This window comes from uncultured Mesonia sp. (assembly GCA_947499595.1).
In the GTDB taxonomy this organism is placed as follows: domain Bacteria; phylum Bacteroidota; class Bacteroidia; order Flavobacteriales; family Flavobacteriaceae; genus Mesonia; species Mesonia sediminis.
Map to the genome: position 1 here is coordinate 1 of CANMOY010000002.1, position 115,343 is coordinate 115,343.

Below are 115,343 nucleotides of genomic sequence, written 5' to 3' on the forward strand. Positions count from 1 at the left end.
ATATCAGCAATAATGTCTTGCTGAAAGTCTTTCTGAAACTCCAGTTCCTCAATCTTTTCCTTTAACTTTTTAATTTCATCGTTTTTACTCATACCATTACTTTGTTGTACTAAGGTACTGTATTTTCTTAACCAATAGGTAATAGTTGTTCTAGGAACATCATATTTTTTGGAAGCTTGCGTGCTAGAGATGTGTCCGGTTAGAATTTGGTCAACGACTAAAAGTTTGGTTTCTAGATTGACTTTTTGATAGCTTTTTTTTCGCCAGTGGTCTTTTTTTATTTTCATAAGTGACTATAATTAAGGGTTTAATTTTTAGTCAACCTATTTCAGGAAAGTTCAAAATGGAAAAGTGATACAACGAAGCCAGTTCACGCAGAATATTCAAAACAATGCGCAACGCGTTTATAAAAACGAGCGCCTTTATAAAAAACGACAGGCCTTGGTAGAACATCCTTATGGCACATTAAAAAGGCAATGGGGATTTGACCATATTATGACCAAAAAAGGAATAAAGGCAGCCAGTGCAGATTTAGGGCTAATGATGTTAGCTTATAACTTGAAAAGGATCTTGAAGTTAATTAAGCAGAAGAAATTGTGCTTCACCAATGTCAAAACCACTATTTATCACCTAGAAATGCAACTAGCACTCATTTTAAACTGTTTTTACGCCCCTAAAAATCATTTTCAAAAAATATTGACTCCTCGATAAATTTCATAAAAATCAGAAAAATAGTATTTTTAAGAGCATTAATTGGTAGTTTTGAGACTGACTGCCGTTATGATATATAAAAAAGCATTTTTTCTACTAGCCGCAATTATTATCATTACAAGTTGCGGAACCTCTAAGCCAAAATCCTATCCTGACTATGTTTTAGGAGTTGAAGAAAATACCAAGACAAAAAAATTTTATAGAGATAGTTTAAATGTAGTTACTCCTTCTATTGAAATATACATAAGAGTAAATAAAACAAGTCACCCAAAATATGATGATCGGGAATTGGTGAAAAATTTTGTAATTGAAACACTAAAATTAGAATTACCTAAAAGCGAATATTATGAGTTGAATTTGATGTCAAAAGATTATTCAACCGTAAATAAAGCATTAGAAATTATCCTATCTAAGAAACACAAAAACCCAGAATGGATTGTTGCAGCACCCAATGAAATTTTAATTTCTGAAAGTAAATACACCCTACTAATATCCATTACCGGTAGTTATGGTGATTCATATCGTGGCGTATTATTTTGCTCTGTAATTAATAATAAGGATAAAATTATTGAGTATGTAGAAAGATATACTCTTAATGGAAGTCCGTTAAATAAAAACAAAATTCAGAAAAGAATTAAAAAAGCAATAGCAGAAATAGTATATAAGCAACAGTATAAATTACGGCTTAAACTTCAACTCAAAACTTAAAGTTTCACTCGTTTTTTTAGAGCTGATCTTTTTTCCTTTGGATATAGAAGAATAGTCAAAAAGAGGCACTTCTAAAGATCTTTTTTTCGCTGCTGCGGAATAATATTTATCTCTAGAAGGATGAATTGGATAAACACCATGAAAAATTCCAGAAGTTGACTTTTCAACCAATCGAATTAACAATCTTATTGCATCATTTTGCTCTATAAGATTTACCGGAGCATCAGGATTCTTCATATTTTCTCTTCCTGCCAAATATTTTACAGGGTGCCTATCTTCTCCTACCAAACCTCCAAAACGAACAACTGCCGTTATAAAATTCTCGCTGCTTTGCCAAAGATTTTCCACTTCTATCAACTGTTGAGCGGTAGAAGAGGTTGCGTTAGGAATATCATTTTCTTTGTAAGTTGGAAAATTTTCTTCCTCTTCAAAAATCGAAGTCGAACTTACATAAATTACGTGCTTTACCTCACTCTTTTCTACTTCCGTAAAAAGGTGATTCATTTTTTTTACAAAATTTTCTTTTGGGTTTTTTCGCAAGCCTGGAGGCACATCTATAATTAGACAATTAATGTCCTGTAAAAACTCATCTACCTCGCCTATAATTGAATCTTCAGTAAGTTTCACAACGTGAGCTGAAATACCAATATCTCGCAGCTTATTTATTTTACTTTTTCGAGTAGTTGTACCTTTTACTCGATAACCCAATCGCAAAAGTTCTTTAGCCAAGGGAAGGCCTAACCAGCCACAACCTAATATTCCTATTACCGGTTTTTCTTTCATTTTTGTTTATTTTTAAACTCTAAATACTCTTTGTCTTTGCGTTTAAAATCAAAAAAAGCTACCAAACAACCAAAAAGGCTATGCGTTAGCAAAAAAAAGAACCAACGCAATGCATTGAGTTCACTCATTTGAAAATTGGCATTTACCAATTCAATAAAAGTGGATACTGGAAGGGCAAAGATCAAAAATCCGTAAAGAAAAACATAGTATCTGGGCGACTGTCGCTTTTTCTCCCATTGCGCTATTCGTTTCTTAAAATCCTTTGACATAAGTTTATTTTAATTCTATAATTTGTTGGGTTATGATGGCATCATTTAAAATAAAAGGCTTTGGCATTTGGTCTGTGCTTCGTGGTTTAATCGTAAATTTTTGCTGACTTAATAGGTTGTTACTTGCTTCAAACAGCGTTAATTGAGCCGGCTTGTCTTTGGGTAATTCAATTTCTATTCTCAACGTATCATTATCCACCACATAGTAGGTTAATAAAGACTCTCGTTTATTTTTATAGTACGCTAAAGCGGAATTTTTAATCGTTTTTTCATTTATCTTAAGACTTAAAACCTCAAGATCTTTAGGCTTAGTAATCTCAATTCGATTAAGGTCACGCTGAGGTGTAATAGTTAGTTTATATCTTGTACTGATTGAATTTGAATCTTTACTTTTTATGCTTACTTGGGCGGGTTTAAATGGGAGAATGGGCGCTTGTTTTTCAAAAGTAAAAGGCATTTGGTATTTACTATCAAACAAACTGGCTTTTTGTATGCGATCTTGAGCATCAAAAATTTGCTGAGTAAAACTATCAAGATGCTCGTCATAACTGTACCAGTTAGCCTGATTTTCATTTACATCAAAAACATAAAGCAAACTATTGGGTTTAGGTCGTAGTTCATTAAAGTCACTTTTTAAATGAATAACAATTAAAGCCAACAATCCGATAAAAATAAAAGCAAAACCTACCGGTTTTTTATACTCTAATTCTAACCACGAAGCTTGCCACCCGACAAAGATAAAATATATAAGTAAGGCACTTACAGGCAGCACATTTAACCCTAATCCGACTGGAAAAAATTGAACTAAAGGCGCAAAAATTAAAAGTGAAGGAAGGCCAAAAAGAGCTAAGAGAAATAGGTTTTTAATTTGAAAAAGACGCAAACCGAAGGCTGCCAAAGCAAAGTAAAATGCAAAAATAAAATAAAACGCTCCGGGTAATATAAAAGCTATTAAAGTACAAATCAATAAAATCAACACAATTCCTGGTAAAAGTGTGCTGGTGCGCTGATTAAAATTTGAGCTTTTTTTAGGATAAGATAAAAAATGAGCTAAAGCCAAACTCAGGGCACTAATAGCCAAAATATACCAATGTCCATTATAAGTAAAACCGTTTAAATTTTCTTGAACACTGGGGTAAATTAGTTTAGAAACAAACCATATGAGCCAAGAAAAACCTAGACCTAATATCAAGAAAAGTAGTAAGCTCTTGAATGATTTTGCTACCTCTGCAAAAGAAATTAATTTTTGCCTAAATCCGTAAAGGCATAAGGCGATTAATACTATCCAACCCAAAATTAATAAGGGTAAAATATAAGCAAATGGAAAGTAAACCATATCAACAACAGGAAGATCAAAGTAAACCATATCTTCCTCACTTGGTAATGTCGCCAAGTCAATCTCTGCAAAGTGCGGTAAAAGTTGTTCCAAATAACTAGCTTGATGCAACAAAGAAGTATCATCTAAATTCTTTGCCGTGTCATTTGCCGTGTGATAATCAAAATGATCATCAATAAAAGCAAAGAAAAAACTAGGTATATCTTTTTGTTCTCTAAAAACAGTTGCATCAGTATCGTTGGGTAGTTTTTTATAAACACTATACATTAGTGAGTTGGCTAATGGGTATTTTGTTTTAGCCTTTGAGAACTCACTTATTAAAGTTTTGTTACCACTATTACTTTCTATTATAGTATTTGAGGGACCCCCGCTTCCTCTAGCTTCAAAATTGAGCACTAGCCCAATCTCATCTGCCCAAGGATGATCATCAACAAATAGGGCAGCTCCGTTTAAGCCTACCTCTTCTGCATCGGTAAATAAAATAATGATATCATTTTTAGGCTTATTTTCTTGAGCCAAAAAATTCCTCAAAACCTCTAAAATTGTTGCTACTCCAGATGCGGCATCACTAGCGCCAAATGAAGAGTGCACGGCACTATCATAGTGCGTCATAACTAGAAGAGCCTTTCTATCTGGTTCACTACCCTCTATTCGAGTAATTATATTTTCTGGAGCAGTAAATTGACCCACTTCATTTAAGACATAATCTTTTTGTGTATGAACACTTAGACCTAAAGATTGTAATTGCTCTACTATATATTTTTTTACTTGACCGTGGTAAGAAGTTCCGATACTATGCGGCTCTTTAGCAATTATCTTTATATGTTGTTTAGCCTTCTCTAAATCGAAATGCTCTAGCTGACTATCATTTTTTGGAGTAAGGCTATAAAAACTATAAAAACAAACTCCAACAAAGAGTAAGTATACCAACAGGCTGCTGATTTTTTTTTTCATATCAAGAGTTGTTTTTTACCAAAGCAAAATAATCGTTTTCAAGAGGCAAATAACCTTGATCATAGACAAAATAATAAACCGTTCCTTTCTTTGTGGTGTAAATACTGGTAAAATAAGTAAAATCAAAACCTAAGTTTTCTAGTTTGTGCTTAGTAGTTTTAGATTTCTTTTCGGGATTTAAGCGCTGCAGTATACGGTAGTTCTTGCGCAATCTATTGTTCACATTACGCATAAGGTTATTAGCGTCTTTATTAAGTCGGTTATTATAGGCGTTTCTGCAGTAATCACCACAAAATTTTTTATCTGCGCGGCCGCGCATGGCCTCACCACACTCTACACATTGTTTTTGCATAGTTTAAATATACTAATTTTTAAAGCAAAAACAACGCATAAAAAAAGCACCATAAAAATGGTGCTTTAAGAAAACTTAAAATAATAAATATTATTCAATCACGCGAACTTCTGTCGCAGTCATTCCTTTTCTTCCTTCACTTTCAACGTACTCTACACGGTCCCCTTCGTTCAAAGAGTCACCTTCTAAACCAGTTACGTGCACAAAGATATCTCTACCTGTATCTTCGTTTGTAATAAAACCATAACCTTTTGATTCGTTGAAAAATTTAACTGTACCTTCCATTGTAAAAATAAAATAATTAATAATGCACAAAAGTACAATATAAATTGACAAACCAATTTTTTTAATCCAAATTATTTTCTTTTTTTTTATAGAATTTTAAATCATCAACCCTTTTTTCTTTCATTTTTTTAATATTTTCAGGGGTTAGCATATAATCTTTTAGACTCCTACTTTTTGATCTTTGGTACAAAAAAAGTGGCATTACAATAAATATTCCTAAAACTAGCGAAGAACCTATTAGAACATTTGCCAATTTTTCATTTATTTCATTTTGCTGCATAATTAAGCCTGCTGCTAAGCCCGAAACCATTAAAATAAATAAGAGTTTAATTGCTGTTTTCATTGGATTATTAATAAGTGATTAATTTTCGGCGGTAAGCCGTTAAAAGTTTAGATTTAGAAACAAAACCTACATATTTTCCCTGTTTAAGAACAGGGAGATTCCACGCAGCACTGTTTTGAAATTTCAACATAATTTGTTGCATATGATCTTGCTCATAGTCTATAAAATCTGGCGGGTCGTGCATCAAAAACTCAACTAAAACAGATTCATATTTGTCTTGGTCAAACATAATATCTCTAATATCATCTAATGTAATTACACCTATCAATTTCTCATCCTCATCGACCACTGGATACAAGTTTCTTTTTGACTTTACCACGGCCTTAAATAGCATATCTTTTAAAGTCATCCCAGGTTTTAAGATAATGAAATTAGTTTCTATAATCGAATCCAAATTCAATAAAGTTAAAACCGATTGATCTTTATCTAAAGTTAGCAGTGCGTTCTTTTCTTTTAGTTCTTTAGTGTAAATATTACTTTCTTGATAAGATTTTGAAATCATAAAGGCGGTACCCACAACAAGCATCAAGGGTATAAATAATTGATAACCGCCAGTGACTTCGGCTATTAAAAACATTGCTGTTAAGGGTGCTTGCAAGACCCCTGCCATAAGTCCGGCCATACCCAACATAGCAAAATTATTGCTAGGTAAGATAAAACCTAATTGTTTGCAGAAATTAACGTAAAAACTACCCAAAACCGTTCCTAAAAACAATACGGGAGCAAAGACTCCTCCTACCCCTCCACCACTTAAGGTTACGGCGGTTGCTAATGGTTTTAAGAATATCAAACCTGCCATTAAACTTAATACCACCCAAGTAGACTGTTGGTCTGGAAAAAGAAAGCTGTCTAAAGCCGTTTCATAATCCTGACTAATGATATTATTCATAAACTCAAAACCTTCACCATATAAAGGTGGAACCAAATAGGTTAAAACGCCCAAAATTATACCGGCTAGGATAACGCGAAATATTGGTTTTTGTACTTTACGGAATTGATTCTCGGTTTTAAAATAAACCATTGTAAAATAGATGGAAACCATTCCGGCAAAAAGGCCTAAAAAAATATAAAAAAGTAAGTTACTTATTTCAAAATTTTGAATCTCATTGAGGTTTACGATATACTGCTCTCCTATGAGTAACAATCTTGTAAGAACCGCCGAAACCGATGCAATGAGTAAGGGTAACATAGAAGTAAAGGTCAATTCTAGACTAAAAACTTCTAAAGCAAATAGAATAGCCGCAATAGGCGCCTTAAAAATAGCTGAAAGCGATCCAGCTGCGGCACACACCAACAAAAGTTTTCTGGTTTGAGCTTTCATATGAAAAAGGTCACTTATGCCAGAACCAAAAGCAGCTCCCGTTGCAACAGATGGACCTTCTAACCCAACAGAACCACCAAAACCTACTGTTAACGGTGCGGTAATTAAAGAAGTAAATAAATTAGATCGATTTACTTTACCCTCCTTTTTGCTCATAGCAAACAAAGCCATGGGTATTCCGTGCGCTACTTTGGTCTTGATTACTATTTTTTTTACTAAAAAGGTAAGTAAAAGACCTATCAAAGGAAAAATAAAATACCAATAACGATGGTAACTAGCCACTACTCCATCTTCAAAGATTGCAGATATAAAATGCGTTAAATTCTTAAGTATTACAGCAGAAAACCCTGCCGCCAAACCAATCAGTATAGCCAAGAAGTTGATAAAATTCTTATCTGAAATATTTTTATATCGCCATTTTAAAAAGCGCTTAAAGAATTTCTTATTACTTGGCATGGTTTAAACAATTTAACGGCCTTACCTAAAATAGCAAAAAAAACCTGCTTTCGCAGGATTTTTTTTATAGGGTTACTTTTAGGTTTAACTCTTTTAGTTGTTCTTCATCTAAGGGCGCCGGGGCATCTATCATTACATCTCGACCGGCATTGTTTTTAGGAAAAGCAATAAAGTCTCTTATACTTTCTTGCCCACCTAGAATTGCCACCAATCTATCTAAGCCAAAAGCTAAACCACCGTGCGGTGGGGCTCCATATTGAAAAGCCTCCATTAAGAATCCAAATTGTGCCTGAGCTTCTTCAGGGGTAAAGCCTAAATAGTCAAACATTTTAGATTGTGTTTCTTTATCGAAAATTCGTATTGAACCTCCTCCTATTTCATTCCCGTTGAGCACCAGATCATAGGCATTGGCTTTTACGGCTCCTGGGTCTGTTGCTAATAAAGCTAATTGGCCCGGTTTTGGGGCTGTGAAAGGATGGTGCATGGCGTGGTAACGTTTGGTTTCTTCATCCCATTCAAGCAAAGGAAAATCGATTACCCATAGCGGTGCAAATTCATCGGGTTTTCTAAGACCTAAGCGTTCGGCCATTTCCATACGTAAGGCACTGAGTTGCGCACGTACTTTTGCTGTTTCTCCAGACAATATACATATTAGATCGCCTGGTTTAGCCTGCGTTTTCTTGGCCCAAGCTTCTAAATCCGATGCATCGTAAAACTTATCTACAGAAGACTTAAAACTACCATCTTTATTATATTTTACGTAAACCATTCCTTGTGCTCCTAATTGTGGCCTTTGCACCCATTTAATCAATTTGTCAATTTCTTTGCGACTATAATCGGCGGCACCTGGTACAGCAATACCCACTACTAATTCGGCATCATTAAATACTTTAAACGCTTTATGTTTAGCTACGTCATTCAATTCGCCAAACTGCATTCCAAACCGAATATCTGGCTTATCATTACCATATAAGCGCATGGCTTCATCATAGGTGATTCTAGGAAATTTCTCAACGTCTACCCCGTTGATTTCTTTTAACAGGTGCTTAGTAAGCGATTCGAATATATTAAGAACATCCTCCTGCTCTACAAAAGCCATTTCACAATCAATTTGTGTAAATTCTGGCTGCCGATCTGCGCGCAAGTCTTCGTCCCTAAAACATTTTACGATTTGAAAATATTTGTCTAAGCCACCCACCATTAGCAGTTGCTTAAAAGTTTGCGGACTTTGTGGTAGTGCGTAAAATTCACCTTCATTCATACGACTGGGCACTACAAAATCTCTGGCGCCTTCTGGTGTTGACTTAATTAAATAAGGTGTTTCTACCTCGATAAAACCTTGGTTTGCCAGAAAGTTTCTAACTGCCATACTTACTTGGTGACGAAAAACTAGCTTATTTTTAACAGGATTTCGTCTAATATCAAGGTATCGAAATTTCATGCGTAAGTCTTCCCCGCCATCGGTTTCATCTTCAATGGTAAAAGGTGGTGTTTTTGCGGCATTTAACACCTCTAACTCCTGCACGAGAATCTCTATTTCTCCGGTTGGCAGGTTTGGGTTTTTAGATTCTCGCTCAATTACTTGACCTTTAATTTGAACTACAAATTCACGCCCTAAGGTTTTAGCCAAATCCATTACAGATTCTGGAGTGCGTTCTTCGTCAAAGATTAGCTGGGTAATTCCGTAGCGATCTCGCAAATCAACCCATATCATAAATCCTTTATCTCTTACTTTTTGCACCCAACCAGATAGTGTAACCTGTTGACCTTTATCTTGAATCCGTAAAGACTCGTTTGTATGTGTTCTGTACATTTTTTGCCGAAATTTTTGACAAAAATAAGAAGTAACTTAATCTCATGCTACCAATTTAGAAAATAAAAATGTATGTAGATTAAAATAACATAAAAGTTCAACCTTATGAATTACAGCATTTTAAACACCCAATGTTAAGTTTATGTTACCAAATGGTTTATTTATTGTAAATTATGATTATCTTAGATAATAAGTTATAAAAGAAATACAGATGAAAAATTTAATTTTAGGTACGTTTCTCTTGGCAGGAACAACACTTTTTGCGCAAAAAATATCTCCAGATTTCGAACAAGAGGATACCGTGATAAAAGGTACATTTTATTATGAAGATGGAGCAGTAAAACAAGAAGGGACTTATAAAAATGGAAAACTACATGGGCAATGGGTTATGTATGCGCCAGATGGATCTAAAATGGCGATCGCCCATTATGAAAAAGGCAAGAAAGTTGGGCAATGGTTTTACTATCAAGACCAGAGTTTAACACAAATAAATTATACCGACAATAGGATTGCAGAAGTGAGCCAGTGGAAAGATAGAAAAATCGTCTACATTCCATCTAAAGAATAAATAATTTAAGGCTGCCAATATTGGTAGCTTTTTTTTAGGCACGGTCTTTTCTAATTTAAAACAAAAGGTATAGGCCAATGCATCCTTACGCACTATGAAAACGGTATAGACGTGTATTGTGAAGAAAATTAATGATTGGAAGCTGGCTTTTTGTATTTTTGAATTAAGAAAATAGATTTATGTTAGAAAAAGAAAATATTGAATATGAAAAATCTGTGCTTATTGGGATTATTACGCAGCATCAAGACGAAGAAAAATCCCGAGAGTATCTTGATGAATTAGAGTTTTTGACTTACACGGCTGGCGGAGAAGTATTAAAACGCTTTACCCAAAAATTAGATGTTCCTAATCCAAAAACGTTTATTGGGACCGGCAAGATGGAAGAAGTAAAACAATTTGTAGATGCCAATGATATAGGAACAGCTATTTTTGATGATGAATTGAGCCCAGCTCAACAGAAAAACATTGAGAAAATTTTAAAATGTAAGGTGGTCGATCGTACTTATCTTATTCTTGATATTTTTGCCCAACGTGCGAAAACCAGTTATGCCCGTACGCAGGTAGAATTGGCACAATATGAATATTTGTTGCCTCGACTAGCGGGATTGTGGACACACTTAGAAAGACAGCGAGGAGGTATTGGAATGCGCGGACCCGGTGAAACCGAAATAGAGACCGATAGACGTATAGTGCGCGATAAAATATCGCAATTAAAAGACAAGCTTAAGACCATAGACAAACAGATGTCTGTGCAACGTGGCAATCGTGGACAGCTGGTTCGTGCTGCTTTAGTTGGGTATACCAATGTAGGCAAATCAACATTAATGAATGTAATTAGCAAAAGTGATGTTTTCGCAGAGAACAAATTGTTTGCAACTTTAGATACTACGGTACGTAAAGTAGTAATACGCAATCTTCCTTTCTTATTAACCGATACTGTTGGATTTATAAGAAAACTACCCACCCAATTGGTTGAATCTTTTAAGTCTACTCTAGACGAAGTGCGTGAGGCAGATTTGTTATTGCATGTTGTCGATATATCGCATCCTAACTTTGAGGATCATATTGAATCGGTAAATCAAATTTTAAGTGAGATTGAAGGCAAAGACAAACCTACTATTATGGTCTTTAATAAGATTGATGCCTATGAACCAGAAACCATTGATGAAGATGATTTAATAACCGAAAAAACTAAGGCTCATTATTCTCTTGCAGAATGGAAACGAACATGGATGAATAAAGTGGGTGATGATGTACTCTTTATTTCAGCTATAAATAAAGAAAATATAGAGGAGTTTAGAAAAAAGGTCTACGAGGCTGTTCGTGAAATTCATATCACTCGATTCCCATATAACAATTTCTTGTATCCTGAATATGATGCGTATACCGGAGAAGAGCAATAAAAAAAGCGGCCAAATGGCCGCTTTTTTTTACCTACTTGTAGCAATTTTAATTATTCAAAATCTACCGTAATGTTGTTTAGCTCGTATGTCCCATCTTGAGCTTGTTGAGTGCTTCCAATATATTTGAAGGCAATATAGGCTTTCCCTTCTATACAAGAAAGATCAACAACTCCAGAACTCACTACATTTTTGTAAAATTCACCATCATCAACAACTGTGGCCGCAGACAATTCGCCCCAATCGGCGTCATTAATAGTATTTACGTCGCCATCCCAGTTAGTAGACAACACCACTCTTAGGTTACTATCGTCTGAAAAACTATTTGAAGTATCAAACATAAGCGTTTCGTTGTCTTGTGTATCGAAGTCTATTTGTGGTGTAATTAACCATGCAATATTGCTTTGGTCACCTGAGTTAAATGCTTGCATTCTAACAGCTTTACCCATTGAAGGTACATTTTCGCTATCGGTAAAAACCTCCCAAGAACGCGAACCTGCTTCTGCATAGTTTACCCATCCACTTATATTTGCAGGACCGTTTGCCTGAGCTTCAAAATCTTCATTTAAAATATTTTGACTTCCTTGAGTAGCTGCGATACCACAATCATAAGTAAGCGGATCGCAACGTTCTGCATTCATATTATAATCGGCCGGTGAATTTATAGCGATAATATATTTTTCATCGCGATAATCCCTAGATAACACTCCGTTTAAGGTACCACTGCCCTTAGGTAATTTTAAGCCTTTAAAATCGGCAAAAGTACTTGTACTTAAAGTGGTTGTAGCATCAGCTGTACAACTCTCTAGAATACGCTCGCCATCAAAACTATCTTCAGATTCAGAAGCAAAACTTAAATTTGCATCTATTTGTGCTTTGGTAAACTGCACATTATCCAATTGGATGAATAAGTTCTCATAAGCATCAGAAAACTGATTTATACTGATAGGTAACGGAACTATTTCGGCTATTTCTGTACTTCTTATGATTTGCTTTTCAAACTGAGCAGGTGCTTCATCAATAAAATTACCATCGGGCACTCCTAAGGTTACCACACCGTTAGAAACCCCTATAGTAAATCCGTCAAGGCCAACATAAATCTTTTGTCCTACTTGATAACGGGTAAATAAAGAGTTTACAAATAAAGCAACTTTAATACCCGCTGTTGGGTTTTCTGGTTTGTTCTGTAAAATAATCTCTCTAAAAAAGTTACCTGCTTCGTCTGAAGAAATCACGTAACCTTCTAAATATTGGTTGGTTTCTGAAAAAGTAAATTGCTCGCTATCGTTTTGAGCAAACTCACCTAGAACAGACTCAATAGAAACGATTGTACCAGGAATCTCAATATCTTTAACATCTGTATTAGGCACATCGTAATCATCATCTTGCACACAAGAAGTGGCAAATCCTGCTAAAATTAGCGAAAGGAATAAGAATTTTGTGAATGGTATGGTTTTCATAATCGTGTTGTATTTTCTAATTAAAATCTTAAGTATAAATTTAAATAATAGGTTGTTCCGTAACCAAAGAAGTAGCGGTTACCAAAAATTGGTCCGTTTTCACGGCCTTTATCTTCGGCTAAATTGGTAAAGTTAGAATTTCTAGATTGCTCAAAACCACCCGTTTTATATTCTGTATCAAAAACGTTATTTATGGTCGCAAAGAAACCAACAAAATATTGATTTATTTTCCAAGATTTACCACCAACGATGTTTACTAAAGTGTAATCGCCAAAGTTTTCTTGGGCTAGCAATTGTTTTGCTTTGGCAGGATCATAGTCATTTCTAGGTAAGCCGTCATAATCTAAATCGAAGTTAGCCGATCTGTTCAATGAAGAGATGTCAATGTAAGCATCGTCAAAGTAATTTGCCGTTACACCAATCCACCAGTAGTCTGGATCTCTATATTCAAAACCTACTTGAAAAGCTTTTTCTGGTCCTCCAGCAACGTGATAGTCTTTTAAATTTGTCTTGCCATCACCAAAGCGAACTTCACCTTTTTCGTTTACATTTGGCATAGCAGGATTAAAGTCATCACTGGTTAAATATAGATCTGGATTATTAGTATAGACATATTGACCGTATGATCCCGCAGCCTTAAGCTTAATGGTAGGGGTAACTTGGGCTTCTATACCAAACTCTGCTCCCATATTTCTTCTATCAATACCGGTAACCACTTCTTGCACAAAAGCGTCTCCTTCATCTATACCAAAACCAGAAAGATCTTGCGTAAAGTAGAAACCAATATCTGTACCGTCTTGAAAACCAGTATAAAAACCAGTTAATCTTGCTTTCACTTTTGGAGTTCTATAAATATAACTCAAGTCTGCTGAAGTAATTTTCTCTGATTCTAGCCCGGTTACAACATTATTATTTTGTCTAGCATTACTAAAAGAGTTTCTTATACTAGGAGCTGTGGTGTAATATCCTGTATTAGCGCTAACTAAATGACGACCTGAAACTTTATAAGTAGCTCCGGCTTTTGCGCCAAAATTAGTGAAATCTAATTTCTCACTTTTACCAAAACTATTATCTAAAAAGTAACCGTTTTTATACTTACCATCCCGTTGGTAAGTTGTATTTGAAACGTTTCCGGCGATATAGCCATCTACCCTTTTGTACTTGAACTGGGCTTGTGCAAATGCAGTAGCAACATTAGCTCTAATATCATAATTGTATTTATAGCGGTCTCCTTCTCTAGCAATTCTATTAGGATTGTTGACATCACTTTGCGCCAAATCATTGATTCCTGAAGTTTCGATATTTTGAGGCTCTTCGGCAAAGAAGTCAACATCTAAATAGCCAGTACCTCCCAATAAATCTTTAACTTCGGCATAGTTCTCACTGAGTAAACCTCTGTAATTTAAAGAGGCGTTTAAAGTAATATTCTGGTTCACGTCTGAGGTAAAAATGGTATTTGCCGTAAACTGGGTATCATCTTGTCTGTCGTTTTGGATAATATAAATAGAATTTCCACCCTTTGCCCTAGCTATAGCATTGGCCTCATATAAGCGGTTCCAATTAAGCTGTCCGTCATTTACAAAGGCCTCTCTAGCTAAGTATGCAGCTTGATAATCTTTTGCTTCTGGGTTAGGAAAACGCAAATGATAACTGGGTAGATTTTGGTAATATTCTGGTGTAGGGTTATTGCTTCCGCCAACATAGCTTATTTGCCCATCGCTACTTTCGACGATACGCGTACCTCCGTTATCAATTCTCGAGTTGGCAATTTTACCGGTTTGAAAAGCCACGTTGGTATTTAATCTAGATTTATCTGAAATGTCCCAAAAGTGATTTAACATAACAACGGGCTCTTCTATTTCTTTAACTCTAGAATTTCTAATTTCTCCATCTTGATTTCCCCATAAAGGATTGTATTCAATACCTTTTAGGTCTTTAACCTCTTGCGTAATAGCCGTTGCTTTTCCTCGTCTATTAGGCGTAAAAAAAGCAGTTAAATTTAGGCTATGATTGGGATTAATTTGTTTTTCAACTGCAGCAAAAAATGAATTAGCGTCATAAAGTGTACCGTCTTTAAAGCCTTCCTCACCAAATCGGCGTGAAGCTAAAAAAGTATAAGACCAACCATTATTTAAAAGACCAGAGCTGTAGCTTGCCATCACTCTGCCTTGGTAGGAACGGTTTGAAGCAGCATAAGAAACACGTCCTCCTTTTCTGTATTGTGAAGCGCGCATAATCATATTGGTTGTACCAGCAACACCACCAAAAGTATATTCATTAGCCTCTAGGCCCATGGTGAAAATTTGGTTTCGCTGTACATCATTCAATCCGCCCCAGCTAGACCATTGCGGTCTACCGTCAAATTGCTTGTTCATTTCGATACCATTTATTAGTACTTTACCATTTTCATTATCAAAACCTCTAGGTCTAAAAAAGGTTGCACTAAAATCAAAAGCAGCAGCATTAAGATAAGTATCTCGAGAAGCTTGTAAAAGTCCCGATAAGTTTGAAGCTGAACTTTCGTCTTCATCTAACTCACTTGCGCTAAGTGAAATTACACCTATTTGCAAATTTTCCTCATTTACATCTACCTTTAAACTTATGGTTTCAAGATCTAAGGTAGCGTTTTCATTAATGATTACGGGAAAACGTTTACTGATGTAGCCCTCTTTTACAAAAGAGATAACCTGCTCGCCCAAGGGCAAATCAAAACGGTCAAAAATAAATTCTCCCTTTGCATTGGTTTTTAAACTAAGTGTGGTTTCTTCAACACTTACTTCTACATCGGGTAATTCTTCATTGGTAATTGCGTCAACAACTTTCCCCTTAACTATGGTTTGCGCCCATAGACTAGAAGAAATAATCATTAAAGCAAAAAGAAATAATCCTTTTTTCATTTTCTTAATGTAGTTTTCTTAATTATTAAACTATTTGTGCCTAATTTAGCAAATGCAAATTTACATTAAATACTTGCATAACCTACGTAACACGTAAAATTTAAATATTTGTTAAAATACGAAAAATTATGAAAAAGCAGTTTCTTTTATTGGTTTTAGGTCTCTTTCTTATCAGTTGCGGGCCCACTGCAACCACCACAAACACTAGCAATACCAAGAAAAGCTATCAAGTAAATACCATTGCATTTTATAATCTAGAAAACCTTTTTGATGCAGAAGACGACCCTAGTAAAAATGATGAATACTCTCCTATTATGGAGATGGATGAAGGGCTTCGCCAATCTGTTTATGAAAAAAAATTAAAAAATATGGCTTCTGTTATCAAGCAAATTGGTAGCGATGTAGCTCAGAACGCACCAGCCGTAGTTGGAGTTTGTGAGATCGAAAACAAAAAGGTGCTAATAGACTTACTTAATGAGCCCGATTTATTACCTTACAATTACCAAATTGTACATTATGAGTCGCCAGATCGTCGTGGGATTGACGTGGGATTGATTTATCAGAAAGACCTTTTTCAAGTTTCTAATAGCGTTTCACACGAACTAAAAGTTTTTAGAAGTGACAACCCCGATAAAAAAGTGTATACCAGAGACCAGCTTGTAGTGAGTGGTTTTTTGAATGGAGACAAAATGCATTTTATTGTAAATCATTGGCCATCACGAAGCGGTGGCGAAGCACGAAGCAGTTATTTAAGAGAGGCTGCAGCCGATTTAAACAGAAAAATAGCCGATTCTTTACTAGCCATAGACCCATATGCAAAAATTATTACTATGGGTGATTTTAACGACGGGCCTTACAATAAAAGTATAAAAGAGAATTTTGGCGCTAAACCGGAAAAAGAATCTACTAAGCTAAAAGAGTTCTACAATCCATTTGAGAATATGCAAAAATCTGGAATAGGAACAATTGCTTATCGAGATAGCTGGGATCTATTCGACCAAATGTTACTAAGTCACGGATTTTTAGATAAAGATTATAGCACTTATAAATATTACAAAGCGGGGGTTTTTAATCCTCCTTTTCTAGCTACCCCGCGCGGTAAATATAAAGGATACCCCTTTAGAAGTTTTTCAAACGGAGGTTTCTCTGGTGGTTATAGCGATCACTTTCCTGTATTCGTTTACCTAATCAAAGAAATAGATACTTCTCTTTAATTAGAAATTTAAGTAAAAAAAAAATCCGGTTAAACCGGATTTTTTTATTTTAAAACCATTGATTCCACGGAATCATCAGTAAAATAGCTATCAAAGCTAACGTATAAAATATCGCTAATGTTTTTAATTTCGGTGTAGATGACAACTTCTTTTTATGTTTTGAGTAACCCATGGTAATTAATACAACGGCAATAATCATAAGCGTAGGATGCTCTACATTATATAGACGCAATAAAGGATCTTTCATTATTGTGCCCACGTCTAAGTTATCTTGAAACCATAGTATTTTGGGTGATTTAAAAAACAAAACAATACCTAAGAGTAATTGAATGTGCGAGGCAATAAGCGCAAATAAAGAAATTCTAAAATCATTGGGCGAATAGCTGCGTTTTGTAAAATAGCCAGCTAGCGCGTTTATCGTTGCCAAACCGACTACGAGTAATACCAAATAAGCCCAAAAAGAGTGAAAATGAAATAAACCTGTGTACATTGTTTTTGTTGTAAATATACGGAATAATTTTAGGCAAAAAAGAATCGGTTCTTTTATTGCTAAAAGAACCGATTTAAAAAAATAGGCTAAATCAATTTAGGTTTACTCTTGTAAAACCCAAGCGCCATTTTCTTTGATTACATACATAGTATCTACACCAGAGCTACCATTGTAGTATGCATAAGAAACTGCGTATTTTTGACCTTCTTCGGCGTCGGGATTAATGTCATTTAAAACAACATTTATCGCCTCTAAAAGCATATCATTGGTCCAGAAGTTTTTATTACCCTCTCTTAAGTCAAAGTTTTTATATCTTCCTGCACTGCTAGCCGGATCTGGGTATTTATCGGCTAACTCGCTTTCTATGGTTATGTAATCAGCCTCAGTAAGCGTGTAATTAATGGTATTATCGGGTACCCAAGTACCATCTTCAAATCCAAACTGTAAGCTTACCTCTTGTACACTTTCGTGGCGGTTCCACATACCCATTTCATAGTAATAGTAATCACCGCGCGTTTGTGTTTCATCGCCATTATAGTAGTTATATACCAAGAATATAGCATCTCCTTCTTGAACGTATGGGAACATTTTATTCAAGAAAGCCGGAAGGTAATTTTCTGGTTTGTCTGAGCTACTAAAGTTATTATAACGTCCTGGGCTGCCCATTTCATCATAATCTGCCGCTTGTAAATAATAGGCCGCATCATCTTTTACCCACTCGCTACCATCAAACATATAAAAATGCTTGTAAGTATTGCTTTCGCCTGTAATTCCAATGGTTTTAAGAGCAACAGTTTTAACTCTCCAACGAGCTGCATCTGATGCAGTAGACTCATACTTTAATGCGATGTTGATGGTCTCACCTTCATAAGCAGAAAAGTCATAATTTTCACTTAAAATAAAGTCATTACTCGAACCTGTTGGGGTGGTTGCCAAGTTAATTTCTGTCCAAGTCGCAGTATCTACATCATTTGTATAATCTGTAGCTACTAAAATCTTAAGTAAAGACATATCTGTTGCATAATTGATAGCTTGATCAATTTGGAAACGCAAATCAGTTTCATTGGTTAAATCAATGCTTGGCGATACCAACCAGTCAATGTTAGCCTGAGGTCCAGAATTAAATCCGTTTCCTTGAACATAATCTGTTCTAGACTCCCAACCTTCTGCTCCTAATTTATCTTCAATAGTCCATCCTTCTAAACTATTGGCGAAATTGTAGCTAATAAAATCGGCAAAACCAATAACAGGGTCCTCAGTATATTGATCATACTCTACCAATAACACGTCTCCTTCTTGAGCATTTGGCATTTGTGCACTTAATACTTGGTCTATACCTTGCTCAATATTCGCTTCTGGGTAAAATCCATTAGCGTCGCTACCGGTTAAAGCATAATCTGCTTTCGTAAGCTCATAATCCATAGCTCCTGTGTAGTCGCTTAATCCGTCTTTTCTACCTACATACAAGTTATAATTAACCATTACTGTAGATCCAGCACCCCAATATGGGTATTGGTTTTCTAAAACGGTAGGAATAAGTTGTTTTGCTTCGTCTTCAGAACTAAAGCTAGTAAAATCTAACTCTAAAAGATCTGTATAATCATCTTCGGTTAAGGTGTAGTTGGCCTCTCCTTTAACCGCTTCTTCTTGCGCATCTATTTCATCATGGATATCCTCCATCGGCTCACATCCCATAAAAAGGACACCAAGCAGCGCTGCGTATAAAAATTTTATATTTTTCATAAGTCTATGTGGTTTTAAAATTTAATTTTAGCCCCTAGGGTATAGGTTCTTCCAAAGCCGTACCATACTAAAGCATCTTGGTAACTTGAAGTTCTTCCATCACGGGCATCTGCGATATATTCGGTATCAAGTAAGTTGTTTACGTTACCAATTATCGTTGCATCTAAGCTTCCTAGCTTAAAGTTATGAACTAATCCTAAATCTACCAAACCGTAAGATGGTGCTTCCCAAGCTTGTTTACTATTAGCATTTGTACGGTTATTCGGATCGAAATCTGCGAAATAATCATCGTAGAAATTATAGTCTAAACGTAAGGTTGTGCTAGGTAAAACATCGTAGTCAACACCTAAACCAAGTGTAGTTTGAGCGGCATCTCCCACTTTCAGGTCTTCGATATAAATGTCTATGGTATTTACTAGATTTTGCTCATCGTCAAAAATCTCTACTCCTTTTACATCATCTTGCCATTTCCAGTCACCAATAGAAGCCATTGCTCTAAGGGTTAAATTATCAAATGGTCTGTAATCTACATCTAATTCGATTCCTTGGTGAATTGCATTAATTCCTAAAATATTTGCACTACCAAAAGAACCATCTGGGTTATTAAAAGATCTAGTTAAAGTTCTATCTTTCCAATTGGTTCTATATAAGTTTAAATTCACGCGTAGGTTGTTAGCTCTATAACCGTAACCTAACTCGGCACTAAAAATCTTCTGATTTTCTGCATCTTCGTTGATGTCATTTTGAAAGTTTAAGAAAACCGCTCTAAAGAAAGGAGCTCTTTCAAAATATCCTACGTTAGCGAATACATTGTGGTGGTTATCAATGTTATAGTTTGCTCCACCTTTTGCGCTATAACCAAAGAAGTTTTGAAAATCTGTTTCTTGCTCTGGATCTGAATCTAAATAGTTGAAATAATCTATTCTTTTGTAAGAAGTATTAGAAGCAGCTAAAGATACAAAAGCAGACAAATCATTTTTAGAATACTCCGCTTGTGCGAAAACACCTTCCCAAAGTACAATACCATCGTTATAGTAACTTATCTTATCATCAACTTTAGCATTATTCACAGGATTGTTTACATTGCTGTCATCATTAAAAAACTGACCTCCTAATAAATCTTTAACACTCTGAAAGTGCTCTCCCTTATAATATCTTAAATCTACACCAGCCATTAAGTCGATATCATCTGTAAGTTCTGTGCTTAAAGTAGAAAGCGCACCGTACCAAGAATGGTTGTTGTTTGAATCTCTAATTATGGTCTCTGACCCTAAGGCGCCACGATCAACGTTTTCTTGTACAATTAGATCTAAATTTACAGGTTGTAAGTCTCCGTTTCTATAAGGCGAGTTATCTATACCAAATTTGTTGGTTCCAGAGTATCCACTACCTCCTCCTGTACCGAAAGAAGCATAAACAGCGGTAGATAAATCTGTTTTATCACTGATATTCCAAAAGTGATTTAAAGAGATTTGTGGCTTGTGATAGAAGTTATCTTCTACATTATATTCTTGACCATTTTTATACCCCCAATCTCTATTAAAACGAATTCCGCGTTCGCTGCGTTGAAAGGTTTCGATAAGCTCGCGGTTTTGGCGTTGCCCGTGTCTTTGTGGTGCACCAAAAGCCGTGAATGAAAGCTGGTGATCTTCTCCTATTTCTTGTGCTAAGTTCACAAAATAAGAATAACCTTCAAATTTTGTGCCGTCTACAAATCCGTTCCCAGATGTTTTTGAAGCTGAGATAGTTGCTGCAAAACCACTATCTAATCTTCCTGTAGAAACGGTTGCTCCAAATTTTTGATAACCATCGTTACCTGTTGTAGCAAAAAAGCTACCTCCTTTTTTAACATCGGTTGTTTTTGTAATAATGTTTACAGTACCACCAATAGAAGGAACAGCTACCTTTGAAGCTCCTAATCCTCTTTGCACCTGCATAGAACGTGTTACGTCTGCAAGACCTGCCCAGTTACTCCAGTATACTCTACCGTTTTCCATATCGTTAACGGGTACTCCATTAATCATTACGGCAATGTTCTCTGAGTTAAATCCGCGTAAGCGAAGTTCTGAATCTCCAAAACCTCCACCACCTTTGGTGGCATATACACCAGGAGTAGATTTTAAAATTTCTGGAAATTCTTGATTTCCTAATTTAGTCTCGATATCCTGTGCCTTAATTGTTGAAACCGCAACGGGTGTTTTTCTATCTATTGCCAAAGAATACGTTGTAATTAGAATTTCATCTAATGCGCTGTTGTCTGCCTCAAGGCTAATTGCCCCTAGATCTAAAGTTTGACCGTTTGTTAGGGTAAACGGAATTTCTTTTTTCTTAAACCCTACGTAAGAAACAACAAGTTTTCCCTTAGATTTGTCCGCTTTAAGCGAAAAGTTACCATCAAAATCTGTTGTTGCCCCTGTGTTGGTACCAAATACCATTACGTTGGCTCCAGGAAGTGGCGTGTTCATTTCTGAGTCGGTTACGGTACCTTTAATTGTACCTTGTGCCATCAAGAAAGATGTTACCAAGAACATCCCAACCAAAATTAAGTTTTTCATTTTAAAGACTAATTTTATTTATTTTGTCGCTGCAAAAGTAATCAAAAAAAGTCTTTTCCTTTTAGGAATTCTTAACAATAATATTAATTTAAGGTTAACGAATGTGAATTCTATAAATTTAGGTCGTCTAACTTGGCTGTTTTAATGTTGTCGAGTTCTTTCTTGATAGGTTCAATAGCCAAGAAATATTCTGGTTTTAGGCTTTCTTTTAAAGGTTCTGAACTGGGTAAGTTTTGTTTGTAAGGGTCAACTTGTTTACCATAAACCCAAAACCTGTAACATACGTGAGGGCCCGTTGCCAAGCCTGTACTACCTACAAAACCAATCACATCACCTTGTTTTACACGTTGGCCTACTTTCACGTTGCGTTTAGACATGTGCAAATATTGCGTGGTATACTTCTCATTATGCCTTACTTTTACATAATTACCATTACCACTGGTATAGCTTGATTTGATTACTACTCCATCTGCGGTTGACCAGATTGGCGTACCGTGAGGAGCAGCATAATCGGTTCCTTTATGAGCTTTCCATCTTTTTTGTACTGGGTGAAATCTTCTTTTGGTAAATCGTGAAGAAATTCTAGAAAATTGCAAAGGTGCTTTTAAAAAGAAGCTTTGCAAGGAGTTGGCTTCGTCATCATAAAATTTAGAAAAACCTGTAATGCTATCTTTTCCAAATTTAAAAGCGTAATAGGGATTGTCGTAATGGGTTAAAACAGCAGCTTCAATTCCGGCTAGACCGGCATAAATAGTGTCATTAATGTATTTTTCTTTGTAAATCACTTTAAAATGATCTCCTTTTTGAAGTTTAAAGAAATCTACCTTCCATTGGTACATACCCGATAGTTGATCGGCTAAAGCTAGGCTTAATCCTTCACGATCCATAGCAGCCGATAAAGAAGATGCGATTACCCCGCTAGCTTTTCTTCTTTTTATAGTGACTGGTTTTTTGCCTTTTACGGCATAGATGCTATCTCTTAAGAAAATAGTGGTGTAATTAATACGGTCATGCTCATAGACCAAGGCCTCAATTTGGCTGGTAGTGTCTTTTGCTTGTAAGACGGTAAAAGGTTTACCCGCATTAATACGGGCGACATTAAAAACATCTTTAATTTTATCTGCGATGATAAAAACTTCTGCGGGAGCCACTCCGTATTGATCTAAAATAGCGCCAAAGCTATCACCGGGTTTTATAGTATCCCGTTTGACATTATAATTGTTTAGCACCAAATTGTACTCTTTTATAACTTTAGGCTTCGCAACCTTTTTTTCAACAGGAACTTGTTCTTTTTTGTCGGATTCGCATTGAACACCTAAAAACGGAGCACTAAATAATAAGATGTAAAAGAGATATTTGGGCAAGATTTCTATTTTTTTACTGAATAGGTTAAGAAATTTCAAAAATATTTAATCCGTAGCTGAAATACAAAAACTAGTAGCTATTTTTACCGCTTCTGAAATCGAATGGGATGCTTAAGGTTTTTGTAGTCTTCTAAATCTGCTTCAAGAGAACCAACCGCCAATTTTGCTTTTATTTTTATAGGGGCTTTATTTTCATCATCACTCACCCAAAAAGTTAAACTTTCTTCTTCTTCAAACACTCGACCAGCCTGAACATAAGGTCTAAATTTAAGGGCTTGAACGTATCCGAATTTTGTTTTTACCCGGTCTCTACCTAGAAATACAGTCTTAAAAAGGTAATTTTCATTATCAAAAAATAAATTTAATTTGAAATCATCTCCTTCTTTTAAAGTTGATCTATCAATTTTCTCTCTTAAATAATAAAACACCGAGAGCATATCTTGAACATCGGGCTTGATAGCAAAATTTTCTTTTTTATTGTATTTTTTATCGTGCACGAGCACGGTTTTTTGATCGTGGTTAAAAAATAGTTCTTTGTTTTTGGTATGACCACCTTCGTTGATTTTGCGAATGAACCGCACTGGTTTTTTGCTTTGTTTATCTATAAAGGTTTGATAATCATCATCAACCTCAAAAAACAGGTGTAGCAAACCAGTTGACTTTCCTCGCCCTTGAACATGGTACACCTCTTTTCCTTCATATATTTGATCTTTTACACTTAGTGTGGCGTAGCTCGCATTAAACCAACCATAATGAATACGGAATTTAAAGTATTCACCACTTTCAAAGGCATTGAAATCTTGAGCTTGAGCTTTGAAAGAGAATATTATTACCCCTAAAAAGATAATTATTTTAAGTTTATTTATCATGAAACAAATTTTAAACTAAGTTTACAAGTACTGTTCCAAATTTAGGAAAACAAAAAACCCCACCAAATACATGATGGGGTTTTCCGCTTATTAACCAACTAAAACTTAAATTTATGAAAAAAATTCTTCAAAAATTACCTTCTAAGGAACCACCCTCAAAAGGCTCGGCAAAAGTACGACTATTTTGCAATGCTGCAAGCTCTTAAATGCACTTTAACCTTTTTTTAATATAGTTAACAATTTATTAACAATGCAAATAAATATAAATGCCTTAATTAGCTTTTATCTAATGTACCTCTTAAAGCTTGTTCACGTTCAATAGACTCAAATAAGGCTTTAAAATTACCTGCTCCAAAGCCTTTTGCTCCCATTCGTTGTATAATTTCAAAAAACAAAGTAGGTCTGTCTTGTACGGGCTTGGTGAAAATTTGCAATAAATAACCTTCTTCATCGGCATCAACCATAATCCCTAGGCTTTTTAGGCGCTCTAAATCTTCACGCAACTCATGGCTGAACTCCTCTAGTCTTCCCGGCACTGCTCTATAATATTCATCTGGTGGAACAGACAAAAACTCTACTCCTCGCGCACGCAAATCGGATACTGTTTTTATAATATCATCTGTGCTTACTGCGATATGTTGTACACCCGGACCTTCATAAAAATCTAAATACTCTTCGATTTGCGATTTTTTTACGCCTTCTGCGGGCTCATTGATAGGGAATTTTATACGACCGTTACCATTACTCATTACTTTACTCATTAAGGCAGAATATTCGGTATGTATCTGTTTGTCATCAAAAGACAAGAAATTTACAAATCCCATTACGTCTTCATACCACTTTACCCAAGTATTCATTTCATTCCATCCTACATTACCAACCATATGGTCAATAAACTTAAGTCCAACAGGTTCTGGTTTAAAGTCTGATTCCCAAATTTTATAACCGGGCAAGAAAGTACCCTTAAAATTTTTACGTTCTACAAACATATGTACGGTTTCACCATAGGTATAAATACCAGCCTTCACCACTTCACCGTTTTCATCTTTTTCTACTGTTGGTTCGAGAAAAGACTTTGCTCCTCTTTTTGTGGTTTCCTCATAAGCCGCACGTGCATCTTCTACCCAAAGAGCAATCACTTTTACCCCGTCACCATGTTTAACAATGTGATCGTTTACTTTGCTTTTTGAATTTAAGGGTGAAGTCAAAACCAACCTGATTTTATCCTGTACTAACACATAAGAAACCGTGTCTTTACTCCCGGTTTCTAGACCTTTGTAGGCTAAGGATTGAAAACCAAAAGCCGATTTGTAAAAATGGGCCGCTTGTTTGGCATTTCCTACATACAATTCAACATAATCTGTTCCTAAAAGCGGCAAAAAATCTTGCGCGCCATCAAAAATCTTTTCCAATCCGTAATTTACAGATTCTATTTTTTTACTCATTGCAATTTAATTTTGTCTGTTGTTTAATTATTTATGCTAACCAAGATTTAAAATAATCTTCATCGGCAATTTTCATAGCTTCCTCTGTTACTTGCAGCGGCTTAAAAGTATCTACCATTACCGCTAATTCTTCGGTTTTAACCTGACCTATACTTCTCTCTACCGCCCCGGGGTGCGGACCGTGAGGAATTCCTGCAGGGTGAAGTGAAATATGCCCCGCTTCAATATCGTTTCTGCTCATAAAATCACCATCTACATAGTAAAGCACCTCATCGCTATCTATATTAGAATGGCTGTAGGGAGCAGGAATTGCTTGCGGATGATAATCGTATAATCTAGGGCAGAAAGAACAAACCACAAAAGCATCTGTTTCAAAGGTTTGGTGAACCGGTGGCGGCTGATGAATACGCCCTGTTATGGGTTCAAAATCGTGAATTGAAAACGCATAAGGATAGTTGTACCCGTCATATCCTACCACATCAAAGGGATGAGTGGCATAGGTCATATCAAAAATTTCTCCCTGCTTTTTTACCTTTATAAGAAAGTCTCCTTCTTCATCATAAGTTTCTAATTCATATGGCTGCCTAATGTCTCGTTCACAAAATGGACTATGCTCTAATAATTGCCCAAAATGATTGCGGTACCGCTTAGGCGTGTACATAGGCCGACTAGACTCTACAATAAGCAAGCGGTTTACCTCATCATCAAAATCTATTTTATAAATAGTTCCTCGTGGTATAAGTAAATAATCTCCGTACTTAAAATCAAGGTTACCCAATTGGGTTCTTAATTTACCCGAGCCTTGATGTATAAAAATCATTTCATCCTCATCGGCATTTTTATAAAAATACTCATTTGTACTTTGTTGAGGTGCCGCTAAGACAATACTACAGTCTGAGTTGGTTAAAACAGTTTTTCTACTCTTTAAAAAATCGGGTTCTGGTCGCGTTTGAAATCCGCGAAAGCGATAAGATTTAATATTGTTTTTAATGGCCACTTTTGGCTTCACGCTGTAAGGGTCTTTAACCGCCTTAACTTGAGTGGGTCTGTGCTCGTGGTACATATTTGAAGACATACCATCAAAACCTATAGTACCAAACAACTGCTCGTAATACAATTTACCATTGGGTTTTTTGAAAATAGTATGTCGCTTGGGCGGAATTTTTCCTAATTTATGATAGAAAGGCATAGGGCAAATTTTTAGTTTTAAGTTTGTTAAAATAAAGCTAATTTTACAAATATCGGTATTTTTATGGAATATATAAACCGAATTACAAACAGAGCAATGCTTAAATTTTTTTCACGGATTTAGATATTCAACTATAAAGGTTTAATTACTTAAAACGCATAGCCTAAACTAAAAAACCACTCGCTTTTATTACGTTCGGGCGACTGGGTATACCTTATTTCAATAGGACCTAAAATTGTTTCAAGGCCGTAACCAATAGAAAATCCTGTATAGTCTGGCAAGCTGAGCCAATTGCCGGTTTCAAACAAATCATTTTCTACATTAGCCATCGCATAGCCTAGGGTAAAATGATTTTTTGGCAAAAATTCTATATCAGCGTCTATTTGAGCCTTGATATAACTATCTGCCGATAGGCTTACAAAATCATAACCATAAAAGGGTACAAAATTATTTATGGGTTGTGCGCCATACCCTCCTATTACAAAATCGAGGGCATCCATTCTGTTTTTACCGATCCTAAAACCAGCCTCAGAATCTACCTTAAATCGCAACCAAGGATTTACCGAAAATGTATAGCCCAAATAACCACTAGCGATTGAAAACTCAGAAAACGCATAGGTTTCATTTTGCGCGAATAAATACAAGTTAAAATCGGCTTTAAATTTAAAGCCTCGGGTAGGAAAATGAGCATCGTCAAAAGTATCATAGTACAAATAGCCAAGTGCACTGTAAACGTTACTCTCCTCTAAAATAGCAAAAGGTAACGATTGTTGATTTTCTTCACCAAAAATAGTTTCGGTTTCAATTCTTGTATATTTATGCTCTGCCCCTACACCAAATTTAAAATGTTTTGATAAGAAAGTTTCGGCGTAGAATTGATTGGTAAAATCAAAATAATGCACATCTACCATATTTACATCGAGATTGGGTATTTCTATATTCTCACTTATAGTTTTAAAGGCAACGTTTTTATTGAATTGATTTAGTCGGGAATTTAAACCTAAGCTCCAGTAAACTCCTTTATCAAGATAATATTGAAAATCATACCTAAAATTATCTCCGGCAATGCCATCAAATGAGAGAATATCATTTGAAAAAAGCAAGCTTTTATGTGTGAAATTAACCAATGCAGCACTGCGATAAAGTTCATCAAAATGCAGTCCAAATCGCAAAAAAGTATCGGTCTTATTCTCGGTCACTTCTAGTATTAAATCAAATTTATTATCTGGCTGGGGTAATAACCTATAGGTGATTCGCTTAAAATTCCCTGAAGCCGAAATATTTTGCAATCCCTCGTTGAGTTGGGTATATGCTATTTGTTGGTTTTCATCAATTTTCAATCGACCCTTAATATAGTTTCTAGGGTATTTACTACTTCCCATAATAGCAATATTCTGTATAAATAGGGAGTCTTTAGGTTGTAAAGCTATATGCCTGCTAGCTGATTGTTTTTGTTTTTTTGCAATTTCTTGAAAGATGGATCTATATTCTGCCGCAACTTTTTCCCCTTCTTTTATAATCCGCTTTCCTTTATCAAAAGACAAAACAGTATAAGAACTTATATCTGGTTTTATATAAACATCTGTCTCTTGACGTTTCTCTTTCATGTCATAGATAGTCCTAAAATTGTTGATTTGAGTAAGAATTTCTAAAGCAGATTGCAACTTGTCTCTACTTACCAAACTATCTTGTACATCTACACCTATTACGTAATCCAAATTTTTTGCACGCAACAAGCGCACAGGGTAATTATTGGTTACCCCACCATCTATAAGTAATTTACCATCAATCTCTACCGGGCTAAATAAGGTTGGAAGCGCACCACTAGCACTTACAGCTTCGGGCAAACCGCCTTTATCTAGCACCACTTCTTTTCCTGTCTCAACATCGGTTGCTATGCAAAAAAAAGGTATGGGTAGTTTTGAAAAGTCTTTAACCTCTCTTACTGGGTGCATCAATTGGGCTAATAAATTATAAAAATTTTGTCCTTTCGAGAGGCTAGAAGGTAAACTCAATTTAAATTGATTAAACGGTAGGGTCAAGGCATAGCGCTCGGCATCATTCTTCTCGTAAAAAGACTTTGCATTTCTAGGAACTTGATCTTGTAGAAGTTGTTCAAAATTAACCGAATTAAAAATTGAATCAAGTTGGTGGGCCGTATAGCCTGTTGCGTATAAAGAACCTACTATAGCACCCATACTTGTACCAGCAATATAATCTACCCGCATACCCGATTCTTCAATAGCTTTTAATACACCTATATGAGCCAGTCCCTTTGCTCCGCCTCCACTTAATACTAAACCAACCCTTGGGTTTTCTGGTATAGGTTTATGCTTTTGAGCCATTAATTGTACCACCCAAAAACAACATAATAAGTATACAAGTAAGGGTTTAATCATGATTTTCATAAAATTGATATATCAGCTGGGCTTTTGCTAGCCCAACAACTTCTTGAAGCTCCTCAAGACTAGCTTGTTTTACTTTAGAAACCGAGCGGAAATGTTTGAGTAAACTTACTGCCGTTTTTTCACCAATACCTGGTATTTCTTCTAAGGCAGTACCTAGAGCAGCTTTACTACGCTTGTCTCGATGAAAAGTAATGCCAAACCGATGAGCCTCATTTCGTAATTGCTGTATAATTTTTAAAGTTTCTGATTTTTTATCTAAATATAAGGGATATTTATCACCCGGGTAAAACAATTCTTCCAATCGCTTAGCTATTCCTATTATGGCAATCTTACCGCGTAAACCTAAATCATTTAAAGCTTTTAGAGCCGAATTCAATTGCCCTTTACCCCCATCTATTATAATGAGTTGAGGCAAGGGCTGCTCTTCTTGGAGTAGCCGTTTGTATCGCCTGAATACGACCTCTTCCATCGAGGCAAAATCATCTGGACCTTCTACCGTTTTAATATTAAATTTACGGTAATCTTTTTTACTAGGCTTCCCGTTTTTAAATACCACGCAAGCGGCTACAGGATTTGTTCCTTGAATGTTCGAGTTATCAAAACATTCTATATGCCTAGGTTCTTCATTGAGTCGTAGGTCTTTTTTCATTTGTGCCATTAGCCGATTGGTATGCCTATCTGGATCTACCATTTTCATTTGCTTAAATCGCTCTTGTCTAAAGTATTTTGCATTCCGTAAAGAAAGATCTACAATAGCTTTTTTATCGCCCAACTTAGGTACGCTAACTTTTACTCCTTGTACGGTTTTTACAGGGAAAGGTACATAAATTTCTCGCGACATGGAGTTAAATCGTTGTCTGATTTCGGTAATGGCCAGCTCAAGCAATTCTTCATCGGTTTCATCGAGTTTTTTCTTGAGCTCAATAGTATGCGAACGTATGATACTCCCGTGCGCAATCTGTAAAAAATTCACATAACCATAACCTTCATCCGAAATGATCGAGAAAACATCTACATTGGTAATTTTAGGATTTACTACTGTGCTTTTAGCCTGATATTTTTCAAGTACCTCGATTTTCTCTTTGATGCGCTGGGCCTCTTCAAACTGCATATTCTCTGCATAGGCCTGCATCTGACTTTTAAACTGCTGTAGCGAATCTTTAAAATCTCCCTTTACAATTTGCCGTATATGCTCTATATTTTTACGGTATTCCGTTTCAGATTGTAGGTCTTCGCAAGGCCCTTTACAGTTTCCTAAATGGTACTCTAAGCACACCTTATACTTGCCTTGTTCTATCTTTTGCTTGGATAAATCAAAATTACAGGTTCGCAATTGGTAAAGCCCTCGAATAAGTTCTAATAACGTGTTTACCGTCTTAAAACTGGTATAAGGCCCGTAATATTCGCTGCCATCTTTTATTAATCTACGCGTAGGAAAAACGCGAGGAAAACGTTCGTTTTTAATGCAAATCCAAGGATAGGTTTTGTCATCCTTTAACATTACATTAAATCGGGGCTGGTATTTTTTTATAAGGTTATTCTCTAGCAACAATGCATCGGTTTCAGAGTTCACCACAATGTGTTTTATGGTTTTTATCTTCTTCACCATCACCGCAATGCGGTGGCTATCGTGCTTTTTATTAAAGTAAGAACTTACTCTCTTTTTTAAGTTTTTGGCTTTACCAACATACAAAATCTTCCCGGCCTTGTCGTAATATTGATATACACCAGGGCTGCTGGGTAATGTTTTTACTTGTATCGCTAAATCTGGCTGCTCCATAGCCCAAATATACTGTATTTTCTTACTAACAAATAAATGTGATGGACTCAATTAAAAAGAATTTGAAATATCAAATTTTCGAGTATTTTTGACAAAAAATAAAAGTATACGCTAGACGCTTCCGCGGAAAGCAATCTGCAAATTTTTATAAGCTTTAAATTTTAAGTACCTTTTCCTTTTTAATTTTATTTTGCCCATGAAAACCACCTCTTCGCCAATTATCATAGGAAGATGTGATGTAGCCGATTTCCCTTTGTTAGCAATTAAAGACATTGCTATTAAAATTGATACAGGCGCTTATACCTCATCTATACACTGCAAAGACATTCAGGTTAAGGAGAACAAATTGCATTGCGTATTTTTAGACCCTGAACATCCCGAATATAACGGCAAATCTTTTGTTTTTGATCAATTTAAACAAAAGAAGGTAAAAAGTAGTAACGGGCAGGTGCAACTGCGTTATTTAATAAAAACGCGTATTCGTTTATTTGAACAAGAATACCCAATAGAATTAACCTTAAGCGACCGTGAAGAAATGAATTTCCCTATCTTAATTGGTCGTAAATTTTTAACGCATCGCTTTATAGTTGATGTTAGCAAAGAAAACCTATCAAAATTGAATAAACCTCACTAATGATATGAATATTAAAATTCTCTCTAGAAACCCAAATTTATACTCTACTCAGCGTTTGGTTGAAGCAGCCAAAAAAAGAAAACATGAGGTAGAGATTATAGACCCCTTAAAATGCGATATTGTCATTGAAAAACGCAAACCCAATATTTATTATAAGGGTAAATACCTAGAACACGTAGATGCGGTAATTCCTAGAATCGGTGCTTCGGTTACTTTTTATGGAACTGCTGTAGTTAGACAATTTGAAATGATGAACGCTTTTACCACGACGGGATCTGAAGCATTACTGCGTAGTCGTGATAAATTGAGAAGTTTGCAGTTGCTGTCTAAAGCAAAAATTGGTTTACCAAAGACCGTTTTTACCAATTATTCTAGAGACGTTGAAGGGGTTATTAATCAAGTGGGCGGCACCCCATTGGTGATTAAATTATTAGAGGGCACCCAAGGATTAGGAGTTGTTCTAGCCGAAACTAAAAATGCAGCCAGATCTGTAATTGAAGCTTTTAACGGCTTGCAAGCTCGTGTAATTGTTCAAGAATTTATCAAAGAAGCTAAAGGTGCCGATATTCGGGCTTTCGTGGTAGATGGGCACGTAGTAGGTGCGATGAAACGACAAGGAAAAGAGGGTGAGTTTAGATCTAATTTGCACCGTGGCGGTTCTGCAGAAATTATAGAACTTTCTGATGAAGAAGAAGTAGCCGCCGTTAGAGCCGCAAAAGCTATGGGACTTGGCGTAGCTGGAGTTGACTTGCTGCAAAGCTCTCGAGGGCCGTTGATTTTAGAGGTCAATTCTTCTCCAGGTTTAGAAGGTATAGAGAAAGCTACCAACAAAGATATCGCTAAAAGCATCATTAGATTTATTGAAAAAAATGCATAAATTTTGGGTGAGATAGATCAAAATAATGCACTGCACCTGTTAGGGCAAACAATTCAGCCCGGTGAAAGTGCACGTCTCAATTTTAACTCGGCCAAACTATTTACCGCTAGCCCTGTAGAAGTACCTGTAATTATTGAACGATCAAAAAAGCCAGGGCCCATTGTCTTATTCACCGCTGGTGTTCACGGCGATGAAATAAACGGAATAGAGGTAGTGCGCCAGCTTATTTCGAGAAAAATAAACAGGCCTAAAATAGGAACCATAATTTGTATTCCTGTTTTTAACGTTTTTGGTTTTTTAAATTTGCAAAGGGAGTTTCCTGATGGAAGAGATCTAAACCGAGTTTTCCCGGGCTCAAAAAAAGGTCCGCTTGCCTCGCGATTTGCCTATCAATTTACCCAAGAAATTTTACCAGTAGTAGATTATTGTGTAGACTTTCATACTGGTGGAGCTAGTCGATTCAATGCTCCGCAAATACGTATTAGAGAGAATGATGAGCCTTTATTAGAATTGGCCCATATTTTTAATGCTCCTTTTATAGTTTACTCGAGTACCATTAGCAAATCTTATCGCGCATCTTGCTACCAAGCCAATATTCCTACCTTGTTATTTGAAGGAGGAAAATCTCTAGATAACAATAAACAAATCACCCAAATTGGGGTGCAAGGTTGCCTACGTTTATTAGGTCACTTAGGTATGTTAAAAGGTTCATTTGATTTAAAACCTGCCAGTAAACCTCCCATTTTGGTAAGCCAAAGTAAATGGATACGCGCCGCACATAGTGGTTTACTGCATTTAAAGGTGGCTTGTGGAAAAAAAGTAGATCAAGGTGAGGTACTTGCCCAGATTACAGATCCATACGGATCGTTTAGATATACGGTAAAAGCTAGGTCATCGGGTTATATAATAAACGTAAATGAATCACCTATTGTCTACCAGGGCGACGCTTTGTTTCATTTATCTATTTCTTAATATATGACAAACAAGAATCAAATCCGTAAAGTATACAAAAAAAAGCGCCAGGCGCTAACTAAGGAATTATTGGAAGAAATGAGCTTAGCCATAGCGAATAAGGCGGCCCAATTGCCTATATGGGATTTTTCTTTTTACCATATTTTTTTACCCATTGCCAAAAAAAATGAGGTGGATACAGAGTTTATGTTGCACCTGTTGCAGGGTAAAGATAAAAATATAGTGCTGGCTAAAAGTGATTTTAAAAATTTTACTTTACAGCATTTTTTGCTTACGGATACGACTAAAATAAAAGTTAATGCCTATGGTATACCAGAACCTGTTGCTGGTATTGCAATTCACCCTCGACAGATTGAGGTGGTGTTTATGCCGCTTTTAGCTTTTGACCTTAACGGAAATAGAGTTGGTTATGGAAAAGGATTTTACGATAGGTTTTTAAATGAATGCCAACCCAACACAATTAAAATTGGACTCTCTTTTTTTGAGGCAGAAGAAAAAATAGATTCCGATGGATTTGATGTACCCCTAGATTATTGCATTACGCCTAGCAAAACCTATCGTTTTAAGCATTAAAAAAGCCAACCGAAAGGCTGGCTTTTAATTGGTGAACTTTAATTTAAAAACTGTATCCAATACGTATATGCAAGTCTAAAAACACATCGTCTTTATCTACCTTGTATAAGTATTTATCTTCATCTATAAAAGCGCGCACATAACCAACCCCTAAGCCTAACTCGTAGTTAAAATGTTTACCTATGCTGCGTCTAATTCCCCATTTGGGTACGATTCTTATCTGATCGATAACCTCGAGATTATCTACATTAGACACTACAAACCAATCAGGATTATAAGCTGTTTGAATAGCCAAAAAGTTTCCGCTATTTTTAGATGTTTTACGTTTTTTTACCGCTCTTTTCTTAAGGTTATAATACCATCTTGGCTCCGCCGATATCACCGGCGCTAAAGCATAATTTACCCGGTTGTTTTCTTGGTAAATACTACCACCAAAAGCGGCCATATCGAGGCCAACTTCTGTTCTTAACGCCAAAGTGTTACTCAAACCAAATTCGTATTGCCCCCAAACCCCTAAAAAGCCCGTTTGAACACTAAAAAAACCGTCTTCTACTTGACCTTCATTGTTATTTGTTTGAGCGTATAAAGCATTTTGGGTATACAGCAAGGACAATACCCCAAGGACAAATAATTTAGTTTTCATGATCTATTTTTATATAGGTGTTAATTAAGTTAGACTCAAGACTTTCGTCATAAGTTTCTAAAACTAGTGTTTTTTTGTCAATTACCTCAAATTTCACTTGCTGTTTCATTTCTGAAGTACTGCCGTCAACTTTAACTTCACCCGAGATAAAAATTTGATTCTCACTCAACTCAACCCAATTGACATTTGCATTGAAAAGCACCTCACAATCATTTGCTGAAGAATTATTTTTGTATAAAACAATTTCTAGTGCACCATCTGATTTAAAGTGAAAAGTAGATTGTTTTTCACAAATCGTTAGAGAGCGCCAATCTGTTGATTCCCATTGCCAAGTACCTATTATTGAATTTGTTTCTAAGGATAAATCCTGTTCGGATTGAGCATCGTCATCACCCTCGCAAGAAACAAGTAAAAAAACTAAGAGCGTCAAATTTAAAAATTTTAACATAATAATACTTTTTAATTTTTATCAAAGAGCTTGAATTTCGCAATTGCCACTGTACTTCCTAAAAATGGCAGTAAAAAAACTAATAGGATCCATAAAATTTTAGAAAGTCCTCTGTTATCTTCTTTAGAAGATTTTAGTATTAAAAAAAAACTATAAGCAATATACAATATTAGAAGACTAAATAAAATATAAGCAAAGGTTGAATTATAAAATACCATAACAATTTAATTATTTGAGAATTAGCTATATTAGTTTTTTTTTAAATTTTTTACTCATTTGGCCAAGCACGAAGGCAAAAAAAAAAAAAAAATAAAACAAACAAGTTTTATATATTAAAAGAAAACATTTTATCAGATTATTTTTAATTTCATTTAATAAAATTTAAAAATCCTGTTTTATCTTAACTAAATTAATAACCGAATCAATTCTTCTCAATAGTAGTCAGTTTTACTATAAGCAGTTTATAAAAAATACATATACTTAATCGAGAATATTGACTAAACCAAGTTTGGATTTTTTTGAAATTACAGCGTGCAGCCGTATAATTGAGATGGGTAAAGTACTAAAATGCCTAGTTGTCTTCTTTAGGAAATGCTTTTTTATTAAAAAGAATCAATAAAATAACCCCTACGGTAATAGCGGAGTCTGCGATATTAAATACCGGCTCAAAGAACGTAAAATAATCGCCGCCCCAGAAAGGAATCCATTCGGGTAACACCCCGCTCCATAATGGAAAATAAAGCATATCTACCACTTTTCCGTGAAATAGCGTGGCATAGCCTCCATTTTCAGGCATAAAGCTGGCCAATTGATTTATGCTATGGTCAAAGATAATTCCATAAAAAACAGAATCGATAATATTACCCAGGGCTCCCGCGAAAATAAAAGCGATACATATAATTAATATTTTTGAGGCTTGTTTTTTTACCGAGTCATACAACCAATAGCCAATGCCCGCAATGGCCACCAATCTAAAAAGGGTCAAAAACAATTTACCATATTCTCCTGGTATTTGAGCCCCCCAAGCCATTCCATTATTCTCAACAAACAGAATTCTAAACCAATTAAATACAAAAATTTCTTCACCCAAAACAAAATGAGTTTTGATATAAATTTTTGAAACCTGATCAATCAGTAATATAATAAAAATAAGAAGTCCCGCTTTTTTAAGTGACATGGTGTGCAGTTTTGTTGCCGTAAAAATACAAGATTATTTATAAATCTTATACTCAGATGTTAATTCTAGTAAATTTAAAACGTGATATAGCCATAAATAAAAAGGTTTCGTTTAAAATGAATTCAAACGAAACCTCTTATAGAATTTTCTGTTATTTATTTTTGCATATTTTTTGCCTCAATACTTAAAGTAGCATGGGGCACGAGTAATAATCGTTCTTTTTTAATCAATTTGCCTGTTACCCTGCAAATACCATAGGTTTTATTCTCTATACGAATCAAAGCGTTTTTTAAGTCACGAATGAATTTCTCTTGTCGAATAGCCAATTGTGAGTTGGCTTCTTTACTCATTACCTCGCTTCCTTCATCAAAAGCTTTAAAAGTAGGTGAAGTATCATCTGTACCATTAGAACTATCGTTCATATAGGCACTTTTATACAGTTCTAACTGCGCTGAAGCCTTTTCAATTTTCTCTAAAATGATGGCTTTAAATTCTTCTAAATCGGCATCACTATACCTTTCTTTAATCTCTGTATTCATAGTTTTATTTTTTTATAGCAAGACGGGTGTTTACATCGTCAAAACTCACTTCTAGCCCATCTTTTAACTCATCAACAAGTTCGAGTTTTGCTGTGAGTGTTTCGTTTTTAATATAAGATTCATTGGCCAAGACAGCCTGCTCGACCAGTCCGTCTTTTTGTATTTTTACTTCAATTTTATCGGTAACCTCAAATCCAGAATCTTTTCTCAAGTTTTGAATTCTGTTCACCAGCTCTCTGGCGATTCCTTCTTGTTTAAGTTCTGGACTAATATGCGCATCTAGCGCTACGGTTAAACCGGATTGCGTAGCAACCAACCAGCCCTCTATATCTTCTGAGGTGATTTCTACGTCATTCAGCTGCAAAATAGTTAATTTCCCATTAACTTCTAAATTAATTTCACCTTCCTTTTCTAATTTGGCAATTTTATCCGCCTCAAGGCTACTAATAGCAGCCACAACAGCCTTCATTTCTTTTCCAAATTTAGGTCCAAGGGTTTTAAAATTAGGTTTAATTTTTTTAACCAATATTCCCGAAGTGTCATCAATCAATTCAATCTCTTTTACATTTACCTCAGATTTGATTAGGTCTTGTACCGCCAATATTTCTTCTCTAACGCTCTCGTCTAATACAGGAATCATCACGCGTTGAAGTGGCTGCCTTACCTTTATCATTTCTTTCTTTCTTAATGATAACACCAAACTAGAAATTACTTGTGCCTTTTTCATTCTATTTTCAAGTGCCTGATTAATCATAGTCGCATCAGACGCTGGAAATGTGCTTAAATGTACACTTTCTGGCGTATCTGCTAGTGAAACCGCTGTTAAATCTTTGTAAAGTCTGTCCATATAAAATGGCGCTATCGGTGCCGCTATTTGGGCCACTTTTAATAAACAAGTATATAAGGTTTGGTAAGCCGATATTTTATCTTCTTGGTATTCACCTTTCCAGAATCTTCTTCGGCATAGACGCACGTACCAGTTACTTAAATTTTCTTGTACAAAATCTGAAATTGCGCGAGCAGCCTTGGTAGGCTCGTAGCTAGCGTAATAAGTATCTACTTCTTTGATTAAGCTATTTAGCTCAGACAATATCCAACGATCAATTTCGGGTCTTTTGGCTAGAGGAACCTCCTGTTCTTTATAGGTAAACCCGTCTATATTCGCATAAAGCGCGAAAAAAGAATAGGTGTTGTACAAAGTTCCAAAAAACTTACGACGTACCTCTGCAATACCTTCGAGGTCAAATTTTAAATTATCCCATGGGTTGGCATTGCTTATCATATACCATCGCGTGGCATCTGGACCATAGGTAGATAAAGTTTCAAAGGGGTCGGCAGCATTGCCTAATCGCTTAGACATTTTTTGTCCGTGTTTATCTAATACCAAGCCGTTTGACACTACATTTTTATAGGCTACATCATCAAAAACCATGGTAGCGATTGCGTGTAAGGTATAAAACCAACCTCGGGTTTGATCTACCCCTTCGGCAATAAAATCGGCTTTTCTTAGTGTTGCTTCGGTGGCTTGCTTATTTTCGAACGGATAATGCCATTGGGCATAAGGCATAGCTCCAGAGTCAAACCAAACATCTATCAGGTCGGCTTCGCGTTTCATTGGCTTACCACTAGCCGAAACCAGTACAATTTTATCGACCACATTTTTATGTAAATCGACTTGATCGTAATTAGCATCGCTCATATCGCCTACCACAAAATCTTCAAAGACATCTTTTTCCATAAAACCAGCTTCTACCGAGCGTTTCATTTCGGCTTTCAACTCTTCTATAGAACCAATAATAATCTCCTCTCTTTTATCTTCTGTACGCCAAATAGGTAGCGGAATACCCCAATATCTCGAGCGCGATAAGTTCCAGTCATTGGCATTGGCTAACCAATTACCAAACCTACCCTCACCGGTCGAAGCGGGCTTCCAATTTATGGTAGTATTTAATTGGTGCATACGATCTTTTACCTCGGTTACTTTTATAAACCAAGAATCTAGAGGGTAATATAATATAGGTTTGTCTGTACGCCAGCAATTTGGGTAACTGTGCACATACTTCTCTACCTTAAATGCTTTATTTTCTTCTTTAAGCTTAATGGCTATTTCAACATCAACCGACTTATCTGGGGCTTCTTCGGGGGCATAGTATTCATTTTTTACATACTTCCCGGCCAATTCTCCCATCTCGGGTCTAAATTTACCTTGCAAATCTACTAAAGGCACTAAATTCTCTTGCTCATCTAGCACCAACATAGGAGGCACAGGCGGATTAGCTTGTTTAGCGACCAGCGCATCATCTGCTCCAAAAGTGGGCGCGGTATGCACAATACCTGTACCGTCTTCTGTGGTCACAAAATCACCTGCAATAATTCTAAAGGCATTTTCTGGAGTTTCATAAGGTTGTGCGTAGGGTAGCAATTGCTCATAACGAATACCTACTAAATCTTTACCTAGAAAAGTGTTGGTCACCAAATAAGGTATTTTTTTATCTCCTTGTTGAAAATTAGCCAAAGCTTCCTCATCTTCAACGCCAACATATTTTTTATCAAATTGCTTATTCACCAAATTCTTAGCAACTACTAAACTAACTGGCTCAAAGGTGTATTGATTATAGGTTTTAACCACCACATACTCAATTTTTGGACCTACTGTAAGTGCGGTGTTACTTGGGAGTGTCCAAGGAGTGGTAGTCCAAGCTATAAAGTGCAGGTTTTCAAAGTTGGCTAAATCGGCAGGAAGACTGGTCGCTATAGCTTTAAACTGTGCCGTTACCGTAGTGTCGGTAACATCTTGATAAGTACCAGGCTGATTTAGCTCGTGTGAGCTTAAGCCTGTTCCTGCTTTTGGTGAGTAAGGCTGAATGGTATAGCCTTTATATATAAGTCCTTTTTTGTAAATTTCAGACAGTAACCACCAAACGGTTTCCATGTATTTAGGCTTATAAGTAATATAAGGATCATCCATATTTACCCAATAGCCCATTTCTTCGGTAAGTTTTGACCAAACATCGGTATAGCGCATTACGGCATTTTTACAAGCTTGGTTATATTCTTCTACAGAAATTTTAGTGCCGATATCTTCTTTGGTGATACCCAACTCTTTTTCTACCCCCAACTCTACGGGCAAACCGTGGGTATCCCAGCCGGCTTTACGGTTTACCTGAAAACCTTTTTGTGTTTTATATCGGCAAAATATATCTTTAATACTTCGCGCCATAACATGATGAATCCCTGGTAAACCATTGGCAGAGGGCGGACCTTCAAAAAAAACAAAAGGCCGATTACCTTCTCTGATACTTACACTCTTTTCAAAAATTTGATTTTCTTTCCAATAGCTCAGTATCTCTTGTGCTACTACTGGTAAATCCAGTTGCTTGTATTCGGTAAAATTGTTACTCATGGCGCTGTCTTTCAAAATAAATTGCGAAATTAAGGATTTTTGTTTAACCTGATAATGAACAAGCTAAAAATATAAAGTAGCTTGACTATAAGATTGTATGGCTTTTACTTTATTGAGATAATTTAATCCGTCAAGGAGAAAATGCCTAAACCAACTAAAATAAGCTTGAATTGAGCATTAAAGTTATGGCGATATTATACTATATTTGTAGTCTAAATTGTAACAAACTATGTCATTTTCAGATTTATTCGATTCAGGTTCACATAGCAGAAACATTAGCCATTTTGCTTCTATTGTACGTTTAGCCGCTGTAGACGGTGAAATAAATGATGAAGAAAAAGCGGTTTTAGAGCGTTTGGCTAGAAAACTTGATATAAACGAAGAAGAATATAAGCTTATCTTAAAAAACCCTGAAAACATCCCATTTACAGCACCTAATACCAAGGTTAAACGTTTAGAACGTTTGTACGATTTACTCACCTTGGTTTTTGCTGATCATGAAATGGATGAACAAGAAGCTTTTATGATGAAACGCTATGGTATTGCCTTAGGTTTTTCTTCAGAAGACTCCAAAGCCATCATCAAGCGATCTATCGCTATTTTAGGGGGCAAGTTATCTTTTGATGATTACCTATACCTATTAGAAAAAGAATAAAGTAGGTTAACCTACTTTATTCTGCTTTTTGCATAAATTCTTCTGCTTTATTCACCATTTCTTCGCTTCCACAAAAGAAAGGTACTCTTTCGTGCAAACTCTCTGGCTGTATATCTAAGATTCGCGTAAAGCCATCACTTGCCTTACCTCCTGCTTGTTCGGCTATAAAAGCCATGGGGTTACACTCATATAGCAATCTTAATTTACCCTTTGTTGCCTTTTTGCTTTTAGGGTAAATATAAATACCACCCTTAATCATATTCCGATGAAAATCTGAGACCAAAGAGCCTATGTAACGAGCAGTATAAGGCCTATCTCCTTCTTCTGCTTGACAGTACTTTATATAATCTTTTACCCCTTGAGGAAACTGTGCATAATTCCCCTCATTCACCGAGTAAATATTTCCTGTTTTAGGAAAACGCATATTAGGATGCGACAAATAATAAGTACCTATAGCCGGATTCAAAGTAAAGCCATTTACCCCGTGCCCCGTGGTGTACACAAGCATTGTAGAAGTGCCATAAACAATATATCCTGCAGCTACTTGTTGATTACCTGGTTGTAAAAAATCTTCTTTGGTTACCGGTTGACCCATTGGGGTTACCCTACGGTACACAGAAAATATGGTTCCTACAGATACGTTCACATCAATATTTGAACTTCCGTCAAGCGGATCCATTAACAACACATATTTATTATTGTTGTCTTTATTCTGACCTTGAATGGTAATAAAATCATCGTTTTCTTCAGATGCAATACCACAAACTATCTCCCTATTGGTAATGGTTTGTATAAATTTTTCGTTGGCATAAACATCTAGTTTTTGCTGTTGCTCACCCTGAATATTGGTTTCACCCGCTGCCCCAGTAATGTCTACCAGACCCGCTTTATTCACCTCGTGATTAACCACTTTTGCAGCTAGACGAATTGCATTTATTAATCGAGATAATTCTCCCGATGAGTACTTGAACTCAGCCTGGTTTTCAATTATGAACTCCCCCAGGGTTTGGTTTTTTCTTACCATTTTGTCGACTTTATGTCGCAAAAATAGAAAAAAGACTTTGTAATCGCTATTTTTGTGTAAATCAAAATAAAAACTATGGAAACAAGCATAAGAAGAGCAACTAAAGAAGATATGGGAAGTGTACTGCGATTAATCAATGAATTAGCGGCTCACGAAAAGAAACCAAATGCAGTAATTTTGACCGAAGAGCAATTAAAGAAGGATGGTTTTGGCGACCAAAAAATGTTTACCTGTTTTTTAGCTGAGGCGGATGACCAAGTGGTTGGTATGGCTTTAGTGTACTATAGATACTCTACCTGGAAAGGAAAAACCGTACACCTAGAAGATCTTATAGTAAATGAAAATTATCGTGGTAAAGGTATTGGTATGCTCTTGTATAAACAAGTGATGCGTTTTGCACTAGACCAAGGTGTAAAACGAGTAGAATGGGTTGTGGGCGATTACAACACCAATGCGCTTGAATTTTACAAAAGTACAGGAGCTAGCATAATGACCGAATGGAATACGGTGCAGTTTGACGAAAAATCTATAAAAAACTTCTTAGCCAAATGATCATATTTAAGTTTGGCGGCGCCTCTGTAAAAGAGGCGGCTGGCGTCAAGAATATGGTTGAAATACTCAAAAAAACCGGCACCAAGGATAAACTGATTGTGGTTTCGGCAATGGGTAAAACTACTAATGCTTTAGAATTGGTAATTCAAAACTATTTTGAGTTCAATAAAATCGATTTAACTGAGGTTAAAAATTTTCATGCTCAGATTGCTCAGAATTTGTTTACCGATACCAATCATCCAATTTTTGTTACCTTAAACCAATATTGGAAAGAGTTAACCAGTTTTCTCGAGCAAAATTCATCTCAAGGTTACGATTTTGTTTATGATCAAGTTATTGGTTTTGGTGAGTTAATAAGTACAGCCATAATAAGCGCTTACCTTAATTCAGAAGAAATAAAAAACACTTGGATAGACGCACGAAAACTTATTAAAACCGATACTACCTATCGCGACGCTCAGGTGAATTGGGAAATCACACAAAAAAATATCAACCATCACATCAAACCCAACGAGTTATTTATAACTCAGGGGTTTATCGCATCGACTACCAATAATTGTACTACCACCTTGGGCCGAGAAGGAAGTGATTATTCTGCTGCCATTTTTGCTTATTGCCTAAATGCTAAAGAGGTAAGTATTTGGAAAGATGTTAGCGGTGTTTACAATGCAGATCCTCGTATTTTTAAAGACAGCATACAATTAAACCAAATCAATTACAACGAAGCTATAGAGTTAGCTTTTTACGGGGCTTCTGTGATACACCCTAAAACTATCCAGCCGCTTCAAAGAAAAGAGATTCCTTTAGTGGTGCGCTCATTTTATGATTTAACTTTACCAGGAACAAAGGTTAGTAACGGTCCTAAAATTGTACCTCAAGTACCATGTTTTATTGTAAAAGATGATCTCATATTACTATCCATTGCTACCAAAGACTTTTCATTCTTTGTAGAGCAAAATATGAGTGAGGTCTTTGCTCTGTTTCATGCTTTTCAAACCAAGGTAGATCTTATTCAAAATTCAGCCATAAGCTTTTCTGTAGTTATAGATAACAAATTCAAAAAATTTGATTTATTAATCGAAAATTTACAAAAACGATTCAGGGTAAGTTTTAATAAAGGTGTTAAATTATATACCTTGCGCCACGCTACGCCAGAGGCAATAAAAGCAACCGAAAAAGATAAGGTGGTTCTTCTAAAACAAGTGACGCGAGAAACGGCACAATTGGTTGTTCACGAAAATTTATAACTTAGCAAGTGATTATTCATTTATATTTGCTTTAAACTTATAGCACATGGGATTTGTTACCGCAAAAGAAGTTGCCAATGGCCTTAATCTAAAAAGATTTGGCGTTTTAGGTACAGCTATAGGGGCTGGGGTAATGAAAATTACCAAAATAAATAAGCTAAATAAAATTTACGACGATCGTTCGCATCTCGACGGGTTTGACTTTTTAGATTCTAGCCTAAAACATCTAGAAATCGATTTTGAAATTCCTGAAAAGGATTTAAAAAGAATCCCAAAAACAGGTCCGTTTATAAGCATTTCAAATCACCCACTTGGCGGTATAGATGGTATGATTTTGCTACATACCTTTATACAAAAGCGAGACGACTATAAGGTTATTGCTAATTTTTTATTGCATCGATTAAAGCCTTTAAAATCTTACATTATGCCTGTAAATCCTTTTGAAACGCGCAAAGACATCAAATCAAGTCTTAGCGGTTTAAAGGAAGCCATACAGCATTTAAAAGACGGTAACTGTCTAGGTATTTTTCCCGCTGGTGAGGTAAGCACTCAAAAAGAAGAAAACTCTATAGTAGACAGAGAATGGCTACCAGAGGCAATGAAATTAATTCAGAAATCTGGTGTACCTGTAGTTCCTGTTTATTTTCATGCCAAAAACAGTGCAAGTTTTTACCGCCTATCTAAATTAAACGATAGCCTTAGAACAGCAAAATTACCAGGTGAAATGCTGAGTCAAAAACACCGAAAAATAAAAGTTCGCATTGGCAACCCTATTAGTGTAGAACAACAACAAGCCTACCCTAACCTAGAAGATTTCACCCTCTTTTTGCGCAAGAAAACCTACATGCTTTCCAGTGCGTTTGATGACAAAAGGAGTTTATTAAAAAACATCCCTAAACAAATAAAATTTCCTGCCCGAGCTCCCAAAGCAATCGCTAAAGAAACCTCAGAGGTGTTAATGCAAAAAGAAATTAACTTTTGCCAAGAAAACGAAAAGCGTTTGCTAATTAGTAAAAATTATGAAGTATTTCTTGCCGAAAGAAAAGACATTCCCAATATCGTAAAAGAAATTGGACGCTTACGCGAAATCACATTTAGAGCCATTGGCGAAGGCACAAATAAATCTACAGATTTAGATGAGTTTGACGACTATTACCATCATCTTTTCTTGTATGACAACGAAACCCATAAAATTGTAGGCGCTTATAGAATGGGTTTTGGTGCTCAAATTTTCCCTAAGCATGGAATAAATGGCTTTTATCTGCAGCAACTTTTTCGCTTTGAGCCAGAACTACATAAAATGATGAGCGAATCTATAGAGATGGGCCGCGCTTTTATCGTCAAAGAGTACCAACAAAAACCTATGCCGCTTTTCTTACTTTGGAAAGGAATAGTGCACTGTACACTACGATTCCCCGAACACAAATACTTAATTGGTGGCGTAAGTATCAGTAATAAATTTTCGGACTTCTCAAAATCGATGATGATTGAGTTTATGAAATCACACTATTATGATCCCTATGTGGCCCAATATATTCGTCCTAAGAAGGAGTATAAAGTGAAATTAAAAGACGCCGATAAAGACTTTGTTTTTGATGCCAGTCAAGCTGATTTAAATAAATTTGACAAGCTAATTGATGAACTCGAACCCGATAGTTTACGTATGCCGGTACTCATAAAAAAATACATCAAACAGAATGCACGTGTTGCCGCTTTTAACGTTGATCCTTTATTCAATAATTCGGTAGATGGGCTGATGTACATTCGTATTGCCGATTTACCAGAGAGCACCGTAAAACCAGTGATGGAAGAATTGCAACTAGAACTTGAACAAAAAATAAATAAAGATCAAAATGAGCCTATTTAATAAATTGCTTGGCAATGCCAGTGAGATAGATGCCAATACTCTAACAGCAAAATACCAACAATTACTAGTTGGCAATGAAGTGGTTGAACTAGGCTTCAAACTTGTGCGTGACACTTTTATATTTACAGATAAGCGCTTAATTTTAATAGATATTCAAGGTTTAACCGGTAACAAAAGAGAATATTTAAGTATCCCCTACAAAAGCATTTCTCGGTTTTCGATTGAAACAGCGGGTACTTTCGATTTGGATGCAGAACTCAAAATCTGGATTTCTAGCGAGCAACAAGCTTCTATTAGTAAACAATTCAACAAGAAAATAGATATTTATAAGGTGCAGCAGTTTTTGGCAAGCAAAGTTTTTTAACATGCTTTAGCTTCTTTGTTAAAGCCTTGTTATTTAAATAAAAATTAATACAATTACGTGCGTTTCTTGTTACATTTAAATAAAAAAAAGAAATGAAACAAGAAAAAGTTTTAGTAGCAGGAGCTAACGGAAAAACAGGCAGAGAGATAGTTGCTTTATTAAAAAATCATGAAGATTATTCGCCCATTGCATTAATAAGAAAGCAAGAGCAACAAGCATTTTTTGATGGTATGCAAGTGGAAACCCGTTTAGGAGATTTAGAAGGCGATCTAGAACCAGCCGTACAAGAAATAGATCGGGTTATTTTTGCAGCCGGTTCTGGAAGCAAAACAGGAAAAGATAAGACAACAGCAGTAGATCAAAATGGCGCCATAAATCTTATCGATAGAGCTAAAGCTGCAGGAGTAAGAAAATTTGTGATGTTAAGCTCTATGGGTGCCGATGATCCAGGACAAAACAAAGAGCTAGAGCATTATCTTAATGCAAAGCAAAAAGCTGATGAGCACCTACAAGCTAGCTTTTTAGAATATACTATTGTAAGACCAGGAGCACTTACCGACGATGAAAAAACCAATAAGATTAAGGCGAAAAAGAAATTAAACCAATACGGTGAAATTTCACGAAAAGACGTCGCGCAAGTTTTAGTGGACAGCTTGCCTCCTAATATGCTTAAAAACAAAACCTTTGAAATTCTAAACGGAGAGTTAGCGACACCATTAGCCTTAGAACAAGTTGATTACGCTTAAAAAAATAAGTTCAAAATTATGGTAAAAGCAGTCTTAAACTAGACTGCTTTTACTTTTTTATATTTTGTTCGTATAGTGCTATCCACTCGTTCACTGTCATTTTTTGTGCCAACTCAGCAATTAAACCAAATGGAATCTGCTTTAGGTTTTTAAATCGTATGCAACTTTTACCTATATCTAGTTTGGTTTTTACATACTTGCCATACTCACCAACAAACCAATCTTTTAATGATTCTTTTGCATAAATCCCAGAATGATAAAGGCTTATGGAGTTTTTTTGTGAAGCGAAACTTAGAAAAGGGAGCGGTTCTTTTGGGTTACAATGGTAACCATCTGGATAAATGCTGTGTGGCACGTAATATCCAATCATACCATACTGCATACCTTCCTCAAAGCCTTCTAAATTATCAAGAATTACCTGCCGAAGTTTTTTTAAGGCTTCTTGCCTCTCTTCCAGGGCTTTTTTTATATAAGCCTCTGGTGTTTCTGCATTAGTGCCCATAATTATCTATTATAAATTTTCACCGTAATCCTTTTGTTAAAAATTGGCTTTTATTTTATTTGCTATAACTTGTGCTAGTTTAAGTTTACTTTCTAATGTCCAGCCTGCGATATGCGGGCTCAATAATACTTGATCTGCTTGGATAAGGTATTGAAAAGATTCGGGCAGCTGTTCCTCTTCATTGAAAAAATTTTCGAAAGAGGATTTTTCATATTCCAATACATCTAAGCCTGCTCCTAAAATTTTTCCCGATTTTAAGGCCTCGACTAAATCTTCTGTAACTACAGACTTACCCCTTGCGGTGTTTATCAACCAAAACGAATTTTGAAATTTCTGAATAAATGCAGCATCAACCATATTTTTTGTACTAGCGGTTAACGGGGTGTGCAAACTTAGAACCTGAGCTTTACTTTGCAATTCCTCTAAACTAACCTCAGCCGCAAAATCGTCTGATAAACCAGATTGGATATCGTGAAAAATCACCTCACAATCAAAACCGCTTAGCTTTTTAGCGAAAGCCTTTCCCATATTTCCGTAACCAATTATACCCACTGTTTTCCCTTCTAACTCGATTCCTCTATTAGCTTCTCGTTGCCATATTCCTTGCCGCACTTGAGCGTCTACTCTATTTAAATGATTGAATAAGCTCAACAACATACCTAACGCGTGCTCTCCCACCGCGTTTCGATTTCCTTCAGGTGCCGAAAACAATTTAATGCCTTTCTTTTCAGCGTAAGCTACATCTATATTTTCTAGGCCTGCTCCTAATCTTCCTATAAATTTTAAATTTTCAGCTTTTTCTAAAAATGCTTTATCTAGACTGAATCTGCTACGAATAATAATTCCATCATATTGTGCAATACTTTCTTGAATACTCTGCTTTGGCGAATCATAATCTTCATGATTTGTAAAACCATGGGCTTTTAATTCTTTAATCAATAAAGGGTGGTTGCGGTCTAAGTGTAAAACTTTATACATAATTAATCAAAAAAAGGTTGAGTTATACTTTCTATTATGCGTTGTGGTTTTTGTTTCTTTAAATCTATAAGGCACCAGAGGGTTTTGGCTTGGGCCAATAAAACCATATCTTTTTTAGCATAAATTTCTGTGCGCCTTTCACTTTTTACACCCTCATAATTGGCTATCCAAGTTTTTAGGTAGATCTCCTCTCCTAAGAAGGCAGGTTTTTTATATTCTATATAATGATTAAGCACTACCCAACCGTAATGTTCTTGAATACGCTTGGGTGCCGTAGCCTTCCAATGTTTTTCACCAACATCTTGCACCCATTGAAGATAGGCCACATTATTTACATGGTTCAAACTGTCTATCACATCACTTTTTACAAGTAAAGTATCAAAAAATGGAATAGGTTTCATAATATCGATTCGCTTAAATAGTTTTTTAGAGCAATATTAAATCCGTAAAGGAAATATTTAAAAGCCTAATATAAGTTTAGCAATACTAAAGTAAATTAAAATACCACAGATGTCATTGCTTGTAGTTATAAAAGGACCGGTTGCCATAGCTGGATCTATACCTTGTTTTTCTAAGATAATGGGGACAAAGGTACCTATTAAAGAAGCTGTAATAATCACCGAGACCAGAGAGACGCCCACTGTGAGTCCGAACTCAAAATTCAAACCAAGTAGTAGCATTCCGCCACCAATTAGTAAAATGGCTAAAACTGCACCATTTAATAAACTTAAACCAATTTCTTTTAAAAGCCTGTTCAACAATGAACCTCTTAGACTATTATTGGCCAAGCCTTGCAAAACAATGGCAGATGATTGTACTCCCACGTTACCTGCCATAGCGGCAATTAAGGGCACAAAAAAGAATAACTCTCCATGCTTTTCCATGGCGCTATCAAAGGTACCTAACACTTCTACACTTATAAATCCGCCTGCCAAGGCTAAAATAAGCCAGGGCAATCGTGCGCGGGTGAGTTGCCAGATGCTACTGCTAGACTCTACATCTTCGGAGATACCAGCCGCCATTTGGTAATCTCGCTCGGCCTCTTCTTTAATAAAATCAACCATATCATCAATGGTGATGCGACCTACTAGTTTTCCCATTTCATTTACCACAGGTATAGCTTCTAAGTCATATTTTTGCATAATTCTAGCCACTTCATCACCAGGGGTATGCACACTAACAAAATCTACTTTATCAATATAAACATCACTTATTTGAGCGTCACTAGGTGCGGTTAAAAGATCTTTTAAAGACAGCCTACCTTTTAAACGATCTTTGTTATCAACCACATAAATGGAGTGTACCCGGGTTACATACTCAGCCTGTTCTCGCATTTCGCTCATACAGCCCGTAACACTCCAGTTTTCGTTTACTTTTACTAACTCTTTGGCCATGAGTCCTCCGGCAGAGTCCTCATCATAGCGTAAAAGCTCTACAATATTATCGGCGTGTTCTTCGTCTTGGATATGACCAATAACCTCTTCTTTTAGGTTTTGGTCCAGTTCGGCTACAATATCTGCAGCGTCATCGGTATCCATTTCTTCGAGCTCGCCAGCAATCTCTTTAGCCGTAAGATTATTTAGAATTTTTTCTCGATCGTCTTCATCGAGTTCCATTAAAACTTCGGCTGTTTTATCAGTATTTAGAATTTTAATCACATAAGTAGCGTCATCTAGATCTAACTCTTCTAGTATCTCTGCGATATCTGCGTGATGAAGCTCTTCTAGATACAAGCGCAGCTCGGCGCTGTTTTGCGCCTGCACCCACTCTTCTATCTTTGCGATTAATTCTTTACTGATTTGAAACTGCATCTATAGCTATTTTTTGCGTTAATTCTATAAACTCTGTATAATGTAATTGTTCTGGTCTTTTATTAAAGATAGCTTCTTCACGTAAAGTATCTGACAACTGAAAGTTTTTTAGGCTGTTACGCAAGGTTTTTCTTCTCTGCTGGAAGGCTTGCTTTACCACTTTGAACAATAAACTTTCACTAACTGGTAATTCTTGCTTTTCTTTTCGACGCATATGAATGACGCCGCTATCTACTTTGGGTGGCGGATTAAATACACCTGGAGGCACGGTAAACAAGTATTGCGTCTCATAAAACACTTGTGTTAAAACCGATAAAATACCATACACCTTGCTACCGGGTTTTGCACAAATGCGTTGTGCAACTTCTTTCTGAAACATACCTGAAAATTCGGGTACAAATTGGCGTTGCTCTAATACCTTAAAAACGATTTGGGTAGATATGTTATAGGGGAAATTGCCTGTTATGCCCATTTCCTTGCCCTGATTCAAGGTGGCTAAATCGGCTTTTAAAAAGTCTTGCTCGCTAACTTTAAAATTTTGAAGTGGTAAATTGGGGTGATTTAAACCAAAGCCCGCTTCTAAGTAAGCTATAGACTCCCGGTCAATTTCTAATGCTAACACTTTTAAGTTGCGCTCTAGTAAATGTTTGGTTAAGACCCCTGTTCCTGGTCCAATCTCTACAACTAGATCATAATTTGCAGCTTCAAGCGTTTGAGCAATCTTTAGGGCTGTTTCTTCACTTTTGAGAAAGTGTTGTCCCAAATGTTTTTTGGCTTTTACCCCCGCGTGTTGCGCACGTGATTGCCCTTTTTTTCTATTTGGCTGCTTTTTTTTCATTGTTCATCGATTATGTGGAGCTCGGTGGTAAAGTACACAAATTTATCTTTAAATGGCATTGGGGTTTCGCCAAACGGATTTCTGTTTTTAACACGAAATGATTCTAGTTTTGTTTTGTTTGGTGCGGTATACTGAATTGAGTAGGTATAACCTCCCATCTCTTCTTCTACTAAAACTCGCGTCATTACCGCTTTAGAGAACGTGTCTAAGCTCAGCATCCGCGGCATATAAGTATGCTTAACCCAGTCTACCCAGGCTTCTTGAATATCTTCTTGTATATTAACGGTAATATTGAATATAAACATAGTATTAAAATTATTTAATCAAATCGCCTCTTAATTTTCTATATTTTTGTCTGGCCTCGTTAAAATATATACTATTTTCATGCTCAAACAACAGTTTTTCATAATAAGCTTTGGCCTTATTTTTATCTTTTAACTCCAGCTCATAAATTCTTGCTAGCGCATAAAGACTTTCATCTATATAAATACTCTTCTCCGTTAGGTTTAGGATACTTTTATACGTTGCTATGGCCTTTTCATATTTTGACAAATCCTCAAGCAAGCTGGCTTTTTTAAATAACGCATCATCTTCTATTTCTTCACCCACGTGTTCTTGCAAAATCTTTGCTAAAAGCGCTAAGGCTTCATTTGGTTTTTCTTGAAACGCTAATAAATCGGCTTTAGCGAAATGCTTTAAAGCTGTAAAAGTGGTGTCTAATACTGCATTGCTATTGGTGTTAATCAAAACACTTAATTGCAATGCGTCATTGGCAATAAACTTTGAAGTAGCTGTTTTTAAAACGTTTAGTTGCCTACTGGCCCATTCAAAATCACCTTGATAAAAACTGGTTTTAGCAATTTTAAATGTAGCTTCTTCTGCCAAAGCACTGTTGGGTAAGTCAAGCTGTACTTGTGAATAATAAATCAAGGCTTGGTTAAAATTATCGGTTTTAACCGCTACATCACCCAAACGCATTTTCACATGCCCCGCCGCAAATTTGTCTAAATTTAATTGGTTCAAGTTATCTAATTTCGCCTTAGCTTCTGCATAGGCTTTTGTTTTCAATAAGAAATCAGTGTAAAGCAAATGAATATCAAACCAGTCTTGTAACGGAAGGCTTTGGTACTTTTCAAACACTTGGTTAAAGAGCTGAGCTGTGACCTCAGACTCTGCGCGATTCATACTAAGGTCTAGTTTTAAATATTCTGCTTGTAAGATGCGGTAAATTTGATCTTCTTGCGCTATAACATAATTTAATATTTCTTGCGAGGTGGCATAGGCTGAATCTTTGGCTTGCTGAGCCAGGTTTAAAAAGCCTTGAATATTATCTTTTTGACTACGCAAATAGAGCGCTTTTTCTTGCGCAAAGGCTTTTTGAAAATCATTTTGTTGCACATAAAGCCAGCTTAACAGCTCGTTAAAAACCAGCATAGGTTTTTCTTGGTTTTTTGCTAGTATAGCCTGTTGTAGTTTTTTGTTGGCAGGGTTGTTGGCGTCTTCACTAATAAAATCTGAAAAGTTGCGCTTAACAGCAAACAAATAGTTGGGTTGATCTACGAGCAAATCTAGGTAGCTGCTAAACATTTTATCTAGATTTCCCTTCTCTCCATAAATTCTTGCCAACTCTATAGTAAACGAGCTGTTTGCACGTTGTTTTAGGGCCTCTTCATAGGTTTTTATAGCCCAATCTAGTAAAGCATATTGCTGAAACATTCTGCCAACGCTATAAGCATAACCCTGATTTTTTGAAACGCTTTCAATTGCCGATTGAAAGGCTTCTTGCGCCGCTTCATTATTATCTTGCAATTGATAATTGTGCCCGAGACTAACCAATAAATTAGGGTAAATTACCTTTGGTTTGTTTTGCCGTAACAACAAGTCTTCTGCCAGCTTATACTTTTCTAGTTCTTGATAAGTAGCTACTAATTTTTGAACGCTGCGCAGGTCTCTGCTGTTTTGGGCCACAAGCTTTTCAAAAACCGCTTGGGCTTTTTCAAATTCACCTTGATCAAAATAGTTTTCGCCCAATTGGTAAGATTGAGACCAAAGGGTAAATCCAAATAAAAATGCTATTATACTTGAAAATAGGCGCATACTGCTAAAATAGAAAATTGCCTGCAACTACGTTGTATATTTAGCAGTTTTTGTAGCGAATTATAACAAGCCCCAAGATTACAGCAAACAAGACTTGTTTTAAAATTCAGGTTATGCTACGCAATAGTGCTACCGTTGCTAACTTGAGCCTCATCTGGATTTACAAAAACCAATTCGCCCTGTGCGTTTTCGGTCATTAAAATCATTCCCTCGCTCAGCGTACCGCGTAATTTTCTAGGCGCTAGATTTACCAAAACCGTTACTTGTTTTCCTACTACCTCTTCTGGAGAGAAATGTTCTGCAATACCAGAAACAATGGTGCGGGTATCAAGACCAGTGTCTACCTTTAAAACCAATAGCTTTTTAGTTTTTGGCATTTTCTCTGCGCTCACAATGGTTCCCACTCGTAGATCTATTTTTGTGAAATCTTCAAAGGTAGCCGTTTCTTTTTGCTCCTCTACACTTTTTTGCTCGGCTTGGTTCATTCTTTTGGTATTCTCTAATTTCTCTAATTGTTTAGCTATGGCGTCGTCTTCAATTTTCTCAAATAAAAGACTAGCTTTACCAATAACATGTTGGGGCGCTAGTAACGCTTCCGCGGAAGCGATTTGCGGCCAAGAAATATTCTTTTTTAAATTTAAAATGGTCGAGAGCTTTTTGGCGGTAAATGGTAAAAATGGCTGACAAATACTAGAAAGGGCTGCAGCGACCTGCAATGCTACATACATTACCGTTTTTGTTCTAGCCTCATCGGTTTTAATGGTTTTCCAAGGTTCTTCATCTGCCAGATATTTATTTCCTAAACGAGCCACATTCATCATTTCGGCTTGAGCTTCTCTAAATCTATATTTCTCTATAGAGCTCGCAATAACGGCAGGATAAGCGCGTAACTCGGCCAGTATATTTTCATCGGTTTCATTTAGTTGCCCAGGCTGAGGCACCTCTGCATCATAATACTTATGGGTTAACACCACTACCCGGTTGATGAAATTACCTAAAATAGCTACCAATTCACTGTTATTGCGCTGCTGAAAATCTTTCCAAGTAAAATCGTTATCTTTGGTTTCTGGCGCATTAGCTGTGAGCACATAGCGCAAAACATCTTCTTTACCCGGAAAATCTTCTAGGTATTCATGCAACCACACTGCCCAATTTTTAGAGGTAGAAAGCTTGTTGCCTTCTAGGTTTAAAAATTCATTAGCAGGAACGTTATCGGGAAGTATATAACTTCCTTCGGCTTTAAGCATGCTTGGAAATATAATACAGTGAAAAACAATATTGTCTTTTCCTATAAAATGAACCAGCTTGGTATCTTGATCTTTCCAGTAAGGCTCCCAGTCTTTGTTTTCTCTGGCCGCCCATTCTTTTGTAGCCGAAATGTAACCAATAGGAGCATCAAACCATACATACAGTACTTTTCCTTCTCCTCCGGCAACGGGAACAGGAATTCCCCAATCTAAATCTCGGGTAACCGCTCTTGGTCGAAGACCATCGTCTATCCAAGACTTACACTGCCCATAAACATTGGGTTTCCAGTCTTTTTTATGACTATCTAGAATCCATTCTTTTAGCCAAGGCTCGTATTGATCTAGTGGTAAAAACCAATGTTTGGTTTCTTTAAGCACAGGGACATTACCGGTAATGGCCGATTTAGGATTGATTAAATCGGTTGCGTTGTGTGAAGTTCCGCATTTCTCACACTGGTCGCCATAACTTTCTTCGTTTCCACATTTAGGGCAGGTTCCTATGACAAAACGATCGGCTAAAAATTGTTTAGCCTCATCATCATACAATTGTTGGGTAACTTCCTCGATAAACTTTCCTTCTTTATAAAGTTTTTCAAAAAAAGCAGCGGCGGTTTCGTGATGTATTTTGGCCGAGGTACGGGAATAATTATCAAATGCAATTCCAAAATCTTGAAAAGATTTTCTTATGATGCCATCGTATTTATCGACCACGTCTTGCGGACTTACGCCTTCTTTTTTGGCTTTTATGGTAATGGGCACACCGTGTTCATCGCTACCACAAACAAACACCACGTCTTTACCCTGCATTTTAAGGTAACGCGCATAAATGTCTGCGGGAACATAAACGCCAGCCAAATGACCTATATGAATAGGACCGTTGGTGTAGGGCAAAGCTGCGGTAATGGTGTATCTTTTTGGTGTGCTCATAGTCTACTTAAATTTAGCTGCAAAGGTACATAAAGCGAATTGTATTCTAAATTACATTGTTTATAAAATAAAAAAAACTATGAAGAATATTTTAAAAAGTATATATTTATGCGAATAAGTTATATATTTACGCCATTAATAATAACTTAATAGAATTATGAAAAAAATTAATTTTTTACTGTTAATTTTCTGCGTTAGCTTTGGTCTAATTTCGTGTAGTAGCGATGATGACGGGGCTTCTACAAGCGACCGTATGATTGTTGACGGCACCTCTTACGAATTAGAAAGTGCCATTATTTCAAATTATGGTAGCTTTGATGGGGTAAGTAATTTTGACCTCGCACTTGTGTCTTCAGATGTTATAAAAGCTGGCAATGTTTATCTTCCAGAACAAGAAAAAGTATCTGCGCTTTATTTTGAGCTATACACCGAAGTTGCAGACCAGCTGCCTTTGGGCACGTACACCTTTGATGATAACGAAACAGCGGGTACTTTCTCTGCTAATTCAATGTTATTAATCACTAATAATTGGGCCAATGAAGATGATGCAGAATATATAGGTTCTTTAGCCTCAGGAACTATTGAAGTTTTAAAAAACGGGCCAACTGAATATGAGTTCACTTTTGACGTGACCACTACAGATGGTAAAAAAGTTACCGGGTATTTTAAAGATAATGATGTTTACCTAGAGGATGATTCTTGGGATAGACCTTCGGCAGAAAAACAAAAAGGATTTTTCAACTAGATTTAAATGAAATTGGTAGCCATTTGAACACCGAATAGCGCAATTTAAAGAGCATCCGACTTTCGGAAATTGAAAGAAAAATAGTAAATTGACTCTCTGAAAGTGAAGAATGAAAACCAGCAGGTCTAAAGTGGATAGCCCACGACCTAAACTATAATGACCTTAAACTTATAGCGTTTAGATTTTTAAGCAATAAATACAAAAGAGATGAAAAATGTGTTTTTTGCACTAGCGTTTATGCTAGTAGGAACGTTTGCTTTTGCAAATACAGAAGTCACTTCAGAAAATGATTTATTATTTTCTAGATGTTGCGAAATAACATTAGTTGATATTGCTACTTGTGACTCAGTTACAGTAACTGCCTGTAGAACAACAATTACTGAAGCCTGTGATGCAGCTTACACCAAAGCCAAAGCAGCAGTTTCTACAATTGGCGATTAATTTAAAAGAAAAAGGTATGGGTCAAGACCCATACCTTTTTACAAACAAAATGTATATTATGAAAAAACTATTTTTTGCCCTTATATTTTTACCTTTAATAATTAATTCGCAAAATTTTAAAATCAAATATGAATATGAAGTTCCTAATGGCGCAAGAATTTATTATGAGCTTAAGACAAATGGCGAATACTCTGAATTTAGTAATTTGATGGCAACGGAAAGTGATAAACAAAATGTCACTCTTTACTCTAATGATAAAAAGTTTTTTGTTTTAAAAGATTTGAAGGATAATCTATTGATTTCAACTGATTTTTTGGGTAGGAAAAGAATTATAATCAAAGACTCTTTAAATATATTAAATTGGCAATTAGTAAACAACTCAAATAAAACCATACTAGGAATTGAATGCGAAATGGCTAAAGCTAGTTTTAGAGGTAGAAATTATATAGCTTATTATAATCCGAATATAAAGATTCAAGATGGACCTTGGAAATTTCAAGGTCTACCCGGTTTGATTTTGGAAATTTACTCAGAAGATGATGAATATCGTTATCAAGCAATCGAAATTAGTAAAATACCAACCTTTCCTGTGCAAAAAATAAATTATCCAAAAGATAATTTATATAGCTGGTCTAGCTTCAAGCAATTATATATTAATTATGTAGACAACTTAATTAGTTATTTTAAAACCGAAAAAAAAGAAACAGGATTTACCGATTACTATAAAATAAATAAACCTGAAATAATACACGAAAAGGCACAAACAGGTAATGGTATTGAATATTAAAAAATTTATTTTTGGGCTACTCTTTATATTTAGTTATGCAATTAGTTATTCACAAACCTTAACGGGATTTGTAAGAGATGCTAAAACTAATTCCCCACTTACATCATATATTATTATAAGTGAATCTAATAAAAACCGCTCTCAATCTGAATTCATTAACGTTAGAAATGAAACCTTCAATTATACATTAAAAAACATATATGGTAATTTTTCAATTATAGCAAGTAGTAATGGTTATATTTCAGACACTATCTACATAAATAATACAATAAAACAAAAAAAATATAAATTAGAATTCTACCTAAAAAAAAATATATTAAATGAATTAGATGAAGTTATTGTAATCGCAAAAAGAAAGCTTTATTCTGTAAGTAAAGATACAATCTCTTTTAGTGTTTCTCGATATGCTGATGGTAGTGAACGTAAAATTGAAGAAGTCATAAAAAAATTGCCTGGCGTAGAAGTCAATGAACAATCAGGAGAAATAAAATACAGAGGAAAGTCTATTCAAACGGTTACTTTAGACGGTGATAACCTATTTGATTTTAATTATACATTGGGTACTAAGAACATCAATGTAGATATGGTAGAACAAGTAGAAGCCATAGATAATTATGCAGAAAACCCGCTTTTAAAAGGTATAGAACAAGGGGGTAAAGTTTCTCTAAATTTAAAATTAAAAAAAGGGAAAGTAGATGTTTCGGGCAACTTAGATTTTGGTAGTGGTTGGTTTAATGGTGGAGACCAAGCTTATAATATTTCTTCAAATATTTTAGGTATAACTAAAACCTATAAATCTTTTGCTACCTTATCTTACAATAATGTTGGTGTTAATCAAACACCTTTCGACTATTTTGGGTTTAGTTTTAATGTTGAACAGCAGAAAGAACAAAACTATTTCGCAGAAAAAATAATACCCGAAACTCGTTTTTCAAATTTATTAGAAGATAGAAGGGCCAATATTAACCATCAGTTTTTTGGGAATTACAATGCTATTTTTAAAATTAACCCTAAGTTGAGTGTTAAAACAAATTTGTATTATTTGCAAGATAGAATTACGACAAACCAACTTTTTCAAAATGATTTTCAGATAAATAATGATGTATTTACAACAACAGATAATACTTTTATAACTAAAAAGCCACAACAATATCGTGGGGATTTAGAGATAAAATACAATACCTCTAAAACTTCTTTATTAGAATATAATTTAAGACTACGTCAAGAAAATATAGAAACGCCAACTCGGGTAATTCAAAACCAAACTGATGAGTTTTCTACATTTTTAAATACCGAAGATTTTTATTTTAAGCAGGATTTATTATGGACAAAAAAGCTTTCTGATAAAAAAGCCTTACAAGTTTCATTATTTCATTCATTTAATGATTTGCCACAAACCTTTAGCATAACACCATCGCTTTTTGATGAAGATGCTTTAATGGATACACAAGATAGTGAGTTTAAAAGGACATTTTTAGAAGGAAAAGCAACTTATCTGGGGTCAGGAAAAAGAGATAAATATACCTTTACTTTAGGGGCAAATTTAAATTACTCACCATTTCTTTCAAGACTCTATAATTCAGAAGAAATCATTTCAGAAAATAACTTTGATTACACTCAAAATAACATTTTCAATACAGGCGTATATAATTTTAATCGGGGAAAATGGCAAATTTCGCCGTCTTATTCTTTGAGAGTTTTAAATCAAAATTTAGAACAAAATCTTCAAAATAACGAACAAAGCCAAAATGATTTCATTATTGAACCTGCTTTAAACTTAAAATACAAATTAAATTCTGTTTCCTTTTTGTCTGGTAATTTAGGTTATAATCAGAATACGAATGCAGAGCAGTTTTTTTTCTTAAACCAAGTATTGATTAACAATAGGACAACTATTAGCAATTTACCAAGTTTAGAATTACAAAATAGTCAGAGATACAGTTTGCTGTATTTTAATAATGATTTGTATAATCAGTTTCAGCTCAACGCTAATATCAGTTACCAAAAATCAACGGGTAACTTTTTCACCAATCAAAACATCACAGCAACTACTACCCAAATAGAATATTTCTTTTTACCTCAAGACAACAGCAGTTGGAATATAAATATGCAAGTTTCAAAATATATTCCATTTATTGAGTCTACACTTAAATTGAAAAGTAATTATATCTTATCTAACTTTAGAAATATTGTAAATAATTCAGATTTACGACAAAATGAAAACCAATTTCTAAGCAACTCATTTTTTTGGAAAACCGCTTTTGAAATCCCTTTGAATTTTGAAAATACTTTTAGTTATCGATATTCTAATTCAAAAAGTGAAAATCAATCGGCTTTCATTAATAAATCTTGGCAAAATACTTTCAAAATAATATTAAAACCCAATAGAAAATGGTTTGTAATATTGTCATCGGATTATTATTTACCTAACACCAAACAATCTGATGAGCAATTTTTCTTTTTAGATGCTACATTAAGGCATAGACCTAAAAGCAAAAAATGGGATGCGAGTTTTACGATGCGAAATATTACCAATGAGAATAATTTTGAACAGGTGCAAACATCAGATATCTCAACAACAATATTTAGAAGTAACTTATTGCCCCGCTATTTTTTATTGAATCTATCGTGGAATTTTTAATTGAATAAAAAGCACACACAATCCCTTAGCTTGCCAAGTTAAGGGATTTTTTTATCTTACAACTCCAATTAATTTTATATTATGAAGATTCCTAAGGCTTTAAAAAAAGGAGACCGCGTTGCCATAATTGCTACTGCTAGAAAAGTTAATCCAGAAGACTTAAATCCCGCTTTACGTTTATTAGAATCTTGGGAGCTCGTTCCAGTTTTAGGCAGCAGTATCGGGTTATCAAGTCACCAATTTGCTGGTACAGATGAGCAACGTGCTCAAGATCTTCAAAAACAACTTAACGATCCAAAAGTACGAGCTATCTGGTGCGCCAAAGGCGGTTATGGTACTGTCCGTATTTTAGATTTAGTAGATTTTACAGCTTTTCAGCAAGATCCTAAATGGCTGATAGGTTATAGCGATATAACTGCATTACATAGCCATTTAAATAAACTTAAGGTTGCGAGCCTTCACGCTCAAATTTGTCTTGGCATAGAAACAAAAACACCTAATACCCAAGCCTCTTTAAAGCAATTGCTTTTCGCAAAAAATTGGTGCTACACATTTAAAGGTCATAGCCAGAATAAACCAGGTACGGCAAAGGGTATTTTGGTAGGCGGTAATCTTTCGGTTTTGTTTTCGCTAATAGGCAGTCGCAGCGACTTAGATTTACAGCATAAGATTTTGTTTATCGAGGACTTAGATGAGTATTTGTACCATATTGACAGGATGCTACAAAATTTAAAACGCAACGGGTGGTTCAACAAAATTAGCGGCCTCATTGTAGGAGGTATGAGCGATATGAATGACAATACAATTCCTTTTGGTCAAAATGCTTTAGAAATTATTCAAGAAGCCGTAGCCCCTTATGATTTTCCTGTGGCTTACAATTTTCCTGCAGGGCACCTTGAAGAAAATCAAGCTATAGCCTTGGGTAAAAAAGTGCAACTCGATGTTTCACGTCACCAAAGTGAACTAAAATACATTTGAAACAATAGGGAAAAACTGATAATTATCAAACTTTAGCCATTGTATATAGAAAAGCTGGGGAATAATCAATTGAAAACTGTATTTTAGAAACTTCTAATTGTCTCAGTATGCTTGGGTTTTCCTCTACCATCTCTAGAAAATACTTAATGGCCATTACTGGTCTTTTTCTTTGTCTATTTCTGGTAATTCATTTACTAGGAAATTTTCAGCTTTTGCTTCCTGAAGATGAAGCTCAATTACAATATAATGCATACAGTGCCTTTTTATCGGGAAATATCCTGGTTAAAATAATCGCTTACGTACTTTACATCAGTATCATACTGCATAGCATCGACGCTATTTATCTTAGTTTTAAATCCCGAAAAAGTAAAAAGACTAGGTACCGTTATGATGCTCGTAAAAGAGCCAGTAAGTGGTATTCAAGGCAAATGATGCTTTTAGGAGTAATATTATTTGCTTTTTTAGTCATTCATTTTTATGACTTTTGGTATCCGTTTAAATTTGGTGAACTGACGCTTGACCAACAGGGCAACAAAGATTTGTACCAATTGGTTATAGCATCCTTTCAGAACATAGGCTATGTAGCTTGGTATAGCGTGGCTATTCTAGCCTTGTTTTTTCACCTTTTGCATGGTTTCTTTAGCGCTTTTCGCAGCCTAGGGCTTTACCATCCTTATTATGCGCAAATAATAAAGCTAATTGGAGTAATTTTTTCTTTACTGATTTGTATAGGGTATCTAGGCATACCGATTTATATTTTTATCTCTCGTTGATATGGCAAAATTTATAGCAGCAAAAATACCGGAAGGACCATTGGAAAAAAAATGGCAAAACTATAAAGATCAAGCCAAATTGGTGAGTCCAAACAACCGAAAGAAATTAGAGGTTATTGTAATAGGCACAGGGCTTTCAGGCGCTTCAGCCGCAGCTTCTTTAGCCGAAATGGGTTATCAAGTTAAAAGCTTTTGTTTTCAAGATTCTCCTCGTAGGGCGCACTCTGTTGCCGCTCAAGGCGGAGTAAATGCCATGAAAAATTATAAAAATGATGGAGATAGCGTACAACGTATGTTTTTTGACACCCTAAAAGGAGGGGACTTTAGAGCACGAGAGGCCAACACCTATAGATTGGCACAATGCTCTGCAGCGCTTATCGATCAAGCAGTAGCACAGGGAGTTCCTTTTGCTCGGGAGTATAGCGGTTATCTAAGTAACCGGTCTTTTGGTGGTGTGCAAGTATCGCGTACCTTCTATGCTCGAGGACAAACAGGTCAGCAACTGCTTTTAGGTGCCTATCAAGCTTTACTAAGACAACAAGCAAAAGGAAAAGTGAAAATCTTTAATCGGCACGAAATGTTAGAGCTGGTTTGTGAGAACAATACAGCAAAAGGTATAATCACTAGAAATTTAGTTTCGGGTAAGATCGAAAGACAGGCGGCTCACGCTGTGGTTATTGCCAGTGGCGGTTTTGGGAAAATATATTATTTATCCACTTTGGCTATGGGTTGCAATGCATCGGCTATTTGGCGTGCCCATAAGAAAGGTGCGCTAATGGCAAATCCTAGTTGGACTCAATTTCACCCCACCAGTTTACCTCAAAGCGGAAGCTACCAGTCTAAACTTACCTTGATGTCGGAGTCCTTGCGCAATGATGGCCGAATTTGGGTTCCTAAAAATAAAAAAGACGCCCGAAATCCTAATGAAATTCCTGAATCGGATAGAGATTATTACCTAGAACGCAAGTATCCTTCTTACGGTAACTTGGCTCCGCGTGATATTGCCTCAAGAGCCGCTAAAGAACAAATAGATAATGGGTTTGGGGTTGGTGAATTAAAAAATGCCGTTTACTTAGATTTCGCCAAAGCGATTAAAGATTTAGGTAAAACCACCATTCAAAAACGCTACGGTAATTTATTTGATATGTATGAAAAAATTACAGGGATAAATGCTTTTAAAGAACCTATGAAAATATCTCCTTCTGCTCATTTTTCTATGGGCGGTCTTTGGGTAGATTATGATTTACAAACAAGCATTGCTGGGTTGTTTGCCATAGGAGAAGCCAATTTTTCAGACCACGGTGCAAATCGTTTAGGAGCCAATTCGTTATTACAAGCTTGTGTAGATGGTTACTATATTTTACCCTACACATTACAAAATTATCTCGCTACACAAATTGATAAGCCTAAACCAGCTGCGCATAACCAAGCGTTTGTCGATGCTGAAGAGCGGGTAAAAAAGCAGCTTCAAACTTACCTCAACACCAACGGCACTAAAACACCAGATGAGTACCACAAAGAACTTGGTAAATTGTTGTATGATTATTGCGGGTTGTCTCGATCTCGCAAGGGCTTAACTTATGTTATAAAAGAAATACAGAAGCTTCGAGAAGAATTTAAAACCAATCTTCTTGTTCTTGGTGATACCTATCAAATTAACAGTGAGTTGGAAAAAGCGGGCCGTGTAGCAGACTATTTTGAGCTCGCCGAATTAATGTGCTTAGACGCGCTTAATAGAGAAGAGTCTTGCGGGGCTCATTTTAGAGAAGAATACCAGAGTGACGAAGGTGAGGCGGTAAGAAATGATGATGATTATGCCTATACTGCTGCTTGGGAATGGACAGGAAATCCTAGCCAACCCGAATTGCATAAAGAAAAATTAGTGTTCAAAAACGTGTCTTTAAGTACACGATCCTACAAATAATGCCTATGAAACTTCAATTGAAAATATGGCGACAAAAAAATTCTGATGATCTCGGAAAGTTTAACACTTATGAGCTTAAAGATTTAAATCCTGCGATGTCTTTTTTAGAAATGTTAGACACGCTAAACTTACAATTAATAAAAAACAAAGAAGAACCTGTAGAATTTGACCACGATTGCCGCGAAGGTATTTGTGGCCAATGTGGCGTAATGATTAATGGTATAGCGCATGGTAAACCTAAGAATATTACCACTTGCCAGTTACATTTGCGAGAATTTAAAGACGGTGATACTATCGTTATTGAACCTTTTAGGGCCAAGGCCTTTCCTGTTTTAAAAGACCTTAAAGTTGATCGTAGTGCTTTTGACACCCTTATTGCGTCTGGCGGATATATTGGTGTTGAAACAGGGCAAGCTCCCGAAGCGAATACCACTCCAATACCTCAAGAAATAGCAGAGCAGGCTTTTGATGCAGCCGCTTGCATTGGCTGTGGCGCTTGCGTGGCCACTTGCAAAAATGAAAGTGCAGCACTATTTGTTGGCGCCAAAATAAGCCATTTGGCTGCTTTACCCCAAGGAAAAGCAGAGCGAGAAAAAAGAGTGCTAAATATGGTGAACCGTATGGATGAACTTAAATTTGGTCATTGCACCAATACAGGAGCTTGTCAAGTAGAATGCCCTCAAGATATCAGCGTACTGCATATAGCGAAGCTCAATTACGAATACCTAAGAGCCAAATTAAAAAAGTAAATTAAAAAAAGCTGCTCTTCCGAGCAGCTTTTTTTAATTTTATAAGGTCTCTTTTAACCAATTGAAAAATTCGTGTTGCCAAACCAATGCGTTTTGCGGATTTAGCACCCAATGATTTTCTTCTGGTAGATACAATAATTTACTCTTTACCCCCAACAATTGCGCCGCTTGGTAGGCGCTTAATCCTTGTTCAATGGGCACACGGTAATCTTTTCCTCCTTGAATAATAAAAATGGGGGTATTCCAATTTTTAACGTGAGTAATTGGGTTAAAATCGTGGTAAGCGCGCTGTGCATCCTTATTTTCAGTTTCCCAGTAAGCGCCACCAAAATCGTGATTTACAAAAAATAGCTCTTCTGTAGTACCGTACATACTTCGGGTATCAAAAACACCATCATGCGCAATAAAAGTCTTATACTTATTTTCGTGCATTCCAGCCAAATAAAAGACAGAATAACCCCCAAAACTAGCTCCTACTGCCGCTATTCGCTCTTCATCTATATAGGGTTCTTTTGCCAAAGCATCTGTAGCACTTATATAATCATTGATAACTTGTCCGCCCCAATCTTTACTGATGTCTTCATTCCATTTAACACCATGGCCAGGCATTCCTCTACGATTAGGCGCGATTACTACATAACCTTGAGACGCCATTAGTTGAAAATTCCATCGAAACGAATAGAATTGTGAGAGCGGAGATTGGGGGCCGCCTTGAGCATAAAGCAACGCAGGATATTTCTTGTTTTCATCAAAATTAGGCGGTAAAATTACCCACACCAACATTTTTTTACCATCAGAAGCGGTCACATAGCGTTTTTGAATTTCGGGCATAGCAATTTGAGCATACACCTCATCGTTAATATGAGTCAACTGCTCAAAAGATTCCTTTTTCAAATCAAAAGCAAAAATCTCAGCGGCGTGATTCATATCTGTCCTCGTCACGTAAAGCTTATTATCTTTTTCTAAAATAATACTTTTTATATCAAAAATTCCTGAAGTTAATTGCGTCACCACTGGCATCTTTCTTTTTTTACCAGGAAAATCAACCTCAAATAATTGTATGGTTCCACCAATGGGTGCAGTAAAATAAATTCTTTTTCCATCGTTTGCCCATTTATAGCTTGCCACAGTACCATCCCACTGGGCGGTTAAGTTTTGCTTTACGCCATTTGACAGTATAATCAAGTCATTTTTATCGGCTTCATAGCCGTCTTTTTTCATTTGCAAATAAGCCAAATCTCCATTTTTTGAAAATTGAGGCTGGGTATCGTATCCTTTATTATCTTGAGTGATATTTACCGTTTCTTTGGTCTCAATAGAATACCTATAAATAGCTGTATTGGTGCTTTGCGCATAACTTTTACCCTTTAGTTTTTTGCTTACATAGTAAATATACTTTCCCTCTGGACCCCAGATATAATCTTCGGCGCCACCAAAAGGCTTTTGAGGTGAGTGGTAAGGTTCTTCTGCCATTATATCTATGCCATTAGCATCGCTATAGCCCTTAACTTTATAAAACACGTGATTAAAACTACCGTCTGACCAGGTGTCCCAGTGCCTAATATCTAAATCCGTGTAAACGTAAGCATTAGCTTTGGGTAGCTCCTCATATTTGTCTTTTGCCTTTATTTTTTCAATCGCTACGGGTTGATGAAAAAGCTCGTACTTACCATCAGGTGAGATTTTCTTCCCGATTAACTCTGCTCTATTTTCACTGATGCGTATAGGGTTTTTTCCGTCAAGCGGAATTTTATAATACTCCGAATCAAAGTTGTCATTTTCAATATTAGGTATGCTCAACTTGTAATAAATGTAATTTTGGGCTTGATCTACCCCTATTACACTCAAACGCTTTAAACTCCATAAAGTTTCTGGGGTCATTTTTTCCTGACTCATCACAAGGTTTCCACTAATCATTAGGCTTAAAAAAATTAAAATTTTCTTCATAATCAACACTATTAATGTTTAAAAAGGATTTCAAAGATAATCATTTTAGCAGCGGAAAAACCATGCTAGATTATGTTAAAATGTGTATCTTGTTAGTTCAATAATCGACTACTAATTAGTGGTTTACAAATCCGTAAAGAAAAATTACTATGGCTACACATAATGATTTAGGTAAAAAAGGGGAAGCACTTGCCTTAGAGCACTTGCTCAATGAAGGCTATACCATTTTAGCAAAAAATTACCGCTACTTAAAAGCAGAGGTAGATATTATTGCCCAAAAAGAGCAGAACCTTTGTGTTATAGAGGTAAAAACACGTAGCACACCTGATTTTGGAAATCCACAGGATTTTGTAAAACCCAAGCAAATTCAGCTTTTAGTTACCGCTGTAGATCATTTTATAACTACCAATCAATTAGATTTAGAAGTACGCTTTGACATTATTGCGATTATTATGAATAAACAAGGTACACGTTTAGAGCATTTAAAAGATGCTTTTTATATTTTTTAGCTCCCAAGGGGTTTTAATACTTCGTAAGCTGCTTTAACCGATTTAATTTTATCAAAACTTAAAAGTAAACGCAAGCCGTTACGGGTCTGTTTTTCTTTCATCTTACACAAATGAGCATGGGTTTGCACGTACTGCAATACCTTTGAGAAGGTTTTCGTCTGGTAAAATGAAGACTGTTGATCGGCAATAAAATAACCCACCATTTTTTCTTTCTTAAGAATTATTTTTTCGAGCCCTATTTTAGAAGCAATCCATTTTATACGCACACTATCTAATAAATCTTGAGCTTCCTCGGGTAAAGGTCCAAAACGATCTGTAAGTTCCTTTTCAAAATTTAGAAGTTGTTCTTCGCTGGTTAGCTCATTTAATTTGGTATATAAATTTAAACGTTCTGTAATGTTATTGATATAGTCATCGGGGAATAAGATTTCGAAATCGGTATCTATTTGGGTGTCTTTTACAAATATTTTATCCTCGGTTTCGTTTTCGTGCGCATACAAGTCTTTAAACTCGTTTTCTTTTAATTCTTCAATGGCCTCATTTAAAATCTTTTGATAGGTATCAAAACCTATTTCATTAATGAAACCACTTTGTTCGCCACCCAACAAATCACCTGCCCCACGTATTTCTAAATCTTTCATGGCAATATTAAAGCCGCTACCCAGTTCAGAAAACTGTTCGAGTGCACTAATACGTTTTCGCGCATCATCGGTCATAGCCGAATAGGGTGGTGTGATAAAATAACAAAAGGCTTTTTTATTACTACGTCCCACCCGACCACGCATTTGGTGTAAATCTGATAGACCAAAATTATTGGCATTGTTTATAAAAATAGTATTGGCATTACTTACATCTAATCCGCTTTCTATAATGGTAGTAGAAACGAGCACATCAAACTCTCCATTCATAAAACTTAGCATAAGCTTTTCTAGCTTTTTACCCTCCATTTGGCCGTGGCCCACCCCTATCTTAGCATCGGGAACTAGACGTTGCAACATACCGGCTACTTCTTTAATATTCTCTATTCTATTGTGAATAAAAAACACTTGTCCGCCACGTTGTATTTCATACGCCACCGCATCCCGTATAACCTCTTCAGAGAAACGAATCACATGGCTTTCTATTGGGTATCTATTGGGAGGGGGTGTAGTAATAGTGCTCAAATCTCGAGCGGCCATCAAGCTAAATTGTAGCGTACGCGGTATAGGCGTAGCGGTTAGTGTAAGGGTGTCTACGTTTTCTTTGATGGTTTTAAGTTTATCTTTTACTGCTACTCCAAACTTCTGTTCTTCATCAACGATTAACAAACCAAGATCTTTAAACTTAACATTTTTATTCACCAATTGATGCGTACCAATAACAATGTCTATTTTCCCGTTTTCTAAGTCTTCTAAAACTTGCTTTTTTTCTTTAGCAGTTCTAAACCTATTCAGGTAATCTACACTAACGGGGAAATCTTTGAGTCTTTCGCTAAAAGTTTGGTGGTGTTGAAAGGCCAAAATTGTGGTGGGTACTAAAACAGCTACTTGCTTACCGTTATCTACTGCTTTAAAAGCCGCCCGAATAGCTACCTCTGTTTTACCAAAGCCTACATCACCACACACTAGACGATCCATTGGTTGCTCACTCTCCATATCTTCTTTAACAGCTTGTGTTGCGGTACTTTGATCTGGGGTGTCTTCATAAATAAAAGAAGCCTCTAACTCATGCTGTAAGTAAGAGTCTGGCGCATAGGCATGCCCTTTTTCAAGGCGGCGTTTAGCGTATAATTCGATTAAATTATAAGCAATATGCTTTACGCGAGCCTTGGTTTTTTTCTTTAGGTTTTTCCATGCCTTACTTCCTAGTTTGTAGATTTTAGGAGCTTTGCCATCTTTACCGTTATACTTAGAAATTTTATGCAGCGAATGAATACTTACGTACAAAATATCGCGTTCGCCGTAAATCAATTTAATGGCCTCTTGTTTTTTACCTTCAACATCTATTTTTTGTAAGCCTCCAAACTTTCCAATTCCGTGATCGATATGAGTAACATAGTCTCCCACTTCTAGATTGGTGAGTTCTTTAAGGGTTATGGCTTGTTTTTTAGCATATCCATTTTTTAAATGGAATTTATGATAACGCTCAAATATTTGATGGTCGGTATAGCAGACTTGTTTTGTATCTTGATTGATAAACCCCTGAAATAACGGCAAAACAACGGTTTGGTAATGCACCTGTTGATCTTGGTTGATATCATCTGATTCAAATATATCGTGAAAACGTTTGGCTTGCTGCTCACTGCCGCAAAAAATAAAATTTGTAAAACCCGCTTCATGATTCTTATTGAGATTCTCTACCAATAAATCGAAATTTTTATTAAATGCAGGTTGCGGTCTTGTATTAAATTGAATAAGCTGTTGCGGATTTAAATAAGCTTGTGTTCCCACTTCTACAACAGAAAATCCTAAGAGTTGTTTTTTAAAGGTCTTCGCATCGCAAAACAATTCTTGCGGAGCTTGGTGTTTTATTTCTTCAGATAGATTTTTAAAAGCCTCTTCTGCTTTACCAAAAAGCTTGTCTAATTGGGCAGACAGTAAGTCTATATTTTTAACAAAAACAAGAGTCTTTTGCGCGATATAATCTAGAAAGCTAGCCCGTACTTCTTGTAGTTTTTTATTTTCTACATTGGGCATTATGGCTATTTTCTTTACTCGATCTGTAGATAATTGAGTTTCTACGTCAAAGCTTCGGATGCTATCTACTTCATCGCCAAAAAACTCAATACGATAAGGTTCATCATTGCTAAAGGAAAACACATCAATTATACCTCCTCGTACAGAGAAATCTCCAGGCTCGGTAACAAAATCTACTCGTTTAAATTTATACTCAAAAAGCACCTCATTTACAAAATCTATTGAAAGTTGATCTCCCAAACTAATTTTTAAAGTACTGCGGTCTAATTCTTTACGTGTAACTACTTTTTCAAAAAGCGCATCTGGATAGGTAACTATGACTGCCGGTTTTTTACGAGAGTTGATTCTGTTAAGCACTTCTGCTCGCAACAGCACATTAGCGTTATCGGTTTCTTCTAATTGGTAAGGTCTGCGATAACTACCAGGATAAAATAAAACGTTTTTATCACCTATGAGCTGCTCTAGATCGTTCAAGTAATAAGCCGCTTCTTCTTTATCATTAAATATCAGTAAAAATGGCCTATCAAATTGCTTAAATGTATTCGCAATAACAAAAGATAAGGCTGATCCTACCAATCCTTTGGCATGTATTTTAGCAAATAATTCCTCTGGCTGTTCTAAAGCATTTTGCAGATCGCTCATCTGCGAAAGCCCATTGAATTTTTGGGTAATTACAGGTACACTCATGCCCACAAAGATAAATGCTTGGGCCAAAGTAGGCAATAGCTGGTTTTTATTTAACGTGCTTTTAAACTATAACAATTTATCATTTTTCTAACAGCTCACTATACTAAAACCTTGTATCTTTTGTCAAAAAAGATGGGTATAAAAGAGTATGACGTATTTGTCATAGGTACGGGCACAGCAGGAAAAATGGTTGCAAAGGCTTGTGCTCAAGCAGGAAAAAACGTTGCTATAGCTGACAACAAAGCCTTTGGAGGTACTTGTGCCCTTCGCGGTTGTGACCCTAAAAAGGTTTTGCTAGGATTGAGTGAAATACTTGATCGCTGTAAACAAATGCAAGGAAAAGGAGTTAAAAGTTTACCTGCCATTAACTGGGAAGATTTGCAGTCTTTTAAAGAAACTTTTGTCGATGCTGTACCTATGGCGACAGAAAAAGACCTTCGTGCGCTTGGGATTAGCTTGTATCATCAATCTCCCTATTTTTTAGACGAAAATAGCCTTTCGGTAGAAGGAAAAACCATAAAAGCCAATAAAGTTGTAATTGCCACAGGAAACAAACCTATTCAGATAGATATTACTGGATGGGATTTAACTCTAAACAGCGATGAATTCTTAAATTTAGAAAAACTACCCGAAAGTATGCTATTTGTAGGGGCTGGTTATATTGGGATGGAGTTTGCCCATTTAGCTGCCAGCCTTGGTGTAAAGGTGACTTTAATAGAGGGAGCTGAAAGGCCTTTAAGTCGTTTTGACGAAGATCTTGTCGCCTCTCTTGTCAAAGCTATGGAAGCCAATGGAGTACGTTTCATTTTTAATGCTGATGTGTATAAAATTGAAAAATTACGAAAATATTTCCGCGTAAGCGCCAACCAAAACGATAAGGAAATAGAGGAGAAAACTGAAATGGTAATCAATACGGCAGGAAGAATTCCCGCTATTGACGAACTAAATTTAGATCAAGGAAACGTGGCACACTCTAAAAAGGGTATCACAGTAAATACCCATCTGCAAAATACAGGGAATAAAAATGTTTATGCTTGCGGCGATGTAGCCGATTCTAGCGGTCTGCCTCTTACTCCGCTTTCTTCTTTTGAAGCTGAACTGGTGATTGATCAACTTTTAAAAGGTGAAAAACCTAACGAAGTAGATTATCCTAATCAACCCTCTGTGGTTTTTACCCATCCGCAAATTGCTATGGTAGGTCTAACAGAAGAGGAGGCCAAGCAGAAAAACTTGTCTTTTAAGGTTAAATGTAAAACACAATTGGATTGGTACAATGCCAAACGTGAAAATCACGCTTTTTATGGTTTTAAAACGCTGGTAGATAAAAAAACAAATCAAATTTTGGGAGCGCACATTATTGCTCCTCAGGCCGCCGAAATGATCAATCTTTTTACTTTAGCAATGAATCTCAAGTTAGACACCCAAGCCCTTAAAAAAATGGTATTTAGTTATCCCAGTTGGGGGAATGACATCAAAAGTATGATTTAGTTATTCAAAATACGATATAAGGGATTAGTTTTTCTATTTTTAAATCCGTGGTATGCCGCATATAAAGCAATTACAATTGCCCCTATGAGAGCCGTATAAGCAATGCTGTCTTGGTTATCGATTTGTTTGAAATAAATTGCCACCAGCGCCCAAATACCCACCGCTGCAAATTCTCGCATATTTCTATAAAAAATCATTGCTAAATTGATAATAGTTGCTACAATTATCATCATCAAAGTATACTGCACCTCATTAAATATAAAAGGTTGCCAATCTATCTTCACTAGAAAAGCAGCGGTATTGGCAATAGAAGCAACGCTTAACCAACCGGCATACAAACATATGGGCCACCAATTAAAAGCAATAATAGGCAGGGGCGCATCCCAAACCTCCATACGTGTAGTAACCACTATGCGTAAAAGTGCCACTAGAGCAATAAACATTAAAACTACAGAAATAGCGGTATATTCATACAACCACGCCACCACCCATGCCGAAGTCGCTAAATTAGCAAGAATCAACTTACCTCCAGTTTGTAATAAAAAATTTTCTATTTTGTCTTGTTTAAAAACGCGTATTAGGTGATACACAGTAAAAGCCAACAGACTTAAATAGATGAGGCCCCAAATGGCGAAAGCGTAACCTGCTGGTGTAAATAAGTTAGCATATTCAGGTTGTTTACTAAGGCTACCAATCGTGTTTCCATTTAATTTAAATGCTTGGGTAAAATAGCTTGTTGCAATAGCAATTAACACCGAAATAAAGTTAAAAACGGCCAGTAATTTAGGTTTCATAGTTATGATTTTATTAAAGATAAAAACAATGCGCTTATAAGCGCGATAGTAAAGCGTTAAAATTTACTGCACTTTAATCACTTCATTTTGAGTACAAACATAAACCGATTCATTTGGCATGGATTTCACCAAATACAAACCGGTAAATGTTCCAAAAGCAGGTAAAATCATTTGGTTCTCTGTTTGATAAAAACAAGGTAGTCTTAATTTTTGCCTCCCTAATCCGCGTAAAGCGTAACCCGGATGAAGATGACCGCATAACGTAAAAAAATTAGGTTTATGCTCAGGCTTGTGTGAAAGATAAAAATCACCGATTATTAAGTGCGGCAGTACCTCTAAATTGGCTTTTTTAAAAAAGGACGGGTGCACAATATCGTGATTCCCCTTAATTAGGAGAATGCTACAATTTTGTTGTTTGACCCAGTGCTCAAATAATTTAAACTCTTGATTATAATCACTATGAAATAAATCTCCTAAAAAAATAAGCTTTCGCGGATTGTACTTTTTAATTGCCTCATCTAGCTTTTTAAAATTGACAGTTATAGCTGAAGAAGGCACAGCACTGCCGTATTTTCTAAAGTGTGCAATTTTACCAAAATGCACATCGGCAACAAGTAAAATTTCCTTATTTTCCCAAAATAAAACACCCGAAGCATCGGGTGTAAAGTGTTGGTCTTTTATTGTAATCAAGTTTATTTTTGTTTTACAAAACGAACAGGCTTATCTCTTTTTGGAAGTTTAGCGACGTAGTAAGGCTGTGTCATTACAGTACTCGCTACGCCTTCTGGACGATGCATGGTATAATTTATAATTATTTCTTCATCCTTTTCTTCAACTCCTAAAACATCTATAGCATAGCCTCCAGTAGTTTTTATATCGCTAAAAATGGCCAAAACCATCTCATTCTCAAAGTTTACAGGAAGACCTTTAAAAGAACTGGTTGTGGCATTTATGGCATCCATCTTACGTTTAACTTGTTCCCACTCGGCACTTTGCCGAATAACTGTAGTTTTAGGTTCTAAATTTTCTTCGCCATTACCATATAAGTTTCCTGTTCCTACTAGGGCTAAAGAATCTTGAGTAATGTGTGTGCGCTGCATGGTGTTACAACTGATTAAAGAAAATGCCAAAATAAAGATACCCAAAGTTGCTTTCATATTATTTTTTGATGCAATATAAATAGTTTCAATCTGAATCTAAATTTATTAACAGAATTTTGAATATCCTAGCCACTTAAGTAAAAGCTTTTACCATTCGTTTGATACGATCTTCTAATTTTTCTGAAGAAAGTTTCTCTCGAAGCCTGTCGGTAATGATAGGAAATGAGAACGGAGTTGGTTTTTCGCATTTTTTCCATACTATTTGTTGTTGCTCTATTCTTCTTAACGCCAATCGTAATCTTTCTTCTTGTAATTGGTGCTCAAAGGTTTCTGTGAAGGCTTGCAGAAACAATAGATTTTCTGCCTCGTAATCTCTAAAAACATCAAATAATAATTGTGCACTAGACTGCAAATGTTTGGTTTTGATTAACTGGCTGGGGTAGCCGGTAAAAACTAAACCAGCTATTACGGCAATATCCCGAAACTTTCTTCGAGCCATCTCGGTAGCATTTAAGCTTTTATACAAATCATCCATTAAAAATTCACTCGTAAATAGCTCATTATCTAAAATTTGCTGTACGTCTATTTCTTGATCAGATAATAGTTCAAAACCATAATCATTAAAAGCTATACTTAATGATATTGGCGTAAGTAAACTTAACCTATAAGCGATTAAACTTGCCAGTGGTTCGTGAACAAAGCGTCCTTCAAAGGGATAAAAAACCGCATGGTAGCCCTCTCGTGTTTTAAAAGTTTCTATTAAAAACTGATGTGGTCTTGGTATAATCGATTCTTGTACTTGTCTTTTAAAAATCGGTTTTAAAGCTTTTAACTCAAGGGTTAATTTTTGTCTCGGCCCATCACTATCCGGAAACGTTGAACTTGCCGCATACATTTCTTCCCTTAACAACTCACTCATTTGCGAAGAAAAACTCATTCTGCCTCCTGCCCAACTGGGCACCTTTGCTGTCTTCTTTTTAGATTTTCTTACGTGTACATTCATGCCTTTTATCCGTACAAATTCAAGATTTCTACCCGCAAACGTAAAAACATCGCCAGGAGTTAGTTTAGAAACAAAAAACTCTTCAATATTGCCAATAAATCCTCCCTTTACATACTTTACAGCCAACACCGCATCGCTTACAATTGTACCAATTTGCAACCGATGTCGCATAGCTACGCCACGATCATTTACTTTAAACAAGCCGTCTTCTAGAATTTCAACCTTACGGTATTCATCGTATGTTTTTAAGCTTTCTCCACCATAGCTGATAAAGTTCAAACACCATTGCCATTCTTTTTCACTAATGCTTTGATAACAGAAGGTTTGTTTTATCTCGTTAAAAATGCTTTCAGGATAAAAACCATCAGAAACCGCTAAGGTGATAAGGTATTGAATTAAAACGTCATAACTTAAAAAATAAGGATTGCGATTTTCTACCGCCTGATTCTTCACTGCCTTTTTTAGGGCTGAAGCTTCTATTAACTCTATTCCGTGAGTTGGTAGAAAATGAATGATACTAGTTTCACGCGGCTGATGACCACTTCTACCGGCTCGTTGTAAAAATCTTGCAACCCCTTTTGGTCCTCCAATTTGAATGATGGTCTCTACAGGTGCAAAATCGACTCCTAAATCTAAACTTGAAGTACAGACAACAGCTTTTAAGGTTTCTTGACGAATGGCCTGTTCTACCCACAAACGGGTTTCTTTACTTATGCTACCGTGATGCATCGCTAATTCTCCCGCAAACTCAGGGTATCGCTCCAATAGTTTCTGAAACCACAATTCGCACTGCGAGCGGGTATTGGTGAAAATTAAAGTAGTTTTTGAATGACGAATTATGCCCACCACCTCATCGAGCAAATGTAAACCTAAATGACCTCGCCATGGAAACTTTTCCATGCTTTTAGGAATAATAGATTGTACCTTAATCTTCTTTTTAAGCCTAGCTTTAATGAGTACAGCATTTTTTAACTGATTTGATTGAGGCCCTAATAAAACCTCACGCGCTTGTTCTAAATTACCAATAGTGGCAGATATACCCCAAATTTTTAAGGAAGAGCTCAGTGTTTTTAATCGGCTTAAAGCCAGTTCCATTTGCACGCCACGTTTACTTCCTAGTAATTCGTGCCATTCATCTACCACCACGGCATTAAGACTCGCAAAAATTTGATTGTATTTTTTTGAGGCCAAAAGCAGTTGTAAACTCTCGGGCGTAGTAATGAGCAAATCTGGCATCTTTCTCTTTTGTGCTGCTCTTACTTTTTGAGGAGTGTCACCCGTGCGAATACCCACCGTAATTTCTGGAAATACCTCCTGAATAAATCGTAAAGTGGCTTGTTCTATTTCGCTTGAAAGCGCCCTTAACGGCGTTACCCAAAGCGCCTTAACCCCCTTTTTTAGTTTACCTTCTTTAGCTTTATTGTGTAGTAATTCGAGTACAATAGGCACCCACAAAGCATAAGTCTTGCCGCTTCCGGTAGGCGCATTTAAGAGTCCGTTTTTGCCTTGCTCGTAAGCCTTCCAAGTATCTTTTTGAAATTTAAACGGTTTCCAGTTTTGCTTTGTAAACCAATCTTGTACTATGGCTAAAGATTCTTTTTTATTCATTAAGCTTACCTTTCCAGATTAGATTATTAAATTTTTGAGATCCTCTAGGGTGTTGGCCTCTTCAATCTTTTTATCCTGTCTCCAGCGTAAAATGCGCGGAAACCTTGTTGCCACACCACTTTTATGCCGATTTGATTGAGCGATACCTTCAAAAGCAATTTCAAAAACATGATAAGGTTTTACACTGCGTACCGGACCAAAACGTTCTAGCGTATTTTTTTTAATCCAAGCGTCAACCTTTTTAAATTCTGCATCGGTAAGACCCGAATAGGCTTTTGCAAAGGTTACAAGTTCTTTTTTTTCTTTATCCCATAATCCAAAAGTGTAATCGGTAAATAAGTTACTTCTTCGTCCGTGGCCGCGCATAGCATAGGTTAAAACCGCATCTATTGTAAATGGGTCGACTTTCCATTTCCACCAATCTCCTTTTTTTCGACCAACTAAGTAGGGAGAATCCCATCGTTTAAGCATTAACCCTTCAGATTTTACTGTTCTACTCCGTTCTCGTTCTTTTGCTGCTGCTTGCCAACTCTCAAACCGCATATTGTTTGAAAGCTGCAAAGGGATATTGGTAGAATCAGTTTGATTTATTAACCGCTCAAGCAGGTCTCTTCTCTTTTGGTAAGACTGCTCCCTTATATCTATACCTCCCCATTCTAATAAATCATAGGCCTTAAGTATAACCGGTGTTTTCTCTAGCAATTTTTTGCTTAGTGTTTTACGTCCTATACGGGTTTGTAAATCTTTAAAACTAGCGATTTCATTGTTGTTATAGGCTAATATTTCGCCATCGATAACCGTACCATCTGGTATTACTGATGTAAATTCTTCAAACTCGGGAAATTTATCGGTTACTAGCTCTTCTCCTCTACTCCACACAAACAACTCATTTTCTCGAACAATAATTTGAGCGCGAATACCATCCCATTTATGTTCGGCGGCCCAATGCTTAATATCACCTAAGTCTTGGGGTTCATTTTCTATGGCATAGGCCAAATAAAATGGATAAGGTTTAGAGAGGTAATCTGATTTGTTCTCTTCTAAAATTAATCGTCTAAAGCTGGTTGTACTAGGGTCCCAATTTCCCATTAATTTGTAAGCCAAGATGTCTTCATCAATATCAGTAGCCTTTGCCAATGCGCGGGTCATTAATTTTTGACTTACTCCTATACGAAAACTACCTGTAAACAGTTTTGTAAAAACAAAGCGTTCGTAGTAATCTAAGCTTAACCAATTTTCTTTTAAATAGGCTTCTTTTTCTTGTTCGCTTTGCTTTTTAAGAGCAATCATTTCAGTTAAAAATTGATGTAAGCCTTTTTCTGATTTTTCCTGTGCTGCAGGTATTACCAGTGCAATAGTTTCGGCAAGATCGCCAACAATGTGATACGATTCTTCAAATAGCCAGAGCGGTATTTGGGCAAGTTCTGCCGCCCATTGCCGCATTAGTTTGGTATTCACAGGTCGAGTAGGTCTGCGGTGAGATAAGATGGCAATTGTCCATACCTTATCTTTATCTTCGGCCTCTTTAAAGTAATTGGCTAAAGCTTTGACCTTTACTGTTGTTTTATTGGTACTATCTAAAGTTTTTATGAGTTGAGCAAATGCTTTCATAGTCTTTCTAGTTTGCTCGCGCCCGATTTTAATTCTTCTGCCGTTTCTTCTTCAAATTGGGTTTGTTCTGTGCGGGCATCAAAACCTTGCTCGTTTAAGAACCTTGAGAAAATATCGGTATACCCATGTGTACATATTATTTTTTCTGCTCCGGTAGCTTTTATGGCACTTAACAAGCTTGACCAATCGCAGTGGTCTGAAAGTACAAAGCCTTTATCTATTGCTCGTCTTCTTCTAGCGCCTCTAAAGGTCATCCAACCGCTTGCCGACGCCGTCACATACGGTACCATTTTCCTAATCCAAGGTGAACCGTGAGCACTAGGTGGTGCCAGCACTAAATTACCTTTTATTTCTTCTTTTTTGGTATCTTTTGTTATGCGCTTGGTTTGTGGTAAGCTAGCAATGTTGCGTACCACATCATTCATATTTTCAATGGCTGCGTGGGTATAAATTTCTCCAATGCTTGCATCTATATTTTTAAGTAATCGCTGCGCCTTACCCAATGAGTAAGCAAATAATACAGAGGTATTACCCTCTTCTCTGTTTTCTTGCCACCACTGATTAATTTCTTGAAAAACTTCTTTTTGTGGTTGCCATTTAAACGCGGGTAAGCCAAAAGTGCACTCGGTAATAAAACTATGGCACTTAACTGGTTCATAAGGAGTTGCGATACCATCATCTTCTAGTTTATAGTCGCCTGTAAATACCCACACCTCACCTTTATACTCTACCCGAACTTGCGAAGAACCAATTATATGGCCTGCGGGGTGCAAAGAAAATTTTACTCCGTTTACCATAAACGTTTCTCCCCAATTTACTCCTGCCACTTGTATATCTCCCAAACGGTGTTTGATGATAGGTACATTGGTATGATGGGTAATGTACTGCAGATGCCCCCAACGCGAATGGTCTGCGTGACCGTGAGTAATGATAGCCTTTTTTACTGGTTTCCAAGGATCTAAATACACATCGGCTTGTTGGCAGTAGATCCCTTTGGCGTTAAAATGAAGTAAAGGCTTTTTCATAAGCTTGAAGATACTTAAAATAACGTGCCGGTATTTTTCTTTATGGAAATCTTAGCGGAATTTTAAGAGATTTAAAAGATTCTCATAAATAAGCTATAGCTAATCGAACTTCGCGTGAGGGATTGAATGGCCTGTTTGAGCTCTTGCCAAACTTTAGTTTAGGCAAAGCGAGTAATGAAAGCCCGACCCGTTTTGGTAAACGGGGCACGCCCGTCTAAAACAATTGATTGAGCACCTCTAGAGATTTAGGTTTTCTAAAACCTGACAAATGCAATTGGTAGTATAAAAGCATCATTTGTATAAATTCTTGCCTACGGTTTTGGTTGAGATTGAACTGCTGGGTTGCTTCCCTATTTTCTTGTAGCAGTTGTTGAAGCAATTTGGTATTGTCATTCTGCAAGCAATAATTGTTGGTCTCTGTAGCTTGAAATTGCCCCTCTTCTAAATTAAAATAAGCTTCTTGAAGGTTCCCCTTTTGAGGTAGAAAGCCTAAGTATTTGGTAAAATCGACCATAAATTTGAGATGAAAATTGACAAATTGGTCGCTTTGGTCTAAGGCTATAAATTGTTCTTCTAAAAAGTGATAAAGCGATGGATTTTGTTCTTCTTCTTGTATACAAATACCAATTAACTCGGCTAGGAATAAGGCTATAGAAGATTTAAATATATTGGTAGGAATACTTTTGTATGGGAAATCTATTTTAGCTTCTCTAAAGTAAGAGAGTTTTCTGCCTTCTTTGTACTGTATAACGGCATCGATAATGTGGAGAGGTTGAAATAGACTGCTTTTTAATTTTCCTTTCTTACTTTTTAGCACGCCCTTTAATAAAAAGGAAAGGCTGCCTTTTTCTTTAGTAAAACAACGCACAATTAAATCGGCTTCGCCAAAACGCAGACTATGTAAAACAATAAGTTTTGTTTTGATAAGCATTAGCGAATAATCATTATTTTTGCCAATTTGGTTTCTAGTTGGTCTGCCGAGGTGAGCATTACAATATAAACTCCACTGGCTACCGCGTGCTTGCCAAAGGCACGCGTATCCCATTGCACACTTCCGCCTTGAGCGGTAGTCTCAAAAACCAAATTGCCACTTATATCGGTTATTTTTACGTTTGCCCCAGCCATTAATCCGTCTATGGTAACAGGGCCTTTATAATGAGGCCTTACAGGATTGGGATAAGCCCGTACTTGCTCAAAATTTTCTTGACTTTTTGTGGCTGTTCCTCTAAAAGCGACGAGCCCGCTGCGGGTGCCTATATAAACCTTAGCTGTTTCTGGATCTATAGCGATGCTGGTTACCGAATTTGAAGGTAGTGGCGAATTGTCTGTGGTAAAATGATAAATGGTTTCCTGCCCGTTTGCCGAAACATAAAATACGCCGGCCTCGGTGGCGATCCATTTATTATTGTTACCGTCTACCGCGATGTCTTGTATACTGTTTTCTGCTAAGAGCTCTTGAGCCACACCATCTTCATCTAATATAATAATTTGACTGGTGCTCGTGTCTGGATTGGTAAACATGCTTGAAGGATTAAAAAGAACCCGAAGACCCAAGGTAGTCCCTATCCAGAGTTGGTTATTGTTGTCTAAAGCTAAAGTTTTAACCGAGTTACCTTCGGGTAAATTCCCTGCGTTTTCTTGACCCGTTACCTTAGTAAATTGTCCCGTAGATGGATTAAAACCAATAAGCCCATTGGCATAGCTACCAAAATAAATGAGGTTAGATTGATCTATAACTAAATCGCTCAAACCTAGTTCACCAGAGAAGTAATTTGGAATAATTTCGGATATATCAAAAAAATCAAGCCTACCCGAACTTGGTGTTAGTTTAAAAAGTCCGTTTTTCACCAAACTTATCGTACCCCAGAGGTTACCCGATGAGTCAAAATCTAAACCGTTTACCCGTACATCGCCCATCACGGTATTGCCGTTAGGATCTAGGGTTTCGGGTAGATTTGCGGTATTTTCATCATATTTAAAAACAATTTCATTGTTCACCAATTCTAAAAATCCGTCTACGTAGCTGCTTATAAATACTTGGTTGGTTTGTTTGGGGTTTATGATGGGTCTTACCAATACGCGAGTATCTTGCAAATCATCATAGGTTATGTTGATCCAGCGTTCATCTTTTAAATGGCTTACCCCGCGCTGGTTTAATGGGTAGGGGTCTAAGGCGCCTGTATATTCGCCATATACCGCCCATAATTCGTTGGCTACGGCATCTAACCCAAACACATCATTTCTTATGGGTCCCAACGGACTTAAATATTTTGGTTCATCAAACGCATTAATAAACGAAAGCAAACCTAAATTGAAATCGCCAGTATAGAATCTTGCGTTATAGTAAAGTGTGCAAGTGAATTGCGGAGAGAAAGTGGAAAAATTATTTAAGTTCTGAAGTTCACTTAAATTTTGATTATAGATTTTAATGGTTTGGCTACCGGTTAATATAATCTGCTCCTCACTAACACGAAAATCAACCACATTAAAATTTACATTTACCTGCTGGGAAACATTGTTATTTTGCACCTTTTGTAGGGCATTATTTGCAGTAAGTGCAAGCAATTGGTTATCAACCAAGGCTACGCCTTTGTATTCTGTACTATTTATGACATTCCACGCATTAAAATCTATAAGATTAGGATTGTTCTTATCTGCATAGCGCAATCCGGCCTGGGTAGCCGCGTATAGGTTATCGTTTTGTATTGTCAGTTGATTGACCTGTAAATTTGCACCAGCATTACCGATAAAGTAGGTGTCACCAAATTTAAGTTCATTTAATCTAAAAACGGTTATACCGTAGTTGGTGGCGAGGTATAATTTATCTCCATCTTCTAGCATATCGTTAATTCTACGCTCAGATGGCGGTATACCAGTTTTATTAGGAATATCAACCAGCTTGAAAACATTTTTAGTTTGTAAATTATAAACATCAATCAATCCGGTTTCATAGCCTATAAACAATAAATTATAAGAGGCACTAAAATGAATCTTACTAATGTTTTGACTCGATAATCCCTGAATAGATGATATTTTCTCGATATTACCAGTAGCTTGATTGTAGATAAAAACAGTATTCTGGGCGCCTACAAAAAATGTACTCCCCGATCTGGCTATATCTTGAATTTGATAATAAGAAAAATGATCTTCCCAATCTAAATCGCTTTGCGCATTACTTAGGGTAAAGATGAAAAGACTAAGTATAATTGTTAATAATCTATACACGTTAGTAATTTTAAGGTTGTTAACTTTATTTTTCTGATTTTTAGTATAAAAGGATAAAAATAAATTACCTTATACCCCACGCAAGCTTTATACAATACGTTTATGGCCTGTTTTGCCACTTACCAGTTTAGCATTACTTGTACAAATATATTTGTTTATTACTATCTTCTTAAATGAATTGTATATTTTCGGGGTTTGTATTTAGAAGGTTTTTATATATTTGTTTATCTAACAAGATAATACCTAATGAAATTACACTATATCTTACTTCTGCTTTTAGGTTTCTTTTGGGCGCCTCAAACCCTAGAGGCACAATCTTTTTCACAAGAAATAGGTATTACCACAGGCCCTGTTTTCTTTAAATCAGATTATGGTTTACGAAAAAACAGAGAGACCAATTTTGGAAATGTAGGATTAGGCGTAGGTCTCGTACACTATATTAATTTTGCTTATAGCGCCGATTGTCAATGTTACCATAGTGTTAGGTATTTTAATAATCACTTTAAAGTAAGAACCGAACTAACATATACAGAAACCAATCTAAATCACTTTGGTAAAGAAGCCGATAAAAATACCCTTGGCGGATTGCAATTGCGATCTATGCACGGTAAAGCAACTACATTAGAAATAGGTCCTAGCTTAGAGTGGTACCCCTTTCTTATTAGAATTTCTGAACGTGCCAGAGACCGGAAAATTGCGCCTTATCTAAATCTAGGGATTAACTTAGTGCTATATAATCCCGAAGTAGCAACCGATTTGCCTGGCCGTATAGGGGCCATCAACAATACCTTTAATGAATTTTTGGCTCCTTTTGGAGAAGAGTCGTATATAGACCCGAGCTCTGGAACCACTTATGCTTTAAAAGGAGGGGCCGGTGCCCGCTATAATATTACTAAAAGAAGTAGTGTGTTAATCGATTTACGCTGGACGTACTATGGTAATGATTTTATTGATGGTCTAGACCACGATAATCCGCAAAATAAATACAATGATTGGGCATTTTGGATAAATGTAGGTTACGTTTTCTACCTTAATATGTAGTACCAATACTTTAAATCATTCTTTTAACTACCAACATTATCTAAGGCTTGTTTTAAATCGAGTATAAGGTCTTCTTGATCTTCTATGCCTAAGCTTAATCGAATTAAAGTATCCACTACTCCCATTTTTTCTCGCTCTTCTTTTGGGATTGAAGCATGAGTCATACTTGCAGGATGTCCCACTAAAGATTCTACTCCGCCTAATGATTCCGCCAAGGAGAAAATTTTTAAGTTTTCAAGTACCTGTAGGGCTTTTTCCTTTTGATTACCTACTATGGTAAAAGCAATCATGCCTCCATAATCTGTCATTTGTTTTTCTGCGATATGGTGGTTGGGGTGCGACTTAAATCCAGGCCAGTAAACTTGGCCTACTGCTGGATGCTGTTTTAGAAACAATGCTATGGCTTTTGCATTCTCACAATGCCTTTGCATACGCAAATGCAGCGTTTTTATGCCTCTTAAAACCAAAAAACAATCCTGCGGACCCGGTATAGCTCCACTGGCTTTTTGAATAAAATATAGTTTTTCGGCTAGATCTGACTCATTTACCACTAGTGCTCCCAAAATCACATCGCTGTGGCCTCCTAAATATTTAGTTGCACTGTGCATAACAATATCTGCACCCAAAGCCAAAGGTTGCTGTAAATAAGGGGTAGCAAATGTATTATCTACCGCCAATAGTATACTATGCTTTTTAGCTATTTGAGCCACAGCTTGTATATCGATAAGATGTAATAACGGATTTGTAGGTGTTTCTATCCAAATCAATTTTGTGTTTTGATTGATAAACCTTTCCATATTCCGGGCTTCTTGCATAGATATAAATGTGAATTTTATACCTAGATCTGCATAAATCTGGGTAAATAACCGATGTGTGCCACCGTAAATATCTGTAGAAGTGAGCACCTCGTCACCAGGTTTGAGCAACTTCATTACTGCATCAATGGCGGCAACTCCAGAGCCAAACCCCATTCCATATTTACCATTTTCTAGGCTTGCAATAGCTTTTTCTAATGCTGTCCTTGTAGGGTTAGCGCTTCTGGCATAAGCAAAACCCTTATGATCACCCGGACTTGATTGAACAAAGGTTGAAGTTTGGTAAATGGGAGGCATCACTGCATTATATGCCGGATCAACATTTTTTTGCCCACCGTGCACAACTTTGGTATTGAATTTCATTGGTATTGATTTAGCTCTATCAAAGTTAAGCTGAGCAACATAAAGAAGCAAAAAGAATAAGCGATAAAAGAGCGATAATTAAAATTTAATATGTATCAAAATTAGGCAGAGGCTTTCTCTTTACCAGCCTTAATTACTATCTTAGCGTGAAAAAATTACTATGAAAAAAGTTTTTTATTTATCGAGTTGTAGTACGTGTAAGCGTATTTTAAAAGAATTAGATTTGCCCTCAGAATTTGTACTGCAAGACATAAAAAAACAGCCGCTCGATGAAGAAGATTTAGATGTGCTTTATCAAGGCACCAAAAGTTATGAGAAGTTGTTTAATAAACGAGCCCAATTATATAAATCGAGAGAGCTTAAAAACAAGCAACTAACCGAAGCTGATTACGCCGAACTTTTACTCGAACATTACACTTTTTTAAAGCGTCCGGTATTTATAATTAATGATGATATTTTCGTGGGTAATCACAAAAATACAATAGCTCAAGTTAAGGCGACATTATAAAAAAGCGCTACCTAAAGCGAGCGCTTTTTTACATGATCATATACTTATATCGCCGTGCTAGGATTATTCACGGGTCGCTTACCAAATTTTCGAGTATCTTCTTGAGTTAATACTTTAAAATCTTCGGTTTTTTCTAATTGATGAATGCCTTTGATTAAATCATCTGGTAAAGCGGTAATTTTACGCGTTTTTAAGTCTATCCAAGAACCCAAAATTTCGCAATGTGCTGCATGTTCTCCTCTGGCATTGTAGATATTGTGGGTGAATTCAAAGTACTTACCATCATCAGACAAGCCTTTTAAAGCCATTGTTACCGTTACGGGTTCATTAGAAAATACTTCTTTAAAATAGTAGATATGCTCATAAAAAACCACCGGGCCTACATTATAACGCGCCAGATCGTTTTGACCTAAGCCGTGCTCTAACATAAAACTCATTCGGGTATGACTCATAAAGTTTAAGTAGGCTGAGTTAGCCAAATGCCTATTAGCATCAATATCACTCCATCTAATTTCAAATTGCTTGGTATACATTCTTTTTTTGTTTCAAAAATAAAGCTTGTTATTATGCAAGCATACTAATTTGTGTTTTTTTTAAGCCTTTTTGAAAGATGGCTAGTATACGCTATGTTTTTCTTAACTTTGCGCAACTTTATAAAAAAAGCCTAGATGATACAATCTATGACCGGGTTTGGGAAACATGTTGTTAACCTGCCAAACAAGAAAATAAACATCGAGATTAAATCGCTTAATAGTAAAAATCTTGATATCAACGCTCGTATGCCTTCACAGTACCGTGAAAAAGAGTTAAGCTTACGCGGAATAATAGGAAAGACTCTAACCCGCGGAAAGATTGATTTTTCTATGTATGTAGAAAACACAGGAAATGAAACCGCTTCTAGCATTAATCCGGCCGTGGTAAAAACCTATATGAATTCTCTAAAGTCGATCATTAGCCTAGGTGAATCGAAACCCCAGGAGGAACTTGCCTATTTGCAAATAGCTATGCGTCTTCCCGATGCTTTAAAAACCGAAAAAGAAGAGATTGACGAGCAAGAATATCAAATTATAGAGCAGGCTGTAAATCAAGCTTTAGCCGAATTATTACAGTTTAGAAAAGATGAGGGTTTGGCACTAGAAAAAGATTTTAAGCAACGCATTAAAACCCTTAACCAACTACTAGATGAGGTGCTGCGTATAGATCCCGAAAGAGTTCAAGCGGTAAAAGATCGCTTACAAAAAGGCATATCTGAATTAAAAGAGCAAGTCGACGAGAACCGTTTTGAACAAGAGCTGGTTTATTATATCGAAAAATATGATATAACCGAAGAAAAAATCAGGCTCGAAAATCATCTTGAATATTTCACCAAAACTTTAGCCAGCCCAGAATCTAATGGGAAAAAATTAGGTTTTATCACACAAGAAATTGGTCGAGAGATAAATACTATTGGCAGTAAATCTAATTATGCCCCAATGCAAAAGTTGGTAGTTCAAATGAAAGATGAATTGGAAAAAATTAAAGAGCAACTTTTAAACGTATTGTAATGGTAGAAGGAAAACTTATAGTATTTTCTGCACCTTCAGGTTCTGGAAAAACCACAATTGTTCAGCATTTACTAAAGCAAAAAGATTTAAATCTAGATTTTTCAATATCGGCTACCTCTCGCGCTCCCAGACCAAATGAAGTTGATGGCAAAGATTATTATTTTATGTCATTAAAGGAGTTTAAGCATCATATCAAAAACGATGACTTTTTAGAATGGGAAGAGGTTTACCGAGACAATTTTTACGGCACACTTAAAAGCGAGGTAGAACGCATTTGGGCAAAAGGAAAACATGTAGTTTTTGATATTGATGTTGTAGGCGGTCTAGACATCAAACGTATTTACCCAGAAAGAACCTTAGCCGTTTTTGTACAACCTCCAAGCATCGAAGAACTAAAAATAAGATTAAAAAAGCGTAAAACAGAAACCGAAGAACGCATAAGTATGCGCGTTGCAAAGGCTTCAATAGAGATGGCCACCGCTCCGCAATTTGATTTTATCATCATAAATAACAACCTTAAAGAAGCGCTAGAGGAATCTTATCAATTGGTTAAATCATTTATTCAAAACACATAATTTTGAAAAAGAGTATAGGTTTATTTTTTGGCACCTTTAATCCAATACATTTGGGTCACTTGGCCATTGCTAATCACATCGCTGAGTTTGGGCCTGTAGATGAAGTTTGGATGGTAGTTACCCCACATAATCCGCATAAAAAGAAAAAGACTTTATTGCCTGATTATGATCGATTAGAAATGGTTGAATTGGCTACCGCCAATTACGATAAAATTAAACCCAGTGCTATTGAATTTGGGCTACCCCAACCCAATTATACTATTAACACCTTAGTACATCTAGAAGAGAAACACGAGCACTATGATTTTCATCTTATAATGGGCGAAGATAATTTACAGAGTTTTCCTAAATGGAAAAATAGTGAAGTGATTTTAGAGCGATTTAATATATTGGTTTACCCACGAATCTATGATTTAAAAAAGGAGGCAAAGCTAAAAGATCACCCCAAGGTTACTTTTATCAAAGCTCCTATAATGGAAATATCCTCAACATTTATTCGTCAGTGTTTAAAAGAAGAAAAAGAAATAAGGCCGCTATTGGCCCCAGAGGTTTTTAATTATATAGATAAGCTAGGTTTGTATCAATAGCACAACGTATAAAAAAAGTCACTCAAACCTTACAAAAGGAAGAATGACTTTTCTCAACTAAATAACCAACTAAAATAATCTACTTCAATAACGCAGTCATCTGCCTTAGATTGCACTGCAAGCCTTATAAAAATGTTAAAAGTGCAAGTTGTTGCTTGAGAGATTTAAAAAATATTATTTTGTACTTTAGCTAAAGAATGAAGCAAATGAGTAAAGAAATACAATTTGCCGTTATTGGCGGTGGTAGCTGGGCAACAGCCCTAGTTAAAATGCTATGTGAAAACGTAACCCGTTTAAATTGGTATATGCGAAATGATGATGCAATAGCCCACATTAAAAAAGAACAACACAATCCCAACTATTTAAGTTCTGTAGAGTTTAACACTCAACAATTAAATTTGACCAGCGATATCAATGAAGCGGTAAAAGATGCAGATTATGTCATTTTTGCTATTCCATCGGCATTTTTAAAATCTAGCTTAGATACACTCAAGGTTTCCTTAACCGACAAAACAATTTTTAGTGCTATAAAAGGCATTGTTCCCGAATCGAGTCTTATTGTCGGCGAACATTTTAATCAATATCACAATATACCTTTTGAGCAAATTGGTGTGATCACAGGGCCTTGTCACGCAGAAGAAGTAGCGTTAGAACGTCTATCTTATCTTACTATTGCTTGCGCGGATGAGGATAGAGCTAAAATTATGGCCAATCACTTGAGCAACCATTATATCACCTGTAAAACTACAGAAGATGTAATTGGAACAGAATATGCCGCAGTACTAAAGAATATTTATGCTATCGCGGCGGGAATAGCACATGGCCTTGGTTACGGAGACAATTTTCAGAGTGTTTTAATGAGTAATGCCATACGTGAAATGAAGCGTTTCATTAAAAAACGATATAAAATGAAACGTAATATTAACGATTCAGCTTATTTGGGCGATTTATTGGTTACTGGTTATTCTGTATTTAGCAGAAATAGAATGTTTGGTAATATGATAGGAAAAGGTTACACCGTTAAAAGCGCTCAAATGGAAATGAGTATGATTGCCGAAGGGTACTACGCTGCAAAAAGCGCTTACCTAATTAACAAACAAAGTGAGAAGAAAGCACGAACGCCAATTATCAATGCGGTTTATGCTATTCTTTACGAAAATAAAAATCCTAAAAAGGTATTTTTGAAATTAGTCGATAAATTAGACTAATTTTCTACAATTTTTAAAATTAATATCCAGTGAATAACAATGTATTAAAGGGAGGCCTATTGGTAGCATTAGGCGCTTCTAGTTATGGTGTGCTTACCACATTTGTCAAAATGGCTTATGAAAAAGGATTTACTACCTACGAGGTTACCTTTGCTCAACTACTTTTAGGAGTTTTGGGATTAACCTTACTTTCTAGTATCTATAAAGGTAAAAAACAGAAAAAAGAAGGAGGAACTTCAAAATTCAAATTATTGCTGGCGGGTACTTCTTTAGGCTTAACCAGTATTTTTTACTATTTAGCAGTGCAATACATTAGCGTATCTATGGGTATTGTATTATTGATGCAAAGTGTGTGGATTGGTGTTATTCTAGACAGTATTTTAACCAAAAGCAAACCCAGCCCAATGAAAATTATTGCGGTTTTGGTCATTTTAACTGGAACTTTATTAGCAACCAACCTAATTTTTCAGGATATAACTTTTGATTTACGTGGCATTGGGTACGGATTATTAGCTGCTTGCTCCTACACAGTAACCATCTATACCTCCAACACGGTCTCATTGGGTTTACCAGCATTAGAACGCAGTAAATACATGGTTATCGGCGGGTTATTGATAGTAAGTTTAATCACCTTGCCTTCTTTTATTGTAAATAATAATTTTAATGTCGAAGTATTCTATTTTTGGGGACCTATCTTAGCCTTATTTGGTACCATTCTCCCGCCTTTATTCCTGACTACCGGCATGCCTAAACTAAATGTGGGTCTTGGGGTTATAATTACGAGTATTGAATTACCCGTAGCGGTGTTAATGGCGAAGTTTTTATTAGATGAGAGCGTAAATGCATGGCAATGGCTAGGCATTGTATTTATTTTAACCGCCATTGTGTTAATGAACTTAAGAAAACTTAATAAATAGCCGTTATTCAGCTAAAACTCCCTTCTTATTGATAACGGGGAGCTTTGCAATCTTTGAAGGTTGTGCCGAATTTTTTCTCAATATAAAATTTTTGTGCATAAAATCATTTGCATCAAAAAAAGACACTGAAAATAAGTTATCTATTTGAAGTACTTCGGGTTGAATCAGTTCTATTTTAGCATAAGATTTTGCCGGCAACACCTTTAAACTTCTTCTAAAAACCGAAGTTTTTACTTTTTCGTCCTTCCCTTCAGAAACGATGAGAATGGTTTCAATGGCGTGATCTAAGGTATTGATTAAATAGATGTTCCAATCGTCTGTATGGTATTCTGGATGCTTTTCATATACCGCAGCTATATGCACACCTTTAACCTGATTTACCTTTATATCTTTTTTCATTTTAAATTCTTTATTCTCGTCTTAAATTAAAGTAGCTTTCACAAAAGCACAAGTAGCTAAAAAAGGTCTTTCAAAAAAGATTACACTAGTCTTGTGAAGTAACATTTAAAATGTGTACCCGCCAATTAAAAAGAGAGCTTAGATTAGTCTAAACTACCTATAAGACCGACTTAAACTGCTTTAAAAAGCGAACATCGTTTTCATAAAACAAGCGAATATCATCTATTTGATGCAGCAGCATGGCAATACGCTCAATACCCATACCAAAAGCAAAGCCAGAGTATTCTTGCGGATCAATATTGCAATTGCGTAATACATTCGGGTCAACCATACCACAGCCCATAATCTCAAGCCAGCCGGTCCCTTTTGTGATTCTATAATCGGTCTCTGTTTCTAAGCCCCAATAAATATCTACTTCTGCACTGGGTTCTGTAAAGGGGAAATAAGAAGGTCTAAGACGAATTTTTGATTTTCCAAAAAGTTGCTTTGTAAAGTAAAGCAAGGTTTGCTTTAAATCTGCAAAACTTACGTCTTTGTCTATATACAAGCCTTCTACCTGATGAAAAATACAATGCGAGCGTGCAGAAATGGCTTCGTTTCTAAAAACCCTACCTGGTGAAATGGTTCTAATGGGAGGCTTTTGATCTTCCATATACCTTACTTGAACGCTTGAAGTATGGGTTCTCAACAGGATTTCTTCGGGATTGGTTTGAATAAAAAAGGTATCCTGCATATCTCGTGCAGGATGATATTCTGGTAGATTCAAAGCAGAAAAGTTATGCCAATCGTCCTCTATTTCTGGACCCTCAGAAACGTTAAAACCTATATTAGAAAAAATCTCAATAATTTGATTTTTGACCAAAGATATTGGATGTCTACTCCCTATGCTAAGTTTTTCGCCTGGGCGTGTTAAATCACCATAAACTCCTCGCTCCTCTAGCTTACTCTCCAATTCTTGCTTTAAGGCTGCTACCTTTTCTTGTGCGGCATTTTTTAATTCATTTATCGTTTGGCCAAAAGCTTTTTTCTGCTCGTTAGGGACATTTTTAAATTCGGCGAAAAATCCATTTAAAATTCCTTTTTTACCTAAAAACTTAATACGAAACTTCTCTATCTCTTCGGTCGAGTCTGATTTGAAGTCCTCTACCTCAACAATATATTCCTTAATTTTATCAATCATAGCTATAGCTTAATGCAGCCGCAAATTTAAGAAAAAAGATTCCGTAAAGAATATTTTTTAAAATTATTAAATTCTACATCTGCAGGGTTTAGCTTAAAACCCAAGGTTTAACGTATGTACTCCTTTTCTAAAAAATAATTAACCAGCGCCTCTTTCATCATTAGACTTTGTTCTCCAGGCTTTAAATGGGGCAAACTTTCGAGTGCCGTATAATGCGGCCATCCCTCTTCATCAATATAATCAAAAGCATAAAAACCATAGGGCTCTAAAAGCCTGCAAATAGCAATGTGCATTAAATCTATCTTGTGATCTTTCTTAAATCTTCTATGCAGTTGCCCTAATTCTTGAACTCCTACTAGATAAATAATAGCATCAAGTTCTAGGGTTTCCCCATCACCAAATTGGGCAGCCAATTGTTTTTGTAATTGTTGCCAACGCTCTTTTAAAATTTCATCATTTACCATACCGCAAAGATAATAAGATGTGAACACTTTTAATCACTGGTATCTGATTCATTTTTTTATATTTGATTTATGGAAATTATAGACATCATTTTAATCCTATTTTTAGGTTTTGGTCTTATTCGTGGTTTGATGAAGGGCTTTATTAGAGAATTAGCCGCATTAGCTGCATTAATTTTAGGGCTTTATGGCGCTGTTTATTTTAGTCATTTTGCCTATACCTTTATCGAAGAGCAATTTAACTTATCGCCTGCATATTGCCAGTGGTTGGCATATGCCGCTACTTTTTTACTTATTGCTGTGGGTATTCTTTTGGTTGGTAAACTGCTTACTAAGTTTGCGAGTGCATTAGCACTAGGTTTGCTAAATCGTATACTTGGCGGAATTTTTGGACTTTTGAAAGCCGCATTTATTCTAAGTGCTATAATATATTTTTTCAATCAAGCCGTGCTACCTAATGAAAAAATTTTGTTTGATGCAAAGCAAAGTGTGCTTTACCCTAAAATAAAAATGTTGGCTCCTGCTATTTTACCAGATTTAGCCACTTGGGTGATAGATGCTGATTAGACCATTTAAAAATTAAGTCTATAGATTTCATCTAAGTCGTTATTACTACTTAGGTTTACATCAAGATCTTTAACTATACCAGTGCCTACCCCATAAGCCCAACCGTGTAGCGTTAGTTGTTGTCCGTTCTTCCAGGCATTTTGCACAATTGAAGTTTCGGCTAAATCGGTTACTTGCTCTTTTACGTTTAATTCTACAAAAGTATCCCAGCGTTCTTGAAAATCTGTAATACTTTCAAGCTGCTTCTTATGCATTCTATAAACATCTTTGATGTGTCTGATCCAATTATCAATTAAACCAATTGAGTTGTTCTGCATCGCTGCTTTTACCCCTCCGCAACCGTAGTGCCCACAAACAATAATGTGTTCTATTTTTAACGCATTAACCGAGTAATCTAAAACGCTTAGCATATTCATATCGGTATGCACCACTACATTGGCAATATTTCTATGTACAAAAACCTCACCGGGTTGAGCTCCAATAATTTGGTTGGCTGGTACACGGCTATCGGCACAACCTATCCAAAGCAGAGGTGGTTGCTGTCCGTTTTCTAGTCTTTTGAAAAAGTCCTTATCTTCGGTTAGTTTTTGTTCAACCCACTTCTTATTGTTTTCTAATATCTTTTTGTAATAGGCCTTTCCCATGGAGGTTTATTATTAGCTAATTATTTTTAACGAAAGTATAAAATTATTAGCTTCATCTATTTAACTTTCTCGAAAACAAATCAAAGATTTTTTAAATCTTCTTGAGAAAGCCAACCCTGTTGATCATTGGGTAATTCAATTTTTACATAAGAATTAAAAGAATCCAGCACCTTAACCTTTGTCCCCGCGTGTAGCTGAATACTCGAGGCCGAATTCTTATTTGGCTCTGCAAGCAAAGCGGTTTTTTCGGCAAAAATAACCGCATATTCATTATCACTTATTTCCGCATACCGCAAGTGCGCAAACCAAAATAGAATTAAGCTTACCAATACAAAGGGAACACCAAAACTAAAACTTAGACGCTTCACACTACTTTTGCTGTTAAAAAAATAAAACACTCCACACAAAACTACCAGCAATGCCGAAATTATACTTAGCCAAGCCCAGAAGGAAAGCGAGAACTTATTTATAGTTCTTTGCTTTATTTTTTCCATTCCAGTTAAATCGGCTTCCTGAATAACATCAATTCGCATCTGCTCTGCATATTCTAAATTATGTAGAACGTCTTGATCATTAGGAGCCAATTGCAAAGCTTTTTCATAGTAATAAATACTCTCGGCTACATTTTCTAGTTTATAATGGGCATTAGCCAAATTGTAATATACACTCACCGATTCTATTTCCTGATCTAAAATAGATTCATACAATTTTATAGCTTGTTTGTAATCTTCTTGGCTGTAAGCGGTTGCCGCTTGTTTAAAAAGCGCTGTAGGCTCTTGAGCCAAACCAATATAACTAAAGCCAATCACCCATACCAAAATACTTAAGAACCTCTTCATAATTATAATTTTTTATCCAAGTGGGTAACAATGCGTTTTGCCTCTTCAAAATCGTGATCAACATTAGCCTGAGCTAACGGAGTATAACGTGCCATTTCACAATTTTTAAGCAAGGTTATAAATTGTTCAATAATTTTATCCTCTACCTTATGCTGCTCTAGCACTTGAATCACTTTTTCCTTGTTTAAATCGCTATTGGCAATCTTTAATTTTGTTCTTATAAATCCGTAAAGCGCTCGTTCTAGATGAACATAAAAAGAATCAGGACGCTTTTTATGCTGGTGTGCTTCATTTAAATACTTCCTCACCAATTTACTTGCGTTTCCTTCGCCAGCGTTAAGGCTAGAGTTGGCTCTTTTCTTTTTAAGAAAAACCAGTAAAGGTAAAATATAAAATGGCGTTAGAAATAGCAACCAATACCCTAAAGATCTAAAGAAGCGATTAGCATTTGCCTCTTGAAAAGCTGGATTTAATTTAAGAAATCGAAAAGGCTCTCGGCTTTGGGTAATGTTATTTTTTTGAAACCCTATATTTTGATTGGTTGTTACCGATGTTTGTGATGTCATTCCAACTCCGCCTTCTACTTCGATTAAAGTTTCTTGGGCAGTCAAAGTTTTATAGGTGCGCTGTTGCGGATCAAAATACGAAAAAGAAAGCGCTGGAATAGGATATTTACCTTTTGTTTGTGGCACCAAAGTATAATTATCAAAGATTTTACCTTGCATTCCGTTTTGAGTTGTTCTCACTTCCTCAATATGCTCTGGTTCATAAACCTCTAAGGAAGAAGGAGTCACTAGTTTAGGCAGTTGAAAAAGTTTTAAATTACCACTACCGGATACTTGCACTTTCGCCTCTAGAGACTCGCCTACTTGCAGATTTTTCTTATTTACTAAAACATTAAATTTAAAATCGCCCACGGCTCCGTTAAAATTAGTCGGTCTATTTTCTGTAGGAAGCGGCTTAACTTTAATCGTTCTGGTCTTGGCCGATACACGCTGATCAATGGTCTCATATAACCTTCTACCAAAAAAATCTCTTCGATCAGATAGAACGTCTACAGAAAGCGATAAAGTGAGCGGTTCAATGCTTAAATCTCCTGTCTTTTGAGGATAAAGAACGGTTTTCCTTAAAGTTACATAACGATATGGCTCTCCTAAATAAGTCCCCTCTTTTACTTCTAAACGTTTAATATCTATATTCTGACTCCAAAAATCGGCAAATTTAGGGTTGTCAATTGGTCGCCAATTGCTAATATTTACCGACGGACTGATATACAGTACATATTCTACACTTATACCTTCATTTAGGTAGGGTTGCTCATTAGATATGCGCGTAACCAAGTGTATGCCTTGACTAGCGCGTTTGTTGGCGGTATTTTCTTGGTTAGGCTGATCTACTGCTGCCGAAACAGTTATGGTTACTGGCGAAGTTTTATAGGTTTGCCCGTTTATTAAAACTTCGGCTTGACCGATTTCTAATTTCCCACGGCTGTTAGGTTCTAAATAATAACCATACGACTTTTTAAAGCTGCGCTTACCATTGATATAGCTGTTGCTGATTGATTGGTACGGCCCCCCTACTACGGTAAAATTCTTAAAAGCTGGTGGTTTGAAATTATCACCCTCTTGATTCATGACAAAATCTACTCGTAAACGCTCGTTAAGGCCTAAAGAATTTCTACTTACCTCGGCTTCAAACTTAACTTGAGACCAAGCTACCGATATAAAAAGGAACTGAAATATAAATAAAACTAATTTTGCTCTCATCTACCAATCTTTATCTGTTTGAACTTTTTTACCTTTTACTTTTTTGGCATTTATTTTATCTTGAATTTCTTTTTCTTGATTCTCCATAGCCTCTAATAAGTTTTTAATTTGCTGAGGAGAAAGTTTTCCTTCGCTAGGCTGTGGCTCTTTTTGTCCATCGCCTTCTTTGGGCTTTGCCGGGTCATCTTTCTGCTCTTGATCTTTGGGTTGTTGGCTATCTTGTTTTTTATCTCCTTCGTCTTGAGGCTTGTCTTTATTCTTAGAATCGTCCTGATCTTGACTGTTTTGATTGTTTTGGTTGTTTTGATCTTGATTATCTTTACTCTGATTATCCTTATTCTCTTGATTATCTTTTTTATCCTGGTTGTCTTGATCGTCTTGATTGTCTTGGTTCTGTTGCTCTTTTTCTTGCATTTTTTTAGCCAAAGCTAAGTTATATCGGGTTTGGTCATCGTTAGGGTTATTGCGTAAAGCTTGCTTATAGGCCTCGACTGCAGCAGCATAATTTTTTTGACTCATAAACATATTGCCTTGGTTATGAAATGCTTTATGCTTTAAATTTTTTGCACTGGCTTTTTGACCTGCTTCAAAAAAGCGCGTACTGGCTTCTTTTGGTTTTGAATTATTAGAATACAGATTCCCTATATTATATCGTGCTTCGGCCAGATCTGGATCTTTGGCAATGGCTTTGCGATAAGCGGCTTCGGCTGCAGGGAAATCTTCTTCTTCAATGGCTTGCTGCGCTTCAGAAAGATAAGACTGGGCTTGTTTTTGATTTTCAGATAAGCGTTCTTGTCCTTGGACGGATACAAACCCGAAAAGGAATAAAAGCAATAAGCTAAAATATACTTTATTTATTACCATGCCTATTTTCTTTGTCATTAAACAAATTTAAACGTTTCACCCAAGCTGTTTTTTTATCGAACACCAAAAGCTCAAGGATAACCAAAAGTAGCGCTAGGCCTACAAACCATTGAAATTGATCTTTGTAACTGGCGTATTGCTTGGTTTCAAATTCTGTTTTTTCAATTTTACTCAAGGCTTCACTCACTTGGTTTATCACTTCTTGAGTACTTGTACCATCAATGTATGTGCCATTTGTAGCTGACGCAATTTGTTTTAAAGTACTAGGATCTAGACGTGTAATAACCGTTTCACCATTCTTATCTTTTTTATATTGCTTTACTCTACCGTTCTCTTTTATAGGGATAGTGCTTCCTTTAAGCGTCCCCACTCCAATGGTAATAACCGTTAATTCATTTTCTTTAGCATCTGCGAGAATTTCAGATATTTGATGGTCGTGGTTTTCCCCATCGCTTAAAATAATTAATACCTTACTGGTTTTACTGTTTTCTGGATAATAGCTTTGAGCCAATTGTATAGCCTCCCCAATAGCGGTTCCTTGGCTAGAGACCATATTGGTGTTTAAGGCCTGTAAAAACAACTTAGCCGAACTATAATCTGTGGTTATAGGCAATTGTGGGAAAGCGCTCCCGGCGTAAGCAATAATCCCAATACGATCACTGGCCAAGCTGTTGATGATTTGGTTTACAATTTGCTTGCTTTTATCCAATCGGTTGGGTGCTATATCTTCGGCCAACATGGATTTTGAAACGTCCATGGCAAAAACTATATCTACTCCTTCTCTTTTTATGGTTTCGGTTTTTGATCCTATTTTAAGATTGACTAAGGCGAAGGCAATGGCGCCAAAAATAAAACACCACAATATTAATTTTATAGTAGGTTTTATTACACTTTTATCTGGACTTAATTTTTGCAGAAATTGTTTTTCGGCAAATAGATTTTGCTTGCGTTTACGCCACCACAGATTGAGCAAAAAAACCATTATAAGAATGGGGATTAATGCCAATAACCAAAAATATATTTTCTCTTCTAATACAAACATTTACACAAAGCTTCTTAATAAGGTATTCTTAATCAATACTTCTAACAGCAATAAGAAAGCCGCTATAAGCACCAAAACACGGTACTTTTCGTCGTAATTGTAAAACTTAAACTCTTCTATCTCTGTTGTTTCTAACTTATTTATTTCTTCATAAATTTTTTCGAGTTTATCATTATCTGTTGCTCTAAAGTACTGCCCACCTGTTTTATTAGCAATCTCCTTTAGCAAGGTTTCATCGATTTCAACAGGCACGCGACCGTAATTAAAATTACCTTGACGGTCAATTGATACCGGCCCAAGAGCCATACCGTTACTACCTAGGCCTATGGTATAGGTTTTTATATCGTACTCCAAAGCTAACTCGGTAGCTATTTTTGGGTCTATAAAGCCAGCGTTATTTACCCCATCGGTTAAAAGTATAATTACTTTGCTTTTTGCTTCACTATCTTTTAATCGGTTAACCGAGGTAGCCAATCCCATACCAATTGCGGTTCCGCTTTCTATTAGCGTGTTGTATTCAATATCATTGAGGGCATTGAGCACAATGCGTTTATCACTAGTAATAGGGGTTTTGGTAAAACTCTCACCGGCATAAACCACAAGTCCAATTCGATCTGTTGGTCGCGCTTGAACAAAATCTGAAGCTACTTCTTTTAAAGCTTCCAAGCGATTTGGTTTTAAATCTCTTGCCAACATACTGGCCGAAACATCTATGGCCATTACAATATCAACTCCTTGGGTAGTATTGGTCTGGGTAGAAACATCAACTGTACGTGGTCGAGCCATGGCCGTGATTAATAAAGCTATAGCCAGGAGTCTAAAAACCATTAAAATTGGTTTGAGTTTTGAAAGCCAACCTTGATCGCCCGAAAATCCAGATAGGCTCGATAGTTTCACCGTTGCATTTTGCTTGTTATAGGTGTAAAATTGCCAAGCCATTATAAACGGGAAAATCAAAAATAGCCAAAACCACTGTGGGTGCTCAAATGTAATATCGTTTAATGCTGTAATCATTTTTTGGCCGTATTTAATTCAACAGAATTAACAATGCGCGAGGTAATCTCCTGTGCATAGCTATCTTGGTCTGGATAAATTAATATAATTTGTTGGAAAGCTCCTTGATAACCAAAATTTAAAATCTGATAGCTTTTTCTTATCGTTTGCTCCTTCTCTTCTGGTAAATAGCTAAAGCTCCCAAAAACTTTTTTGCCCTTTATGCCATCTATAGTTGTGAAATCTTCATCTTTTACAAGAATATTTTTAGCGCCTATTTTTTCTAAATCCTTTTGAATAGCAGCAATGCTTTGATCCAGGTTGAATTGAGTTTTTTCAGGATAAACCATGGTACGTACTACAATATGGTAAGGTGCGCTCATAGTTCCATAATAAAACTCTTCTACGCTTCCGCCTTGAGGTACGTCTGTCTTGTTGATTTGGTCCTGGAGTCTACGGATGAGCACCTGAGGCGTGATGATCTTAACTTCAGGGTATCCGTAATTACTGCTGATCCATTCTTGGTTAAGAAGCTCTTTATTAGCGTCATAAACCAACAGCTCGCGTACAAAATCGGTGTCTTTAAAGGCCGTAAACGCAGCTCCGCTGGCAATCGCCACACCCAAAACAATTATACCTGCATAAATTATCTTTCTTTTTTTCTGTTTCTTTCTTTGGGCTGCAAGGTAGGCTTCGTCTTGTTGGAGTTCTTCTAAGGTAGGCGCTGGTATAGCAGTCTTTAAATCTTGTAAATATTTTTCTATTCTTTTTCGATCTTCTTTAGCGGCTAGCTTACCTTGTTTAAATCCGGCAAACTTTACTAGATCTGCTCGCTTTAGAAAAAGCTCAAATTCATCTATTAGCTCATTTTCGAGCAGCAATTTACCTTGGTTTTTTTTGGCTTTTAATAAGGCGATAAACTCTGAAGTGGTACTTTCTAAAGCTCGCGCATCGATCTCTTCGTCTACATATCCCTTTAATGCTTCGGTTAAGACCGTGTAAAATCTTTTTTCTTCTCCTTGAGCTAACAAATCTTGCTGGTCGAGTTCTTTTAATCTCAACAAAGCTTGCTCAAAAGGCGGTAATTTGGCTTTTTGACTACTTTTTTTCTTCCGTAAATAAATAGCTAAAACTAGCAATATCAAAACCAGTACTAAAGTACCTACAAGAATCCAATAGTTAAAAGATAATGGGGGTTCATAGTAAACGGATTCTTTAACCGGATATAGTTTTTGTTTGGTAGTATCTACCTCAACGTCCAAGACCTTAACAGCTGAAGAATCGGTGTAAAAATTATAGTTATTAATGCTCACCGTCTGGCCTGGCAACATATATTCACCAGCATCAAAAGAAGTAATAGTATAATTTTTTATAAATTTTAATTTCTCTTTTGTTTTTAAAGTGTCTAAGCTAGTTTCTACCATCTCTAGAGGTAAAAAACTTTGGCCTTCTGTGAATTTAATTTGGGCAGAGCTATCGGCAACCACTTCGATTTTATAATTAATTTGCTCGCCAATTTTTATTTGATTGGTATCTAAGCTTGCGCGGATTTCTTGCGCGACGGAGTCATGGTTAACACAAAATAGACTAAGCGCAAGAATGAACAAAGCCTTACTATTAAAAAAACTGAATGCTTTATAATTACCCATATTAGCCTCTCTGTTTAAAATAACCCAACAATTTTCTCACATAACTCTCGTCTACGCGTGTTTGTAAAACACCAGCCCCACTTGCTTTAAATGCTTTTTTAAAATAATCTACTTGTTTAAGGTAATGCGCCTTGTAGGATTTTCGTACTCTAGCAGAACCTGTATTCACCAGTTTTATATTATTGGTTTCGGCATCTTGCATTTGCACCAAACCTACATTTGGCATTTCAGATTCACGTTCGTCGTACACTCGGATTCCCGTTACATCGTGCTTCTTGCTTAATATTTTTAGCGGTTTTTCGTAGCTATCGCTCATAAAATCCGATAAGATGAAAAGAATAGCGCTTTTACGTAACATATTTTGTAAATACTGTAAAGCCTGATTGATATCTGTTTGGTTATTCTGGGGTTCAAATTCTATTAATTCCCGAATGATACGCAATACATGTGAGCGTCCTTTTTTGGGCGGAATATACAACTCAACCTTATCTGTAAAGAGCAATAATCCTATTTTATCATTGTTTTGGGTAGCCGAAAAGGCCAAGGTAGCCGCAATTTCTGTTAGTATATCGCGTTTAAATGCGGCTCGTGTACCAAAGTTTGCCGAAGAAGAAACATCAACCGCTAGCATCATAGTAAGTTCGCGCTCTTCTTCAAAGACCTTTACAAAAGGTTCATTGTAACGGGCTGTTACATTCCAATCTATAGCCCTTACATCATCTCCAAATTGATATTGCCTTACCTCGCTAAAAGTCATTCCCCTGCCTTTAAAAGCAGAGTGGTATTCCCCGCCAAAGAGATGATTACTCAGCCGGCGAGTTTTAATTTCAATTTTTCTAACTTTTTTTAGTAATTCCTTTGTTTCCATACAATAAATTCAGCTCACACAATACCTCTTCTGCCTACCGCTACGATTTAAGGTACTTCAATAACATTCACAATTTTATGAATAATATCTTCAGAGGTAATATTTTCGGCTTCAGCTTCATAGGTTATACCTATTCGGTGTCGCAACACGTCGAGGACAACCGCCCGAACATCCTCGGGAATCACATAACCACGGCGCTTAATAAAAGCGTAACATTTGGCTGCGGTTGCCAAGTTAATACTCCCCCTTGGAGAGGCACCAAATGAAATAAGCGGTTTAAGGCTATCTAACTTATATTTTTCTGGATAACGAGTAGCGAAAATAATGTCTAGAATGTATTTTTCAATTTTTTCATCCATATACACCTCGCGTACCGTTTGCTGGGCCTGTAAAATTTGCTGAGTGCTAATTACCGGATTTACCTTTGCAAAACTACCTTTTAGATTAGCGCGTACCACTTTTTGCTCATCTTCAAGACTCGGATAGTCTATAACCGTTTTTAGCATAAAACGGTCAACTTGAGCTTCGGGAAGCGGATAAGTACCTTCTTGCTCAACTGGGTTTTGAGTGGCCATAACCAAGAAAGGCTTATCAAGTATAAAAGTCTCATCGCCAATGGTAACTTGTTTTTCTTGCATCGCCTCAAGCAGGGCAGACTGCACTTTTGCTGGTGCACGGTTAATCTCATCGGCTAAAACAAAATTGGCAAATATGGGACCCTTTTTTATGCTAAAATCATTGATCTTCATATTATAAATCATGGTACCTATTACATCTGCCGGTAGTAAATCTGGTGTAAATTGTATACGACTAAAACTGGCTTGAATTGCCTTAGACAAGGTATTTATGGCTAGGGTTTTTGCCAATCCGGGTACCCCCTCTAATAAAATATGGCCTTGACCTAACAATCCAATAAGCAGACGCTCTACCATATGCTTCTGGCCAACTATAACCTTATCCATCTCGGCCATTAAAACACTCACAAAAGCACTTTCGCGTTCTATTTTTTCATTGATGCTCGCTATATCTATTGTTTGATTTTCTTGCTCCATATTTTATTATTTTAAATCGTAAAATTAGCTTTTTAAATAACATCGCAAAATCATAAAATTATTCATGAATCCTTGTTAAGAATTGGTTAAAAGCCTTATGATTTCGCATACCGTTTAGGGCTTTATTACTTAGACGAAAAATAATAGCGGTTGTTGCAGTAATCTACATTTTTAAAGCCGAATTAACTTTTGTTTTTAAAAATTCGGCTAACTTTAATAAAAATTAAAATATGCAAGACAAAACAGTACTCATCACAGGTGCCTCTAGTGGTATTGGTAGAGCCACAGCCATTTGCTTAAGCAAAGAATATGCTCGTTTAATTTTATGTGGACGAAATCATGAAGCCTTGATAAAATTGCAAAAAGAATTAACCGGTTGTAAAACGCATGTATTAATTTTTGATGTACGTAACCGTGAAGCCGTAAATGCATCCGTAAAGCAACTTCCGAAGCGTTTTTCTAATATAGATATTTTAATAAACAATGCTGGAAATGCACACGGTTTAGATTTTTTGCAAGATGGCGATCCTGAGGATTGGGATGCTATGCTTGATATAAATGTTAAAGGTTTACTTTATGTAACCCAAGCGGTATTACCTCAAATGGTTGAGAGAAAATCGGGGCATATTATCAACGTAGGATCTACCGCAGCCAAGGAAGTCTACCCAAAAGGAAATGTGTATTGTGCCAGTAAGCACGCGGTAGATGCGCTAAATCACGGCATGCGTTTAGATTTGAACGGTACAGGAGTTAAAGTGGGAGCCGTGCACCCCGGATTGGTAGCCACTAACTTTAGCGAAGTGCGATTTAAAAATGATACCGAAAGGGCAAAACAAGTATATACAGGATACAAAGCCCTAGAAGCTGAGGACATAGCCCGTACTATTTTATATATGCTACAACAACCCGAACATGTTAATATTACCGAATTGGTAGTAATGCCAAGCGCTCAAGCGAGCTCGACTATTATTCATAAACATGATTAATAAACGCTTACTCATAAAAAACTTATTGGCCCATAGCTCTGAGAATAGCTTTTATGACAAAAAATTAAAACTAAATCTTAATCAGCGCGAGGGTAAAGCTAAATTGCTAAAGCATATTTGTGCCATGGCAAATGCTAACCCGCATAATACAAGCTATATTGTGGTAGGGGTAGATGACCAAAACAACCAATTGGTAGGTGTAGATTTTTATGACGATAGTAAAATACAAAACCTCATCAACGCTTATCTCAAGCATCCGCCCTTTGTGATTTATGAAAACATTCCTTTTGCTCACCTTAAACGTGGAAAAGTTATTGGGTTGATAAGCATTAAAGCTCAAAAAGATAAAGTTTGTTCTTTTAAACGAACTATTTGGAAATATAAAAAGACAAGTGTTTTTATACGAGAAGGCAGCATTAGTAAGCCACAACATGAAATTAAGAGCATTGTAGACAATAAAGACGTATTAGAAAGTATTGAGAAACAAGCACAAAACAACATTAAACTCACGCTAGATGGTGTTTTTGATTTTTATGAAAGCAACAATTTATACAACCCTAATTATTTGGTATTTAGAGAGTACTTTGTGTTGTGCTGGGCAGGAAAGAAAAAGGTAAATAACCGCGGTACATTTTACTCTAGAGTGAATATCGAACTTATCAACGAACAGGTAAAGTTGTTTTATTCTGATTTAGATGAAGTAACCATAGCGCATAGTGAGCAAGGCTTTAAAATAACCGAGTTTGTTCATCTAGGTCTTAATAAAAATTATCGTTACTACCCTCTTGAAGAAGTGCATATTGTCTTTTCTCCCAATATGACCTATACCATAAACCGTAAAATGCTTTTTGAACCACCGCAATACGACCAATCTAATTTAATTCATATTTTAAATAGTCAATATGTTTTGATAAAGAAAATTAAAGCACAAGATAAATTAACTTTAACCGAGCAAGAAAACTTAAAGCGTTTACCCGTCACCGCTCTTTTGTGCTATTTTAATCATTTACCCCAGGCCATTGATCAATTGGAAGCGATAAGACTCCTTTTAAAAGAAAATTATCCCGATATTTATGCGCGATACAAAGACAGCATGCGCATTTTAAGAAAAGTAAATTACAGTAACACATGAGTCAACGAATTTTTGCCATAGGAGATATTCATGGCGGCTTAAAAGCACTTCAACAAATTTTAAAAAAAGCAGCTATCACCCCAGATGACTTACTAATATTTTTGGGCGATTATGTAGATGGCTGGAGCGATTCTGCCCATGTAGTTAGTTATTTAATCGAACTAGAAAAAAAGCAGCCCTGTGTTTTTATTCGAGGTAACCATGACGATTTGGTTCACCAATGGCTTATCACTCAAGAAATGAACAATCAATGGTTACAACACGGGGGTGAATCTACCATAAAATCATATGCCGAGCTTTCCGAAAAGGAAATCAGTACACATATTGCTTTTTATGAACGCATGAAAAATTACTATATCTTAAACGAGGAGATTTTATTTTTGCACGCTGGTTTCACCAATATGCATGGGCCTTATAATGAGTACGAAGCTTATATGTGCTATTGGGACAGAACTCTTTGGGAAACCGCTTTATCGCTCGATCCTAATTTACCTCAAGATCATATTTACTACCCCAAAAGATTAAAGCTTTTTAAAGAAATTTATATTGGGCATACACCGGTTACCCGGATTAATAAAGAGAAACCTCACCAAGCCGCCAATGTAATAAATGTAGATACCGGTGCCGCATTTAAAGGTAAACTCTCCATGATCGAAATAAACACTAAAGAAGTGTATCAAAGTGAGCCCGTTTACCAAATCTATAAAGACGAAAAAGGCAGAAATTAATGTATATTTGCTAGAAATAAATAATTATGAAAAAAATTCTTACCGCCGGTTTGGCTTTATTTATAAGTCTAAGTGCTTGGGCACAAGAAGAAGACTTTAAACATAGCGAAGTAAAGCTAAATATTGCAAACACCATCGCCATTGCTTCTGTAGAAGTTGGTTACGAGTATTTTTTTGGTTATGATCAAGCCATAGATGTAGAAGTGCTTATCAATGATAGAATAAATTACCATAGCGAGAAAGGCTCAAGAGATTTTAATACCAATAGCTTAAAACTAGGTTATGTGTATTACTTTGGTTTAGAAATGCCTGGATCTGGTGTTTATATCAATCCGTTTTTAAAATACCGTTTTGGCGAATTTGAAGAGAAAGTTACCAAAGCCGTAGAAGGAAACGATGTACGAGTTAAACAAGTTACCGATATGGATAGCTTTATGATTGGTATTGGTGCTGGTTATAAATGGAATTTTAATGATCGCTTTGTAATTGGACCCTATGCCAATATAGCTAGAAATTTTAGCGACGAAGTAAAAGACCGCTTCTCTTCTATTGAGTTTAATGCAGGTCTAAGCATTGGCTATCGTTTTTAATATCTTTTTTAAGCCTTTACGGATTTCAATATCTTGAAGAAAATCAATGAAAATCTAAAATAAAACCCTCACATTTACGTGAGGGTTTTTAATTTTAAAGTCATTAAAGGCTCAATCCGATTAAAATTAGCTTAAACCTTAAATATATACCTTTACCTTATAGGTCAAATTTAATTCCTTGTGCCCCTGCATCCGACGAGTGAGGCACGAACGAGAGAAATGCACTAATTTCAATTTATAAGTCGAATTTAATTCCTTGTGCCAAAGGCAACTCGGTGGTATAGTTTATCGTGTTGGTTTGACGACGCATATAGATTTTCCAAGCATCAGAACCCGATTCGCGACCTCCACCAGTTTCTTTCTCTCCACCAAAGGCGCCACCAATTTCGGCTCCAGAAGTACCAATATTTACGTTGGCAATTCCGCAATCAGATCCTTCTACAGACAAGAAGCGCTCTGCTTCACGCAAGTTGTTGGTCATTATAGCAGAAGACAAACCTTGACGCACGCCATTTTGTAACTCTAAAGCATTGGCAACATCTCCTTTATACTTCATCAAATACAGTACAGGTGCAAAAGTTTCGTGTTGTACGATTTCAAAATGATTTTCGGCTTCGGCGATAGCTGGTTTTACATAGCATCCGCTCTCATAACCTTCACCTTCAAGAACACCACCTTCAACCAAAATATTTCCGCCTTCTTCAACTACTTTATCCAAGGCATTTTGGTAATTTTTTACCGCATCTTTATCAATTAACGGCCCCACGTGATTATTCTCATCTAAAGGATTACCAATTTTGATTTGTTTGTAGGCGTCTACAATAGCATTTTTTACTTTGTCATACACCTCTTCGTGCACAATTAATCTTCTAGTAGAAGTACAACGCTGTCCGCAAGTACCTACTGCTCCAAATACAGCACCAATTACGGTATTTTTAATATTGGCATCTGGCGTTACAATAATAGCATTGTTACCTCCTAGCTCCAATAGGGTTTTTCCTAAACGTCCTGCAACTTCTTTGGCTACAATTTTTCCCATTCTGGTAGATCCTGTTGCCGAGATTAAAGGAATTCGCTCATCTTTAGTCATGAATTCACCAACTTTGTAGTCTCCTGTAATTAAACAAGAAATACCAGCCGGTACATTATTACTAGCAAATACGCGTGCAGCAATGTTTTGACAAGCAACAGAAGTTAATGGTGTTTTTTCTGAACCTTTCCAGATACAAGCATCACCACATACCCAAGCTAGTGCGGTATTCCAAGACCAAACAGCTACCGGGAAGTTAAACGCAGAGATAATACCTACCACGCCAAGTGGATGGTACTGTTCATACATTCTGTGACCAGGACGCTCAGAGTGCATGGTTAAACCGTGCAACTGTCGCGAAAGACCAACCGCAAAGTCGCAGATATCTATCATTTCCTGCACTTCACCTAATCCTTCTTGATAGGATTTACCCATCTCATAAGAAACCAATTTCCCTAAAGGCTCTTTTAATCTTCGTAGTTCATCATTAAACTGTCTTACTATTTCACCACGTTGTGGTGCAGGCATTGTGCGCCATTCTTTAAAGCCAGCTGTCGCAGCCGCTATAACTTTGTCATAATCTTCTTTTGTAGTAGCGCGCACCTTACCAATTAAAGCGCCATCTACCGGTGAGTATGACTCGATAACCTCACCGCTACTAAAAAAATCTTCGCCAGTAGAAGTACCGTTATTAATATCTTGATTTAAGCCCAATTCTTCCAAGGCTTTGTCGATTCCAAATTCTTTTGCAATTTGACTCATAATAAAATTTCTGTTTAGATTATTTATTTTTAGGCAAAACTTGCCTCCCCAATTTAATTCGCCTAAAATAAGATTTTAAAGAGAAAATTTAGCCTAAAAACCGGTGAAAATTGATTTAGATAAGAAAACTAGTCGATAAAAGCTTAGCTACCAGAAACAATTTTATGTAATTTGATGCAACTTTCTAGCACTAATAATAAAATTGGCTAAGATTATGATGAAGTTTGTTTAAAGAAATTCTTTCGCTGATTGAAAAGACTTAACTACTCTTCACCAACAAAACGCTCATCTACTGGCATCACTTCGCCGCAGTTGTTACAAGTGCGCAGTTCTTTGCTAGTATAAAAATGTTTAAAATGTTTTAAAAAATCTTTTTCTATATCCTCTAAGGGGAAGTACACCTCATATAATTTATGGTTACAGTTATCGCAAAACCACAGCAAGCCATCTTTGCCTGTTAAATCTTTACGTTTGCGTTCGATTACCAAACCAATCGAGTTTTCAGCTCTCGCCGGCGAGTGCGGCACCTTTGCCGGATGCAGATACATATCTCCTGGTCCTAATTGCATTGTCTTTTTTTCTCCATTTTCTTGAATATGTACTTCGATATTTCCTTCTAATTGATAAAACAATTCTTCGGTTTCATTATAATGATAATCTTTACGAGCGTTTGGCCCTGCAACAATCATTACAATATAATCGCCAGATTCTTTATATAGATTTTTATTGCCTACGGGAGGTTTTAAAAATGCGCGATTTTCTGTAATCCATTTCTGTAAATTAAAGGGTTTTGCAATAGCCATAGGTCATAGTTTTATCGGTTTAAATTTAGTAATTTCAAATCATTTACCCTAAATATTTTTTTTAGGGCGCTTTTTGGTTGTTCAAACCAAAACCGCACTATTGGCTACAACTCCGTTTGTGCTTCTTTTTTGCACCTATAATTTCTTCCGTCAAGGTAAACCTTGTATTAAACTTTATTCCAACTTAAAAGGCACAAGCCGGGGTTTTAAATACAGATTTATAAACTCAATTCTAAGGTATATTTAGTTTTACTATGGTCAAATACTAGTTTTGTTTTTTTGCCGCTGTTAAGTCAGTTTGTTAAATTGTAGTACATTTGCTAACGCTATGAAGAGTATTAAAATACCTCCTAATAAAAAAGTTTATTTTACCAGTGACCATCACTTGGGAGCGCCTACCGAAGAGCAAAGTAGGCCACGCGAATTGCACCTGCTTAAATGGTTGACTACTATTCAAAAAGATGCTGCTGCTCTCTTTGTACTGGGCGATTTATTTGACTTTTGGTTTGAGTATAAACAGGTAGTTCCTAAAGGCTTTGTTCGTATTCTAGGAAAGTTAGCCGAGTTTACCGACCAGGGTATACCGGTTTATTTTTTTGTAGGTAATCACGATTTATGGATGAATGATTATTTTCAAAAAGAATTGAATATACCAGTTTATCACGAGCCACAGGTTTTTCAACTGGGAAATGAAAAGTTTTTTATTGGTCACGGCGATGGTTTGGGTCCGGGCGACTTAGGGTATAAACGTATGAAAAAAGTATTTGTGCATCCGTTATCAAAATGGTTTTACCGGTGGTTGCACCCCGATATTGGTGTGCGTTTAGCCAAGCATTTATCGGTTAAAAATAAGCTGATCTCGGGAGATGAAGATGCCCAATATTTAGGCGAAGAAAAGGAATGGTTGGTGCAATATGCCAAACGAAAATTAGCTCAAGAGCATTATGATTATTTTATTTTTGGGCATAGACATTTGCCATTAGATATCGCTTTAAGCGAATCAAGCCGATATGTAAATTTAGGCGACTGGATACAGTACTATACTTATGCTAGTTATGACGGAGAAAAATTGTTGCTTAACGAATTCCCTATATCTTAATCATTCATTTTTATAAGCTTTACAGCGTGTAAGGTTTCGAAGCCTAAATAAAAAAGGTAGGGCACAAAAAAGGAGAATACGCTTGCCATTACATTTACATCATCTTCTTTATAAAGCATTATAGGTACTAGAAAAGCAACGGCAATAAACATTTTTAGCATTCCTAATCCCATAAAAGTAAAGCCAGCCTTATCGGGAAAGTTGTTTGCAATCCATAATACACAGACATAGACGATTAAAGTAAGTAGGCTTAAAAAAAGGTACATTACCGGTATGCTATAATACAAATCGAATTGTAAAACTGTAAATGCTAATAAGTAATGTAATCCTCCTAAAATTAAGGTGAACAACAATAACTTTTTAAGGAACACCCTTAACGATTGTCCAAAATTTTCTTTCATCTATTTATCTTTTAAGCTGGAGTAAACTTGATACAAGGCAATGAAAACGCCTAATAATGAACAGGCAATAGTAAAGCCCGAAAACTTATTAGGAAACTGTTCATCCAACCAAATACCACCAAAAACACCGATACCAATAACTACCCCCATTTGAAAGGCCAGTCCAGTATAAACCACCCATTGGTTAAGCGGTTTTTCCTTCTTTGGTTTGTTTTTTGTCATTATGCATAGATTTTACGGCTCCTTTCATAGTACAAGTGGCGTTAAAATCGGCACCTGGTTCAATAGCTAATTTGCCTGTAATCACTTCGCCCTCAACCACAGCACTCGATTTCAAAGTCAGCGTGTTATTTACTTCAAGATTGCCTTTTACCAACCCTTCTAAATCTGCATTCTCACAGGTTACCTCGCCTTCAATCACGCCGTTTTTACCCAATACGATCTTACCAGCGGTTTTAATGGTACCAATAATCTTTCCATCAATTCTAAAACTGCCTTGACCTTCTAAATCTCCTTTAATAGTAGTTCCCTCTGCAATTTTATTCTGCTCTTTACTCAGGTGATTCATTTCTTTTTTCGATTTTTTATCTCTTTTATTTTCTGAAAACATCTTATTTTAATTTTTCTAGGTATATATCAAAATTCTTCTTCATCTGTATAAGCTTATAGTTCTTAGCAGCCACACTATAAGGTTGACGATCATAAGTCAGGTCTGTTTCTTTTTTCAATTTTTCTAAAAACCCAAGTGCTCCTTGTTCACTTTTTAAACCATGCACCACTAAAAATTGCTGACCTGGGATATAAAGATCTTCAGACACACTTAAATCACTGGCTTGCACGTGGTCTATACCGGCAAGCAGCTGTTCTTTTAATGTAGTTAATGCTTGCTCTTCTTGCGTATTAAACACAAAAACAATTTTATAATGTGTATCTGCTCGCTTAAAATCGAATTGCTTTTGCTCTAAAGCTGGTATGGCCGTTTGTAGTAAATTTTCGGCGGTTTTACCTTCTTCGCTTTGCGGATAGGTTAAAGCTAAATAATTCAAAGCTTTTTTATAAGCTGCAAGCCCGTTAACTCGTGCCTGTACATAAGCTTTTAAAAGTTCTAATTTGGGTACAATATCATTTCCTGTAAAAAGCTCAATTTCTTGCTGTATTTGCGCAATCAAGCCGTCAAACTCTTCATTTTGATAGGCCAGATAAAGTTGTTTATACACGGCTTGCGGACTGTTTTGATCGCCTATTAATCCTTGTGGATTACGCAAAATGGTAGCATATCTAGAGTCGGGGTGATTAGCAAGAATATTTTCTTTCCAAAACCTTTGTCGTTGAGCATTGCCCGTAATCTCATAAATCTTATATAAGTTGTATTTAGAAGGTAATATCAATCGATCTTCCGGATTGTTTTTCAATAAAGCTTCTAGCTTATTGGCTGCCAATTGATATTCTTTAAATTTTTCTTTGTAGATAACACCAAGTTGATAGTAGGCAAAATTGCGGTCTTTAGCCAAGCTATCTAAAACCACCTGATCTTTGGGAATCTGACTGATATAGGTTTCTGGTTTATAAATAGGATCTTCTTCAATGGCTTCAAAAATGGCTTCTTCTTGCTGTTTTTTGCTGTCTTTCTTGGCTTGTTTTACATCTTCATAGCGCCAATTATCTACCAAAGGAATATCTCCCCATTGCTTTTTAAATTTCTGGATTCCTTTTTGCACTTGGTTATTATCATAAAAATAAAAGCTAGCTCCACCTCCTAATCCACGTCGGTTAGACACCATACTGGCCTGCGTTTTAAATAAGTCTTGGGGTTGTGCATTTTTTTCTTTTAATTGCTGTTTTGCTTGAGCAATAGCTTTCTCTTTTTGCTGCAGCGTAAAATCTGTAAAAAAAGTGAGTTGCTCTTGGTCTGACATATCGGCTATGCGCAGAATACTATCGTTTTTTACCGCAATATCTTCGTACAAAATGACATCATCTAAGTTTTCTCTTTTCTTTAAAATGCTACGGTACTCGCGAGTGCTTTTATCTAATTGCACCAAGGTAGAGTCATAGTATTTACCAGCAGTTTTATATTGTGCCGCATCAAAATTGATCACCGCCAAATTCAGATAATTTCGAGAAACTAAATACTTATCTCTAGAGTCTTCGCGCAAAGACTTGTTATAGAAATCTACTGCCGCTGGGAGTGTATCTTTTTGCTTGTAAACCTCGGCAAATTGATAATAAATTCGATCTAGATAAGGCCTGTTCTCTCTGTTTTCGGCTAGTTCATTTAGCAGCTCCATTGTAGCTAGCGTATCCTGTTGGGTGAAATCAAGGTTTTGAATTTGCTGCATATACGCATTGATCATATATTCACGAGGCGATTTGCGGTTTAGGGCAATTACCCGATCAAAAGTGGCATTGGCCGAATCTATCTGATTTAGCGATTTATGCAACTGCCCTTTGATGAACAAGTACCTGCCTTGGTCTGCGTGCGACTTAGCATAAGCGGCAGCATTTTCAATGGCCGCTAGCGCCTGTTCTTCTTGATCTAAATTTAAGTAAGCTTGCGCTAAGGTAGCATAAGCATGCGTATAATCTTCTTCTGAAAAGGCTATTCCCGAACTTAAAAGGGCTTCTATATTTTTAATAGCCGTTTCGTGATTCCCCATTCGCATATTGGTCTTTTCTCGCCAAATGCGCGCGGTTGCCAGTTGATCGCTTTCGGGGTAGTCTGTTATGATGTAATTAAAGGCCTCTAATGCAGGGAAAAAACGCTGATCGTAATACCGGGCTTTACCCAATAAAATGAAGGCTTTATCCATTTGCGGATTATATTCGGTGCCCGCAATATGCATATTGTGTTTTTGTATGGCTTTGGCAGCCTTTTCCTCGGCACGTTCAAAATGCTGGTTCTTGGCTTGCTCGTCTTTTTCAGATGCCTCGATAATCTCAAGCCGTTCTACGGGTAAAATTTTCCAATAATCATCTACATAAGTTTGTGCAATTTCTTGCTTACCCTCCTCTAATGCAAGGTTACCGTTGTATATAATATTGTAGTAGGCACCCATTGCGTGAAAGTTGCGGTTGAGCCACTTGTTCTTTTTACGAGAACAAGAAACCAAACTTAAACCTACTAGCAACAAGGTGATTAGTTGAACGCTTTTGTGTTTATTCATAAATTGTTTACCTCCTCTAAAAATAACTCCGTAAAGGTATTTTTAGTATCATTGGCAGTAAAAATACGGTCTTTTTTTCATTAAAAAAACCTGCACCCTAAAAAGCACAGGTTTGTAGTTATATATTTGTTTTAAAACTCATATGGTAATTAGGAAAGCTAAATTATAATAGCTTTTTTTAAGAAAGATAGACTACTTATTAAAATAGGCTTCTAATTCTTCTAAAGTAGCTTGACTGGTTTGAATGTCTTTTACCGGTTCTCCTTTGTCTAAAACCACAATGCGCTCACAAACTTCGGTTACATGAATCAAATCGTGACTCGAAATTAAAATGGTGGTTTCGGTGTTTTCATCTAAATCTTTTATAATCTTCTTTAAGCGTATTTGTGTAGTGGGATCTAAATTGGCAAAAGGTTCATCTAAAATCACCACATCTGGTTGACCGATAAGTGCAGCGATGATGCCAACTTTCTTCTGGTTCCCTTTTGATAGGTCGCGCAAATATTTCTTTTTTTGTAGAATTTCATCCTGAAAAAAATCTTCAAACTGAGCTAATAGCACATCTACCGCCGTTTTACTTTGGCCGCGCAACTCCCCTATAAAATAAAAGTATTCTTCAGCGGTTAGGTAGCCTATTAAAAAAGACTCGTCTATAAAAGCAGCAGTAAAGGGTTTCCAATCTTCACTGGCGTCTATGCGTATCGTATTGCTTACAATATGCCCGGTGGTAGGTTGTATCAAATCGAGCAAAAGGCTAAAAAAAGTGGTTTTACCGGCTCCATTATTTCCTACTAAACCAAAGCTTTGACCTTTAGGAATTTCTAGATGTTCAATATGCAACACCTCATCTTGATTGTATTTTTTGGATAAGTTTTCTACGCGAATCATAGTTTATTTTTTTTCATTAAAAGCCGCAATGGTTTTGTATTTTCCTTTTTGGTATATGGATTCTATTTTGTTTAAGAAAAATGATTTAAGCATCAAGCCAATCAATCCGCTTAAAGCTAAAGCCAATAAACCTGCATTAAAATTTATCAGTTTATAAGGTATGTAAAAAATAAGCATTGGGCCAAGCATTTTAGGCAGTGCGATAAGCAACTGAGTAGGGTTAAAGCCTTGTGTATTGCTAAAGGCTTTTGCTTTAACATTTAGCTCTACGGGTACTCGGTTTAGAGCACCTCCAAAAAGCGTAATAAACGAATTTAAACCAATATTAAAAAGCGCTCCTGCTGCTATCATCGCATAAATATCCCAGCCAAAATAAATGTACGGCGTAGCAAGAATAAATGAAATAATTACAGCCACCAGCATAAGGTACCATTTAGACTCGAGGTATTGACGGTAAGGTATATTTTGACTCATAAGTAGCTTATAATATTCGCTATCCCAAGAAGGAACCAATTGGCCGTAAGAGAGTAAAAAGCCACCCGTAATAAATACGGAAGCAAATACTAAAAAGGCGGGGCTATCGCTATATGTTTCTTGGGTGTAAAAGATAAGACCATAAAACAAGAATAGAAAAGACATAAACAAAACTTGCTTTGGTCGTGCGTTACGAAGAATGAGTTTGAGGTCGTTTTTTAAAAATGGTGCCATTTTTCCAAACCGATTTAAAAAGGAGAATTCTTGGGTTCTTACCAATTTCTTTTCTTTACGGATAGCATCATCTAAATAAAAACTCTTTCGTACAAATGCATAGTTTCTGCGGTATAAGAGCACCAACAACAGTAAAGGAATAAGAAAGGCATACCATAGACTGTACATTTTATTAAAAAACTCTCCTGCCAAAACCGTGATGTCATAAATATTAAAATAACGCAGCGCAGCAAAACTGAAGATAAGACTCACTAAGCCATAAAAATAAGTGTTGTTTTTATTGATGAGAAAGTTTAAATAATTCAGCGAAAGCGTGAAAAGAATCATAGCTACCAACCAGCCCATCACTTGTATTAGCGGGTAAGCTTCGACTAGCAAAATTATGGCAAAAGGAATAAAAAAGAAGAGCGGCAACCAATTAAAAAATGACCAACTGGTTTTGGCCAATAAATAATGTATTATGGTAGACCTTTTAACCGGAACAAGCATAAAGGGTTTAATATTCATTACCGGTAATTGTTGTAGAAAAAAGCGATAGGTTAAATCTAATAAAAACCAAAAAATTAGATAATTGTTTACAACGACTATAGGGTCTAACTGAGGAAATGATTTTTGTATTAAATAATAAGCAACCAATCCTAAACCGGTAAAAGCAGCTATAAAATAAAGGGCTGCTAGAAGGAGTACTATTTTAATACCAATGCCTTTTTGAAAAGAAGACGAGCGTTTAAACTGCTTCCATTCAAAAAATAAAAATTGTGAATACCGCATAGTGAATGATTTACAGTATTAGTATAAAATTTGTGATAATGTTACAATTTTCTAAACCATTTCTGGATAAACTTCGCGTAAGATTTTATTTTTCTGCTTAGGGATTACCACCAAAACAATATAATGCAATAAGGATACAAGACTTATAATTAGCGATGTGGCCAGAGCTACATATAAATTAGAGAAAACCTGAGCATCTACAATTAGAAATTGATAAAACCATATGTAACTAAAAGACCCTATTTGTCCGCTTCTATTAATAATCACCTCTAGAAGCAATGGTTGCTTAGCGGATTGATTTTTCTTTAATTGACGTGAGCGTTTTCCTAGCAGAAAAACATATAAAAAGAATTCTAAGGCTAAAAAGGTGGCTACCCCGTAGAAACCATAAGGCAATCGAAAAAGCATGGTGAATATAAAGAGGAATAACGCCATACTAACCCAAACCTTTGGAATTTTACAAAATTGATAAACTTCATTCCTGATCAATTTCCAATATCGTTTGCTCATTTGTTTTTCGCGTTCTTCTACCACCTCTAGAAAGCCAAAAACCCCAAATTTCTTAAACTCTATATCTAAAGCCTGCTCGAAATCTAAGTCAGGATTTGCTGTCCATTGCGCTTCTATGCCATTGGCCAAATGATCAACGAGCTCGGTTTGCACATCGTAATAGTCGACAAAATGTGCTCGGGTAAACGCATAAAGCTGCTCGATATGTGCTGCACTTAGCTTTTTCATACCTTTTTCAAATTTAAAAGCGAACTAAGTTCAAGCGCATGTTTATTCGCTAATTTATACCAGTAAAAATGACGATAATACAACCAAAAAAAGAGCTGTATACTAACAATCCACCCT

General features: G+C 36.2%; 107 protein-coding genes (1 of these 107 running past the window's edge). 38 read left to right on the forward strand and 69 right to left on the reverse strand.

Annotated elements, in window-relative coordinates:
- Positions 1–287: transposase (locus ACH2AZ_RS02185; RefSeq protein WP_394906448.1), on the reverse strand; the 287-nt coding region annotated here is incomplete at its 3' end.
- 64 nt (positions 288–351) lie between these two features.
- On the opposite strand from ACH2AZ_RS02185, the gene ACH2AZ_RS02190 reads away from it, so the two are divergent.
- Positions 352–711 carry a transposase gene (locus ACH2AZ_RS02190; protein ID WP_394906449.1) on the forward strand — a complete coding sequence of 120 codons (360 nt, stop codon included), beginning with the start codon at positions 352–354 and terminating at the stop codon, positions 709–711.
- 51 nt (positions 712–762) lie between these two features.
- Positions 763–1,419 (forward strand): hypothetical protein, encoded by a 657-nt coding sequence (locus ACH2AZ_RS02195; RefSeq protein WP_394906450.1) that lies wholly within the window; start codon positions 763–765, stop codon positions 1,417–1,419.
- Here the strand turns inward: ACH2AZ_RS02195 and ACH2AZ_RS02200 are convergent.
- The 8 genes from ACH2AZ_RS02200 to aspS all read right to left on the reverse strand — a co-directional run bounded on the left by ACH2AZ_RS02200 (position 1,390) and on the right by aspS (position 9,331).
- The gene (locus ACH2AZ_RS02200; RefSeq protein ID WP_147861693.1) at positions 1,390–2,202 is read right to left on the reverse strand and encodes an NAD-dependent epimerase/dehydratase family protein; all 813 of its coding nucleotides are present in this window, start codon (positions 2,200–2,202) and stop codon (positions 1,390–1,392) included. The two genes, ACH2AZ_RS02195 and ACH2AZ_RS02200, sit on opposite strands and share 30 nt — an antisense overlap.
- Positions 2,199–2,471 carry a hypothetical protein gene (locus tag ACH2AZ_RS02205; protein WP_379047617.1) on the reverse strand — a complete coding sequence of 91 codons (273 nt, stop codon included), beginning with the start codon at positions 2,469–2,471 and terminating at the stop codon, positions 2,199–2,201. Before ACH2AZ_RS02205 ends, ACH2AZ_RS02200 begins: the two co-directional genes overlap by 4 nt.
- Positions 2,472–2,475: 4 nt before the next feature.
- A complete protein-coding gene (locus ACH2AZ_RS02210) occupies positions 2,476–4,761 on the reverse strand; it encodes a M20/M25/M40 family metallo-hydrolase (protein ID WP_394906451.1) in 2,286 nt (761 codons plus the stop codon).
- Position 4,762: 1 nt separating this feature from the next.
- Positions 4,763–5,113, reverse strand: a complete 351-nt coding sequence (locus tag ACH2AZ_RS02215) for a hypothetical protein (RefSeq protein WP_394906452.1) — start codon at positions 5,111–5,113, stop codon at positions 4,763–4,765.
- A 90-nt stretch (positions 5,114–5,203) separates the two neighbouring features.
- On the reverse strand, positions 5,204–5,398 hold the full coding sequence (locus ACH2AZ_RS02220; RefSeq protein WP_147862006.1) for a cold-shock protein: 195 nt from the start codon (positions 5,396–5,398) through the stop codon (positions 5,204–5,206).
- A 61-nt stretch (positions 5,399–5,459) separates the two neighbouring features.
- Positions 5,460–5,741 carry a hypothetical protein gene (locus tag ACH2AZ_RS02225; protein WP_394906453.1) on the reverse strand — a complete coding sequence of 94 codons (282 nt, stop codon included), beginning with the start codon at positions 5,739–5,741 and terminating at the stop codon, positions 5,460–5,462.
- A gap of 7 nt (positions 5,742–5,748) precedes the next feature.
- A complete protein-coding gene (locus ACH2AZ_RS02230; protein WP_394906454.1) occupies positions 5,749–7,518 on the reverse strand; it encodes a chloride channel protein in 1,770 nt (589 codons plus the stop codon).
- A 64-nt stretch (positions 7,519–7,582) separates the two neighbouring features.
- The gene (gene aspS, locus ACH2AZ_RS02235) at positions 7,583–9,331 is read right to left on the reverse strand and encodes an aspartate--tRNA ligase (RefSeq protein ID WP_394906455.1); all 1,749 of its coding nucleotides are present in this window, start codon (positions 9,329–9,331) and stop codon (positions 7,583–7,585) included.
- 211 nt (positions 9,332–9,542) lie between these two features.
- On the opposite strand from aspS, the gene ACH2AZ_RS02240 reads away from it, so the two are divergent.
- Positions 9,543–9,899 (forward strand): toxin-antitoxin system YwqK family antitoxin, encoded by a 357-nt coding sequence (locus ACH2AZ_RS02240; protein ID WP_394906456.1) that lies wholly within the window; start codon positions 9,543–9,545, stop codon positions 9,897–9,899.
- Between the two features lie 179 nt (positions 9,900–10,078).
- On the forward strand, positions 10,079–11,302 hold the full coding sequence (gene hflX, locus ACH2AZ_RS02245; protein ID WP_394906457.1) for a GTPase HflX: 1,224 nt from the start codon (positions 10,079–10,081) through the stop codon (positions 11,300–11,302).
- A gap of 50 nt (positions 11,303–11,352) precedes the next feature.
- Here the strand turns inward: hflX and ACH2AZ_RS02250 are convergent, their stop codons facing one another.
- Positions 11,353–12,759: a DUF5689 domain-containing protein gene (locus tag ACH2AZ_RS02250; RefSeq protein WP_394906458.1), complete on the reverse strand. Its 1,407-nt coding sequence runs from the start codon at positions 12,757–12,759 to the stop codon at positions 11,353–11,355.
- 20 nt (positions 12,760–12,779) lie between these two features.
- Positions 12,780–15,656: a carboxypeptidase-like regulatory domain-containing protein gene (locus ACH2AZ_RS02255; RefSeq protein ID WP_394906459.1), complete on the reverse strand. Its 2,877-nt coding sequence runs from the start codon at positions 15,654–15,656 to the stop codon at positions 12,780–12,782.
- Positions 15,657–15,784: 128 nt separating this feature from the next.
- Between ACH2AZ_RS02255 and ACH2AZ_RS02260 the strand changes: the two genes are divergently transcribed.
- Positions 15,785–16,870 (forward strand): endonuclease/exonuclease/phosphatase family protein, encoded by a 1,086-nt coding sequence (locus ACH2AZ_RS02260; protein ID WP_394906460.1) that lies wholly within the window; start codon positions 15,785–15,787, stop codon positions 16,868–16,870.
- Between the two features lie 49 nt (positions 16,871–16,919).
- Here the strand turns inward: ACH2AZ_RS02260 and ACH2AZ_RS02265 are convergent, their stop codons facing one another.
- The 9 genes from ACH2AZ_RS02265 to uvrC all read right to left on the reverse strand — a co-directional run bounded on the left by ACH2AZ_RS02265 (position 16,920) and on the right by uvrC (position 30,713).
- Positions 16,920–17,360, reverse strand: a complete 441-nt coding sequence (locus tag ACH2AZ_RS02265; protein WP_379047588.1) for a hypothetical protein — start codon at positions 17,358–17,360, stop codon at positions 16,920–16,922.
- Between the two features lie 102 nt (positions 17,361–17,462).
- On the reverse strand, positions 17,463–19,103 hold the full coding sequence (locus ACH2AZ_RS02270; RefSeq protein ID WP_394906461.1) for a choice-of-anchor J domain-containing protein: 1,641 nt from the start codon (positions 19,101–19,103) through the stop codon (positions 17,463–17,465).
- A 14-nt stretch (positions 19,104–19,117) separates the two neighbouring features.
- A complete protein-coding gene (locus tag ACH2AZ_RS02275) occupies positions 19,118–21,658 on the reverse strand; it encodes a TonB-dependent receptor (protein WP_379047582.1) in 2,541 nt (846 codons plus the stop codon).
- 110 nt (positions 21,659–21,768) lie between these two features.
- On the reverse strand, positions 21,769–23,025 hold the full coding sequence (locus tag ACH2AZ_RS02280; RefSeq protein WP_379048820.1) for a peptidoglycan DD-metalloendopeptidase family protein: 1,257 nt from the start codon (positions 23,023–23,025) through the stop codon (positions 21,769–21,771).
- 80 nt (positions 23,026–23,105) lie between these two features.
- Positions 23,106–23,891 (reverse strand): DUF3108 domain-containing protein, encoded by a 786-nt coding sequence (locus ACH2AZ_RS02285; protein WP_379047579.1) that lies wholly within the window; start codon positions 23,889–23,891, stop codon positions 23,106–23,108.
- A 275-nt stretch (positions 23,892–24,166) separates the two neighbouring features.
- Positions 24,167–25,336, reverse strand: a complete 1,170-nt coding sequence (hppD, locus tag ACH2AZ_RS02290) for a 4-hydroxyphenylpyruvate dioxygenase (RefSeq protein ID WP_394906462.1) — start codon at positions 25,334–25,336, stop codon at positions 24,167–24,169.
- 31 nt (positions 25,337–25,367) lie between these two features.
- Complete coding sequence (locus ACH2AZ_RS02295) at positions 25,368–26,525, reverse strand: homogentisate 1,2-dioxygenase (protein ID WP_394906463.1); 1,158 nt, start codon at positions 26,523–26,525, stop codon at positions 25,368–25,370.
- 149 nt (positions 26,526–26,674) lie between these two features.
- On the reverse strand, positions 26,675–28,924 hold the full coding sequence (locus ACH2AZ_RS02300) for a patatin-like phospholipase family protein (protein ID WP_394906464.1): 2,250 nt from the start codon (positions 28,922–28,924) through the stop codon (positions 26,675–26,677).
- On the reverse strand, positions 28,917–30,713 hold the full coding sequence (gene uvrC, locus ACH2AZ_RS02305; RefSeq protein ID WP_394906763.1) for an excinuclease ABC subunit UvrC: 1,797 nt from the start codon (positions 30,711–30,713) through the stop codon (positions 28,917–28,919). Before uvrC ends, ACH2AZ_RS02300 begins: the two co-directional genes overlap by 8 nt.
- Before the next feature lie 196 nt (positions 30,714–30,909).
- Between uvrC and ACH2AZ_RS02310 the strand changes: the two genes are divergently transcribed.
- The 4 genes from ACH2AZ_RS02310 to ACH2AZ_RS02325 are packed head-to-tail and all read left to right on the forward strand — an operon-like array spanning position 30,910 to position 33,769.
- Positions 30,910–31,347 carry an ATP-dependent zinc protease gene (locus tag ACH2AZ_RS02310; protein WP_394906465.1) on the forward strand — a complete coding sequence of 146 codons (438 nt, stop codon included), beginning with the start codon at positions 30,910–30,912 and terminating at the stop codon, positions 31,345–31,347.
- A gap of 4 nt (positions 31,348–31,351) precedes the next feature.
- Positions 31,352–32,224, forward strand: coding sequence for a 30S ribosomal protein S6--L-glutamate ligase (rimK, locus tag ACH2AZ_RS02315; protein ID WP_394906466.1), 873 nt, complete (start codon positions 31,352–31,354; stop codon positions 32,222–32,224).
- 3 nt (positions 32,225–32,227) lie between these two features.
- Entirely contained in the window at positions 32,228–33,196 is a 969-nt protein-coding gene (locus tag ACH2AZ_RS02320; RefSeq protein WP_394906467.1) for a succinylglutamate desuccinylase/aspartoacylase family protein, read from the forward strand.
- Between the two features lie 3 nt (positions 33,197–33,199).
- Complete coding sequence (locus ACH2AZ_RS02325; protein WP_394906468.1) at positions 33,200–33,769, forward strand: 5-formyltetrahydrofolate cyclo-ligase; 570 nt, start codon at positions 33,200–33,202, stop codon at positions 33,767–33,769.
- Positions 33,770–33,812: 43 nt separating this feature from the next.
- Here ACH2AZ_RS02325 and ACH2AZ_RS02330 read toward each other — a convergent pair whose 3' ends face one another.
- The 6 genes from ACH2AZ_RS02330 to ileS form a co-directional block, all read right to left on the reverse strand.
- A complete protein-coding gene (locus ACH2AZ_RS02330; protein ID WP_394906469.1) occupies positions 33,813–34,412 on the reverse strand; it encodes a hypothetical protein in 600 nt (199 codons plus the stop codon).
- Positions 34,402–34,842: a hypothetical protein gene (locus ACH2AZ_RS02335; RefSeq protein WP_394906470.1), complete on the reverse strand. Its 441-nt coding sequence runs from the start codon at positions 34,840–34,842 to the stop codon at positions 34,402–34,404. The genes ACH2AZ_RS02330 and ACH2AZ_RS02335 overlap by 11 nt, the downstream gene beginning before the upstream one ends.
- Positions 34,843–34,871: 29 nt before the next feature.
- The gene (locus ACH2AZ_RS02340; RefSeq protein WP_394906471.1) at positions 34,872–35,078 is read right to left on the reverse strand and encodes a PLDc N-terminal domain-containing protein; all 207 of its coding nucleotides are present in this window, start codon (positions 35,076–35,078) and stop codon (positions 34,872–34,874) included.
- Between the two features lie 353 nt (positions 35,079–35,431).
- Entirely contained in the window at positions 35,432–36,037 is a 606-nt protein-coding gene (locus tag ACH2AZ_RS02345; protein ID WP_379047552.1) for a lipoprotein signal peptidase, read from the reverse strand.
- 155 nt (positions 36,038–36,192) lie between these two features.
- The gene (locus ACH2AZ_RS02350; protein ID WP_147861719.1) at positions 36,193–36,576 is read right to left on the reverse strand and encodes a TraR/DksA C4-type zinc finger protein; all 384 of its coding nucleotides are present in this window, start codon (positions 36,574–36,576) and stop codon (positions 36,193–36,195) included.
- 4 nt (positions 36,577–36,580) lie between these two features.
- On the reverse strand, positions 36,581–39,979 hold the full coding sequence (gene ileS / locus ACH2AZ_RS02355; RefSeq protein WP_394906472.1) for an isoleucine--tRNA ligase: 3,399 nt from the start codon (positions 39,977–39,979) through the stop codon (positions 36,581–36,583).
- A 229-nt stretch (positions 39,980–40,208) separates the two neighbouring features.
- Here ileS and ACH2AZ_RS02360 point away from each other — a divergent pair, with 229 nt between their 5' ends.
- The gene (locus ACH2AZ_RS02360; protein ID WP_394906473.1) at positions 40,209–40,634 is read left to right on the forward strand and encodes a TerB family tellurite resistance protein; all 426 of its coding nucleotides are present in this window, start codon (positions 40,209–40,211) and stop codon (positions 40,632–40,634) included.
- Between the two features lie 16 nt (positions 40,635–40,650).
- Here the strand turns inward: ACH2AZ_RS02360 and fbp are convergent, their stop codons facing one another.
- Positions 40,651–41,658 (reverse strand): class 1 fructose-bisphosphatase, encoded by a 1,008-nt coding sequence (gene fbp, locus ACH2AZ_RS02365; protein WP_379047542.1) that lies wholly within the window; start codon positions 41,656–41,658, stop codon positions 40,651–40,653.
- 75 nt (positions 41,659–41,733) lie between these two features.
- Between fbp and ACH2AZ_RS02370 the strand changes: the two genes are divergently transcribed.
- The 5 genes from ACH2AZ_RS02370 to ACH2AZ_RS02390 all read left to right on the forward strand — a co-directional run bounded on the left by ACH2AZ_RS02370 (position 41,734) and on the right by ACH2AZ_RS02390 (position 46,434).
- Positions 41,734–42,210: a GNAT family N-acetyltransferase gene (locus ACH2AZ_RS02370; protein ID WP_379047540.1), complete on the forward strand. Its 477-nt coding sequence runs from the start codon at positions 41,734–41,736 to the stop codon at positions 42,208–42,210.
- Positions 42,207–43,457: an aspartate kinase gene (locus ACH2AZ_RS02375; RefSeq protein WP_394906474.1), complete on the forward strand. Its 1,251-nt coding sequence runs from the start codon at positions 42,207–42,209 to the stop codon at positions 43,455–43,457. The genes ACH2AZ_RS02370 and ACH2AZ_RS02375 overlap by 4 nt, the downstream gene beginning before the upstream one ends.
- Before the next feature lie 46 nt (positions 43,458–43,503).
- Positions 43,504–45,324 (forward strand): GNAT family N-acyltransferase, encoded by a 1,821-nt coding sequence (locus ACH2AZ_RS02380; protein WP_379047534.1) that lies wholly within the window; start codon positions 43,504–43,506, stop codon positions 45,322–45,324.
- On the forward strand, positions 45,311–45,688 hold the full coding sequence (locus ACH2AZ_RS02385) for a PH domain-containing protein (protein WP_394906475.1): 378 nt from the start codon (positions 45,311–45,313) through the stop codon (positions 45,686–45,688). The genes ACH2AZ_RS02380 and ACH2AZ_RS02385 overlap by 14 nt, the downstream gene beginning before the upstream one ends.
- A gap of 92 nt (positions 45,689–45,780) precedes the next feature.
- Positions 45,781–46,434: an SDR family oxidoreductase gene (locus ACH2AZ_RS02390; RefSeq protein WP_394906476.1), complete on the forward strand. Its 654-nt coding sequence runs from the start codon at positions 45,781–45,783 to the stop codon at positions 46,432–46,434.
- Between the two features lie 49 nt (positions 46,435–46,483).
- Here ACH2AZ_RS02390 and ACH2AZ_RS02395 read toward each other — a convergent pair whose 3' ends face one another.
- The 8 genes from ACH2AZ_RS02395 to metG all read right to left on the reverse strand — a co-directional run bounded on the left by ACH2AZ_RS02395 (position 46,484) and on the right by metG (position 54,834).
- Positions 46,484–46,936, reverse strand: coding sequence for a DUF1801 domain-containing protein (locus ACH2AZ_RS02395; protein WP_394906477.1), 453 nt, complete (start codon positions 46,934–46,936; stop codon positions 46,484–46,486).
- A gap of 36 nt (positions 46,937–46,972) precedes the next feature.
- Positions 46,973–47,914, reverse strand: coding sequence for a 2-hydroxyacid dehydrogenase (locus ACH2AZ_RS02400; protein WP_394906478.1), 942 nt, complete (start codon positions 47,912–47,914; stop codon positions 46,973–46,975).
- A 2-nt stretch (positions 47,915–47,916) separates the two neighbouring features.
- Positions 47,917–48,315, reverse strand: a complete 399-nt coding sequence (locus ACH2AZ_RS02405) for an acyl-CoA thioesterase (protein WP_394906479.1) — start codon at positions 48,313–48,315, stop codon at positions 47,917–47,919.
- A gap of 57 nt (positions 48,316–48,372) precedes the next feature.
- Positions 48,373–49,725 (reverse strand): magnesium transporter, encoded by a 1,353-nt coding sequence (gene mgtE, locus ACH2AZ_RS02410; RefSeq protein WP_394906480.1) that lies wholly within the window; start codon positions 49,723–49,725, stop codon positions 48,373–48,375.
- Complete coding sequence (gene rsmA, locus ACH2AZ_RS02415) at positions 49,706–50,563, reverse strand: 16S rRNA (adenine(1518)-N(6)/adenine(1519)-N(6))-dimethyltransferase RsmA (RefSeq protein ID WP_394906481.1); 858 nt, start codon at positions 50,561–50,563, stop codon at positions 49,706–49,708. The genes mgtE and rsmA overlap by 20 nt, the downstream gene beginning before the upstream one ends.
- The gene (locus tag ACH2AZ_RS02420) at positions 50,560–50,868 is read right to left on the reverse strand and encodes a DUF4286 family protein (protein ID WP_394906482.1); all 309 of its coding nucleotides are present in this window, start codon (positions 50,866–50,868) and stop codon (positions 50,560–50,562) included. Before ACH2AZ_RS02420 ends, rsmA begins: the two co-directional genes overlap by 4 nt.
- Before the next feature lie 10 nt (positions 50,869–50,878).
- Positions 50,879–52,660 carry a tetratricopeptide repeat protein gene (locus ACH2AZ_RS02425; protein WP_394906483.1) on the reverse strand — a complete coding sequence of 594 codons (1,782 nt, stop codon included), beginning with the start codon at positions 52,658–52,660 and terminating at the stop codon, positions 50,879–50,881.
- Positions 52,661–52,776: 116 nt separating this feature from the next.
- Complete coding sequence (metG, locus tag ACH2AZ_RS02430) at positions 52,777–54,834, reverse strand: methionine--tRNA ligase (protein ID WP_394906484.1); 2,058 nt, start codon at positions 54,832–54,834, stop codon at positions 52,777–52,779.
- 157 nt (positions 54,835–54,991) lie between these two features.
- Between metG and ACH2AZ_RS02435 the strand changes: the two genes are divergently transcribed.
- From ACH2AZ_RS02435 to ACH2AZ_RS02470, 8 genes are all read left to right on the forward strand, one after another.
- Positions 54,992–55,579, forward strand: coding sequence for a hypothetical protein (locus tag ACH2AZ_RS02435; RefSeq protein ID WP_394906485.1), 588 nt, complete (start codon positions 54,992–54,994; stop codon positions 55,577–55,579).
- A 207-nt stretch (positions 55,580–55,786) separates the two neighbouring features.
- Positions 55,787–56,020 (forward strand): hypothetical protein, encoded by a 234-nt coding sequence (locus ACH2AZ_RS02440; RefSeq protein WP_394906486.1) that lies wholly within the window; start codon positions 55,787–55,789, stop codon positions 56,018–56,020.
- A complete protein-coding gene (locus ACH2AZ_RS02445) occupies positions 55,971–56,807 on the forward strand; it encodes a GLPGLI family protein (RefSeq protein ID WP_394906764.1) in 837 nt (278 codons plus the stop codon). Before ACH2AZ_RS02440 ends, ACH2AZ_RS02445 begins: the two co-directional genes overlap by 50 nt.
- A complete protein-coding gene (locus ACH2AZ_RS02450) occupies positions 56,797–59,448 on the forward strand; it encodes a hypothetical protein (RefSeq protein ID WP_394906487.1) in 2,652 nt (883 codons plus the stop codon). Before ACH2AZ_RS02445 ends, ACH2AZ_RS02450 begins: the two co-directional genes overlap by 11 nt.
- A gap of 81 nt (positions 59,449–59,529) precedes the next feature.
- Positions 59,530–60,426 carry an LD-carboxypeptidase gene (locus ACH2AZ_RS02455; protein WP_394906488.1) on the forward strand — a complete coding sequence of 299 codons (897 nt, stop codon included), beginning with the start codon at positions 59,530–59,532 and terminating at the stop codon, positions 60,424–60,426.
- Positions 60,427–60,533: 107 nt separating this feature from the next.
- Entirely contained in the window at positions 60,534–61,199 is a 666-nt protein-coding gene (locus ACH2AZ_RS02460) for a succinate dehydrogenase cytochrome b subunit (protein WP_394906489.1), read from the forward strand.
- 1 nt (position 61,200) lies between these two features.
- Entirely contained in the window at positions 61,201–63,123 is a 1,923-nt protein-coding gene (locus tag ACH2AZ_RS02465) for a fumarate reductase/succinate dehydrogenase flavoprotein subunit (RefSeq protein WP_394906490.1), read from the forward strand.
- Positions 63,124–63,128: 5 nt separating this feature from the next.
- Positions 63,129–63,872 carry a succinate dehydrogenase/fumarate reductase iron-sulfur subunit gene (locus ACH2AZ_RS02470; RefSeq protein ID WP_394906491.1) on the forward strand — a complete coding sequence of 248 codons (744 nt, stop codon included), beginning with the start codon at positions 63,129–63,131 and terminating at the stop codon, positions 63,870–63,872.
- Positions 63,873–63,911: 39 nt separating this feature from the next.
- Here ACH2AZ_RS02470 and ACH2AZ_RS02475 read toward each other — a convergent pair whose 3' ends face one another.
- Positions 63,912–65,819 (reverse strand): S9 family peptidase, encoded by a 1,908-nt coding sequence (locus ACH2AZ_RS02475; RefSeq protein ID WP_394906492.1) that lies wholly within the window; start codon positions 65,817–65,819, stop codon positions 63,912–63,914.
- A gap of 149 nt (positions 65,820–65,968) precedes the next feature.
- Here ACH2AZ_RS02475 and ACH2AZ_RS02480 point away from each other — a divergent pair, with 149 nt between their 5' ends.
- Positions 65,969–66,328: a YraN family protein gene (locus tag ACH2AZ_RS02480; RefSeq protein WP_394906493.1), complete on the forward strand. Its 360-nt coding sequence runs from the start codon at positions 65,969–65,971 to the stop codon at positions 66,326–66,328.
- On the opposite strand, the gene mfd is transcribed toward ACH2AZ_RS02480, so the two are convergent.
- Positions 66,325–69,690, reverse strand: a complete 3,366-nt coding sequence (gene mfd, locus ACH2AZ_RS02485; protein WP_394906494.1) for a transcription-repair coupling factor — start codon at positions 69,688–69,690, stop codon at positions 66,325–66,327. The genes ACH2AZ_RS02480 and mfd overlap by 4 nt on opposite strands.
- Positions 69,691–69,810: 120 nt before the next feature.
- Here mfd and ACH2AZ_RS02490 point away from each other — a divergent pair, with 120 nt between their 5' ends.
- Positions 69,811–71,178 (forward strand): dihydrolipoyl dehydrogenase family protein, encoded by a 1,368-nt coding sequence (locus tag ACH2AZ_RS02490; protein WP_394906495.1) that lies wholly within the window; start codon positions 69,811–69,813, stop codon positions 71,176–71,178.
- Here ACH2AZ_RS02490 and ACH2AZ_RS02495 read toward each other — a convergent pair.
- From ACH2AZ_RS02495 to ACH2AZ_RS02530, 8 genes are all read right to left on the reverse strand, one after another.
- Complete coding sequence (locus ACH2AZ_RS02495) at positions 71,175–71,972, reverse strand: tryptophan-rich sensory protein (RefSeq protein WP_394906496.1); 798 nt, start codon at positions 71,970–71,972, stop codon at positions 71,175–71,177. The two genes, ACH2AZ_RS02490 and ACH2AZ_RS02495, sit on opposite strands and share 4 nt — an antisense overlap.
- Before the next feature lie 63 nt (positions 71,973–72,035).
- A complete protein-coding gene (gene pdeM, locus ACH2AZ_RS02500) occupies positions 72,036–72,662 on the reverse strand; it encodes a ligase-associated DNA damage response endonuclease PdeM (RefSeq protein WP_394906497.1) in 627 nt (208 codons plus the stop codon).
- 2 nt (positions 72,663–72,664) lie between these two features.
- Positions 72,665–73,129 (reverse strand): protease complex subunit PrcB family protein, encoded by a 465-nt coding sequence (locus ACH2AZ_RS02505; protein ID WP_394906498.1) that lies wholly within the window; start codon positions 73,127–73,129, stop codon positions 72,665–72,667.
- 76 nt (positions 73,130–73,205) lie between these two features.
- Positions 73,206–75,683 carry a ligase-associated DNA damage response DEXH box helicase gene (locus tag ACH2AZ_RS02510; protein ID WP_394906499.1) on the reverse strand — a complete coding sequence of 826 codons (2,478 nt, stop codon included), beginning with the start codon at positions 75,681–75,683 and terminating at the stop codon, positions 73,206–73,208.
- A gap of 18 nt (positions 75,684–75,701) precedes the next feature.
- Positions 75,702–77,294 carry an ATP-dependent DNA ligase gene (locus ACH2AZ_RS02515; RefSeq protein WP_394906500.1) on the reverse strand — a complete coding sequence of 531 codons (1,593 nt, stop codon included), beginning with the start codon at positions 77,292–77,294 and terminating at the stop codon, positions 75,702–75,704.
- Positions 77,291–78,319, reverse strand: coding sequence for a ligase-associated DNA damage response exonuclease (locus ACH2AZ_RS02520; RefSeq protein ID WP_394906501.1), 1,029 nt, complete (start codon positions 78,317–78,319; stop codon positions 77,291–77,293). The genes ACH2AZ_RS02515 and ACH2AZ_RS02520 overlap by 4 nt, the downstream gene beginning before the upstream one ends.
- Positions 78,320–78,533: 214 nt before the next feature.
- A complete protein-coding gene (gene recO, locus ACH2AZ_RS02525) occupies positions 78,534–79,250 on the reverse strand; it encodes a DNA repair protein RecO (protein ID WP_394906502.1) in 717 nt (238 codons plus the stop codon).
- Positions 79,250–81,544, reverse strand: a complete 2,295-nt coding sequence (locus ACH2AZ_RS02530) for a two-component regulator propeller domain-containing protein (protein WP_394906503.1) — start codon at positions 81,542–81,544, stop codon at positions 79,250–79,252. The genes recO and ACH2AZ_RS02530 overlap by 1 nt, the downstream gene beginning before the upstream one ends.
- Before the next feature lie 246 nt (positions 81,545–81,790).
- Between ACH2AZ_RS02530 and ACH2AZ_RS02535 the strand changes: the two genes are divergently transcribed.
- Complete coding sequence (locus ACH2AZ_RS02535) at positions 81,791–82,585, forward strand: glutamate dehydrogenase (protein WP_394906504.1); 795 nt, start codon at positions 81,791–81,793, stop codon at positions 82,583–82,585.
- A gap of 23 nt (positions 82,586–82,608) precedes the next feature.
- On the opposite strand, the gene ACH2AZ_RS02540 is transcribed toward ACH2AZ_RS02535, so the two are convergent.
- The gene (locus ACH2AZ_RS02540) at positions 82,609–83,763 is read right to left on the reverse strand and encodes a trans-sulfuration enzyme family protein (RefSeq protein WP_394906505.1); all 1,155 of its coding nucleotides are present in this window, start codon (positions 83,761–83,763) and stop codon (positions 82,609–82,611) included.
- Positions 83,764–83,923: 160 nt separating this feature from the next.
- On the opposite strand from ACH2AZ_RS02540, the gene ACH2AZ_RS02545 reads away from it, so the two are divergent.
- Positions 83,924–84,271, forward strand: a complete 348-nt coding sequence (locus ACH2AZ_RS02545; RefSeq protein WP_394906506.1) for an arsenate reductase family protein — start codon at positions 83,924–83,926, stop codon at positions 84,269–84,271.
- Positions 84,272–84,315: 44 nt separating this feature from the next.
- Here the strand turns inward: ACH2AZ_RS02545 and ACH2AZ_RS02550 are convergent, their stop codons facing one another.
- Positions 84,316–84,804 (reverse strand): acyl-CoA thioesterase, encoded by a 489-nt coding sequence (locus ACH2AZ_RS02550; protein WP_394906507.1) that lies wholly within the window; start codon positions 84,802–84,804, stop codon positions 84,316–84,318.
- Between the two features lie 135 nt (positions 84,805–84,939).
- On the opposite strand from ACH2AZ_RS02550, the gene ACH2AZ_RS02555 reads away from it, so the two are divergent.
- The 5 genes from ACH2AZ_RS02555 (at position 84,940) to ACH2AZ_RS02575 (ending at position 89,102) form a co-directional block, all read left to right on the forward strand.
- Positions 84,940–85,815 carry a YicC/YloC family endoribonuclease gene (locus ACH2AZ_RS02555; protein ID WP_394906508.1) on the forward strand — a complete coding sequence of 292 codons (876 nt, stop codon included), beginning with the start codon at positions 84,940–84,942 and terminating at the stop codon, positions 85,813–85,815.
- Positions 85,815–86,390 (forward strand): guanylate kinase, encoded by a 576-nt coding sequence (gene gmk / locus ACH2AZ_RS02560; RefSeq protein ID WP_394906509.1) that lies wholly within the window; start codon positions 85,815–85,817, stop codon positions 86,388–86,390. The genes ACH2AZ_RS02555 and gmk overlap by 1 nt, the downstream gene beginning before the upstream one ends.
- Positions 86,391–86,392: 2 nt before the next feature.
- The gene (nadD, locus tag ACH2AZ_RS02565) at positions 86,393–86,977 is read left to right on the forward strand and encodes a nicotinate (nicotinamide) nucleotide adenylyltransferase (RefSeq protein ID WP_394906510.1); all 585 of its coding nucleotides are present in this window, start codon (positions 86,393–86,395) and stop codon (positions 86,975–86,977) included.
- A gap of 206 nt (positions 86,978–87,183) precedes the next feature.
- A complete protein-coding gene (locus ACH2AZ_RS02570; RefSeq protein WP_394906511.1) occupies positions 87,184–88,185 on the forward strand; it encodes an NAD(P)H-dependent glycerol-3-phosphate dehydrogenase in 1,002 nt (333 codons plus the stop codon).
- A 29-nt stretch (positions 88,186–88,214) separates the two neighbouring features.
- Positions 88,215–89,102, forward strand: coding sequence for an EamA family transporter (locus ACH2AZ_RS02575; RefSeq protein WP_394906512.1), 888 nt, complete (start codon positions 88,215–88,217; stop codon positions 89,100–89,102).
- A 3-nt stretch (positions 89,103–89,105) separates the two neighbouring features.
- On the opposite strand, the gene ACH2AZ_RS02580 is transcribed toward ACH2AZ_RS02575, so the two are convergent.
- From ACH2AZ_RS02580 to ACH2AZ_RS02590, 3 genes are all read right to left on the reverse strand, one after another.
- Positions 89,106–89,501 carry a hypothetical protein gene (locus ACH2AZ_RS02580; RefSeq protein ID WP_394906513.1) on the reverse strand — a complete coding sequence of 132 codons (396 nt, stop codon included), beginning with the start codon at positions 89,499–89,501 and terminating at the stop codon, positions 89,106–89,108.
- Between the two features lie 157 nt (positions 89,502–89,658).
- Positions 89,659–90,681 carry a phenylalanine--tRNA ligase subunit alpha gene (gene pheS, locus ACH2AZ_RS02585; RefSeq protein WP_394906514.1) on the reverse strand — a complete coding sequence of 341 codons (1,023 nt, stop codon included), beginning with the start codon at positions 90,679–90,681 and terminating at the stop codon, positions 89,659–89,661.
- Between the two features lie 107 nt (positions 90,682–90,788).
- On the reverse strand, positions 90,789–91,145 hold the full coding sequence (locus ACH2AZ_RS02590; RefSeq protein ID WP_394906765.1) for a hypothetical protein: 357 nt from the start codon (positions 91,143–91,145) through the stop codon (positions 90,789–90,791).
- Between the two features lie 69 nt (positions 91,146–91,214).
- Between ACH2AZ_RS02590 and ACH2AZ_RS02595 the strand changes: the two genes are divergently transcribed.
- Positions 91,215–91,709 (forward strand): CvpA family protein, encoded by a 495-nt coding sequence (locus tag ACH2AZ_RS02595; protein ID WP_394906515.1) that lies wholly within the window; start codon positions 91,215–91,217, stop codon positions 91,707–91,709.
- A gap of 5 nt (positions 91,710–91,714) precedes the next feature.
- On the opposite strand, the gene can is transcribed toward ACH2AZ_RS02595, so the two are convergent.
- The 9 genes from can to ACH2AZ_RS02640 all read right to left on the reverse strand — a co-directional run bounded on the left by can (position 91,715) and on the right by ACH2AZ_RS02640 (position 101,426).
- Entirely contained in the window at positions 91,715–92,353 is a 639-nt protein-coding gene (can, locus tag ACH2AZ_RS02600) for a carbonate dehydratase (RefSeq protein WP_379047419.1), read from the reverse strand.
- Between the two features lie 80 nt (positions 92,354–92,433).
- A complete protein-coding gene (locus ACH2AZ_RS02605) occupies positions 92,434–93,192 on the reverse strand; it encodes a tetratricopeptide repeat protein (RefSeq protein WP_394906516.1) in 759 nt (252 codons plus the stop codon).
- A gap of 2 nt (positions 93,193–93,194) precedes the next feature.
- The gene (locus tag ACH2AZ_RS02610; RefSeq protein ID WP_394906517.1) at positions 93,195–94,958 is read right to left on the reverse strand and encodes a BatD family protein; all 1,764 of its coding nucleotides are present in this window, start codon (positions 94,956–94,958) and stop codon (positions 93,195–93,197) included.
- Positions 94,959–95,840, reverse strand: coding sequence for a tetratricopeptide repeat protein (locus ACH2AZ_RS02615; RefSeq protein WP_394906518.1), 882 nt, complete (start codon positions 95,838–95,840; stop codon positions 94,959–94,961). It lies immediately after the preceding gene.
- The gene (locus ACH2AZ_RS02620; protein ID WP_394906519.1) at positions 95,809–96,864 is read right to left on the reverse strand and encodes a VWA domain-containing protein; all 1,056 of its coding nucleotides are present in this window, start codon (positions 96,862–96,864) and stop codon (positions 95,809–95,811) included. Before ACH2AZ_RS02620 ends, ACH2AZ_RS02615 begins: the two co-directional genes overlap by 32 nt.
- The gene (locus ACH2AZ_RS02625; protein ID WP_394906520.1) at positions 96,865–97,878 is read right to left on the reverse strand and encodes a VWA domain-containing protein; all 1,014 of its coding nucleotides are present in this window, start codon (positions 97,876–97,878) and stop codon (positions 96,865–96,867) included.
- Positions 97,875–99,506 carry a DUF4381 domain-containing protein gene (locus tag ACH2AZ_RS02630; RefSeq protein ID WP_394906521.1) on the reverse strand — a complete coding sequence of 544 codons (1,632 nt, stop codon included), beginning with the start codon at positions 99,504–99,506 and terminating at the stop codon, positions 97,875–97,877. Before ACH2AZ_RS02630 ends, ACH2AZ_RS02625 begins: the two co-directional genes overlap by 4 nt.
- Before the next feature lies 1 nt (position 99,507).
- On the reverse strand, positions 99,508–100,374 hold the full coding sequence (locus ACH2AZ_RS02635; RefSeq protein WP_394906522.1) for a DUF58 domain-containing protein: 867 nt from the start codon (positions 100,372–100,374) through the stop codon (positions 99,508–99,510).
- Between the two features lie 47 nt (positions 100,375–100,421).
- A complete protein-coding gene (locus ACH2AZ_RS02640; protein ID WP_394906523.1) occupies positions 100,422–101,426 on the reverse strand; it encodes an AAA family ATPase in 1,005 nt (334 codons plus the stop codon).
- Positions 101,427–101,656: 230 nt separating this feature from the next.
- On the opposite strand from ACH2AZ_RS02640, the gene ACH2AZ_RS02645 reads away from it, so the two are divergent.
- From ACH2AZ_RS02645 to ACH2AZ_RS02660, 4 genes are read left to right on the forward strand one after another with little or no spacing between them, the layout of a single operon-like run.
- The gene (locus tag ACH2AZ_RS02645; RefSeq protein WP_394906524.1) at positions 101,657–102,412 is read left to right on the forward strand and encodes an SDR family NAD(P)-dependent oxidoreductase; all 756 of its coding nucleotides are present in this window, start codon (positions 101,657–101,659) and stop codon (positions 102,410–102,412) included.
- Positions 102,405–103,544 (forward strand): DUF5929 domain-containing protein, encoded by a 1,140-nt coding sequence (locus ACH2AZ_RS02650; protein WP_394906525.1) that lies wholly within the window; start codon positions 102,405–102,407, stop codon positions 103,542–103,544. Before ACH2AZ_RS02645 ends, ACH2AZ_RS02650 begins: the two co-directional genes overlap by 8 nt.
- Entirely contained in the window at positions 103,541–104,272 is a 732-nt protein-coding gene (locus tag ACH2AZ_RS02655; protein ID WP_394906526.1) for a metallophosphoesterase family protein, read from the forward strand. The genes ACH2AZ_RS02650 and ACH2AZ_RS02655 overlap by 4 nt, the downstream gene beginning before the upstream one ends.
- Positions 104,273–104,298: 26 nt before the next feature.
- On the forward strand, positions 104,299–104,862 hold the full coding sequence (locus tag ACH2AZ_RS02660; protein WP_379047386.1) for an autotransporter outer membrane beta-barrel domain-containing protein: 564 nt from the start codon (positions 104,299–104,301) through the stop codon (positions 104,860–104,862).
- Between the two features lie 235 nt (positions 104,863–105,097).
- On the opposite strand, the gene ACH2AZ_RS02665 is transcribed toward ACH2AZ_RS02660, so the two are convergent.
- Both ACH2AZ_RS02665 and ACH2AZ_RS02670 read right to left on the reverse strand, forming a co-directional pair.
- Positions 105,098–106,654 (reverse strand): aldehyde dehydrogenase family protein, encoded by a 1,557-nt coding sequence (locus tag ACH2AZ_RS02665; RefSeq protein ID WP_379047383.1) that lies wholly within the window; start codon positions 106,652–106,654, stop codon positions 105,098–105,100.
- Positions 106,655–106,917: 263 nt separating this feature from the next.
- The gene (locus ACH2AZ_RS02670) at positions 106,918–107,457 is read right to left on the reverse strand and encodes a 3-hydroxyanthranilate 3,4-dioxygenase (protein WP_147861784.1); all 540 of its coding nucleotides are present in this window, start codon (positions 107,455–107,457) and stop codon (positions 106,918–106,920) included.
- Positions 107,458–107,794: 337 nt separating this feature from the next.
- Here ACH2AZ_RS02670 and ACH2AZ_RS02675 point away from each other — a divergent pair, with 337 nt between their 5' ends.
- Positions 107,795–108,556, forward strand: a complete 762-nt coding sequence (locus ACH2AZ_RS02675) for a UDP-2,3-diacylglucosamine diphosphatase (protein WP_394906766.1) — start codon at positions 107,795–107,797, stop codon at positions 108,554–108,556.
- Here the strand turns inward: ACH2AZ_RS02675 and ACH2AZ_RS02680 are convergent.
- From ACH2AZ_RS02680 to ACH2AZ_RS02715, 8 genes are all read right to left on the reverse strand, one after another.
- Positions 108,553–108,957, reverse strand: a complete 405-nt coding sequence (locus tag ACH2AZ_RS02680) for a hypothetical protein (protein WP_394906527.1) — start codon at positions 108,955–108,957, stop codon at positions 108,553–108,555. The genes ACH2AZ_RS02675 and ACH2AZ_RS02680 overlap by 4 nt on opposite strands.
- Positions 108,958–109,179, reverse strand: coding sequence for an AtpZ/AtpI family protein (locus tag ACH2AZ_RS02685; protein ID WP_147861786.1), 222 nt, complete (start codon positions 109,177–109,179; stop codon positions 108,958–108,960).
- A complete protein-coding gene (locus tag ACH2AZ_RS02690; protein ID WP_394906528.1) occupies positions 109,142–109,567 on the reverse strand; it encodes a polymer-forming cytoskeletal protein in 426 nt (141 codons plus the stop codon). The genes ACH2AZ_RS02685 and ACH2AZ_RS02690 overlap by 38 nt, the downstream gene beginning before the upstream one ends.
- A 1-nt stretch (position 109,568) precedes the next feature.
- Positions 109,569–112,121 carry a hypothetical protein gene (locus ACH2AZ_RS02695; RefSeq protein WP_394906529.1) on the reverse strand — a complete coding sequence of 851 codons (2,553 nt, stop codon included), beginning with the start codon at positions 112,119–112,121 and terminating at the stop codon, positions 109,569–109,571.
- Positions 112,122–112,313: 192 nt separating this feature from the next.
- Positions 112,314–113,009, reverse strand: a complete 696-nt coding sequence (locus ACH2AZ_RS02700; RefSeq protein WP_394906530.1) for an ABC transporter ATP-binding protein — start codon at positions 113,007–113,009, stop codon at positions 112,314–112,316.
- Between the two features lie 3 nt (positions 113,010–113,012).
- On the reverse strand, positions 113,013–114,488 hold the full coding sequence (locus tag ACH2AZ_RS02705) for a DUF5687 family protein (RefSeq protein ID WP_394906531.1): 1,476 nt from the start codon (positions 114,486–114,488) through the stop codon (positions 113,013–113,015).
- Between the two features lie 51 nt (positions 114,489–114,539).
- Positions 114,540–115,226, reverse strand: a complete 687-nt coding sequence (locus tag ACH2AZ_RS02710) for a hypothetical protein (protein ID WP_394906532.1) — start codon at positions 115,224–115,226, stop codon at positions 114,540–114,542.
- Positions 115,223–115,343, reverse strand: the final stretch of a protein-coding gene (locus ACH2AZ_RS02715; RefSeq protein ID WP_394906533.1) for a hypothetical protein. Its footprint extends 584 nt past the window's final position; only the last 121 of its 705 coding nucleotides appear in the window; the start codon falls outside the window, past its right edge; its stop codon occupies positions 115,223–115,225. The genes ACH2AZ_RS02710 and ACH2AZ_RS02715 overlap by 4 nt, the downstream gene beginning before the upstream one ends.

Excerpts from the sequence above, each read along its gene's own strand:
- ACH2AZ_RS02200 (WP_147861693.1), bottom strand. The coding sequence starts at position 2,202 with ATGAAAGAAAAACCGGTAATAGGAATATTAGGTTGTGGCTGGTTAGGC.
- ACH2AZ_RS02205 (WP_379047617.1), bottom strand. The coding sequence starts at position 2,471 with ATGTCAAAGGATTTTAAGAAACGAATAGCGCAATGGGAGAAAAAGCGA.
- ACH2AZ_RS02210 (WP_394906451.1), bottom strand. The coding sequence starts at position 4,761 with ATGAAAAAAAAAATCAGCAGCCTGTTGGTATACTTACTCTTTGTTGGA.
- ACH2AZ_RS02215 (WP_394906452.1), bottom strand. The coding sequence starts at position 5,113 with ATGCAAAAACAATGTGTAGAGTGTGGTGAGGCCATGCGCGGCCGCGCA.
- ACH2AZ_RS02220 (WP_147862006.1), bottom strand. The coding sequence starts at position 5,398 with ATGGAAGGTACAGTTAAATTTTTCAACGAATCAAAAGGTTATGGTTTT.
- ACH2AZ_RS02225 (WP_394906453.1), bottom strand. The coding sequence starts at position 5,741 with ATGAAAACAGCAATTAAACTCTTATTTATTTTAATGGTTTCGGGCTTA.
- ACH2AZ_RS02230 (WP_394906454.1), bottom strand. The coding sequence starts at position 7,518 with ATGCCAAGTAATAAGAAATTCTTTAAGCGCTTTTTAAAATGGCGATAT.
- aspS (WP_394906455.1), bottom strand. The coding sequence starts at position 9,331 with ATGTACAGAACACATACAAACGAGTCTTTACGGATTCAAGATAAAGGT.
- ACH2AZ_RS02240 (WP_394906456.1), top strand. The coding sequence starts at position 9,543 with ATGAAAAATTTAATTTTAGGTACGTTTCTCTTGGCAGGAACAACACTT.
- hflX (WP_394906457.1), top strand. The coding sequence starts at position 10,079 with ATGTTAGAAAAAGAAAATATTGAATATGAAAAATCTGTGCTTATTGGG.
- ACH2AZ_RS02250 (WP_394906458.1), bottom strand. The coding sequence starts at position 12,759 with ATGAAAACCATACCATTCACAAAATTCTTATTCCTTTCGCTAATTTTA.
- ACH2AZ_RS02255 (WP_394906459.1), bottom strand. The coding sequence starts at position 15,656 with ATGAAAAAAGGATTATTTCTTTTTGCTTTAATGATTATTTCTTCTAGT.
- ACH2AZ_RS02260 (WP_394906460.1), top strand. The coding sequence starts at position 15,785 with ATGAAAAAGCAGTTTCTTTTATTGGTTTTAGGTCTCTTTCTTATCAGT.
- ACH2AZ_RS02265 (WP_379047588.1), bottom strand. The coding sequence starts at position 17,360 with ATGTACACAGGTTTATTTCATTTTCACTCTTTTTGGGCTTATTTGGTA.
- ACH2AZ_RS02270 (WP_394906461.1), bottom strand. The coding sequence starts at position 19,103 with ATGAAAAATATAAAATTTTTATACGCAGCGCTGCTTGGTGTCCTTTTT.
- ACH2AZ_RS02275 (WP_379047582.1), bottom strand. The coding sequence starts at position 21,658 with ATGAAAAACTTAATTTTGGTTGGGATGTTCTTGGTAACATCTTTCTTG.
- ACH2AZ_RS02285 (WP_379047579.1), bottom strand. The coding sequence starts at position 23,891 with ATGATAAATAAACTTAAAATAATTATCTTTTTAGGGGTAATAATATTC.
- hppD (WP_394906462.1), bottom strand. The coding sequence starts at position 25,336 with ATGAGTAAAAAAATAGAATCTGTAAATTACGGATTGGAAAAGATTTTT.
- ACH2AZ_RS02295 (WP_394906463.1), bottom strand. The coding sequence starts at position 26,525 with ATGCCTTTCTATCATAAATTAGGAAAAATTCCGCCCAAGCGACATACT.
- ACH2AZ_RS02300 (WP_394906464.1), bottom strand. The coding sequence starts at position 28,924 with ATGATTAAACCCTTACTTGTATACTTATTATGTTGTTTTTGGGTGGTA.
- uvrC (WP_394906763.1), bottom strand. The coding sequence starts at position 30,713 with ATGGAGCAGCCAGATTTAGCGATACAAGTAAAAACATTACCCAGCAGC.
- ACH2AZ_RS02310 (WP_394906465.1), top strand. The coding sequence starts at position 30,910 with ATGAAAACCACCTCTTCGCCAATTATCATAGGAAGATGTGATGTAGCC.
- rimK (WP_394906466.1), top strand. The coding sequence starts at position 31,352 with ATGAATATTAAAATTCTCTCTAGAAACCCAAATTTATACTCTACTCAG.
- ACH2AZ_RS02325 (WP_394906468.1), top strand. The coding sequence starts at position 33,200 with ATGACAAACAAGAATCAAATCCGTAAAGTATACAAAAAAAAGCGCCAG.
- ACH2AZ_RS02330 (WP_394906469.1), bottom strand. The coding sequence starts at position 34,412 with ATGAAAACTAAATTATTTGTCCTTGGGGTATTGTCCTTGCTGTATACC.
- ACH2AZ_RS02340 (WP_394906471.1), bottom strand. The coding sequence starts at position 35,078 with ATGGTATTTTATAATTCAACCTTTGCTTATATTTTATTTAGTCTTCTA.
- ACH2AZ_RS02345 (WP_379047552.1), bottom strand. The coding sequence starts at position 36,037 with ATGTCACTTAAAAAAGCGGGACTTCTTATTTTTATTATATTACTGATT.
- ACH2AZ_RS02350 (WP_147861719.1), bottom strand. The coding sequence starts at position 36,576 with ATGAATACAGAGATTAAAGAAAGGTATAGTGATGCCGATTTAGAAGAA.
- ileS (WP_394906472.1), bottom strand. The coding sequence starts at position 39,979 with ATGAGTAACAATTTTACCGAATACAAGCAACTGGATTTACCAGTAGTA.
- ACH2AZ_RS02360 (WP_394906473.1), top strand. The coding sequence starts at position 40,209 with ATGTCATTTTCAGATTTATTCGATTCAGGTTCACATAGCAGAAACATT.
- fbp (WP_379047542.1), bottom strand. The coding sequence starts at position 41,658 with ATGGTAAGAAAAAACCAAACCCTGGGGGAGTTCATAATTGAAAACCAG.
- ACH2AZ_RS02370 (WP_379047540.1), top strand. The coding sequence starts at position 41,734 with ATGGAAACAAGCATAAGAAGAGCAACTAAAGAAGATATGGGAAGTGTA.
- ACH2AZ_RS02375 (WP_394906474.1), top strand. The coding sequence starts at position 42,207 with ATGATCATATTTAAGTTTGGCGGCGCCTCTGTAAAAGAGGCGGCTGGC.
- ACH2AZ_RS02380 (WP_379047534.1), top strand. The coding sequence starts at position 43,504 with ATGGGATTTGTTACCGCAAAAGAAGTTGCCAATGGCCTTAATCTAAAA.
- ACH2AZ_RS02385 (WP_394906475.1), top strand. The coding sequence starts at position 45,311 with ATGAGCCTATTTAATAAATTGCTTGGCAATGCCAGTGAGATAGATGCC.
- ACH2AZ_RS02390 (WP_394906476.1), top strand. The coding sequence starts at position 45,781 with ATGAAACAAGAAAAAGTTTTAGTAGCAGGAGCTAACGGAAAAACAGGC.
- ACH2AZ_RS02395 (WP_394906477.1), bottom strand. The coding sequence starts at position 46,936 with ATGGGCACTAATGCAGAAACACCAGAGGCTTATATAAAAAAAGCCCTG.
- ACH2AZ_RS02400 (WP_394906478.1), bottom strand. The coding sequence starts at position 47,914 with ATGTATAAAGTTTTACACTTAGACCGCAACCACCCTTTATTGATTAAA.
- ACH2AZ_RS02405 (WP_394906479.1), bottom strand. The coding sequence starts at position 48,315 with ATGAAACCTATTCCATTTTTTGATACTTTACTTGTAAAAAGTGATGTG.
- mgtE (WP_394906480.1), bottom strand. The coding sequence starts at position 49,725 with ATGCAGTTTCAAATCAGTAAAGAATTAATCGCAAAGATAGAAGAGTGG.
- rsmA (WP_394906481.1), bottom strand. The coding sequence starts at position 50,563 with ATGAAAAAAAAGCAGCCAAATAGAAAAAAAGGGCAATCACGTGCGCAA.
- ACH2AZ_RS02420 (WP_394906482.1), bottom strand. The coding sequence starts at position 50,868 with ATGTTTATATTCAATATTACCGTTAATATACAAGAAGATATTCAAGAA.
- ACH2AZ_RS02425 (WP_394906483.1), bottom strand. The coding sequence starts at position 52,660 with ATGCGCCTATTTTCAAGTATAATAGCATTTTTATTTGGATTTACCCTT.
- metG (WP_394906484.1), bottom strand. The coding sequence starts at position 54,834 with ATGAGCACACCAAAAAGATACACCATTACCGCAGCTTTGCCCTACACC.
- ACH2AZ_RS02435 (WP_394906485.1), top strand. The coding sequence starts at position 54,992 with ATGAAAAAAATTAATTTTTTACTGTTAATTTTCTGCGTTAGCTTTGGT.
- ACH2AZ_RS02440 (WP_394906486.1), top strand. The coding sequence starts at position 55,787 with ATGAAAAATGTGTTTTTTGCACTAGCGTTTATGCTAGTAGGAACGTTT.
- ACH2AZ_RS02445 (WP_394906764.1), top strand. The coding sequence starts at position 55,971 with ATGCAGCTTACACCAAAGCCAAAGCAGCAGTTTCTACAATTGGCGATT.
- ACH2AZ_RS02455 (WP_394906488.1), top strand. The coding sequence starts at position 59,530 with ATGAAGATTCCTAAGGCTTTAAAAAAAGGAGACCGCGTTGCCATAATT.
- ACH2AZ_RS02460 (WP_394906489.1), top strand. The coding sequence starts at position 60,534 with ATGCTTGGGTTTTCCTCTACCATCTCTAGAAAATACTTAATGGCCATT.
- ACH2AZ_RS02465 (WP_394906490.1), top strand. The coding sequence starts at position 61,201 with ATGGCAAAATTTATAGCAGCAAAAATACCGGAAGGACCATTGGAAAAA.
- ACH2AZ_RS02470 (WP_394906491.1), top strand. The coding sequence starts at position 63,129 with ATGAAACTTCAATTGAAAATATGGCGACAAAAAAATTCTGATGATCTC.
- ACH2AZ_RS02475 (WP_394906492.1), bottom strand. The coding sequence starts at position 65,819 with ATGAAGAAAATTTTAATTTTTTTAAGCCTAATGATTAGTGGAAACCTT.
- ACH2AZ_RS02480 (WP_394906493.1), top strand. The coding sequence starts at position 65,969 with ATGGCTACACATAATGATTTAGGTAAAAAAGGGGAAGCACTTGCCTTA.
- mfd (WP_394906494.1), bottom strand. The coding sequence starts at position 69,690 with ATGAGTGTACCTGTAATTACCCAAAAATTCAATGGGCTTTCGCAGATG.
- ACH2AZ_RS02495 (WP_394906496.1), bottom strand. The coding sequence starts at position 71,972 with ATGAAACCTAAATTACTGGCCGTTTTTAACTTTATTTCGGTGTTAATT.
- ACH2AZ_RS02505 (WP_394906498.1), bottom strand. The coding sequence starts at position 73,129 with ATGAAAGCAACTTTGGGTATCTTTATTTTGGCATTTTCTTTAATCAGT.
- ACH2AZ_RS02510 (WP_394906499.1), bottom strand. The coding sequence starts at position 75,683 with ATGAATAAAAAAGAATCTTTAGCCATAGTACAAGATTGGTTTACAAAG.
- ACH2AZ_RS02515 (WP_394906500.1), bottom strand. The coding sequence starts at position 77,294 with ATGAAAGCATTTGCTCAACTCATAAAAACTTTAGATAGTACCAATAAA.
- ACH2AZ_RS02520 (WP_394906501.1), bottom strand. The coding sequence starts at position 78,319 with ATGAAAAAGCCTTTACTTCATTTTAACGCCAAAGGGATCTACTGCCAA.
- recO (WP_394906502.1), bottom strand. The coding sequence starts at position 79,250 with ATGCTTATCAAAACAAAACTTATTGTTTTACATAGTCTGCGTTTTGGC.
- ACH2AZ_RS02535 (WP_394906504.1), top strand. The coding sequence starts at position 81,791 with ATGAAATTACACTATATCTTACTTCTGCTTTTAGGTTTCTTTTGGGCG.
- ACH2AZ_RS02540 (WP_394906505.1), bottom strand. The coding sequence starts at position 83,763 with ATGAAATTCAATACCAAAGTTGTGCACGGTGGGCAAAAAAATGTTGAT.
- ACH2AZ_RS02545 (WP_394906506.1), top strand. The coding sequence starts at position 83,924 with ATGAAAAAAGTTTTTTATTTATCGAGTTGTAGTACGTGTAAGCGTATT.
- ACH2AZ_RS02550 (WP_394906507.1), bottom strand. The coding sequence starts at position 84,804 with ATGTATACCAAGCAATTTGAAATTAGATGGAGTGATATTGATGCTAAT.
- ACH2AZ_RS02555 (WP_394906508.1), top strand. The coding sequence starts at position 84,940 with ATGATACAATCTATGACCGGGTTTGGGAAACATGTTGTTAACCTGCCA.
- gmk (WP_394906509.1), top strand. The coding sequence starts at position 85,815 with ATGGTAGAAGGAAAACTTATAGTATTTTCTGCACCTTCAGGTTCTGGA.
- ACH2AZ_RS02570 (WP_394906511.1), top strand. The coding sequence starts at position 87,184 with ATGAGTAAAGAAATACAATTTGCCGTTATTGGCGGTGGTAGCTGGGCA.
- ACH2AZ_RS02580 (WP_394906513.1), bottom strand. The coding sequence starts at position 89,501 with ATGAAAAAAGATATAAAGGTAAATCAGGTTAAAGGTGTGCATATAGCT.
- pheS (WP_394906514.1), bottom strand. The coding sequence starts at position 90,681 with ATGATTGATAAAATTAAGGAATATATTGTTGAGGTAGAGGACTTCAAA.
- ACH2AZ_RS02590 (WP_394906765.1), bottom strand. The coding sequence starts at position 91,145 with ATGGTAAATGATGAAATTTTAAAAGAGCGTTGGCAACAATTACAAAAA.
- ACH2AZ_RS02595 (WP_394906515.1), top strand. The coding sequence starts at position 91,215 with ATGGAAATTATAGACATCATTTTAATCCTATTTTTAGGTTTTGGTCTT.
- can (WP_379047419.1), bottom strand. The coding sequence starts at position 92,353 with ATGGGAAAGGCCTATTACAAAAAGATATTAGAAAACAATAAGAAGTGG.
- ACH2AZ_RS02605 (WP_394906516.1), bottom strand. The coding sequence starts at position 93,192 with ATGAAGAGGTTCTTAAGTATTTTGGTATGGGTGATTGGCTTTAGTTAT.
- ACH2AZ_RS02610 (WP_394906517.1), bottom strand. The coding sequence starts at position 94,958 with ATGAGAGCAAAATTAGTTTTATTTATATTTCAGTTCCTTTTTATATCG.
- ACH2AZ_RS02615 (WP_394906518.1), bottom strand. The coding sequence starts at position 95,840 with ATGACAAAGAAAATAGGCATGGTAATAAATAAAGTATATTTTAGCTTA.
- ACH2AZ_RS02620 (WP_394906519.1), bottom strand. The coding sequence starts at position 96,864 with ATGTTTGTATTAGAAGAGAAAATATATTTTTGGTTATTGGCATTAATC.
- ACH2AZ_RS02625 (WP_394906520.1), bottom strand. The coding sequence starts at position 97,878 with ATGATTACAGCATTAAACGATATTACATTTGAGCACCCACAGTGGTTT.
- ACH2AZ_RS02630 (WP_394906521.1), bottom strand. The coding sequence starts at position 99,506 with ATGGGTAATTATAAAGCATTCAGTTTTTTTAATAGTAAGGCTTTGTTC.
- ACH2AZ_RS02635 (WP_394906522.1), bottom strand. The coding sequence starts at position 100,374 with ATGGAAACAAAGGAATTACTAAAAAAAGTTAGAAAAATTGAAATTAAA.
- ACH2AZ_RS02640 (WP_394906523.1), bottom strand. The coding sequence starts at position 101,426 with ATGGAGCAAGAAAATCAAACAATAGATATAGCGAGCATCAATGAAAAA.
- ACH2AZ_RS02645 (WP_394906524.1), top strand. The coding sequence starts at position 101,657 with ATGCAAGACAAAACAGTACTCATCACAGGTGCCTCTAGTGGTATTGGT.
- ACH2AZ_RS02650 (WP_394906525.1), top strand. The coding sequence starts at position 102,405 with ATGATTAATAAACGCTTACTCATAAAAAACTTATTGGCCCATAGCTCT.
- ACH2AZ_RS02655 (WP_394906526.1), top strand. The coding sequence starts at position 103,541 with ATGAGTCAACGAATTTTTGCCATAGGAGATATTCATGGCGGCTTAAAA.
- ACH2AZ_RS02660 (WP_379047386.1), top strand. The coding sequence starts at position 104,299 with ATGAAAAAAATTCTTACCGCCGGTTTGGCTTTATTTATAAGTCTAAGT.
- ACH2AZ_RS02665 (WP_379047383.1), bottom strand. The coding sequence starts at position 106,654 with ATGAGTCAAATTGCAAAAGAATTTGGAATCGACAAAGCCTTGGAAGAA.
- ACH2AZ_RS02670 (WP_147861784.1), bottom strand. The coding sequence starts at position 107,457 with ATGGCTATTGCAAAACCCTTTAATTTACAGAAATGGATTACAGAAAAT.
- ACH2AZ_RS02680 (WP_394906527.1), bottom strand. The coding sequence starts at position 108,957 with ATGAAAGAAAATTTTGGACAATCGTTAAGGGTGTTCCTTAAAAAGTTA.
- ACH2AZ_RS02685 (WP_147861786.1), bottom strand. The coding sequence starts at position 109,179 with ATGACAAAAAACAAACCAAAGAAGGAAAAACCGCTTAACCAATGGGTG.
- ACH2AZ_RS02690 (WP_394906528.1), bottom strand. The coding sequence starts at position 109,567 with ATGTTTTCAGAAAATAAAAGAGATAAAAAATCGAAAAAAGAAATGAAT.
- ACH2AZ_RS02695 (WP_394906529.1), bottom strand. The coding sequence starts at position 112,121 with ATGAATAAACACAAAAGCGTTCAACTAATCACCTTGTTGCTAGTAGGT.
- ACH2AZ_RS02700 (WP_394906530.1), bottom strand. The coding sequence starts at position 113,009 with ATGATTCGCGTAGAAAACTTATCCAAAAAATACAATCAAGATGAGGTG.
- ACH2AZ_RS02705 (WP_394906531.1), bottom strand. The coding sequence starts at position 114,488 with ATGCGGTATTCACAATTTTTATTTTTTGAATGGAAGCAGTTTAAACGC.
- ACH2AZ_RS02710 (WP_394906532.1), bottom strand. The coding sequence starts at position 115,226 with ATGAAAAAGCTAAGTGCAGCACATATCGAGCAGCTTTATGCGTTTACC.